Annotated in this window: 109 protein-coding genes and 1 tRNA gene (1 of these 110 only partly in view); 68 read left to right on the top strand and 42 right to left on the bottom strand. The window is 67.9% G+C overall.

All coding sequences use genetic code 11. The features are described from left to right. From AB0L57_RS17335 to trpA, 4 genes are all read left to right on the top strand, one after another. Positions 1-166 carry the 3' end of a TIGR02234 family membrane protein gene (locus tag AB0L57_RS17335; protein WP_364962737.1) on the top strand. It extends 698 nt beyond the left edge of the window, so 166 of the gene's 864 nt are visible here — the last part of the coding sequence; the start codon falls outside the window, past its left edge; its stop codon occupies positions 164-166. Between the two features lie 97 nt (positions 167-263). Then, positions 264-1,088: an indole-3-glycerol phosphate synthase TrpC gene (gene trpC / locus AB0L57_RS17330; protein ID WP_364962734.1), complete on the top strand. Its 825-nt coding sequence runs from the start codon at positions 264-266 to the stop codon at positions 1,086-1,088. After that, on the top strand, positions 1,085-2,365 hold the full coding sequence (gene trpB, locus AB0L57_RS17325) for a tryptophan synthase subunit beta (protein WP_364962732.1): 1,281 nt from the start codon (positions 1,085-1,087) through the stop codon (positions 2,363-2,365). The genes trpC and trpB overlap by 4 nt, the downstream gene beginning before the upstream one ends. After that, a complete protein-coding gene (gene trpA / locus AB0L57_RS17320; protein ID WP_364962730.1) occupies positions 2,362-3,153 on the top strand; it encodes a tryptophan synthase subunit alpha in 792 nt (263 codons plus the stop codon). The genes trpB and trpA overlap by 4 nt, the downstream gene beginning before the upstream one ends. Before the next feature lie 27 nt (positions 3,154-3,180). Here trpA and AB0L57_RS17315 read toward each other — a convergent pair whose 3' ends face one another. Together AB0L57_RS17315 and AB0L57_RS17310 are read right to left on the bottom strand one after the other, a co-directional pair. Then, positions 3,181-3,696 carry an SRPBCC family protein gene (locus AB0L57_RS17315; protein ID WP_364962728.1) on the bottom strand — a complete coding sequence of 172 codons (516 nt, stop codon included), beginning with the start codon at positions 3,694-3,696 and terminating at the stop codon, positions 3,181-3,183. Next, positions 3,689-4,027: a metalloregulator ArsR/SmtB family transcription factor gene (locus AB0L57_RS17310; RefSeq protein WP_364962725.1), complete on the bottom strand. Its 339-nt coding sequence runs from the start codon at positions 4,025-4,027 to the stop codon at positions 3,689-3,691. The genes AB0L57_RS17315 and AB0L57_RS17310 overlap by 8 nt, the downstream gene beginning before the upstream one ends. Before the next feature lie 85 nt (positions 4,028-4,112). Here AB0L57_RS17310 and AB0L57_RS17305 point away from each other — a divergent pair, with 85 nt between their 5' ends. The 5 genes from AB0L57_RS17305 to AB0L57_RS17285 all read left to right on the top strand — a co-directional run bounded on the left by AB0L57_RS17305 (position 4,113) and on the right by AB0L57_RS17285 (position 8,862). Beyond that, on the top strand, positions 4,113-4,595 hold the full coding sequence (locus AB0L57_RS17305) for an SRPBCC domain-containing protein (RefSeq protein WP_364962722.1): 483 nt from the start codon (positions 4,113-4,115) through the stop codon (positions 4,593-4,595). 49 nt (positions 4,596-4,644) lie between these two features. After that, complete coding sequence (gene lgt, locus AB0L57_RS17300) at positions 4,645-5,883, top strand: prolipoprotein diacylglyceryl transferase (RefSeq protein ID WP_364962719.1); 1,239 nt, start codon at positions 4,645-4,647, stop codon at positions 5,881-5,883. Between the two features lie 28 nt (positions 5,884-5,911). Next, positions 5,912-6,355, top strand: a complete 444-nt coding sequence (locus AB0L57_RS17295) for a TM2 domain-containing protein (RefSeq protein ID WP_364962716.1) — start codon at positions 5,912-5,914, stop codon at positions 6,353-6,355. A 90-nt stretch (positions 6,356-6,445) separates the two neighbouring features. Beyond that, entirely contained in the window at positions 6,446-7,867 is a 1,422-nt protein-coding gene (pyk, locus tag AB0L57_RS17290) for a pyruvate kinase (RefSeq protein WP_364962714.1), read from the top strand. An 83-nt stretch (positions 7,868-7,950) separates the two neighbouring features. Further along, positions 7,951-8,862, top strand: coding sequence for an acyl-CoA thioesterase II (locus AB0L57_RS17285; protein ID WP_364962711.1), 912 nt, complete (start codon positions 7,951-7,953; stop codon positions 8,860-8,862). An 18-nt stretch (positions 8,863-8,880) separates the two neighbouring features. Here AB0L57_RS17285 and AB0L57_RS17280 read toward each other — a convergent pair whose 3' ends face one another. From AB0L57_RS17280 to AB0L57_RS17265, 4 genes are all read right to left on the bottom strand, one after another. Continuing rightward, on the bottom strand, positions 8,881-9,285 hold the full coding sequence (locus AB0L57_RS17280) for a hypothetical protein (protein WP_364962708.1): 405 nt from the start codon (positions 9,283-9,285) through the stop codon (positions 8,881-8,883). 119 nt (positions 9,286-9,404) lie between these two features. Next, positions 9,405-10,040: a low molecular weight phosphatase family protein gene (locus tag AB0L57_RS17275; RefSeq protein WP_364962705.1), complete on the bottom strand. Its 636-nt coding sequence runs from the start codon at positions 10,038-10,040 to the stop codon at positions 9,405-9,407. Positions 10,041-10,188: 148 nt separating this feature from the next. Further along, positions 10,189-10,800, bottom strand: a complete 612-nt coding sequence (locus tag AB0L57_RS17270) for a phenylacetaldoxime dehydratase family protein (RefSeq protein WP_364962702.1) — start codon at positions 10,798-10,800, stop codon at positions 10,189-10,191. Between the two features lie 166 nt (positions 10,801-10,966). Beyond that, positions 10,967-11,053: transfer RNA gene (locus tag AB0L57_RS17265), tRNA-Leu, on the bottom strand. 196 nt (positions 11,054-11,249) lie between these two features. Here AB0L57_RS17265 and AB0L57_RS17260 point away from each other — a divergent pair. From AB0L57_RS17260 to AB0L57_RS17245, 4 genes are all read left to right on the top strand, one after another. Further along, positions 11,250-11,876 carry an ANTAR domain-containing response regulator gene (locus AB0L57_RS17260; RefSeq protein WP_364962699.1) on the top strand — a complete coding sequence of 209 codons (627 nt, stop codon included), beginning with the start codon at positions 11,250-11,252 and terminating at the stop codon, positions 11,874-11,876. 165 nt (positions 11,877-12,041) lie between these two features. Continuing rightward, entirely contained in the window at positions 12,042-14,798 is a 2,757-nt protein-coding gene (gene polA, locus AB0L57_RS17255) for a DNA polymerase I (RefSeq protein ID WP_364962697.1), read from the top strand. A 31-nt stretch (positions 14,799-14,829) separates the two neighbouring features. After that, a complete protein-coding gene (locus tag AB0L57_RS17250) occupies positions 14,830-15,474 on the top strand; it encodes a class I SAM-dependent methyltransferase (protein WP_364962694.1) in 645 nt (214 codons plus the stop codon). A gap of 418 nt (positions 15,475-15,892) precedes the next feature. Beyond that, positions 15,893-16,327 (top strand): 2-keto-3-deoxygluconate kinase, encoded by a 435-nt coding sequence (locus AB0L57_RS17245; RefSeq protein ID WP_364962692.1) that lies wholly within the window; start codon positions 15,893-15,895, stop codon positions 16,325-16,327. An 87-nt stretch (positions 16,328-16,414) separates the two neighbouring features. On the opposite strand, the gene trxA is transcribed toward AB0L57_RS17245, so the two are convergent. After that, a complete protein-coding gene (trxA, locus tag AB0L57_RS17240; RefSeq protein WP_364962691.1) occupies positions 16,415-16,795 on the bottom strand; it encodes a thioredoxin in 381 nt (126 codons plus the stop codon). A 72-nt stretch (positions 16,796-16,867) separates the two neighbouring features. Continuing rightward, a complete protein-coding gene (locus tag AB0L57_RS17235; protein ID WP_364962688.1) occupies positions 16,868-17,377 on the bottom strand; it encodes a 2'-5' RNA ligase family protein in 510 nt (169 codons plus the stop codon). 187 nt (positions 17,378-17,564) lie between these two features. Between AB0L57_RS17235 and AB0L57_RS17230 the strand changes: the two genes are divergently transcribed. The 4 genes from AB0L57_RS17230 to AB0L57_RS17215 all read left to right on the top strand — a co-directional run bounded on the left by AB0L57_RS17230 (position 17,565) and on the right by AB0L57_RS17215 (position 21,367). Beyond that, positions 17,565-18,629 carry an isocitrate/isopropylmalate family dehydrogenase gene (locus AB0L57_RS17230; RefSeq protein WP_364963448.1) on the top strand — a complete coding sequence of 355 codons (1,065 nt, stop codon included), beginning with the start codon at positions 17,565-17,567 and terminating at the stop codon, positions 18,627-18,629. Positions 18,630-18,753: 124 nt separating this feature from the next. Further along, positions 18,754-19,662 carry an ABC transporter substrate-binding protein gene (locus tag AB0L57_RS17225; protein ID WP_364962685.1) on the top strand — a complete coding sequence of 303 codons (909 nt, stop codon included), beginning with the start codon at positions 18,754-18,756 and terminating at the stop codon, positions 19,660-19,662. A gap of 5 nt (positions 19,663-19,667) precedes the next feature. Then, on the top strand, positions 19,668-20,579 hold the full coding sequence (locus tag AB0L57_RS17220; RefSeq protein ID WP_364962683.1) for an amino acid ABC transporter permease: 912 nt from the start codon (positions 19,668-19,670) through the stop codon (positions 20,577-20,579). Further along, the gene (locus AB0L57_RS17215) at positions 20,576-21,367 is read left to right on the top strand and encodes an amino acid ABC transporter ATP-binding protein (RefSeq protein WP_364962681.1); all 792 of its coding nucleotides are present in this window, start codon (positions 20,576-20,578) and stop codon (positions 21,365-21,367) included. The genes AB0L57_RS17220 and AB0L57_RS17215 overlap by 4 nt, the downstream gene beginning before the upstream one ends. 12 nt (positions 21,368-21,379) lie before the next feature. On the opposite strand, the gene AB0L57_RS17210 is transcribed toward AB0L57_RS17215, so the two are convergent. Further along, positions 21,380-22,222, bottom strand: a complete 843-nt coding sequence (locus AB0L57_RS17210) for an oxidoreductase (protein ID WP_364962679.1) — start codon at positions 22,220-22,222, stop codon at positions 21,380-21,382. Positions 22,223-22,312: 90 nt separating this feature from the next. Between AB0L57_RS17210 and AB0L57_RS17205 the strand changes: the two genes are divergently transcribed. Then, on the top strand, positions 22,313-23,320 hold the full coding sequence (locus AB0L57_RS17205; protein WP_364962677.1) for a LysR family transcriptional regulator: 1,008 nt from the start codon (positions 22,313-22,315) through the stop codon (positions 23,318-23,320). Here AB0L57_RS17205 and AB0L57_RS17200 read toward each other — a convergent pair. Further along, complete coding sequence (locus AB0L57_RS17200; RefSeq protein ID WP_364962674.1) at positions 23,208-24,101, bottom strand: LysR family transcriptional regulator; 894 nt, start codon at positions 24,099-24,101, stop codon at positions 23,208-23,210. The two genes, AB0L57_RS17205 and AB0L57_RS17200, sit on opposite strands and share 113 nt — an antisense overlap. Before the next feature lie 71 nt (positions 24,102-24,172). Here AB0L57_RS17200 and AB0L57_RS17195 point away from each other — a divergent pair, with 71 nt between their 5' ends. The 4 genes from AB0L57_RS17195 (at position 24,173) to AB0L57_RS17180 (ending at position 27,621) form a co-directional block, all read left to right on the top strand. Then, on the top strand, positions 24,173-25,531 hold the full coding sequence (locus AB0L57_RS17195; RefSeq protein WP_364962672.1) for an FAD-binding oxidoreductase: 1,359 nt from the start codon (positions 24,173-24,175) through the stop codon (positions 25,529-25,531). A 71-nt stretch (positions 25,532-25,602) separates the two neighbouring features. After that, positions 25,603-26,544, top strand: coding sequence for an SPFH domain-containing protein (locus AB0L57_RS17190; RefSeq protein WP_364962669.1), 942 nt, complete (start codon positions 25,603-25,605; stop codon positions 26,542-26,544). Further along, entirely contained in the window at positions 26,544-26,729 is a 186-nt protein-coding gene (locus AB0L57_RS17185) for a hypothetical protein (protein ID WP_364962667.1), read from the top strand. The genes AB0L57_RS17190 and AB0L57_RS17185 overlap by 1 nt, the downstream gene beginning before the upstream one ends. Before the next feature lie 103 nt (positions 26,730-26,832). Further along, positions 26,833-27,621, top strand: a complete 789-nt coding sequence (locus tag AB0L57_RS17180; protein WP_364962664.1) for a hypothetical protein — start codon at positions 26,833-26,835, stop codon at positions 27,619-27,621. Here the strand turns inward: AB0L57_RS17180 and AB0L57_RS17175 are convergent. Beyond that, on the bottom strand, positions 27,596-28,477 hold the full coding sequence (locus AB0L57_RS17175; RefSeq protein WP_364962661.1) for a class I SAM-dependent methyltransferase: 882 nt from the start codon (positions 28,475-28,477) through the stop codon (positions 27,596-27,598). The genes AB0L57_RS17180 and AB0L57_RS17175 overlap by 26 nt on opposite strands. 499 nt (positions 28,478-28,976) lie before the next feature. Between AB0L57_RS17175 and rpsA the strand changes: the two genes are divergently transcribed. Both rpsA and AB0L57_RS17165 read left to right on the top strand, forming a co-directional pair. Continuing rightward, a complete protein-coding gene (gene rpsA / locus AB0L57_RS17170; RefSeq protein ID WP_364962658.1) occupies positions 28,977-30,449 on the top strand; it encodes a 30S ribosomal protein S1 in 1,473 nt (490 codons plus the stop codon). 178 nt (positions 30,450-30,627) lie between these two features. Next, the gene (locus AB0L57_RS17165) at positions 30,628-32,157 is read left to right on the top strand and encodes an alkaline phosphatase family protein (protein ID WP_364962655.1); all 1,530 of its coding nucleotides are present in this window, start codon (positions 30,628-30,630) and stop codon (positions 32,155-32,157) included. Positions 32,158-32,217: 60 nt separating this feature from the next. Here the strand turns inward: AB0L57_RS17165 and AB0L57_RS17160 are convergent, their stop codons facing one another. Then, entirely contained in the window at positions 32,218-32,424 is a 207-nt protein-coding gene (locus AB0L57_RS17160; RefSeq protein ID WP_364962653.1) for a hypothetical protein, read from the bottom strand. 293 nt (positions 32,425-32,717) lie between these two features. Between AB0L57_RS17160 and coaE the strand changes: the two genes are divergently transcribed. Continuing rightward, on the top strand, positions 32,718-33,914 hold the full coding sequence (gene coaE, locus AB0L57_RS17155) for a dephospho-CoA kinase (RefSeq protein ID WP_364962651.1): 1,197 nt from the start codon (positions 32,718-32,720) through the stop codon (positions 33,912-33,914). 25 nt (positions 33,915-33,939) lie between these two features. On the opposite strand, the gene AB0L57_RS17150 is transcribed toward coaE, so the two are convergent. Further along, positions 33,940-34,464: a DUF402 domain-containing protein gene (locus AB0L57_RS17150; RefSeq protein ID WP_364962648.1), complete on the bottom strand. Its 525-nt coding sequence runs from the start codon at positions 34,462-34,464 to the stop codon at positions 33,940-33,942. Between the two features lie 76 nt (positions 34,465-34,540). Continuing rightward, positions 34,541-34,966 carry a hypothetical protein gene (locus tag AB0L57_RS17145; RefSeq protein WP_364962645.1) on the bottom strand — a complete coding sequence of 142 codons (426 nt, stop codon included), beginning with the start codon at positions 34,964-34,966 and terminating at the stop codon, positions 34,541-34,543. A 911-nt stretch (positions 34,967-35,877) separates the two neighbouring features. On the opposite strand from AB0L57_RS17145, the gene uvrB reads away from it, so the two are divergent. Then, on the top strand, positions 35,878-38,061 hold the full coding sequence (uvrB, locus tag AB0L57_RS17140; protein ID WP_364962643.1) for an excinuclease ABC subunit UvrB: 2,184 nt from the start codon (positions 35,878-35,880) through the stop codon (positions 38,059-38,061). A gap of 68 nt (positions 38,062-38,129) precedes the next feature. Here the strand turns inward: uvrB and AB0L57_RS17135 are convergent, their stop codons facing one another. Continuing rightward, positions 38,130-38,600, bottom strand: a complete 471-nt coding sequence (locus AB0L57_RS17135; RefSeq protein WP_364962641.1) for a VOC family protein — start codon at positions 38,598-38,600, stop codon at positions 38,130-38,132. Positions 38,601-38,676: 76 nt separating this feature from the next. Here AB0L57_RS17135 and AB0L57_RS17130 point away from each other — a divergent pair, with 76 nt between their 5' ends. The 3 genes from AB0L57_RS17130 (at position 38,677) to AB0L57_RS17120 (ending at position 40,986) form a co-directional block, all read left to right on the top strand. Further along, positions 38,677-39,582 (top strand): AraC family transcriptional regulator, encoded by a 906-nt coding sequence (locus AB0L57_RS17130; RefSeq protein ID WP_364962639.1) that lies wholly within the window; start codon positions 38,677-38,679, stop codon positions 39,580-39,582. A gap of 93 nt (positions 39,583-39,675) precedes the next feature. After that, positions 39,676-40,092: a DoxX family membrane protein gene (locus tag AB0L57_RS17125; protein WP_364962637.1), complete on the top strand. Its 417-nt coding sequence runs from the start codon at positions 39,676-39,678 to the stop codon at positions 40,090-40,092. Between the two features lie 441 nt (positions 40,093-40,533). Next, entirely contained in the window at positions 40,534-40,986 is a 453-nt protein-coding gene (locus tag AB0L57_RS17120) for a universal stress protein (RefSeq protein ID WP_364962635.1), read from the top strand. 28 nt (positions 40,987-41,014) lie between these two features. Here the strand turns inward: AB0L57_RS17120 and AB0L57_RS17115 are convergent, their stop codons facing one another. Further along, positions 41,015-43,387 carry an ATP-binding domain-containing protein gene (locus AB0L57_RS17115; RefSeq protein WP_364962633.1) on the bottom strand — a complete coding sequence of 791 codons (2,373 nt, stop codon included), beginning with the start codon at positions 43,385-43,387 and terminating at the stop codon, positions 41,015-41,017. Between the two features lie 186 nt (positions 43,388-43,573). Continuing rightward, positions 43,574-44,911, bottom strand: a complete 1,338-nt coding sequence (locus tag AB0L57_RS17110; protein WP_364962630.1) for a diguanylate cyclase — start codon at positions 44,909-44,911, stop codon at positions 43,574-43,576. A 308-nt stretch (positions 44,912-45,219) separates the two neighbouring features. Here AB0L57_RS17110 and AB0L57_RS17105 point away from each other — a divergent pair, with 308 nt between their 5' ends. Together AB0L57_RS17105 and uvrA are read left to right on the top strand one after the other, a co-directional pair. Next, positions 45,220-46,413 (top strand): beta-ketoacyl synthase N-terminal-like domain-containing protein, encoded by a 1,194-nt coding sequence (locus tag AB0L57_RS17105; protein ID WP_364962627.1) that lies wholly within the window; start codon positions 45,220-45,222, stop codon positions 46,411-46,413. 54 nt (positions 46,414-46,467) lie between these two features. Further along, the gene (gene uvrA / locus AB0L57_RS17100) at positions 46,468-49,419 is read left to right on the top strand and encodes an excinuclease ABC subunit UvrA (RefSeq protein WP_364962624.1); all 2,952 of its coding nucleotides are present in this window, start codon (positions 46,468-46,470) and stop codon (positions 49,417-49,419) included. Between the two features lie 11 nt (positions 49,420-49,430). Here the strand turns inward: uvrA and AB0L57_RS17095 are convergent, their stop codons facing one another. Together AB0L57_RS17095 and AB0L57_RS17090 are read right to left on the bottom strand one after the other, a co-directional pair. After that, entirely contained in the window at positions 49,431-50,732 is a 1,302-nt protein-coding gene (locus AB0L57_RS17095) for a hypothetical protein (protein ID WP_364962621.1), read from the bottom strand. Next, positions 50,732-50,953, bottom strand: a complete 222-nt coding sequence (locus tag AB0L57_RS17090; protein ID WP_364962618.1) for a hypothetical protein — start codon at positions 50,951-50,953, stop codon at positions 50,732-50,734. Before AB0L57_RS17090 ends, AB0L57_RS17095 begins: the two co-directional genes overlap by 1 nt. Positions 50,954-51,179: 226 nt before the next feature. Here AB0L57_RS17090 and AB0L57_RS17085 point away from each other — a divergent pair, with 226 nt between their 5' ends. From AB0L57_RS17085 to AB0L57_RS17075, 3 genes are all read left to right on the top strand, one after another. After that, positions 51,180-52,148 (top strand): nitronate monooxygenase, encoded by a 969-nt coding sequence (locus AB0L57_RS17085; protein ID WP_364962615.1) that lies wholly within the window; start codon positions 51,180-51,182, stop codon positions 52,146-52,148. Between the two features lie 152 nt (positions 52,149-52,300). Beyond that, positions 52,301-53,128 (top strand): class I SAM-dependent methyltransferase, encoded by an 828-nt coding sequence (locus AB0L57_RS17080; RefSeq protein ID WP_364962612.1) that lies wholly within the window; start codon positions 52,301-52,303, stop codon positions 53,126-53,128. Positions 53,129-53,132: 4 nt separating this feature from the next. Next, positions 53,133-53,783 (top strand): TetR/AcrR family transcriptional regulator, encoded by a 651-nt coding sequence (locus AB0L57_RS17075; protein WP_364962609.1) that lies wholly within the window; start codon positions 53,133-53,135, stop codon positions 53,781-53,783. Positions 53,784-53,811: 28 nt separating this feature from the next. Here AB0L57_RS17075 and AB0L57_RS17070 read toward each other — a convergent pair whose 3' ends face one another. Beyond that, positions 53,812-54,186, bottom strand: coding sequence for a DUF1844 domain-containing protein (locus AB0L57_RS17070; RefSeq protein WP_364962606.1), 375 nt, complete (start codon positions 54,184-54,186; stop codon positions 53,812-53,814). Between the two features lie 376 nt (positions 54,187-54,562). On the opposite strand from AB0L57_RS17070, the gene infC reads away from it, so the two are divergent. From infC to AB0L57_RS17050, 4 genes are all read left to right on the top strand, one after another. After that, positions 54,563-55,234: a translation initiation factor IF-3 gene (gene infC, locus AB0L57_RS17065; RefSeq protein ID WP_364962603.1), complete on the top strand. Its 672-nt coding sequence runs from the start codon at positions 54,563-54,565 to the stop codon at positions 55,232-55,234. 64 nt (positions 55,235-55,298) lie between these two features. Next, complete coding sequence (rpmI, locus tag AB0L57_RS17060; RefSeq protein ID WP_025348784.1) at positions 55,299-55,493, top strand: 50S ribosomal protein L35; 195 nt, start codon at positions 55,299-55,301, stop codon at positions 55,491-55,493. Between the two features lie 86 nt (positions 55,494-55,579). Further along, positions 55,580-55,960 carry a 50S ribosomal protein L20 gene (rplT, locus tag AB0L57_RS17055; RefSeq protein WP_025348785.1) on the top strand — a complete coding sequence of 127 codons (381 nt, stop codon included), beginning with the start codon at positions 55,580-55,582 and terminating at the stop codon, positions 55,958-55,960. An 86-nt stretch (positions 55,961-56,046) separates the two neighbouring features. Next, positions 56,047-56,895, top strand: a complete 849-nt coding sequence (locus AB0L57_RS17050) for an RNA methyltransferase (protein ID WP_364962599.1) — start codon at positions 56,047-56,049, stop codon at positions 56,893-56,895. Positions 56,896-57,005: 110 nt separating this feature from the next. Here AB0L57_RS17050 and AB0L57_RS17045 read toward each other — a convergent pair whose 3' ends face one another. Continuing rightward, entirely contained in the window at positions 57,006-59,420 is a 2,415-nt protein-coding gene (locus AB0L57_RS17045) for an MFS transporter (protein ID WP_364962596.1), read from the bottom strand. 168 nt (positions 59,421-59,588) lie between these two features. Next, positions 59,589-59,711, bottom strand: a complete 123-nt coding sequence (locus tag AB0L57_RS17040; protein ID WP_364962593.1) for a hypothetical protein — start codon at positions 59,709-59,711, stop codon at positions 59,589-59,591. Between the two features lie 224 nt (positions 59,712-59,935). On the opposite strand from AB0L57_RS17040, the gene pheS reads away from it, so the two are divergent. The 5 genes from pheS (at position 59,936) to AB0L57_RS17015 (ending at position 66,042) form a co-directional block, all read left to right on the top strand. Beyond that, positions 59,936-61,009, top strand: a complete 1,074-nt coding sequence (gene pheS, locus AB0L57_RS17035; RefSeq protein WP_364962591.1) for a phenylalanine--tRNA ligase subunit alpha — start codon at positions 59,936-59,938, stop codon at positions 61,007-61,009. A gap of 46 nt (positions 61,010-61,055) precedes the next feature. Continuing rightward, positions 61,056-63,557: a phenylalanine--tRNA ligase subunit beta gene (pheT, locus tag AB0L57_RS17030; protein WP_364962589.1), complete on the top strand. Its 2,502-nt coding sequence runs from the start codon at positions 61,056-61,058 to the stop codon at positions 63,555-63,557. A 91-nt stretch (positions 63,558-63,648) separates the two neighbouring features. Continuing rightward, on the top strand, positions 63,649-64,431 hold the full coding sequence (locus AB0L57_RS17025) for an alpha/beta hydrolase (RefSeq protein ID WP_364962586.1): 783 nt from the start codon (positions 63,649-63,651) through the stop codon (positions 64,429-64,431). A gap of 39 nt (positions 64,432-64,470) precedes the next feature. Beyond that, complete coding sequence (locus AB0L57_RS17020; RefSeq protein WP_364962584.1) at positions 64,471-64,959, top strand: hypothetical protein; 489 nt, start codon at positions 64,471-64,473, stop codon at positions 64,957-64,959. A gap of 42 nt (positions 64,960-65,001) precedes the next feature. Beyond that, positions 65,002-66,042 carry a hypothetical protein gene (locus tag AB0L57_RS17015; protein WP_364962582.1) on the top strand — a complete coding sequence of 347 codons (1,041 nt, stop codon included), beginning with the start codon at positions 65,002-65,004 and terminating at the stop codon, positions 66,040-66,042. 27 nt (positions 66,043-66,069) lie between these two features. Here the strand turns inward: AB0L57_RS17015 and AB0L57_RS17010 are convergent, their stop codons facing one another. Continuing rightward, the gene (locus AB0L57_RS17010) at positions 66,070-67,038 is read right to left on the bottom strand and encodes an LLM class flavin-dependent oxidoreductase (protein WP_364962579.1); all 969 of its coding nucleotides are present in this window, start codon (positions 67,036-67,038) and stop codon (positions 66,070-66,072) included. Positions 67,039-67,257: 219 nt separating this feature from the next. On the opposite strand from AB0L57_RS17010, the gene AB0L57_RS17005 reads away from it, so the two are divergent. Together AB0L57_RS17005 and AB0L57_RS17000 are read left to right on the top strand one after the other, a co-directional pair. Beyond that, a complete protein-coding gene (locus tag AB0L57_RS17005; protein WP_364962577.1) occupies positions 67,258-68,796 on the top strand; it encodes an amino acid permease in 1,539 nt (512 codons plus the stop codon). Between the two features lie 93 nt (positions 68,797-68,889). Then, positions 68,890-69,531 carry a hypothetical protein gene (locus AB0L57_RS17000; protein ID WP_364962574.1) on the top strand — a complete coding sequence of 214 codons (642 nt, stop codon included), beginning with the start codon at positions 68,890-68,892 and terminating at the stop codon, positions 69,529-69,531. A gap of 99 nt (positions 69,532-69,630) precedes the next feature. Here the strand turns inward: AB0L57_RS17000 and AB0L57_RS16995 are convergent, their stop codons facing one another. Then, positions 69,631-70,134, bottom strand: coding sequence for a DUF6194 family protein (locus AB0L57_RS16995; RefSeq protein ID WP_364962571.1), 504 nt, complete (start codon positions 70,132-70,134; stop codon positions 69,631-69,633). Positions 70,135-70,173: 39 nt separating this feature from the next. Here AB0L57_RS16995 and AB0L57_RS16990 point away from each other — a divergent pair, with 39 nt between their 5' ends. Continuing rightward, positions 70,174-70,929, top strand: a complete 756-nt coding sequence (locus AB0L57_RS16990; RefSeq protein WP_364962568.1) for a MerR family transcriptional regulator — start codon at positions 70,174-70,176, stop codon at positions 70,927-70,929. Here the strand turns inward: AB0L57_RS16990 and AB0L57_RS16985 are convergent. Beyond that, positions 70,901-71,575, bottom strand: coding sequence for a hypothetical protein (locus tag AB0L57_RS16985; protein WP_364962565.1), 675 nt, complete (start codon positions 71,573-71,575; stop codon positions 70,901-70,903). The genes AB0L57_RS16990 and AB0L57_RS16985 overlap by 29 nt on opposite strands. A 269-nt stretch (positions 71,576-71,844) precedes the next feature. Here AB0L57_RS16985 and AB0L57_RS16980 point away from each other — a divergent pair, with 269 nt between their 5' ends. Further along, positions 71,845-73,581, top strand: coding sequence for a pyruvate dehydrogenase (locus AB0L57_RS16980; protein ID WP_364962562.1), 1,737 nt, complete (start codon positions 71,845-71,847; stop codon positions 73,579-73,581). Positions 73,582-73,586: 5 nt separating this feature from the next. Here the strand turns inward: AB0L57_RS16980 and AB0L57_RS16975 are convergent, their stop codons facing one another. Together AB0L57_RS16975 and AB0L57_RS16970 are read right to left on the bottom strand one after the other, a co-directional pair. Then, the gene (locus AB0L57_RS16975; RefSeq protein WP_364962559.1) at positions 73,587-74,117 is read right to left on the bottom strand and encodes a pyridoxamine 5'-phosphate oxidase family protein; all 531 of its coding nucleotides are present in this window, start codon (positions 74,115-74,117) and stop codon (positions 73,587-73,589) included. A 43-nt stretch (positions 74,118-74,160) separates the two neighbouring features. Then, positions 74,161-75,693 (bottom strand): acyl-CoA synthetase, encoded by a 1,533-nt coding sequence (locus AB0L57_RS16970; RefSeq protein WP_364962557.1) that lies wholly within the window; start codon positions 75,691-75,693, stop codon positions 74,161-74,163. Between the two features lie 290 nt (positions 75,694-75,983). On the opposite strand from AB0L57_RS16970, the gene AB0L57_RS16965 reads away from it, so the two are divergent. The 7 genes from AB0L57_RS16965 (at position 75,984) to AB0L57_RS16935 (ending at position 82,857) form a co-directional block, all read left to right on the top strand. Continuing rightward, positions 75,984-76,826, top strand: a complete 843-nt coding sequence (locus AB0L57_RS16965) for a hypothetical protein (RefSeq protein WP_364962554.1) — start codon at positions 75,984-75,986, stop codon at positions 76,824-76,826. Between the two features lie 141 nt (positions 76,827-76,967). Beyond that, a complete protein-coding gene (gene argC / locus AB0L57_RS16960; RefSeq protein ID WP_364962551.1) occupies positions 76,968-78,050 on the top strand; it encodes an N-acetyl-gamma-glutamyl-phosphate reductase in 1,083 nt (360 codons plus the stop codon). Next, positions 78,047-79,264 carry a bifunctional glutamate N-acetyltransferase/amino-acid acetyltransferase ArgJ gene (gene argJ / locus AB0L57_RS16955; protein WP_364962548.1) on the top strand — a complete coding sequence of 406 codons (1,218 nt, stop codon included), beginning with the start codon at positions 78,047-78,049 and terminating at the stop codon, positions 79,262-79,264. Before argC ends, argJ begins: the two co-directional genes overlap by 4 nt. Beyond that, positions 79,261-80,181, top strand: a complete 921-nt coding sequence (argB, locus tag AB0L57_RS16950) for an acetylglutamate kinase (protein WP_364962545.1) — start codon at positions 79,261-79,263, stop codon at positions 80,179-80,181. The genes argJ and argB overlap by 4 nt, the downstream gene beginning before the upstream one ends. Then, entirely contained in the window at positions 80,178-81,365 is a 1,188-nt protein-coding gene (locus tag AB0L57_RS16945; RefSeq protein WP_364962542.1) for an acetylornithine transaminase, read from the top strand. The genes argB and AB0L57_RS16945 overlap by 4 nt, the downstream gene beginning before the upstream one ends. A 2-nt stretch (positions 81,366-81,367) precedes the next feature. After that, positions 81,368-82,306, top strand: coding sequence for an ornithine carbamoyltransferase (gene argF / locus AB0L57_RS16940; protein ID WP_364963446.1), 939 nt, complete (start codon positions 81,368-81,370; stop codon positions 82,304-82,306). 77 nt (positions 82,307-82,383) lie between these two features. Beyond that, positions 82,384-82,857: an arginine repressor gene (locus AB0L57_RS16935; protein ID WP_364963443.1), complete on the top strand. Its 474-nt coding sequence runs from the start codon at positions 82,384-82,386 to the stop codon at positions 82,855-82,857. Between the two features lie 72 nt (positions 82,858-82,929). Here the strand turns inward: AB0L57_RS16935 and AB0L57_RS16930 are convergent, their stop codons facing one another. Continuing rightward, entirely contained in the window at positions 82,930-83,736 is an 807-nt protein-coding gene (locus tag AB0L57_RS16930) for an SAM-dependent methyltransferase (protein ID WP_364962540.1), read from the bottom strand. A gap of 551 nt (positions 83,737-84,287) precedes the next feature. Then, positions 84,288-84,452, bottom strand: coding sequence for a hypothetical protein (locus tag AB0L57_RS16925; protein WP_364962538.1), 165 nt, complete (start codon positions 84,450-84,452; stop codon positions 84,288-84,290). A 290-nt stretch (positions 84,453-84,742) separates the two neighbouring features. On the opposite strand from AB0L57_RS16925, the gene AB0L57_RS16920 reads away from it, so the two are divergent. From AB0L57_RS16920 to AB0L57_RS16905, 4 genes are all read left to right on the top strand, one after another. Continuing rightward, positions 84,743-85,945, top strand: coding sequence for an argininosuccinate synthase (locus tag AB0L57_RS16920; protein ID WP_364962536.1), 1,203 nt, complete (start codon positions 84,743-84,745; stop codon positions 85,943-85,945). Between the two features lie 239 nt (positions 85,946-86,184). Then, positions 86,185-87,144 (top strand): SAM-dependent methyltransferase, encoded by a 960-nt coding sequence (locus AB0L57_RS16915; protein ID WP_364962534.1) that lies wholly within the window; start codon positions 86,185-86,187, stop codon positions 87,142-87,144. After that, positions 87,141-88,556 carry an argininosuccinate lyase gene (gene argH, locus AB0L57_RS16910; RefSeq protein ID WP_364962531.1) on the top strand — a complete coding sequence of 472 codons (1,416 nt, stop codon included), beginning with the start codon at positions 87,141-87,143 and terminating at the stop codon, positions 88,554-88,556. The genes AB0L57_RS16915 and argH overlap by 4 nt, the downstream gene beginning before the upstream one ends. A gap of 144 nt (positions 88,557-88,700) precedes the next feature. Further along, complete coding sequence (locus tag AB0L57_RS16905; RefSeq protein WP_364962529.1) at positions 88,701-89,024, top strand: SMR family transporter; 324 nt, start codon at positions 88,701-88,703, stop codon at positions 89,022-89,024. Positions 89,025-89,103: 79 nt separating this feature from the next. Here AB0L57_RS16905 and idi read toward each other — a convergent pair whose 3' ends face one another. From idi to AB0L57_RS16890, 3 genes are read right to left on the bottom strand one after another with little or no spacing between them, the layout of a single operon-like run. Further along, on the bottom strand, positions 89,104-89,667 hold the full coding sequence (idi, locus tag AB0L57_RS16900; protein ID WP_364962527.1) for an isopentenyl-diphosphate Delta-isomerase: 564 nt from the start codon (positions 89,665-89,667) through the stop codon (positions 89,104-89,106). Further along, the gene (locus tag AB0L57_RS16895) at positions 89,664-89,930 is read right to left on the bottom strand and encodes a hypothetical protein (protein ID WP_364962525.1); all 267 of its coding nucleotides are present in this window, start codon (positions 89,928-89,930) and stop codon (positions 89,664-89,666) included. Before AB0L57_RS16895 ends, idi begins: the two co-directional genes overlap by 4 nt. A 1-nt stretch (position 89,931) precedes the next feature. Then, positions 89,932-90,126, bottom strand: coding sequence for a hypothetical protein (locus AB0L57_RS16890; protein WP_364962522.1), 195 nt, complete (start codon positions 90,124-90,126; stop codon positions 89,932-89,934). 392 nt (positions 90,127-90,518) lie between these two features. Here AB0L57_RS16890 and AB0L57_RS16885 point away from each other — a divergent pair, with 392 nt between their 5' ends. Next, positions 90,519-93,428 (top strand): AMP-binding protein, encoded by a 2,910-nt coding sequence (locus AB0L57_RS16885; RefSeq protein ID WP_364962519.1) that lies wholly within the window; start codon positions 90,519-90,521, stop codon positions 93,426-93,428. 24 nt (positions 93,429-93,452) lie between these two features. Here AB0L57_RS16885 and rffA read toward each other — a convergent pair whose 3' ends face one another. Both rffA and AB0L57_RS16875 read right to left on the bottom strand, forming a co-directional pair. After that, complete coding sequence (rffA, locus tag AB0L57_RS16880; protein WP_364962516.1) at positions 93,453-94,589, bottom strand: dTDP-4-amino-4,6-dideoxygalactose transaminase; 1,137 nt, start codon at positions 94,587-94,589, stop codon at positions 93,453-93,455. 8 nt (positions 94,590-94,597) lie between these two features. Then, a complete protein-coding gene (locus tag AB0L57_RS16875; protein ID WP_364962514.1) occupies positions 94,598-95,704 on the bottom strand; it encodes a glycosyltransferase in 1,107 nt (368 codons plus the stop codon). A gap of 316 nt (positions 95,705-96,020) precedes the next feature. Here AB0L57_RS16875 and AB0L57_RS16870 point away from each other — a divergent pair, with 316 nt between their 5' ends. From AB0L57_RS16870 to AB0L57_RS16860, 3 genes are read left to right on the top strand one after another with little or no spacing between them, the layout of a single operon-like run. Next, positions 96,021-98,228: a hypothetical protein gene (locus AB0L57_RS16870; protein WP_364963440.1), complete on the top strand. Its 2,208-nt coding sequence runs from the start codon at positions 96,021-96,023 to the stop codon at positions 98,226-98,228. Continuing rightward, entirely contained in the window at positions 98,225-98,695 is a 471-nt protein-coding gene (locus AB0L57_RS16865) for a GtrA family protein (protein ID WP_364962511.1), read from the top strand. Before AB0L57_RS16870 ends, AB0L57_RS16865 begins: the two co-directional genes overlap by 4 nt. Positions 98,696-98,705: 10 nt before the next feature. Then, positions 98,706-98,927 carry a Trm112 family protein gene (locus AB0L57_RS16860; RefSeq protein WP_364962508.1) on the top strand — a complete coding sequence of 74 codons (222 nt, stop codon included), beginning with the start codon at positions 98,706-98,708 and terminating at the stop codon, positions 98,925-98,927. A gap of 6 nt (positions 98,928-98,933) precedes the next feature. Here AB0L57_RS16860 and AB0L57_RS16855 read toward each other — a convergent pair whose 3' ends face one another. The 5 genes from AB0L57_RS16855 to AB0L57_RS16835 form a co-directional block, all read right to left on the bottom strand. Then, positions 98,934-99,533 carry a TetR family transcriptional regulator gene (locus tag AB0L57_RS16855; RefSeq protein WP_364962505.1) on the bottom strand — a complete coding sequence of 200 codons (600 nt, stop codon included), beginning with the start codon at positions 99,531-99,533 and terminating at the stop codon, positions 98,934-98,936. Continuing rightward, a complete protein-coding gene (locus tag AB0L57_RS16850) occupies positions 99,530-100,291 on the bottom strand; it encodes an ABC transporter permease (RefSeq protein WP_364962502.1) in 762 nt (253 codons plus the stop codon). Before AB0L57_RS16850 ends, AB0L57_RS16855 begins: the two co-directional genes overlap by 4 nt. After that, positions 100,288-101,019 carry an ABC transporter ATP-binding protein gene (locus tag AB0L57_RS16845; RefSeq protein ID WP_364962499.1) on the bottom strand — a complete coding sequence of 244 codons (732 nt, stop codon included), beginning with the start codon at positions 101,017-101,019 and terminating at the stop codon, positions 100,288-100,290. The genes AB0L57_RS16850 and AB0L57_RS16845 overlap by 4 nt, the downstream gene beginning before the upstream one ends. Before the next feature lie 108 nt (positions 101,020-101,127). Beyond that, positions 101,128-102,645 carry a multicopper oxidase domain-containing protein gene (locus AB0L57_RS16840; protein WP_364962497.1) on the bottom strand — a complete coding sequence of 506 codons (1,518 nt, stop codon included), beginning with the start codon at positions 102,643-102,645 and terminating at the stop codon, positions 101,128-101,130. Between the two features lie 101 nt (positions 102,646-102,746). Further along, entirely contained in the window at positions 102,747-103,484 is a 738-nt protein-coding gene (locus AB0L57_RS16835; protein WP_364962494.1) for a DsbA family oxidoreductase, read from the bottom strand. 168 nt (positions 103,485-103,652) lie between these two features. On the opposite strand from AB0L57_RS16835, the gene AB0L57_RS16830 reads away from it, so the two are divergent. The 3 genes from AB0L57_RS16830 to AB0L57_RS16820 all read left to right on the top strand — a co-directional run bounded on the left by AB0L57_RS16830 (position 103,653) and on the right by AB0L57_RS16820 (position 106,519). Continuing rightward, positions 103,653-104,852 (top strand): FAD-dependent oxidoreductase, encoded by a 1,200-nt coding sequence (locus tag AB0L57_RS16830; protein ID WP_364962491.1) that lies wholly within the window; start codon positions 103,653-103,655, stop codon positions 104,850-104,852. Beyond that, positions 104,849-105,799 (top strand): RNA polymerase sigma factor SigJ, encoded by a 951-nt coding sequence (gene sigJ / locus AB0L57_RS16825; protein WP_364962488.1) that lies wholly within the window; start codon positions 104,849-104,851, stop codon positions 105,797-105,799. Before AB0L57_RS16830 ends, sigJ begins: the two co-directional genes overlap by 4 nt. A 96-nt stretch (positions 105,800-105,895) precedes the next feature. After that, positions 105,896-106,519, top strand: coding sequence for a DNA-3-methyladenine glycosylase (locus AB0L57_RS16820; RefSeq protein WP_364962485.1), 624 nt, complete (start codon positions 105,896-105,898; stop codon positions 106,517-106,519). A 7-nt stretch (positions 106,520-106,526) separates the two neighbouring features. Here the strand turns inward: AB0L57_RS16820 and AB0L57_RS16815 are convergent, their stop codons facing one another. Next, positions 106,527-108,203, bottom strand: a complete 1,677-nt coding sequence (locus AB0L57_RS16815; protein WP_364963437.1) for a 2-isopropylmalate synthase — start codon at positions 108,201-108,203, stop codon at positions 106,527-106,529. 212 nt (positions 108,204-108,415) lie between these two features. Between AB0L57_RS16815 and AB0L57_RS16810 the strand changes: the two genes are divergently transcribed. Together AB0L57_RS16810 and AB0L57_RS16805 are read left to right on the top strand one after the other, a co-directional pair. Further along, positions 108,416-109,084, top strand: a complete 669-nt coding sequence (locus AB0L57_RS16810) for an FCD domain-containing protein (RefSeq protein ID WP_364962482.1) — start codon at positions 108,416-108,418, stop codon at positions 109,082-109,084. 80 nt (positions 109,085-109,164) lie between these two features. Further along, positions 109,165-109,560 (top strand): DoxX family protein, encoded by a 396-nt coding sequence (locus AB0L57_RS16805; RefSeq protein WP_364962479.1) that lies wholly within the window; start codon positions 109,165-109,167, stop codon positions 109,558-109,560. Between the two features lie 80 nt (positions 109,561-109,640). Here the strand turns inward: AB0L57_RS16805 and AB0L57_RS16800 are convergent, their stop codons facing one another. Then, positions 109,641-110,609 carry an AraC family transcriptional regulator gene (locus tag AB0L57_RS16800; RefSeq protein ID WP_364962476.1) on the bottom strand — a complete coding sequence of 323 codons (969 nt, stop codon included), beginning with the start codon at positions 110,607-110,609 and terminating at the stop codon, positions 109,641-109,643. A 105-nt stretch (positions 110,610-110,714) separates the two neighbouring features. Beyond that, on the bottom strand, positions 110,715-111,620 hold the full coding sequence (locus tag AB0L57_RS16795; protein WP_364962473.1) for an NmrA family transcriptional regulator: 906 nt from the start codon (positions 111,618-111,620) through the stop codon (positions 110,715-110,717). A 175-nt stretch (positions 111,621-111,795) separates the two neighbouring features. Here AB0L57_RS16795 and tyrS point away from each other — a divergent pair, with 175 nt between their 5' ends. After that, the gene (tyrS, locus tag AB0L57_RS16790) at positions 111,796-113,079 is read left to right on the top strand and encodes a tyrosine--tRNA ligase (protein WP_364962470.1); all 1,284 of its coding nucleotides are present in this window, start codon (positions 111,796-111,798) and stop codon (positions 113,077-113,079) included. Positions 113,080-113,481: the final 402 nt, after the last annotated feature.

The following is a 113,481-nucleotide window of genomic DNA, read 5'->3' as shown; positions in this document are numbered from 1 at the left end:
ACGGCGCCGAGCCGACACCACGGAGGCGTCCGCCGCACCCGAGCCGACCTCGTCGCCGGAGCCGGGGGAGCTGTCCCAGCGCGTGTTGTGGGACGCGCTCGACGCCGGTGCCGACCCGACCGACGACGAGCCTCGTGCCGGCCGCCACACCCCGCCGTCGGCGTAGTGAACACCGCCAATTACTCTTTAACAGCATCGGTGAGACAGCACCTGGGGGGATTCTCAGGTTGCAAGTCCGTCTCCCCAGAAAGGATTCGAGCCAGATGACGGTACTCGACTCGATTCTCGACGGGGTCCGGGCGGATGTGGCCGCTCGTGAGGCCCTCCTGGATTTCCAGGCCGTCAAGAAGGCCGCCGCGGCGGCACCCTCCCCGCGGGACGCGAGCGCTGCTCTGCACGCGGACGGGATCGGAGTCATCGCCGAGGTCAAGCGTGCCAGCCCCTCGAAGGGTGAGCTGGCCGACATTCCCGACCCGGCGAGCCTGGCGAAGGCGTACGAGGACGGGGGCGCGCGCATCATCAGCGTGCTCACCGAAGGCCGTCGCTTCCACGGTTCCCTCGACGACCTGGACGCCGTGCGCGCCGTCGTCGACCTGCCGATCCTGCGCAAGGATTTCGTCGTCGGCCCGTATCAGATCCATGAGGCGCGGGCCCACGGCGCCGATGTGATCCTGCTGATCGTGGCCGCCCTGGAGCAGGACGTGCTGTCCTCGCTGATCGATCGCACCGAATCGCTGGGAATGACCGCGCTGGTCGAGGTCCACACCGAGGAGGAGGCCGATCGCGCGCTGACCGCGGGTGCCTCGGTCATCGGTGTCAATGCGCGCAACCTCAAGACGCTCGAGGTCGACCGCGACGTCTTCGCCCGGATCGCGCCCGGATTGCCCACCGAGGTCATCCGCATCGCGGAGTCCGGGGTCAGCGGTACCGCCGATCTGCTCGCCTACGCCGGTGCCGGCGCCGACGCTGTTCTGGTCGGTGAGAGCCTGGTGACCAGCGGCGATCCGCGTGCGGCCGTGTCCGAACTGGCCACCGCCGGTACCCACCCCTCCTGCCCGCGCCCGCTGCGCCGGGGTGTCACCCGATGACCGATGTCCGGGAACCCGTTCTGCCACCGGCCAGCGCGGGTGTCACCGATCGGAGCCACGAACCCGATCTCGGCGGCCATTTCGGCGTCTACGGCGGGCGGCACGTACCCGAGGCATTGATGGCGGTGATCGAGGAGGTCTCCGCCGAATACGACAAATGCCGGGTCGACCCGGATTTCCTGGCCGAACTCGACCGGTTGCAGCGTGACTACGCGGGCCGGCCCTCGCCGGTCTTCGAATGCGCCGGGCTGGCAGAGCACGCCGGCGGTGCCCGCATCCTGCTCAAGCGCGAGGATCTCAACCACACCGGTTCGCACAAGATCAACAATGTGCTCGGCCAGGCGCTGCTGGCCCATCGGATGGGCAAGACCCGCGTCATCGCCGAGACCGGCGCCGGTCAGCACGGTGTCGCCACCGCGACCGCCTGCGCGCTGCTGGGTCTGGATTGCGTGATCTACATGGGTGCGGTCGACACCGCCCGTCAGGCCCTCAACGTCGCCCGGATGCGGCTGCTCGGCGCGGAGGTCGTCTCCGTGACCACCGGCTCGCAGACGCTCAAGGACGCGATCAACGAGGCGCTGCGCGACTGGGTCACCAATGCCGAACAGACCTACTACTGCTTCGGCACCGCGGCCGGTCCGCATCCGTTCCCGCTCATGGTGCGTGACTTCCAGCGCGTCATCGGGCTCGAGGCTCGGGTCCAGGTGCGGGCGCAGACCGGTCGGCTGCCCGACGCCGTGGTGGCGTGCGTGGGCGGCGGATCCAACGCGATCGGCATCTTCCACCCGTTCATCGACGACGAAGGGGTGCGGCTGGTCGGCTTCGAGGCGGCTGGTGACGGCGTCGAAACCGGCAGGCACGCAGCCACTTTCGCGGGTGGACGCCCCGGCGCCTTCCAGGGCGCCTACTCGTACCTGTTGCAGGACGAGGACGGGCAGACCATCGAATCGCATTCCATCTCCGCGGGCCTGGACTATCCCGGCGTCGGCCCCGAGCACGCCTATCTCAAGGATGTCGGCCGCGCCGAATACCGGCCGGTGACCGATACCGAGGCCATGGACGCGTTGCTGCTGCTGTCGCGCACCGAGGGCATCATCCCCGCCATCGAATCGGCGCACGCGGTGGCCGGCGCCCTGCAGTTGGGGCGCGAACTGGGCTCGGGCGCAATCATCCTGGTGAATTTGTCCGGGCGCGGCGACAAGGATATGGATACCGCGGCGCGCTGGTTCGGACTGTTCGACGACAACGGCCCCGCCGCCGAGGAGAACCACTCGTGAGCCGTCTGCAATCGACCTTCGAAGCCTGTCGCGGCGAGGGTCGTGCCGCCTTGATCGGCTATCTGCCCGCGGGCTATCCGGACCTCGCCGGATCCATCGACGTGTGCACCGCGATGGTCGAATCCGGTTGCGACGTCATCGAAGTCGGTATCGCCTACTCCGATCCGGTGATGGACGGCCCCACCATCCAAGCCGCCGCCGAACAGGCCCTGCGCGGTGGTGTCCGGGTGCGCGACATCTTCTCGGTCGTCGAGGCGATCACCGCGGCCGGGGGCAAGGCCGTGGTGATGACCTACTGGAATCCGGTGCTGCAGTACGGCGTCGACCGCTTCTCGCGCGATCTGGCGGCCGCCGGTGGTGCCGGTCTGATCACCCCCAATCTGATTCCGGAAGAGGCCGGTGAGTGGCTGGACGCCTCCCGTGCCCACGATCTGGATCGCATCTTCCTGGTCGCGCCCTCCTCCACCGAGGAGCGCCTGGTCAAGACCATCGAGGCCAGTAGCGGATTCATCTACGCCGCCTCCACCATGGGCGTGACCGGCGCCCGCGACGCGGTGTCCTCGGCGGCACCCGAACTGTGTGCCCGGGTCCGGGCGCACTCCGACATCCCGATCGGGGTGGGCCTCGGCGTGCGCAACGGTGTCCAGGCGGCCGAAATCGCTTCCTACGCAGACGGAGTCATCGTCGGCTCGGCGCTCGTCACGGCGGCGGGGCAGGGTCTGGCGGAGGTCCGCGCGCTGACCGCCGAATTGGCGAAGGGCGTCCGCTCGGCGACAGTCGCGGGATAACCGGCCGCGACCGCCGCCGAGCGACGCTCACACCAGTCGCGCCTCGTATTCCTGTTGCAGTGCGGTGAATTTCGGCCAGAACGGTTCCGCTGCCCGCTCCCGCAGACGGGCGCGCAGCAGGTCGAGGTGAGTGTGCCAGCCGGTGGCCACGTCGACCATCTCCGCCCGTGACGGCAGTTTGCTGTGCACGAGGATCAGCCGTACCTCGTCGCCCTGCGGTTCCAGGGTGTAGCTGACCTCCGAATCGACGGCTTGGCCGTCACTACTCCAGGTGTGGCGCAACCGGTGCGGTGGATCCCATTCGAGCACCGCGCCGTGCACGTGATGGGCGGGTACCGCCGGATCACCTTCGCCGGTGAGGTCGTGTATGCGGAACGCGTGCTCGACCCGGCCGCCGGGGTGCTGCTCGAACAGTCCGCCGGCCAGCCAGCGGGCGCGTTTGTCGATATCGGTCAGATAGGCCCATATCCGCTCGATCGGCCCCGGGAGCAGCCGTTCGATCCGAATCGTGGCGGGCTCCACCCGTTCGCCGTAATCACTCACCGTCGTTCTCCTGTCGTAGTGCGGTTTCCAGGGCATCGAGGCTGTCGCTCCAGAACCGTTCGTAGAAGCGCATCCACTCGGCGCCGTCACGCAGCGGTGCGGCGTCGAGCCGGCACATGTGGGTGCGACCGTGCACGGTGCGCCGGACGAGTCCCGCCCGCTCGAGCACCTTGATGTGCTTGGACGCGGCCGCCAGTGAAATGTCGAACGGCGCGGCGAGTTCGCCGACGCTGTGCTGACGCCGGGCCAGGCTGCGCAACATCGACCGGCGAGTGGTGTCCGACAGTGCGTGGAACACCACGTCCAGCCGCTCCGGAGAATCCTCAACCATAAGGTTGAATATTACATCCCGCCGCGATATTTTCAACCAATCGGTTGAATATCTTGGCCGCTATCCGCATTCGATGGGAGAAATCATGTCCGAGCAGAGTTTCACCACGTCCTTCGTCACGTCCCGGTCGCCGGAGGAGGTCGTCGACGCCGTGCGCGATGTGCGCGGCTGGTGGTCACGAACGCTCGTGGGCGACAGTGCCGAACCGGGCGACGTGTTCACCTACGAGGTCGTCGGTGTCCATCGCAGCACCATCCGGGTGACCGAGGTGGTCCCCGGTGTGCGTGTCGTCTGGCGGGTGCTGGACAACCGGTTCACCTTCACCGGCGACCAGGGCGAGTGGGCCGACACCGAGATCCTGTTCGAGGTCGCTGCGGTGGGCGGCGGCACCGAGCTGCGATTCACCCATGTCGGCCTGATACCGAGCTGTGAATGTTTCGATGCATGCCGGGACGGCTGGACCTACTACATCGGCGAGAGCCTGCGATCGCTGATCGGCACCGGCACGGGCAGTCCGGACGAGGACCCGCGGGTGCCGGCGATGCGGGCCGCCGGTTCGGCGGGCTAGCGCACCCGCGAACTGGGCCGCACGCGTGACCTCCGTTACGGTGGGCCCCGTGACTTTTCCAGTCCTGGCAGACGGCGTGAGTGTGCACGGTGGGGCGGTACTGGCCTATATCCCCAGTCCGCCGCGCGGAGTGTGGGATGTGGGCCCGTTCCCGCTGCGTGCGTACGCGATCTGCATCATCATCGGCATCATCGTCGCGATCTGGTGGGGGGAGCGGCGCTGGCGTGAGCGCGGCGGTCAGCCGGGCGCGGTCCTGGACGTCGCGATGTTCGCGGTGCCGTTCGGGCTCGTCGGCGGGCGTCTTTATCATGTGGCCACCGACTGGGAGAAGTATTTCGGCGCGGGCGGGCATCCGATGAACGCCCTGAAGATCTGGGAGGGCGGCCTCGGTATCTGGGGTGCGGTACTGCTCGGCGGTGTCGGCGCCTGGATCGGCTGCCGGGTCTATCGGATCCCGTTGCCCGCCTTCGGCGATGCCATCGCACCGGCCATCCTGCTCGCCCAGGGCATCGGCCGCCTCGGCAACTATTTCAACCAGGAACTCTACGGCCGTAAGACCGATCTGCCGTGGGGGCTCGAGATCTACCTCCGGTTCGATTCCGACGGTCAGCTCGACATGATGAACGGTGTCTCCACCGGCGTGGTCGACAAGATCGTGCAACCGACCTTCCTCTACGAGCTGGTCTGGAATCTGCTCGGCGTCCTGGCCCTGATCATGATCGACCGCCGCTGGCGGGTCGGCCACGGCCGGTTGTTCGCCCTGTACGTGGCCATCTACACCTTCGGCCGCTTCTGGGTGGAGTTGCTGCGCGACGACGATGCCACCCACATCTTCGGCATCCGCGTCAACTCCTACACCTCGGCGATCGTATTCCTGTGCGCATTGGCATATTTCGCGCTGGCCACCAAGGGGCGCGAGACCGCCGCGCAACTCGCGCCCGGCGGTGACCGGCCGTGGCCGTGGCAGTGGGGTGCGCTGCGCCGCCACGGTGCGGCGGCGCAGGACTCGGCGATCGATGCGGCCGACACCGAGCCGGTCCCGCCGAGCGAACCGGACACCGCAGCCGATCCGGGCGCCTCGAGCGAGAACGAATCGGGCGATTCCGCCGCCGATCCGGAAGACGCTGCCGCCGAATCGAACCATGCTGCGGCCGATTCGGACGATTCCGCCGCGGTCGGCAACGATCCGGACGCTTCCGGCGATGACACCGATGTGGCGGACGGTACGGCGCAGAGCACACCCGAGCGGACGCGTGGCCGGGGCCGGAAGAAGGCGAACAAGAGCTGAGCGGCCACCGCTCGCAGAGGAGGACCTCATGACCGACCCCTACCAGCCGCAGCCCGGCTACGGCCCGCAGTACGGTGCCCCCGGCACCGGACCGGGAGCGCCGTACGGTCAGCCCGGGTACGGGCAGCAGCCGGGTTATGGCGGGCCCGCCGACCCGTACGCGCAGCCCTACGGGCAGCCGCAGGGCTATCCACCCGCGCCCTACGGCATGGATCCCGAAGCGCCCTACGGCCGCAGCATGTACGGCGAACCCCTGTCCGACAAGTCCAAACTCACCGCCGGACTGCTGCAACTGTTCGTCGGTGGCCTCGGGATCGGCCGCTTCTACCTCGGCTACACCGGAATCGGAGTCGCGCAGCTTCTGGTCACCATTTGCACCTGCGGTCTCGGCGGAATATGGCCTTTCATCGACGCGATCATGATCCTCACCGGCAAGGTGCGCGACCCCTACAACCGTCCGCTGCAGGACTGAGCCGGACATGACACGACCCGTTCATCGGCTGTTCAGCGGTGACGGGTGTGCCGGTCGGCGCCGTCGCGACGGCAGGACTAGGCTCGATCCGTGATGCGACGGACAAAGATTGTGTGCACCCTCGGTCCCGCGACGGCGACCGAGGATCGGATCCGCGAACTTGTCGACAGCGGCATGGACGTGGCCCGGTTGAATTTCAGTCACGGAGAACACGCCGATCACGCCGAGAACTATCACAAGGTGCGGCAGGCGGCCGAGCAGATGAACCGCGCCGTCGGTATTCTCGCCGATCTGCAGGGGCCCAAGATTCGCCTCGGCAGGTTCGCCGACGGCCGTACCACGTGGGCGACGGGCGAGGAGGTGCGGATCACGGTCGACGCCGTGGAAGGCACCCACGATCGCGTCTCCACCACCTACAAACAACTCGCCGAGGACGCGAAGGCCGGCGACCGTCTGCTCGTCGACGACGGCAAGGTCGGCCTGACGGTGCTCCGGGTGGACGGCAACGATGTCGTGTGCCGGGTCACCGAGGGCGGCCCGGTCTCCAACAACAAGGGCGTTTCGCTGCCCGGTATGGACGTGTCCGTACCGGCGTTGTCCGAGAAGGACATCGAGGACCTGGAATTCGCGCTGAAGCTCGGGGTCGACTTCATCGCGCTGTCGTTCGTGCGTTCGCCCTCCGACATCGAGCTGGTGCACGACATCATGGATCGGGTCGGCCGGCGGGTGCCGGTGATCGGCAAACTCGAAAAGCCCGAGGCCATCGACAATCTCGAGGCGATCGTGCTGGCCTTCGACGCGATCATGGTGGCCCGCGGTGACCTCGGGGTGGAACTGCCGCTCGAGCAGGTGCCGCTGGTACAGAAGCGGTCCATCCAGATGGCAAGGGAGAACGCCAAACCCGTCATCGTCGCCACCCAGATGCTGGAGTCGATGATCAGCAACTCCCGCCCGACCCGCGCCGAGGCCTCCGATGTGGCCAACGCGGTGCTCGACGGCGCCGATGCGGTGATGCTCTCGGGTGAGACCTCGGTCGGTGATTATCCGATCGAGACGGTGCGCACGATGGCGCGCATCGTGCACGCGGTGGAATCCGAATCCTCCACCCGGGTGCCGCCGCTGACCCACGTGCCTCGGACCAAGCGTGGTGTCATCTCCTACGCCGCGCGCGATATCGGCGAGCGGCTCAATGCCAAGGCGCTGGTCGCCTTCACCCAGTCCGGCGACACCGTGCGCCGGCTGGCCCGGCTGCACACCACGCTGCCGCTGCTGGCGTTCACCCCGCTGCCGGAGGTGCGCAGCCAGCTCGCGCTGACCTGGGGCGTGGAGACGTTCATCGTGCCGCCGGTCGGCACCACCGACGAGATGATCGGCCAGGTCGACAAGGAACTGCTGTCGCTGAACCGCTACACCAGGGGTGATCTGGTGGTCATCGTGGCCGGCTCCCCGCCGGGTACCGTCGGGTCCACGAATCTGATCCACGTGCACCGCATCGGTGAGGAGGACCACTGAGCCGTGAGTGAGCGCAGCGAGCGAACCATGGACGCGGCCGCCATTGCGGTCGTACCGCGTCCGCGCGTCAGCGAGGAGGCGGCATGAGCGCGTCACCGGTCGAATCGGTCGGCGCCGAGGCGCATTCTTCGGGCCGCGGCGATCTCGCGGTCCTGCTCGATCTCCTCGATATCGAGGAGATCGAGCAGGACGTGTTCCTCGGCCATCATCCGGAGAAGGTGTGGAGTCGCACCTTCGGCGGGCAGCTGGTGGCGCAGGCGATCATCGCGGCCGGCCGCACGGTCGGGCCGGGACGACCGGTGCATGCGGTCAACGCGCATTTCGTGCGGGGCGGCGATGTACGCAAGCCGATCGAATACCGGGTCGAGCGGCACCGTGACGGGCGTGCCTTCGCCAATCGCACGGTGACGGCTTATCAGGACGACCAGGAGCTGTTCGTCATGCTGGCGGCGTTCCAGGACTGGGCCAAGGGCCTCGAACACGCCTCCCCGCAGCCGCAGGTGCCCGATCCGGACGGCCTGCCGCGAGTGGAGGAGTCCTTTTCCGGACTCGAGGACAAACTGCAGATGTTCGTCCAGGCGCCGCATCCGATCGACATGCGTTACACCAACGATCCGGCGTGGATCCTCAAGGGCACCGGCGGCACCCTCAACCACAACCGGGTCTGGATGAAGGCCGACGGGACACTGCCCGACGACCCGCTGATTCATGTTGCGACCCTGGGCTATTCGTCGGACACCACGGTGCTGGACTCGATCATCACCACCCACGGCCTGTCGTGGGGTTTCGACCGGATCGTGGCGGCCACCGTGAACCACTCGATCTGGTTCCACCGTCCGTTCCGGTTCGACGACTGGGCGCTGTACGCCACCCAGTCGCCGGTGGCGGCCGGTTCGCGCGGCCTGGCCACCGGCCACTTCTATTCGCGTGCCGGTGAGCTGCTGGCCACCGTCGTGCAGGAAGGCGTGATCCGGCACTTCCCGGCGCGTAAATGACGAGCGGGTGAGCGCGCTCTACAGCCGTTCGCGGTTCTCGTCGAAGTCGTAGCTGTCGCGGTGCAGTGCCTGGATCGAATAGGGGACGGCATCGGAGTCGGTGGCGATCCCGAGCAGTAGGCGGTGTTCGAGTGCGGCGAGGCCGGACTCGGTCAGCTGCTCGGGTTCACCGACCAGGCTGAGCGCTATCTCGTAGGTCCGCCGGGTGCCCGGATCACGATCGGGGTGGTCCAGCCGCCACTGGGTTTCCAGCAGCGTGTGGGCGGGCTGGTCGGCATCGACGGGAAGGGTGAAACGCCAAGCGAAGACGTCGTGCTCGGCGAGGTGGTCGTCGACCACGCAGCGCACGGTGTGCACGACGCGGTCGAGTGTTTCCGGTGTGACGTAAACATGGAGTGAAACATCCGAAATTCGTTTCGGCATGTCTGTGTCCTGTTCCGGTGTCGAACCATCGGCGTCGGCAGTTACCGCGGGGAGTCTAACCCCGGAAGCGGATCGGTGAGCAGGTGGCATGCCCGACCGGGGTGCGGCAGGCGGATTCGTCAGGCGTGGCGCCCGATTCGCAGGTGCTCGACGGGCGGCTGTGGCGCCTCGACCCGTCCGCCGGGCAGCAGCACCAGCCGTGGCCGGCCGCGAGTGTCGGTGGCGGAACCGGCTTGCCGACGAGTGTGCAGGGCCAGCAGTAGCGGGACCAGTGTCTCGGCGATCCGATCGCCTACGGCGCAGTACTTCTCGCTGGACAGCCCCACCGGGTCGGCGATGTTCTCCCGACCGACGAGAGCCAGATCGTTACGCGCACTGTCGATTGCGGCGACCGTGCGGGCACCGGAGACCTTGGCCACGCGGTAGGCCTCGAGCAGGGTGAAGGTGCGGCCACTCGCCGCGGGATCGCTCTCGACGATGTGGTCGCGAATCTGCTCGGTCATGGTGAGAATCAGTTCGGCGCGCGCGATCATCTCCGGCTTCAACTTGCGTGCCGAGAAGTTGCCAGCCTCGGCGCCGAGGCCGGTGATGGTTTGTGCCGCAAGCGGTTCGACTCCGAATCCGACCAGGGCCCGGGTACCGGCGCTCTCGGCGGTCAGGTCATCGATCCCGTGTTCGGCCGCCATCGCGCGGGTCAGGCGTTCGGCGATCACCGAGCGACAGACGTTGCCGGTGCAGACGAACAGGACGTGCATGCGGGATACGGTAAGTCGCGCCGACGTCGGTGCGGAAGCTCGAAAAGGCCGAAAACCGCTGATTTCGCGGGATGTTCATCTGGCCGTCGCGTGTCGGGCTCGCCCGTTTGCCAAATCTTCGCTGACCGGTGGAATCTCGGCGCTGAGACTAGTCCAGATGCTCCTGTCCGGAAGTTTCTGAGCCGGAACCGGTTTCGCCGTGCCCCGAGGTCGCGTCGCCGGGGTCGTAGTAGGCGGTCTCCTCGACCACCGGTGCGACGACCGCGTCACCGTCGAGACCGGCGTTACGCACTCCGGCACCGTCGGCGTTGTCGCGGGCGCGGCCGCGTGCTCCGAACAGGGCGCCGCGCATGGCGCGGGTGGGTGCGATCGCCCCGAGTCCGGTGGGTGTGCTCATATCGTCGTACATGGTGTCGATTCCGCCGCGCAGAAAATATGCCTCGTGCCAGAATCCGGTACCGCCGGAATCCCGCAGAAAACGCTGCCACCAGTCACGATGGGGTTGTGATCGGGTCCAGCGTTCCAGGCTCTCCAGGTCGCGCCAGTATTGTCGGGCGCCCCAGTGCGGCGGTAGCAGCGACCAGATGATGTCCTCGTGCCGCAGCAGTCCGTCGGGCCGATCATGGTGCGAGCGATAGAGTTTCGGCCCCAGTCCCAGTAGCCGCAACATCCCCCGCGGGGTGCGGACCCGCATCCCCAGATAGATCACCACCAGATCCGGATATTCCGACAGATCCGCGGTGAGACGGTTGACCCGCATGCCTGCGACCTCCTGAATCCCGGGGTCGTGTGATCCACCCTACGCGTGAATACGGAACACTCCGTCGCCCGGTTCGATCCGGCCGCGAAATTCTCCAGGAGACGATCGGCCGTCGCGCCGAAGGGAGGGAAGGGCCGGTGAAGGTGGTGTTCTCACCACCGGAAAATGGTGCCGAGTGTGGGACTCGAACCCACACGCCCTTTCGGACAACGGTTTTTGAGACCGTCGCGTCTGCCAGTTCCGCCAACTCGGCGCACCGGGTGGAAATGATAGCCGGTACCGCCCCGGTTACCGAATCGGCGGGGGTCGGGTGGGGTTCGCGCTGGGTAGATGGGTTGTGAGCGACGTTGAACGGTACGCTTTAGGACACTCGGTGTTCGCGGGCCGGTACGGTCCGGGGCGGGGCGGGTCCATCGGGTGTCGGCATCGGAATATCGAGGGGTCTGTCTATGGGTACGAATGCAGGGGGCGCGGGCGCGACTCAGGGCGCGCCGGCTGCCGCGAAACGTGTCGTGGTGGCCGAGGACGAGGCGCTCATCCGGATGGACCTTGTGGAGATGCTCTCCGAGGAGGGCTATCAGGTTGTGGGTGAGGCCGGTGACGGGCAGCAGGCGGTCGATCTGGCCTCGGAGCTGCGACCGGATCTGGTCATCATGGATGTCAAGATGCCTCGGCGCGACGGGATCGACGCCGCCGCCGAGATCGCGTCCAAACGTGTTGCGCCCGTGGTGATCCTCACCGCGTTCAGCCAGCGCGATCTGGTGGAGCGGGCACGCGACGCCGGCGCCATGGCGTATCTGGTGAAGCCGTTCACGAAGTCGGATCTGGTGCCCGCGATCGAGCTGGCGGCCAGCCGGTTCCACGAGATCGCGGCATTGGAACAGGAGGTCGCCACCCTGTCCGACCGCCTGGAGACCCGCAAACTCGTCGAGCGCGCCAAGGGTGTGCTGATGCAGACCCAGGGGTTGTCGGAACCACAGGCGTTCAAGTGGATTCAGCGCACCGCCATGGATCGCCGGACCACCATGAAGGCGGTCGCCGAGGTGGTTCTGGAGAATCTGACCCCGAAGTCCTGACCCCGGCCGCCGCATCGCCGTCCGGATCCGGGGGCAGTGCGGCGAGCCGGAAACCCGTGCCCGGCGGGCGCGTTCTCCGGTCGGCAGGGTGGACGGGGACGACCCGGACGCATGGGCAGCGCCCGGTGCCCGACGATGTCGGTGCCTGTCCCTAGACTCTGTCGGGTGACCCCAGCCTCCACCGATCAGCGTCAGGCCAGTGTGTCGTCCACCACCTCCGGCGAGTCTCCCGGTGCCGCCGGTGAGCGGCCCACCTTGTTGCTGCTGGATGGCCATTCCCTGGCCTACCGCGCGTTCTACGCACTACCGGCGGAGAATTTCAAGACCGTCACCGGGCAGACGACCAATGCGGTCTACGGCTTCACCGCCATGCTGATCAACCTGCTGCGTGACGAGAAGCCCACCCATGTCGCGGCGGCCTTCGACGTCAGCCGCAAGACCTTCCGCTCCGAGGCTTTTCCGGAATACAAGGCCAACCGGCTGAAGACGCCGGACGAATTCCGGGGTCAGGTGGACATCGCCCAGGAGGTATTGGGCGCGCTGGGTATCCCGGTCATGGCGCTCGAGGGCTACGAGGCCGACGACATCATCGCCACCATCACGACTCAGGCCGTGCCGCAGGGTTTCCGGGTCCTGATCGTCACCGGTGACCGGGATTCGCTGCAACTGGTGGGGCCCGATGTCACCGTCCTGTATCCGAAGAAGGGGGTCTCCGAGCTGACCCGCTTCACCCCGGAGGCGGTCGAGGACAAATACGGCCTCACGCCCGCGCAGTATCCGGATTTCGCCGCCCTGCGCGGTGACCCGAGCGACAATCTGCCCGGCATTCCGGGCGTGGGCGAGAAGACCGCCACCAAGTGGATCCGGGAATTCGGCGATCTGGCGACCTTGGTGGAACGCGTGGACGAGGTACGCGGCAAGGTCGGCGACGCGCTGCGGGCCAACCTGTCGAGTGTGGTGCTGAATCGGCAGCTCACCGAGATGGTCAAGGACGTGCCGCTGCCCTACACCCCCGATCAGCTCGCTCAGCAGCCCTGGGATCGCGACAAGATCCACCGGCTGTTCGACGATCTCGAGTTCCGGGTCCTGCGCGATCGGCTGTTCGAGACTCTCGCCGCACCGGAGCCGGAGGCCGACAGCGGCTTCGAGATCAGTGGTGGCCCGGTCGCACCCGGCGCCGCTGCCGACTGGCTGGCCGAACATGCGAAGGCGGGAGCCCGCCACGGCGTGTCGATCGTCGGCACCACGACGCCGGTGCACGGCGATGTGAAGGCGATCGCGATCGCCGCGGACGACGGTGAGGGCGGGTATTTCGATGTCGTCGGGCTGACCCCGGAGGATGAGCGGGCACTGGGCGCGTGGCTGGCCGACGCCGACACCGCCAAGGCCGTGCACGAAGCGAAGGCGGCCATCCACGCGCTGCACGGCCGCGGCTGGTCGCTGGCCGGACTCACCAGCGATACCGCGCTGGCCGCCTACCTGGTCCGGCCCGGGCAGCGCACCTTCAATCTCGACGACCTGTCGCTGCGATACCTGTCGCGCGAATTGCGGGTGGAGGGCGCCGAGGACAGCCAGCTGTCGCTGCTCGACGACGAGGACCAGGTCGACACCGAACTCGCGCGCGGCGAGATCCTGCGCGCTCGCGCGGTGGCGGATCTGGCCGAGGCGTTCGACGGGGAACTGCGGGGTATCGAGTCCACGGCACTGCTCACCGATATGGAACTGCCGCTGCTCGGGGTGCTGGCCGATCTGGAACAGGCCGGTATCGCGGTCGACACCGCCGAGCTGGAGCAGTTGCAGCGCGAATTCGCCGATCGGGTGGCCTCGGCGGCGGAGTCGGCCTACGAGGTGATCGGCAAGCAGATCAATCTCGGCTCGCCCAAGCAGTTGCAGGTCGTGCTGTTCGACGAGCTGGACATGCCCAAGACCAAACGCACCAAGACCGGCTACACCACCGATGCCGACGCGCTGGAATCGCTGTTCGAGAAGACCCAGCACCCGTTCCTGGAACATCTGCTCGCACATCGTGACGCCACCCGGCTCAAGGTCACCGTCGACGGTCTGCTGAAGTCCGTCGCCGACGACGGCCGCATCCACACCACCTTCAACCAGACCGTCGCCGCGACCGGCCGGCTGTCCTCGACCGAGCCGAATCTGCAGAACATCCCGATCCGAACCGACACCGGTCGCCGCATCCGCGACACCTTCGTCGTCGGACCGGGATACGAGTCGCTGATGACGGCGGACTACAGCCAGATCGAGATGCGCATCATGGCGCACCTGTCGAAGGACGACAGCTTGATCGAGGCCTTCAACTCCGGTGAGGACCTGCACAATTTCGTCGCCTCCAAGGCGTTCGACATCCCGATTTCCGCGGTCGATCCCGAGCTGCGCCGTCGTATCAAGGCCATGTCCTACGGCTTGGCCTACGGTTTGTCGGCCTATGGCCTGTCGCAGCAGTTGCGGATCAGCGCCGAGGAGGCCAAGGCGCAGATGGAGGTCTATTTCTCCCGCTTCGGCGCGATTCGCGACTACCTGCAGGAGGCGGTGGAGCAGGCGCGCAAGGTGGGCTACACCGAGACGCTGTTCGGCCGCCGCCGCTACCTGCCGGACCTGGACTCCAGTAACCGCCAGCGCCGCGAGGCCGCCGAGCGGATGGCGCTCAACGCACCCATTCAGGGCACCGCCGCCGACATCATCAAGGTCGCGATGATCAATGTGCAGCAGGCGATGACCACGGCCGGCCTGCGCTCACGCATGTTGTTGCAGATCCACGACGAACTCCTGTTCGAGGTGGCGGCCGGGGAACGCGAAGCGCTGGAATCGCTTGCCCGCGAGCAGATGTCGAAGGCCATCGAGCTGTCGGTTCCGCTCGAGGTGTCGGTGGGCGTGGGACGCAGCTGGGATTCGGCGGCGCACTGACCTCGGCTGGGCGCGCCCGTAGTGTGGTGCGATGAGCGTGCTGGACTGGGACCACAACGCCTACTACCACGGCACCCTCCTGCGCCGGGTGCCGCCGCACTGTGCGCGGGTGCTCGAAGTCGGTTGCGGGACAGGTGCATTGGCGGCCCGGCTGGCGCGGCGGGCCGACCGTGTCGACGCCCTCGACCGGTCGCCGGAGATGATCGCGGCCGCCCGCGGCGCGGTGCCTGGGAATGTCACCTGCACGCTCGCCGACGTCCTCGAGCACCCGCTGCCGGAGGCCGGTTACGACGCCGTGGTCTCCCTCATGGCACTGCACCACATGCCGCCGGAGCGAGCGCTGCCCCGGTTCGCCCGGACGTTACGTCCCGGCGGTGTGCTGGCGGTCATCGCGCTGCCACGGACCGATCTGCCGCGCGAATGGCCGCTCGAGCTCGCGGCGCCGGTGGGCCACCGGGCCTTCGGCGCGATCTTCGCCTCGATGCGCGCGGTCGGTCGGGGCACGTGGTTCGACCGTGGATCCATCCCCGCGGACATGCCGATGGTCCTCGACCCGCCACTCACCACCCACGAGGTCGCCCGGCAAGCACGCGAGTTCCTGCCCGGAGCACGGGTGCGGCGGCTGGTGTTCTGGCGATATCTACTGCTGTGGCGCAAGCCCGGTCCCTCGTCCTGACATCCGCTCGCGCCGGGTCGGACGGGGCCGCGGTCTGTGACGACCGGCACCGCTCGTGGCCTGCGTGAACGCCCGGCAGCGCCCGCACGGTCCGTTGGTGGGCCGTTCACCGGAAAATGTGACGAAGTTACTCGTTGGTTCCGCCGCGATGTTGTTGCCTTCGCCGCGGGGAGTCCATATTCTCGAAGTCGTGCCGAATCCCGCCGCAAGCCACAGCGCCGCGCGCAACGTCGCCGACCGCGACCGCGTGGTGCGCCTTCCGCTTACCGCGATGGTGGCTGCGGCGCGACTTCTCGTAGTACCTCGCCGTAGCGGGAGCTGATTCGGACCGGCCCCCTCGCTGCGGCCGTAGAAGATTGTTTGCGCTGGTCCCCTCTGTCATCCGACCAACGACAAAGCTTCGGGAAGACCTAGTCCAATGACTATCACCATTGATCCACACATGTTCATCGCGGCCGCCCCGAAGGGGATGCGCGCCGAATCCGCCGACCTGTCGCCTTCGGAGTTCTACGACCGATACTGCGACCACACCGGTCCGATCAAGCTCAGCGACTGGGCCGCGATCGGGCAACCGAGCACACCGACCTACGCCGCAACCATCGAACTGGCAGGTCACGCACGCACCGTGGTGTCCGCGGGCAGCCCGGTCGCGGCGCTGACCTCCGCCCTCTACGACGAGGGGTACCCGGTCGAGATCCTGCAGTTCCATCAGCGCCACACCGCCAGCGGTACCGCCACCTTCGTGCACTGCGAATGCAACGGCCGTCGTGGCTGGGGCGCGGCGCTCGCGGGTGACGGACCGGAGTCGACCGTGCGTGCCATGATCGCCGGCATCAACCAGCTGGGGAACTGACCACCGGCAGCACCGGAAACCGAAGTGCCGCATCTCGTTTCGAATCGTCACGAGATGCGGCACCGGTGTGTGCGCGGCGGTCGCGGGTCAGTCCTGCTGGGGCTGCTGCTCCTGCTGTTCGGCGAGCTGCTTGCGCACCTCGTCCATGTCGAGCGCCTTCACCTGGGAGACCAGGTCTTCCAGTGCCGGCGGCGGCAGCGCGCCCGGCTGCGCGAAGACCAGCACACCCTCACGGAACGCCATGATCGTGGGGATGGAGCGGATGTTCGCGGCCGCGGCGAGGCTCTGCTCGGCCTCGGTGTCGACCTTGCCGTGGACGACATCGGGATGCTGGTCCGAGGATGCCTCGAAAGTGGGCGCGAACGCCTTACAGGGCCCGCACCAATCGGCCCAGAAGTCGACGAGCACGACGTCGTTCCCGGTCACGATCTCGTCGAAGTTCTGCGCGGTCAGGGTCTGGGTGGCCATGAGTTCCTCTCGTGTCGTTGTAAGCGGTGCAACGTGGGAGACCGCAGTTATCTTCCGCGGGCCGCCGCGGACTCACCCCCTCGGAGCGATCGGCCACTCGGTTCGCCGATCACCGTCCCACCGCCGGATACCCACCACGGTAGCCGTGGAATCACGGTCGGCCGCCACGGCATCGATCGCGGCGGCGACCCGGTCCGGCTTCAGGCGGCGCGCGAGGGTCACATGGGGAGTCCACGCGCCGGGCCGAACGTTCGACGGAACGCCCGGACACGGCTCGACGATCGCCGCGATGCGCCGGTGCAGTGTCAGCAGCTCCTCGGTGGGGACCACCAGCCGGACCAGAATCGGGTGGTGCGCGCCGAAGATCAGCAGTCCGCCCAGCCGCACCGGCAGCGGGCGGAACGGGCGCTCCGACAGTGCCCGGTCCAGCCGCGGCCAGATCTCGCGCGCCACCGCGACGGTGATGTGCGGCCGATGTTCCGGTGTGGGACTGGGAATTCCGGCTTCCGCGAGCAGATGCCACTGGCGCCGGATCTCGGCCTCGGCCGCATCGTCGAGCAGTAGTTCCACCGATTGCACCATGGTCCACGTCAACTTACGCGAGTCGGCGGCGGTGGGCGAGGAGGCGTCCGGCGTCGCCGTGCGCCGAGGGCCTGCCCGGTCGCACGGGGCAGCGGACCCATAATGTGAACCGTCCGGTCCGAATACCGGCCGGGAGTGGGGTGCGAGCAGAGGAGTACGGGTGATCGCGACGGATTCGCGGCCGGCGATGCGGCTCGGTCTGATCGAGGGCGACGGTATCGGGCCGGAGGTGGTCCGGGCGACACGCGCGGTGGTGGAAGAGGCGCTGACCGCCGCGGGCGCTCCCGCCCCGGAGTGGATCGTGCTGCCCATCGGTCACGCGGCCATCGCCGAGTGCGGTGATCCGCTGCCCGAGCGCACGCTGTCGGCCCTGGACGATCTCGACGCCTGGATTCTGGGACCGCACGACAACGCGTCCTACGCACCCGAGCATCGTGGTGGCCCGCCCCCGGGCGGCGCGATCCGCAAACGATACGGCCTCTACGCCAATATCCGCCCGGCCCGGGCGTTTCCGGGGGTGCGGGCCACGGCGCCGGATATCGACCTGGTCATCGTGCGGGAGAACAGCGAGGGTTTCTACGCCGATCGCAACATGTTCGCCGGATCCGGTGAGTTCGGCCCGACTCCGGATGTCGCCATGGCGGTGGGTGTGATCACCCGCAGCGCCTGCGAGCGCATCGCCCGGCAGGCCTGCCGGCTCGCCGCCGCCCGGCGTGGGCGCCTGACGATCGTGCACAAGGCGAATGTGCTGCCCATGACCATGGGGCTGTTCCGGGATGTGTGCGCCGAGGTGGCGCGCGGATATCCGGGCCTGGAGGTCGACGACGAGCACGTCGACGCCGCGGCGGCGCATCTGGTGCGCGCACCCGCCGACTACGACGTGCTGGTCACCGAGAATCTGTTCGGCGACATCCTCTCCGATCTCGCGGGCGAGCTCGGCGGATCGCTCGGGCTCGCGGCCTCACTGAACTGCTCGGACGACAAGGCGATGGCACAGGCGGTGCACGGCGCGGCGCCCGCATTGGCCGGGCACAACCGGGCGAATCCGGGTGCCCTGCAACTCTCGGCCGCGATGCTGTTGCGCTGGCTGGGAACTCGTGACGACGATGCCGCGCTGCGCGGCGCCGCCGATCGGATCGAACGGGCGGTCGCGGCCACCCTGGCTGCCGGAATCGCCACCGCCGACCTGGGCGGACTGGCCTCGACCAGCGAATTCACCGAGCAGGTGCGGGCCCGGGTGCATCGGCGCTGAACCGGCGTGTACCCGCACGAGGCGTGACGGTGCGCATTAACCTTCGGTAACCGACCGGCACGACGGGTGGCGATCGCCTAGATTTCCGAATGCCGGAGTGGTTATGGCGAAGACGGAGGGTTGCGTGTCTGCTCGACTCGGTCTGCGCGGGTGTGTCCTGCGCGCCGCAACACTGATCCTGGGCGCGGTGGTACTGGTCACCGGCTGTGTGGACAACACCGAAGACGAATCACCGAAGGTGCCGAAGGTTCCGGTCGCGAAGGTCGAGGCGATCGCCGCGCAGCTGCCGCCGAAGATCGCGCGGTCGGGCCGGTTGGTGGTGGGTGTCAACGTCCCGTATCAGCCCAACGAGTACCGGGATCCGCACACCGGCGAGATCATCGGCTTCGACGTCGACCTGATGGACGCGATCGCCGCGGTCCTCGGCGTCCGGGCCGATTATCAGGAGGCGGACTTCGAGAAGATCATCCCCGCGCTCGAGGCCGGCACCGTGGATGTGGGCATGTCCTCGTTCACCGACAATCTGGCCCGGCAGAAGACTGTGGATTTCGTCGACTACTTCTCCGCCGGAATCCAGTGGGCGCAGCGCAAGGGACATCCGATCGATCCGAACAACGCCTGCGGTAAGAAGGTCGCCGTTCAGCGCACCACGGTCGAGGATGTCGACGAGATCCCCGCCAAGTCCAAGGCCTGCACCGACGCCGGTAAACCGGCCATCCACAAGATGTCCTACGACGAGCAGAGCGCGGCCGCCACCGCCCTGGTGCTCGGGCAGGTCGATGCGATGTCCGCCGATTCCCCGGTCACCGCCTACGCCATCAAACGCAACTCCGACACCATCGAACCGGCCGGTCAGCTGTTCGACGCCGCGCCCTACGGCTGGCCGTTGCCGAAGGGGTCACCGCTGGCACCGGTGCTGCAGGCCGCTCTGCAGCATCTGATCGATACCGGCGTGTACCACACCATCGCGCAGAACTGGGGTGTGGAAGCCGGCGTCGTCACCACCGCGGTCATCAACGGCGCGAAAGGTTGAGTGCCATGTCCGATCAGCTGCCCGAGCCGATCAAGGCGGTACCCCTGCGACGCCCGGGGCGGTGGCTCGCCGCCGCGGTGCTGCTGGTCCTGCTGGCGCTGTTCGTCTACGGTGCGGCCACCAATCCCGCGTATCGCTGGGATACCTACGGCAAATACCTGTTCGACCGGCGGATCACCGAAGGCGCGGTGGTCACCCTCGAATTGACCGTGCTGTCGATGGCGATCGGCGTGATCCTCGGTGTGCTGCTCGCGGTCATGCGGCTGTCGCCCAATCCGGTGCTGGGCGCGGTGGCGTGGGTGTATCTGTGGATCTTCCGTGGCACCCCGGTCTACATCCAGCTGGTGTTCTGGGGTCTGTTCCCGGCACTGTACAAGTCGATTCAACTCGGAATCCCATTCGGCGGACCGCATTTCGTGCAGTGGGATGTGCAGGACTGGTCACAGCCGTTCATCTTCGCGATGATCGGGCTGGGCCTGAACGAGGCCGCGTACATGGCCGAGATCGTGCGTGCCGGAATCAACTCGGTGGGTGAGGGGCAGCGCGAGGCCTCGGTCGCCCTGGGCATGTCGTGGGGCCAGACCATGCGCCGCACGGTATTGCCGCAGGCCATGCGGGTGATCATTCCGCCGACCGGCAACGAGCTGATCTCGATGCTGAAGACCACGGCCCTGGTGACCGCGATCCCGCTGACGACCGATCTGTACGGCCGTGCCCGCGACATCTACGGCATCAATTTTCAGCCGATCCCGTTGCTGCTGGTGAGTGCCACCTGGTATCTGGCGATCACCAGCATCCTGATGGTCGGCCAGTTCTATCTCGAGCGGTACTACTCGCGCGGAGCCACCCGGCAGCTGACCGGGCGTCAGCTACGCGCACTGGCCACTGCTCGCAACATCACGGAGGCCGGTAAATGAGCGCTGCCCCGACATCCCCGGCCGTCGAGGTCCCGATGATCCGAGCCGAGCAGGTGTGCAAGAACTTCGGCGCGCTGCAGGTCCTGCAGGGGATCACCCTCGAAGTCGCGCGCGGCCAGGTGATGTGCCTGATCGGCCCGTCCGGGTCCGGTAAATCGACCTTTCTGCGGTGTATCAATCATCTGGAGCAGGTCAACGCCGGGCGCCTCTACGTCGACGGGGAACTCGTCGGGTACCGGGAGAAGGGCGGCAAGCTCTACGAACTGCATCCGCGCGACTCGGCTCGCCAGCGTCGCGATATCGGCATGGTGTTCCAGCATTTCAACCTGTTCCCGCATCGCACCGCGCTGGCGAATGTGGTCGAGGCGCCGATCCACGTGAAGAAGGTCGCGAAATCCGACGCCCTGACCCGGGCCCGCGAGTTGCTGGACCGAGTCGGTCTGGCCGACAAGGTCGATGCCTATCCCGCACAGCTGTCGGGTGGTCAGCAGCAACGAGTGGCGATCGCCCGCGCCCTGGCCATGGACCCGAAACTCATGCTGTTCGACGAGCCCACCTCTGCCCTGGACCCGGAGCTGGTCGGCGAGGTCCTCACGGTGATGCGCGAATTGGCGGAATCCGGGATGACGATGGTGGTCGTCACCCACGAGATGGGTTTCGCCCGGGAGGTCGCCGACCAGTTGGTGTTCATGGACGGGGGAGTGGTCGTGGAGGCCGGTGATCCGCGCGAGGTCCTGGCGAACCCGCGGCACGAGCGCACCCGGGCATTCTTGTCCCGCATCCTGTAGGTGCCGATCGGGTCAGTTCTCGTCGAAGGCCGTTGCGCGCGAGACCTTTTCCCAGGTGTGAATCTCGTCGCGGACGGTGTCGAGGTGGCCGAGCAGCGTATCGACCGCGTCGCTGCCCAGCGGCAGTCGCAGTGGGGTGTGCTCGGCCTCCAACGCGGCCCGGATGGCGGCCGCGGCCTTCGCCGGATCGCCCGGCTGGGTGCCGTCGCCCCCTTCGATCATGCGCCGCGTCGTGCCCGCGGTGTCGGCGTAGACTTCGGACTCGGCGCTGAAATACGCTGCGCCGGAACCGAACAGGCCGGTGCGGAACGCTCCCGGCTCGACGACGAGGACGCGAATCCCGAAGGGGGCGACCTCATCCGCCAATGCCTCCGACAGGCCCTCGAGCGCGAACTTGGTGGCGCTGTAGGCGGAGAAACCCGCGAACGACATCTGCCCGCCGACGCTGCTCATCATGACGATGGCGCCGCTGCCCTGCGCGCGCATCTGCGGAAGTACCGCGCGGGTGAGTGCGGCCGGGCCGAACACGTGCAGATCGAACAGATCGCGCAACTCGCTGTCGGTGGTTTCCTCCACGGCGCCGACCTGCGTGCGTCCCGCATTGTTGACCAGTACGTCGATGCGGCCGTACCGAGCGATCACATCGGCGACGACCGTGTCGATTCCGGCGGTGTCGGTGACGTCGAGGGAGACGGCCTCGATCCGATCGGGGTGCGCGGCGACCAGATCCGCCAGCGCGGCTGTGCGGCGGGCGACCGCGACGACGATATCGCCGGCGTCGATGGCATTGCGGGCGATCGCGCGGCCGAAGCCACTGCTCGCGCCGGTGATCAGCCAGACCTTGGTGGTGCTCACGAATTCTCCTCGGGTGGTGAAGGGGTACGAGATCGATCTTCGCCCGACCCGGGTGGCGGCGTCCAAGACCCTTCGCTATAACCATTGGTTATGGATGTGCACGGACGCGATCTGCGCTATTTCGTCGCCGTGGCCGACGAACTCAACTTCACCCGTGCCGCCGAAGCCCTGTTCATCTCCCAGCCGGCCCTGTCGAAACAGATTCGTGCACTGGAGCGTCAGCTGGGAGCGCCGCTGTTCGAGCGTGACGGTCGTTCGGTGCGCCTGACGCCGGTCGGGCAGTCGCTGCTGCCGCATGCCCGCCTGCTGCTGGCGGGCTGGGACACCGCCCGTGCCGAGTTGGAAGCCGCGAAAGCCGGTCAGCACGCGACGGTGACCATCGGTATCAGCACCAGTCCGGGGCGCGGGCTGCTCCCGGCGATCCGGACCCGGTTCGCGACCACCTTTCCCCAGGCGAAACCGGTACTGCGCCAAGCCGGCTGGTCGGATCCGACGGCAGGGCTGGCCGATGGCAGCGCCGATGTGGCCTTCGTCTGGTTGCCGTTGGCGGAGGTGGATCGCTACGAGTGGATCGTGGTGGCGCACGAACCGCGCATGGTGGCGCTACCGGAAAACCACAGGCTCGCCGCGAAGCCCGTGATCGAATTCGCCGACCTGCTCGACGAGCCGTTCCTGGCCCTGCCACGATCCGCGGGCCCGCTGCGCGACTACTGGCTGGCCGTGGACGCGCGCGGCGGCCGGGAACCGATCGTCGGTGCGGAGATCTCGAGCACCGAGGAGACCTACGAGGCTCTGCTGAACGGCGATGGTGTCGTTCTGCTGGCGGCCGGCAATGTGCCGCTGGTCGCGCATGACGGTGTCGTGGCCCGGGAGGTGGACGGTGTCGCCCCCAGTGACCTCGCGCTGGCCTGGCGGCGCGCGGACCGACGCCCATTGGTGCGTGGCTACGCCGACGCCTGCCGCCGGGTGATCGGCGCGGCGCCGGTCATCGGCCCAACGCGATCCGCAGCTGCCCCAGAACAACTTTCGCCGCCGGCGCCAATGGACGATCCACCCGCCACACGAGCGCCAGCTGCCCGACGAGATCGGGTTCGGTGATGTCGGCCAGGCGCACTCCGGCCGCGGCGGCCTGATCGGGTCCGAGGGCTGGGACGACGGCGATACCGAGACCACCCGCGGCCAGCTGGATGAGCAGCGGTGGCGCCGCCGCCTCGAAATCGACCCGCGGTTCGAATCCGGCTGCGGCACACGCGTGTTCGAGCACCCCGCGAATACCGGTACCCCGGGTCAGGCAGATCAGCGATCGTCCGCGCAGCTCCGTGAGTGCGATCCGGTCACCGAATTCGTCGTTCTCGCGTGCGACCGCGGCCTGCAGGCGGGTCTCGAAAACGATGTCCACGCCGAAACCGTCGTCGAGCGGGGCCCCGGTCAGCCCGACGAGAGCGATGTCGAGGTGCCCGTGCGCCACCGCCGCGAGCATGCGGTCGGTGGTGTCCTCGGTGAGGCTGATGCCGATCTGCGGATGATCATGGTGGAACGCCGACAGTACGGCGGCGACGTCGAATTCCTCGGTCGCTGCGCCGGAGATCAGGCCCACCCGGACCTGACCGCGCAACAGTCCGCTGAACTCGTCGACGGTGTGTGAAATCTGTTGTGCCGACGCCAGTGCGGCCCGTGCATGCGGCAGTACGGCCGCACCCGCGGCGGTGACGGTGACGGTGCGTCCCGAGCGATCGAGCAGTGGCTGGCCGAGTTCGCGTTCGAGTTGGCGGATCTGCGCGGACAGACCCGGTTGCGCCAGATGCAGGCGCTGCGCCGCCCGGGTGAAACCCGCCTCCTCGACCACGGTGACGAAATATCGCAACTGCCGAAGTTCCATAAGCATTTATTCTAGTGACCAGAAGAACTATCTGTTTTACTTCTGATTCTGGTGGCGGCAGAGTTCGAGATATGACGAATTCGACCTTCCCCAGCGAACTGCCCGAGGTCACCGGCCCGACCTTCCGGCCCGGTGACGATGGTTTCGACGCCGAGATCGCGGGTTTCCAGACCGCCTACCGCCATCGTCCCGATCTCGTGGTGGGTGCCGCCCATGCCGGAGATGTCCGCGCCGCGGTGGAATTCGCAGCGCGGCACGACCTCCCGATCGCGGTGCAGGCGACCGGGCACGGCCTGTCGGTCCCCGCCGATGGTGGTGTGCTGATCTCTACGCGCCGCATGACCGCGGTGCGCGTGGACACTCGGACGCGCACCGCGTGGGTGGGCGCCGGAGTGCGGGCCGAGGCCTTGATCGCGGCGGCGGTCGCGCACGGACTCGCCCCCTTGAACGGATCGTCCCCCTCGGTCGGGGTGGTGGGCTATCACCTGGGCGGCGGTCTCGGTATCCTGGCCCGCACCTTCGGCTATGCCGCCGACCGAGTCCGGGCGCTGGACCTGGTGACCGCCGACGGCCGCCTGCGCCGGCTCACGGCGGGCGACGAATTGTTCGGCGCCGCACTGGGTTCGGTTGGCAACTTCGGAATCGTGACCGCGATGGAGCTCGAGCTCGTCCCGGTGACCGAGGTCTTCGGCGGTTCGCTGACCTTCGGCACCGCCCTGGTGGAACCGGTGCTGGAGGCCTGGCGGCAATGGACCGCCGAGGTGCCCGAGGAGATGACCTCGGCGATCACGATGATGACGATGCCCGATGTGGCGCCGATTCCGGAACCGCTGCGCGGGCGCTACCTCGCGACCGTCGCCATCGCGTTCACCGGTCCGGAGGCCGAAGGGCAGCGACTGGTCGAGCCACTGCGCGAGGTCGGCCCCCGGCTCGCCGACAATCTCCGGACCATGCCGTATTCCGAAACCGACGGAATCTACAGCGACCCCCCGTTTCCGCATGCCTACACCGCGACCAATGCGCTGCTGTCGGATCTCACCGCCGACGCCGCCGCGGCCTTCCTGGATGTCACCGGACCCGATGCGCCGATGCCCGCGGTCGCCGGATTCCGGCATCTCGGCGGCGCGCTGCGTCGGCCGGGCCCCGCCGCGATCGCCATGGATCACCGCACGGCCGAGTACAACGCCCGGATCATCACCATGCCCGCCGCCGACACCGACCCACGCGCCTACCACGATCTGGTCGCGAAGACGTTGGCGCCGTGGACGATCGGGCACAACCTGAACTTTCTCTACGGTGCGGGGGACTGGGCCGGTGAGGCGCAGACCCGAGCCGGGTACGCGCCGTCGACCTATGCCCGCCTGCGGGCGCTCAAATCCGCGTACGACCCCGCCAATCTGTTCCGGTTCAACCGCAATATCCGGCCCTGACCAGCGGTACTGGACTCGGGGAATATCTTCGCGCTATCGTAGTGATATCACTTAGATATTGGGAGGATGTCATGACGCTGCGTCCCGCGTTCCGTCTGAACGGGTTCGTGATGCTGCTGGTGTTGTTCGTGGTGGGTGCCGCCGGATTGTTCGGCGGCATCGCCGCCTCGGCCGCGGCGAATTCCGGTGGCGGTGTCGGCTCGGCCGTCGGTGCCGGCGCCGGATATGTGATCGCGGCGCTGGCGGTGGTCCTGCTGACCGGACTCACCACGGTGAGCCCGAACGAGGCCAAGGTGCTCCAGTTCTTCGGCCGTTATATCGGCTCGGTGAGCGAGGCCGGCTTCTTCTGGGTCGTCCCGTTGACGGCCAAGCGTCGAATCTCGCTGCGGGTGAGCAACTTCGAGACCCAGAAGCTGAAGGTCAACGACTTCGACGGCAATCCGGTCGAGATCGCCGCGGTGGTCGTCTACCACGTGGTCGACAGCTTCAAATCCGCCTTCTCCGTGGATGACTACGAGGAATACGTGCAGACCCAGTCCGAGGCGGCGGTCCGGCACCTGGCCACCGTGCATCCCTACGACGCCGCGCCCGATGCCGCACCGGCGGTCGCCTCGGTGGTGGATCGAACCGCCTCCGGCCCCGACGTCGCGGCCCCTGCCAGTCTGCGCAACGGCACCGAGGTCGCCGAGGAGCTCACCGCGGAACTGCGTGAACGGACCGCGCTCGCCGGTGTGGAGATCCTCGAGGCCCGCATCACGCACCTGGCCTACGCGCCGGAGATCGCGCAATCGATGCTGGTCCGGCAGCAGGCGGCGCAGGTGGTGGCGGCGCGCAGCCGGATCGTCGAGGGCGCGGTCGGCATGGTCGGCATGGCATTGCAGCGGCTGACCGAGGAAGGCATGGTCGAACTCGACGAGGAGCGCCGGGCATCGATGGTGTCCAACCTGCTCGTGGTGCTCTGTGGTGACCGCTCGGCACAACCCGTCGTCAACACCGGAACCCTCTACTCCTGATGGTCAAGCGCGAGCCGAAGAAGGTGCTCGTACGGCTCGATCCGGCCGTCCACGAGGCAATCGCCAAGTGGGCGGCCGACGACCTGCGCAGCATCAACGCCCAGATCGAGTACGCGCTGCGGATGGCATTGGACCAGGTGGGGCGGGGTCCCCGCCGCAGCGGTGATACGACCGAACCGGAGTAAACCTGACATCCGGTCTGTCCGATATTTATTACTGCCTGATCACGCCTTGACTACAAAACGCCCCAGGAAGTGCGAAAAGGTCACAAATGGGTAGCTTGGTTGAGTGCCAATCGTGTTCGAAACCGGGGGACTGCAGCAGCTCGACCAGACCACGTGGGGTGATCCGGCCACCCGCGACATCATCACGCTGAGTTATATCGATCTGGAACCGGACTTACCCGCTGCCCTGTCCGACATCGACACGTTGCGCCGCCGTCTCACCGAACTGCAGTCCGAGTTCGGCTGCCTGATCGAAGCGCACGCCATCACCGTGGATTCGCAACCGGCCCTGCTCCGGCTGGAGAAGTTCCCGCTCGCCGACCAAGCGACCGGGCTCGGATTCACCGCCGGAATCGTGGTCCCGAAGGCGGGGTGCAGCGCGATTCTCAAGATCATGTGCCCGGAGACCGGCCGGTCCGGTGTCCGCGAGGCCGCGGTGGTCCCGAAGGTCGGATTCACCAACATGTTCCCGCCGCATCCGTACGCGCCCGAGATCAAGGGCAAACTGCCCTACAACGCGGCCGACGACGCGCGCTGGGATCCGCAGTTCCCGGATCATCCCCTGACCCGGGCGCGGCGCTGGATCACCCACATCAGCCGGACCGCGCGCGTCGATCCCCGGTTCGCGGCACTGCCGGCGTTCACCCGCCCGGCCGGGACCGCGGCGAGTGAGTCCACGGGCTCCGGGGCCGCCGGCGCCGCCGATGTCGAGGGCAAGCCCGCGACCGCGTCGAAACCGGACCCGGGCGAGACCACCCCGATTCCGGCGCAGCCGCCGGCCTCCGACGGCAAACCGACGGCGCCCCCGTTGCCGCGGGCCGCGCGGGCTAACGCGGCGTCGGCTTCTCGGTGACGAATATCGCCGTACCCGGGAAGATCTCGCCGCGCAGCGGACTCCACTGACCCCATTCCCGCTCCAGCCATTCCGGCCACTCGGGCTCGACGATGTCGAGCAGGGTCAGCCCCGCGCCGACGATGTCGCGGACCCGGTCGCCGATGGTGCGGTGATGCTCGACGTAGATCGGGTCCTCGTGGGAGTCGACCTCGACATACGGCGTGCGGTCGAAGTACGGAATCGTGGCGCGCAGTCCGTCCGGTCCCGGGTCGTCGGGAAAGATCCAGCGCATCGGGTGATTGACCGAGAACACCCAGCGGCCGCCGGGACGCAGCACTCGCGCCACCTCGCGCATCACCTGTGCGGCATCGGCGACGAACGGGATCGCGCCGAAGGACGAGCAGGCCAGATCGAACGATTCCGCCGCGAACGGCAGCGCCTCGGCACCGGCCTGCACCAGCGGCACCTGCGGTCCGCCGCGTGCCATGGCCGCACGTCCGCGATCGAGCATGCCGCGGGACAGATCCAGGCCGACCGGCTCGGCGCCCTGGGCGGCGAGCCATCGCGAACAGGGGGCCGACCCGCAGCCGACCTCGAGGATCCGGCGTCCCGCCACCTCGCCGAGCAGATGCCAGTCGCCCTCGTGCAGGCCCTCGGGACACCACACGAATTCACCGGCGTCCGAATCGACGCCGAGGAACTCGGCGTGCGTGTCGTGATACTGGTCGGCGTCGGCATCCCACCAGCGCCGATTGGCGCGCTGGCTGGCGGCCGGGCCGACCGCCGCCCGGGCCACCCCCGCGGTGCCGAGCACCGCGTTGGCCTGGGCGTGGCGTTCGTCGCCGGCCGGTGCCGGATACTGGTCGTCGGACATGGATCGCAGCGTAGGACACCGATCGGCACGGCTCGCGCCGGCGCCATGATTGGTTTCGGCCGTGACGGGTACCACACTGTGCGGGAACGCAGTTCGGTGCCGGAACCGGTCGCTGTGCGCGGGGGTGGGTACCCGTTTGCTTGGTGTAACTCGCGTCGCGTACCCTGTTTTTCGCGAGTGTCTTCGGCATTTGTGTAACCGCTGTCGGTACTGTAGCGCTCGGTACCGCGGATCCGGTGGTGCTAGTCGGCCATTGGTATTGCGAGGCGTCGGCATTGTGGGGTTTCGCGGCAGCACGGGTTACCGAGTTCGGAAGTCGCCCGCGGGCTGTGTTGCACAGCCGGTGCTGTGGGTTTCTGCAGTGAGTACAGCGTTGTGCCGTTTCGCAGCGATGTGCTGTGCGCGGCTGTCAACGTAGTTCCACCGCTGTGACCTCACAGCACAACCGAGAGTTCCAATGTCCACTACCGACCACAATCCGTCCGGAGCAACCCAACATATGCCCACCACCGTCACCTCGCCGCAGGTAGCCGTCAACGACATCGGCTCCGCCGAGGACTTCCTCGCCGCCATCGACAAGACGATCAAGTACTTCAACGACGGAGATATCGTCGAAGGCACCATCGTCAAGGTCGATCGCGACGAGGTCCTGCTCGACATCGGTTACAAGACCGAAGGCGTCATCCCTTCCCGTGAGCTGTCCATCAAACACGATGTCGACCCCAATGAGGTCGTTTCCGTGGGTGATGAGGTCGAGGCCCTCGTTCTCACCAAGGAGGACAAGGAAGGCCGCCTGATCCTGTCGAAGAAGCGCGCGCAGTACGAGCGGGCGTGGGGCACGATCGAGGAGCTCAAGGAGAAGGACGAGGCCGTCAAGGGCACCGTCATCGAGGTCGTCAAGGGTGGTCTGATCCTGGACATCGGCCTGCGCGGCTTCCTGCCGGCGTCGCTGGTCGAGATGCGCCGGGTCCGCGATCTGCAGCCGTACGTCGGCAAGGAGATCGAGGCCAAGATCATCGAGCTGGACAAGAACCGCAACAACGTGGTTCTGTCGCGTCGCGCCTGGCTGGAGCAGACCCAGTCGGAGGTCCGCAGCGAGTTCCTGCACCAGCTGCAGAAGGGCCAGGTCCGCAAGGGCGTCGTGTCCTCGATCGTCAACTTCGGTGCGTTCGTCGATCTCGGCGGCGTCGACGGTCTGGTGCACGTCTCCGAGCTGTCCTGGAAGCACATCGACCACCCGTCCGAGGTTGTCGAGGTCGGCATGGAGGTCACCGTCGAGGTGCTCGACGTGGACCTGGACCGCGAGCGGGTTTCGCTGTCGCTCAAGGCGACTCAGGAAGACCCGTGGCGTCAGTTCGCCCGGACCCACGCCATCGGCCAGATCGTGCCCGGCAAGGTCACCAAGCTGGTTCCGTTCGGTGCGTTCGTGCGCGTCGAAGAGGGCATCGAGGGCCTGGTGCACATCTCCGAGCTGGCCGAGCGCCACGTGGAGGTTCCGGACCAGGTTGTCGCCGTCGGCGACGACGCGATGGTCAAGGTCATCGACATCGACCTGGAGCGTCGCCGGATCTCGCTGTCGCTGAAGCAGGCCAACGAGGACTACCACGCCGAGTTCGACCCGTCGAAGTACGGCATGGCCGACAGCTACGACGAACAGGGCAACTACATCTTCCCCGAGGGCTTCGATCCCGAGACCAACGAATGGCTCGAGGGCTCGGACAAGGTCCGCGAAGAGTGGGAAGGCCGTTACGCTGAGGCCGAGCGTCGCCACAAGATGCACACCGCTCAGATGGAGAAGATGGCGGCCGACGCCGCCGCCGAGGCCGCCAATGGCGGTGCCTCGGGCAACTACTCCTCCGAGAGTGGCGCGCAGACCTCGTCGGCCGGCGCCACCGAGTCCACCGGTGGTGGTTCGCTCGCCAGCGATGCACAGCTTGCCGCACTGCGCGAGAAGCTTTCCGGCAACGCGTAATCCGCACAGCTGAACGAGGGCCCCGGTTCATGGAACCGGGGCCCTCGTTGTGTGATGATGATCGCGTCGGATGGCGGTTGGCCCGGGCGCAACCGAACCGTCACCACCGGTCCACTATTGTCGGCCAGGATCGTGGAACTGTCCTTTTTCACACTAGGCGGAAGGTCTCGACTTCGGCATGGGTCTGTTCGACGGCATCAAGAGGCGTGATTTCCTGACGAAGGCCATGGCGGCGGGCGGTGCCGGTGCACTGGCGTCCTGGGCGAATCCGATCATCGAGCGGGCCCACGCGGCCGACCCCGCGGGCATGGGTGGACTGGGCGACATCGAACACTTCGTCCTGCTGATGCAGGAGAACCGCTCATTCGACCACTACTTCGGAACCCTTTCCGGGGTACGAGGATTCGACGACGCGTCCGCGGCCTGGAAGCAGTACGGTTACGCACCCGGCACCGGCCCCACCGCCGACGGCTACCTGGTCCCGTTCCGGCTCGACACCACCCGCGGCGCGACGCTGGACGGTGAATGCATCAACGACCCCGACCACACCTGGCACGGTATGCACGAGGCATGGAACGGCGGGCGCAACGATCGCTGGATGCCGATGTCGATCGCCAGCGTGGGAGCTGCCAACGGCCCGGCCGCCATGGGCTATTACACCCGCGCCGACATCCCGGTCCACCACGATCTCGCCGATGCGTTCACCCTGTGCGACCACTACCACTGTTCGGTGCTCGGCCCCACCGACCCGAACCGTCTGTACTGGGTGTCGGCGACCATCGATCCCGATGGCCTCGCGGGCGGCCCACTGGTCGAGACCCCGACGCTGATCCCGCAGAACGCCTACAACTGGCGTACCTACCCGGAGAATCTTTCCGATGCCGGCGTCAGCTGGAAGATCTACAACAACCGCGATATCGGACCGATCTCGTCGGTGATCCTGGACGGCATGATGGGCTGTTTCACCCAGGCCGCCGACCCGAATTCCGAACTGGCACGCCGGGGTAAGGCGCCGGTGTATCCGCAGGATTTCGCGGCCGATGTGGCCGCCGACCGGTTGCCCGCGGTGTCGTGGGTGATCCCGCCGTTGTTCAACTGCGAACACCCCGCTCTGCCGCCCGCGCTGGGTGCGGTCGGAATCATGCAGGTGCTCGACATTCTGACCTCCAACCCCCGGGTATGGGAGAAGACCGCGCTGATCGTCAGTTACGACGAGAACGGCGGATTCTTCGATCACGTCACCCCGCCGACCCCGCCCCCGGGAACACCGGGGGAATACCTCACCGTGGATCTGAACCGGGTGTCGGCGGCGAAGGGAATCGCGGGCCCGATCGGATTGGGTTATCGCGTGCCGTGTTTCGTGATCTCGCCGTATTCGAGGGGTGGCCTGGTGGCCTCCGAGACCTTCGACCACACATCCCAATTGCGTTTGCTGGAGCGGCGCTTCGGTGTCGACGTGCCGAATCTGACCGCTTGGCGCCGCAGCGTCACCGGCGATATGAGCTCGGCCTTCGATTTCGCGTCCGCACCCGACTCGGTACCGCCCCGGATCACCGATCCGAAACCGAAATCCGATGCGGCATTGGCGCAGTGTGGTCCGAATATCGCGCTGGGCACCGCCGGGTCCGGAATTCCTTATCCGGTGCCGCCCAATGCCATGCCGACTCAGGAACCCGGCACCCGGCGCCACCCGAGCGGACCGGCCTGAGAGAGGTGACCGGCTTGCCTGCCGGTCGAGGTCCCGCGTGTCGGGCGCCGCGCGGTGCCGTCAGCTCGCGGTGGCGGGGATCCAGCGAGTCATGCCGCCGCGGTTGCGCATCGCGGCGAAGCTGTGCCGTGCTGGACTGAGCAGAGCGGTGAACCAGGAACGGCGATGTTCGGCCAATGCCGCGGCAACGGCGGGAATTCGAATGCAGTGCACGGTGCCTGCAGAACCCAGCCGGTGGCGACCCGACTGGATGATTGTGGTGCGCAATGATGTTCCTTCGTTAGCTCGGATGGCCTGGATCGCCTGCGGCGAAACAGTATCGGAACAAAAGTGTGGGGTTGCGGATTTTGCGTGACTTCGGGCCCGGCGTGTCGGAAAGTTGCCGACTATTGGTCGGTATCAAGAGAAATACATTTCGAATTGATATCGCAGTCGTCACGGAATGAGAAATACGCCGCCGGGGAGGTGAGAACCATTCGCATTCGGGGTAATCCGCTCGATCGACCGGACTCGGCGGGGTGCGGATGCGACCGTCCACCGGCGGATGCGAGACTGGGGAAATGTTGCGTATCGGTCTCACCGGAGGCATGGGAGCGGGCAAGTCGACGGTGGCACGGCTGCTGGTGGATCACGGGGCGGTGTTGGTGGACAGTGACGCCATCGCGCGGGAGGTTGTCGAGCCCGGAACCGAAGGTCTCGCCGCACTGGCGGCGGCATTCGGATCGGGAATTCTCGCCGACGACGGCAGCCTGAATCGCCCGGCGCTGGCGGCGGTGGCATTCGCCGACGAGGAGTCACGGCAGACCCTCAATTCGATCACCCATCCGCTGGTCGGCCGGCGCACCACCGAACTGATCGCCGCCGCACCCGCCGACGCCGTTGTCGTGCAGGATGTTCCGCTACTGGTCGAGAACGGCCTGGGCGCCATGATGAATCTGGTCGTGGTCGTGATGGCCGACGAGGACCTCCGGGTACATCGGCTCGAACAATTCCGCGGAGTGAGCCGTGACGACGCACTGGCTCGCATCAAGGCACAGGCCGACGACGAACAGCGTCGCTCGGCCGCGGATGTGCTGCTGGACAACAACTCCGGCGCCGACGATCTCGCGCCGCAGGTACACGCGCTGTGGGAGCGGCGGTTGGTGCCCTTCGAGCAGAATCTGCGTACCCGGACACCGGCACCGCACACCGGCGCGGTGCAGCTGGTGGATCCGGATCCGGCCTGGGCGACGCAGGCGCAGCGCCTGATCGGGCGATTGTGGCTCGCCTGTGGGGGCGACGCGCGCGCGATCGATCACGTCGGTGCCACGGCGGTACCGGGGCTGCCCGCGCGCGATGTCATCGATATCCAGATCACCGTGGCCGATCTCGAGGTCGCCGACGGCCTACGGGATCGGCTGTCGGAGGCCGGGTTCCCACGCTGGGACCAGGTCACCGGCGACAGGCCGAAACCGACCCCGCAGGATTCCTCGGGAACCGACACGGCGCTGTGGGCGAAGCGGTTGCACGGCAACGCCGATCCGGGCCGGATCGCACAGGTTCACCTACGGGCCGAGGGTGCGCCGGGACAGCGGTTCGCGCTGGATTTCCGGGATTGGCTGCGCGCCGATGCGGCGGCGCGGGCGCAGTATCTGGAGATCCAGCGCCGTGGTGTGGCCGCGGCCGCGGGCTCGACCGGTACCGACGCGATCGAGAAGTATCTGGCGGTGCAGGAGCCCTGGTGCGACAGCGTCTACGAGCGGGTGCCGCGGGCCTGATTCACGCGATGCCGGCGCGGGGTCGTCACCGCCAGTCGATGGTGATGCCGAGTGAGCGCAGCCAGGCCTCGAAATCGTAACCATGCGAGGCGATTCCGTCGACCGCGACGGTGGCGGCCTCGATTGCCCGCTGCGCTTCGGGCAGCGTGAGGTAGCCGGCGGCATGCGCGGCGAGAAGTTCGTCCACGTCGAGCAGGAGGGCTTCTCGTCCACGACGGACCACGATGTCGAGGTAGTGGTCGACCGACGTCCAGGTGTGCGGACCGGACGGGCCGAAATCGCCGATGTCGAGGTAGTAGTCCTGATCCCGGGGATGGGTGGGGCGGAAGTGAATCACCGAGGCACGCAAGGACAATTCGGGGATCAGCCAGGACTCGAGGTAGTGGAACTCCGGATGGTCGGCGGTGCGAGCCATGTAGAGCCCCCACGGCTCGACGTGGAAGGTCTCCACCGGTCGCACGAAACCCTTGGGGTCGGTATTGGTCGATTCGGCGAGATCGAAGAATTCGACTTTCGGTCGATGGAGATCGACCGCGTGCCCCTGCGTCATGGTCCGAATGTACCGTCGGTGGGTCGCACCGCGCCTCTCGCGCCGCATTCATCGCGGCGCGAGAGGACGCAGGGCGTCAGAGCCAGTGCAGGGTGATGCCCTGGGTGGACATCCAGCGCTCGAAGTTGTGATCGTGTGAGGCGATACCGTCGACGACCGCGGTGGCCTGCTCGAACGCGTGCTGTGCGATGTCGGCCGAGACGTGTCCGGCCGCGTGGGCGGCGAACAGTTCGTCGACGCCACGCAGTTCGGGAACATGCCCGTTGCGGGCGACCACGTCGATGTAGTGGTACTCCGCGCGCCAGCGCTTGGGTTCGATCCGGGCGAACTTGCCGATGTAGATGTGATAGATCGGATCCCGATCGTGCGCGGCGTTGACGTGGTGCATGGTCACCCGGATGGACGGGGTGGGCAGCAGCCAGGTCTCGGTGTAGCGATACGGCGGGGCATCGGCGGCGCGGACCAGATACAGCCCCCAGGGTTCCGCGTGATAACTGTCCACGGAATGGACGAAACCGCGGGCATCCGTTCTTGTGAGATCGGCGATATCGAAATATTCGACCTGCGGTCTGTGTGCATTGCTCGGCGGCTCCGGAGAGTGCCTTTTTCGGCCCGATGGAAATATGTGACTCGACGACATCAGATTGACTCCATTGGGCGCGACGGTGCGCAAACTCCGTGTGACACGTTCAGCGAGGAAACCGGCCATAGCGCTTGCCCTTCTCGACTCCGACCGGATCAGCGTACACCCGGGCAACCGTCGCGGGAGGGGTGAAAACGGCACGGATTCCGGCTGATTCGGCCGTGTCGTTCTCGGTGAGGCTCGCAGGTACGACGGACAATTCGGACAATATGGTCGCCCGGTCGCCGTGCTGCGACCGGTTGCCGGCGTGGTGCTCCCCGAGCGTCCCGGCAAACCTCGAGCCGGATGTCTCGGCGGTCCCGGCCGGCTTGCCGGAGCCGATGTCACACCGAATTGCCGAGGTATTCAGGTCGCGAGATATTCGTGCCGTCATCACCGAAAAGATATGTCGTCGTGCGAATTATTCGGAAAGTCCGAATATCTCCACGGAATCGCGCGCCGTCGGAACCGGGAATACCACGAGACCGTTGGGATGCGGGAAGTTTCGAACCGCTGGTGGGGCGCGTGCGCCGGCGGGGCTACGCCGGCGCACGCCGTCCGCCCCCGGACCGATGCCGCGCCGGGTTCGCCGCGCGGCGGGAGTGGCCGGGCATGCCTATTGCCGGGCGATTGCGGTACGCGGGGCGTTCCGGGCGCCGGGGGGTTGCCCAGGGACCACCGCGGCCGGTGGTGTCCGCACCGGGCCGTGCCTGCGACAGGGGCGCGGCCGCGCGCGTCGGCGGCGCTGCCGCGGCGGGAACTTGTCGGTACCGCCGCCTACCCTGGTGAGCATGGCTTTCGCAACGGAGATCCCCGCGGATTCGGACGCAGCCGGTGAGCAGCCGCTGGCGCATTCGGAGTTCCGGCCGATCGGGTCGATCGAGCGCTCCGAGGCGCGGTTCGAGGTGGTCAGCGAGTACGAGCCCGCGGGTGACCAGCCCACCGCGATCGCGGAGCTGGAACGGCGGCTGCGAGGCGGTGAGAAGGATGTCGTCCTGCTGGGCGCCACCGGTACCGGTAAGTCGGCGACCGCGGCGTGGCTGATCGAGAAGTTGCAGCGGCCCACACTGCTGATGGCGCCGAACAAGACGCTGGCCGCCCAGTTGGCCAACGAGCTGCGCGAGATGCTGCCGAACAACGCGGTGGAGTACTTCGTTTCCTATTACGACTACTACCAGCCCGAGGCCTACATCGCGCAGACCGACACCTATATCGAGAAGGACTCCTCGATCAACGACGATGTGGAGCGGTTGCGCCATTCGGCGACATCGAACCTGTTGTCGCGGCGTGACGTGGTGGTGGTCGCGTCGGTGTCGTGCATCTACGGTCTGGGTACACCCCAGTCCTATCTGGATCGCTCGGTCCAGCTCGAGGTCGGAACCGACGTCGATCGCGACCGGCTGCTGCGGCTGCTGGTCGATGTCCAGTACACCCGCAACGACATGTCCTTCACCCGCGGCTCCTTCCGGGTGCGTGGCGACACCGTCGAGATCATTCCCTCCTACGAGGAGCTCGCGGTTCGGATCGAATTCTTCGGTGACGAGATCGAGGCGCTGTACTACCTGCATCCGCTCACCGGTGATGTGGTGCGCCAGGTCGATTCGCTGCGAATCTTCCCGGCGACGCACTACGTGGCCGGACCCGAGCGGATGGAGCGGGCCGTCACCGATATCGAGGCCGAACTCGACGAGCGGCTGGCCGATCTGGAGCGGCAGGGCAAACTGCTCGAGGCGCAGCGGCTGCGTATGCGCACCCAGTACGACCTGGAGATGATCCGCCAGGTCGGCTTCTGCTCCGGTATCGAGAACTATTCGCGCCATATCGACGGCCGTCCGGCCGGATCGGCACCGGCGACGCTACTGGACTACTTCCCCGATGACTTCCTGCTGATCGTCGACGAGTCTCATGTGACCGTCCCGCAGATCGGCGGCATGTACGAAGGCGACATGTCGCGCAAGCGCAATCTCGTCGAATACGGCTTCCGGTTGCCCTCAGCCGTGGACAACCGCCCGCTCACCTGGGAGGAGTTCGCGGAACGCATCGGCCAGACGGTGTACATGTCGGCGACCCCCGGGCCGTACGAATTGGGCAGCACCGGTGGTGAATTCGTCGAGCAGGTGATTCGCCCGACCGGCCTGGTGGATCCGCATGTCGTGGTGAAACCGACCAAGGGCCAGATCGATGATCTGCTGCACGAGATCCGGACCCGCACCGAACGCGACGAGCGGGTGCTGGTCACCACGCTCACCAAGAAGATGGCCGAGGATCTCACCGACTATCTGCTCGGCCTGGGGGTTCGGGTCCGGTACCTGCACTCGGAGATCGACACCCTGCGCCGGGTGGAGCTGCTGCGCCAGCTGCGCCTGGGCGAATACGACGTGCTCGTCGGTATCAACCTGTTGCGCGAGGGCCTGGACCTGCCGGAGGTGTCGCTGGTGGCAATCCTCGACGCCGACAAGGAGGGTTTCCTGCGCAGCACCACCAGTCTCATCCAGACCATCGGCCGCGCCGCGCGCAACGTCTCCGGTGAGGTACACATGTACGCCGACAAGATCACCGATTCGATGCGCCAGGCCATCGAGGAGACCGAACGCCGCCGGGCCAAACAGGTCGCCTACAACGAGGCCAACGGCATCGATCCCACGCCCCTGCGCAAGAAGATCGCCGACATCCTCGACCAGGTCTATCGGGAAGCCGACGAGACCGAGATCGAGATCGGCGGGTCGGGCCGCAATGCCAGCCGTGGCCGGCGTGCGCAGGGTGAGCCCGGTCGCGCGGTGAGCGCGGGAGTCTACGAGGGCCGCGATATCGCGAACATGCCGCGCGCCGAACTGGCCGACCTGGTCTCCCAGCTCACCGACCAGATGATGAACGCCGCCCGGGAGTTGCAGTTCGAGCTGGCCGGGCGGCTGCGCGACGAGATCGCGGATCTGAAGAAGGAGCTGCGGGGGATGGATGCCGCCGGGTTGAAATGAGTCCGCGGACCAGGGATGTGCGCCGTTGCCCTCGCCCTCGCCGCCGCGGAGCATCGCCGCGGCCGGTCTCAGCCCTGGGACGCCATCCACTCGTCGACCCGGCGCTCGGCATCGTCTCGCGCGACGTCCTCGACCCGGGTCATGACCACCCAGCGGTGACCGAACGGATCCAGCACCAGACCGAAACGGTCACCGGTGACGAAGGTCTGCGGTTCCTCGGCACGTGCGGCCCCGTGCGCGGCCGCCCGGGCGACGACGGCGTCGACGTCCGGGCAGTAGTGCACAATGCTGGTGTGCACCCAGCCGGGTTCCGGTGCGCGTACCCCGTGGTCGGGAATCGGCATACCCATCTGGATCGTCGAATCACCGATCGCCAGCTCGGTGTGCGCGGGCTGACCGTCGGGAAGGTCGTTGCGGCTCAGCACCTTCGCGCCGAAGACCGCCGTGTAGAACTCGATGGCCTTGTTGCCGTCGGGGACGGCCAGGAAGCAATTGACGGAGTGATAGCCGTCGGGAATCGGATCGACATCGGTGCTCATGGGGACAACCCTCGGCGATCCCGGCCGCGAGATCTTGTAAGAACGCGACACGCATCGAGACGACAAGGGGCGAGCCGTGAGCGCTGCTGAGGGCGCGGCGGAAGCGGGTGTGCTGCGGCCGGTTCCGGTGCCACCACCGGAGGTGACCAAAGGAATTCTGCATCCGGGTGAACAGGAGCGTCATCGCCGGTTGGTACGCCTGGCGGCCGGACCGGACACCTCGGAGTTCGTGGAGTGGTACTGGGCGGTGTCCTGGGATCTGCGCGGCCGCGCGCCGTATCAGGCGCAGGTCCTGCCGTTTCCGTCGATCAATGTGACTTTCGAGCGCAGCGAGGCACGGACCGGGGGATTCGTCACCGGGGTGACCACCGGCAAGTTCGTGCGTGAACTGTCCGGGGAGGGGGAGACCTTCGCCGCGAAGTTCCGGCCCGGTGGGTTCGGAGCGTTCACCGGGATCGATGTCGGTTCCCTGCGCGACACGTCCGTGGCGCTGACCGAGGTGCTGCCGCAGTCCGCCGGGCTCACCGAGCGGGTGCTCAACGCCGCGTCGACAGCGGAGCGCCGCGACATCGTCGACGCCCATTTCGCCCGGGCATTGCGTGACCGCGCCCCGGACGACTCCTATCTGCTGGTGTCGCGAGTGATCGCCGCAATGGAATCCGATCCCGATCTGACCAGGGTCGACCAGGTCACCAATCGCTTCGGCATTCCGATCCGGACGCTGCAGCGCCTGTTCCGGCGCTATGTCGGCGCCGGTCCGAAATGGGTTCTGCGCCGGTATCGGCTGCAGGACGGTGCGCAGCTGCTGGCCCGGGGCGCCAGCGCCGACCTGGCGGCGCTGGCGCTCGAGCTCGGCTATTTCGATCAAGCCCATTTCAGCCGGGAATTCGCCCGGGAGATCGGAATGGCTCCCCTGGAATATGCGCGCGCGTCGGTACCGTCACAAGACGCCGTATCGCCGGAACAGTTTGCGGATCGCTGATCCGGTCCGGCACAGGAATATCCCGATCCACCGGTAGCGCAACGGCGTACTACCGGTCCGGCAGATTTCTGCCGGCCGACAGAGGAGTTGGCGATGAGTCTCGTGGTGCTGATCGGTCGCATTCTGTTCGTCATATTGTTCGCCAGTTCGGCGATCGGGCATCTGACCCAGGCCGACGCGATGGCGGACTACGTCCGTAGCAAGGGGCTTCCACTGCCCAAGGAGTCGGTGCTGGCCTCCGGAGTGGTGCTGTTGCTCGGGGCGTTGAGCGTTCTGCTCGGGGTGTGGGCCGATCTGGGATGCCTGTTGTTGTTCGTATTCCTACTTCCCACAGCATTTCTCATGCATCCGTTCTGGAAGGAATCCGACGCTCAGGCCAGGCAGGGGGAGATGGTGCATTTCAACAAGGATGTGGCATTGGCCGGTGCCGCGCTGATGCTGTTCGCCTTCTTCGCACATGTCGACGATCTCGGAGCGACAATCACCGGGCCGTTATTCCACCTCGGCTGAACGCGGTACCGGACCGCATTCCACTTTTCCGGTAATTGACGGGCATATCTGCCGGCGTGCGGGGAATCTGCCGCCGGGCACGTCCGCAATTGTGAGTTCTCACGAAAGCTCTCGGCGTCATCGGTGTATCCGGAAATGTGGCGTGGGTCATCGCAGAATGCTGTCGCTGTGATGAAAATCCCAGGGGCGCAAGCGGGTTCGTTGTTGCGACACCGATCGCACCCGGACCTGGCCGTCGGGGTGATCGTCGCTGGTGAGATGGGCCGCATGGGCATCCGCGCGGCTAATGTGCCCGGGCGGACGCCGAGGGGGCCGGTGTGATGTGTTGCGATTTAGGATGATTCCGGCCCGATAACGGTTATGGTCTAGCGCAGTTGCCCCGCGCGATTTCCGCCCGGAATTGCGTGCCGGCATCCGTCCACTCGTACATTTGGAGGAAAGATGACCGCCTACCGGTCCATTGTCGTCGGTACCGATGGCTCGGACTCGTCGTTTGTCGCTGTCGAGAAGGCTGCCGCATTGGCCGGCGACGCGGGCGCCACCCTGTACGTCGCGTGTGCTTACTACCCGACCGACGACCGGGACGTGGCCGCGGCGGCCGACGTTCTCAAGGACGAGGCATACCAGGTGCGAGGGTCGGCGCCGACCAACGAGATTCTGCGGGTCGCCCGTGACAAGGCCACCGCGGCCGGAGCGGCGAACATCGTCGAGCGCGCTGTCGTCGGCGAACCCGTCGAGTCGCTGCTGAATCTGGTCAAGGAGGTCGAGGCCGATCTGCTGGTCGTCGGTAACCGCGGGCTGAACACCCTGACCGGCCGGCTGCTCGGATCGGTACCGTCCGACGTCGCCCGCAAGTCGCGCAGCGACGTTCTCATCGTCCACACCGTGCGCTGAACCGCCCGGTGCCGCCTGCCCGAGGTCCTCAGCGCAGTGCGCCGAGGACCTCGGGCAGGGCACCGGTGTGTACCACCGACAATCGCTGGGTGGCACGGGTGAGGGCCACGTAGAGATCGTTGAGTCCGCGGGGTGATTCGTCGAGGATCGCCTGCGGCTCCACCAGTACGACCGCGTCGAACTCCAGGCCCTTCACCTCGGTCACCGTCAGCACCCGCACCGAATCGCCTGCCAGCGCGGCGAACTCCCCCACGATGGCGTGCGGCGCCAACACGGCCGTGATGCCCGGCCGCTGCGCCTCCGCCGTGACCAGATCCGTCACCGCTGTCAGCGATCCGCCCGCGGGAACCCGCAGGGCTCGTGGCGGACAGCCGGACTCGCGCACCGAGCGTGGGATGGTCGCGCCCGGATCGATCGCCGTCAGCACATCGGCGGCGATCGCCATGATCTCGGCGGGGGTGCGGTAGTTGACGGTGAGTTCCGTCAGTTTCCAGCGCTTGGCGACATACGGTTCCAGCATCCGCTGCCAGGACGAGGCGCCGGCGGGATCGCCGGTCTGTGCCACATCGCCGACCACCGTGATCCAGCGGTTGGGGATACGCCGCATCACCATGCGCCACGCCATCTCCGACAGCTCCTGCGCCTCGTCGATGATCACGTGGCCGTAAGTCCAGTTGCGGTCGCCCGCCGCGCGTTCGGCCGTGGTCTGGCGGTTGCGGACATTCTGGCGTTCGGCGAGCTGACCGGCATCGATCAGGTCGTAGGCCATCAGGATCTCCGGATCCAGATCGTCCTCGAGGTCCTGTGGGGCCGACCCGGTGAGGATGTCGAGTGCTTCCTGTGCCTCGGCCAGCTGGGCACGCCAGCGCCGCCGTGAGCGCTCCCGTTCCTCGGCGTCGTCGATGCCCAGCAGTTCGGCGAGCTCGTCGAGCAGCGGTGCGTCCGCCGCGGAGAACCCGGGGCCGGTGGCCGGATCGAGGGCCCGGAACAGTTCCTTGCGATCCTCGGCGCTGTACTTGTCCGCGGCGCGGGCCAGCCGATCGGGTTCGGCCCACAGCTCGGCCAGAACCTGCTGCGGGGTGAGGATCGGCCACAGCTGCGTGATCGCCTGCTGGATACCGGAATCGGCGCGCATCTCGTCGCGGATCTCGGTGAGGTCGGCTTGGCTCAGCAGATTGCGCGTGGCACCCGACGGTCGCCGTCCGGCGGCCGCATCGGCCTCGTCGACCGTGTCGGCGAACTGATCGCGGCCGATGATCTGTGCCAGCTGATCGGTGAGGGCGTCGACCACCGAGGCCGCGAATACCGGGCGGGCCAGGTTGTGCGCCCGTCGCGACGAGCGGGCACGGCCGCGGGCGCGGGTCACGATCTTGCGGTCCAGCGTCAGCTCGTAGCCGTCGAAATCGAGACGGATCGGATCGCGGGGCACCTCCTGCCGGTCGCGGACCGCCTTCTTCAAGATGTCGATCATGTCGAGGGCGCCCTTGAGCTCGCCGCCGCGCAGCGAATCCTCCAGCGTCGCTTGCACTCCCGGATACAGATTGCCGATCGTCGACAGCAGCACCCCGGTCTCGCCCAGGGACGGCAGCACCTGGCCGATGTAGTCGAGGAAGGTGGAGTTCGGGCCGATGATCAGCACGCCGGCCTTGTCGAGCTGCTGGCGATAGGTGTAGAGCAGGTACGCCGCGCGGTGCAGGGCCACCGCGGTCTTGCCGGTGCCCGGACCGCCCTGAACCACCAGCACGCTGCGATGCTCGGAGCGGATGATCGTGTCCTGCTCGCTCTGGATCGTCTCGACGATGTCGGTCATGTGCCCGGTGCGGGCGGCGTTCAGTGCCGTCAGCAGGGCACTCTCGCTGCCCACCCCGCCGTCGTCGGAATCGACCGCACCCGCGCGCCGGGCCGTGTCGAGGTCGAGGTATTCGTCGCTGATGCCGGTGACCGAGCGGTTGCGCGAGCGGATGTGGCGGCGGCGGGTCACCCCGTCGGGTGCCGCGGTGGTGGCGAGGTAGAACGGCCGGGCCAGCGGGGCGCGCCAGTCCAGGAGCAAGGTGGCGTAGTCGTCGTCCTCGTCGAGGATGCCCAGGCGCCCGATGTAGCGTTGCTCGCTCTCGCCGGCGTCGTCCTCGGTGGCCGCCAGATCGATCCGGCCGAAACACAGGCCGTTCTCCGCGGCGTCGTATTTGGCCAGGTCTTCCGAGTAGAGCTGGGTGAACGATTCGCGCTCGCTGCGTGCCTGCGGGGTGCCCCCGGTTTCCAGCAGCACCGTACGCAGCCGCCGCTGCGCGTACTCGCGCATACCGTCGAGCCGCTGATAGAGCTGGCCGAGGTAGGTCTGCTCGCGTTCCAGTTCGGCCGTGCGGTCGGCGGCCGTGCGGTCCTCGGAGAGGCGATCGGGCAAAACGGAACTCCTTGTCACCACTGGGCCGAACGGGCCGCACGCGAAGGGAACGGAATCGTCGAGTCTAGTTCGGCTTCGCCGGACTTGCCGTAGTCGCAGGTGAACGCGTCGCGAACACGGTGGTGAAATGTTGCACCACCGGGAGCGGATCGTGGAAACGATGGTCGAGACTCACCGGTGGTTCGCTCAGGAGGCGTGCGAGTCGTTCGGCCGCCGACCGAGATTGCCGTTGTCGGATGTGGCCGGTTTCGCACGGTACATCGCGAGGTCGGCGTCGTGCAGTACGGCTTCGGGGCTGCGTGAGTCGCCGGGATGTAGCGAGGTGACACCGATGGACGCCTCGACATGGATGCGGTGCCCGCGCGCGATGATCGGCTCGGCCATGGAGTGGCGCAGCCGGGCGATGAGCTTGTCGAGGTCCTCGGGCTGGGTGTGCCCGGACAGCAGGACGAGGAACTCGTCGCCGCCGATGCGCCCGACCACATCGTCGGTGCGCAGGCTGCGTTGCAGTCGCTGGGCCACGATCTGCAGGACCGTGTCACCGATCGCGTGGCCCAGGGTGTCGTTGATGGCCTTGAAACCGTCGAGGTCGATGAACAGCACATTCGACACCGGTGCCTGCTCGTCGACACCCAGAGCGGTGGCCAGCCGGGACAGTACGAGTGAGCGATTGGCCAGTCCGGTGAGCGGATCGTGGGTGGCCTGGTATTCCAATTGCCTACGGCTGGCACGGAATTCGGTGACGTCGTTGAACGAGGAGACCGCGGGGGAATCCGGCACGTCGGGATTGAGCAGCCGGCTCGATCCCGACAGCCAGCGCCGTTGTCCGTCCGGCCGGTCCACGCCGAAGACGTAGCGGGAGATGGTTTCGCCGGTGGCGAGGGTACGGGCCACCGGGTGGTGGGTGGGTGCCAGCGGCTGGGCATTGGAGTCCAGCAGCGACAGCGGCAGCGAATCGATGCGGCGGCCGACCAGATCGTCGCCCTCATGGCCGAAGATGCGCAGCGCCGCCGGATTGATCGATTCGATGCGGCCGTCGCGGTCGATGACGACCACACCTTCCTCGAGTTGCGACACCACCGCGGTGAAGTGCTGTTCGGCGCGGCGCTGGGCGGCCTCGGCGCGGCGAACGGCGGTGAGGTCGTGGATCACCACCTGATAGGCGAGCCGGTTCTGCCAGACGGTGAGCACCGATACCGTCTCGACGTCGACCGCCTGGCCGTCGCAGCGGATCAGCGTCATCTCCGCGGTCTCGGACGCGTCGCCGGAGCGATGCAACCGTGCGATGCGCTCGAGCATCGCGGGAAGATCGCGCTGTGCCACGAATTGCGCGACCGGATTTCCGACCACCTGGTCGGTTCCGGCGGCGTCGAGCAGCCGGACGATCGCCGGATTCGCGTAGACGACGATGCCGTCCTCGTGGACGACCAGACCGTCGGGACTGTGCTCGACCAGGGTGCGGTACCGCTGGGCGAGCAGTTCGGTATCGATGACGGCGTCGGGCCGGTCCTCACCTGCCTCCACCACATGTACCCCCTGATCATGGACTGTTCAGGTCGTTCGGCGCACGGGTTCATTCTGATCGTGCCGCATGACGCGACGCGGCGCTGCACGTATGGGTTCGGTCACAGTTCGAGTTCTGTATCGGGCCTGTGAGTGATCATGACAGGTTCCGGTCCATGCGTCGCGGGCGGACGGTACGCTAGCGGGTCGCGGAGCCGAGCCGACCGATTCATGGCCCGGTGCGGTGGCGTACGCAGCAGCCAGGCCGGGTGTAGGAGCGCCGAATGCCGAACACGACCCCGAGTTCCGGACAAGAATATCAAGATCGCATGCCGATCGCAGGTGTCGGTGTGGTGAGCGGTTACGGCTGGGGGCGCGAGACCCTGTGGCGCGGCCTGACCAGCGGTAAGGCGGCGGCGGGGTGGTATCGCGGGTACGGTCCCGGCCGCGACGAATGTGCGTGGGTGGCGCTGGTGCCCGAGGGCGGCGACGAATCCCTGGGGCCGAGCCGTTTCGCCCGGGCGTTCCAGGAGTCGGCCCGGGAGGCGATCGCCGATGCGACCGCGCGCGGCTGGCGTCCCGGCGGCACGGTCGGTGTGGTGCACGCGATCGTGCTCGGTGACGTGCGGGACTGGGAGGACTTCCACACCGTCGACGACGGCCGCCGCGGCAGCCGGGGGTATCTGCGGCTGCTGCCGTCGACGCCGATCTCGGTACTGATGCAGGAGTTCGGTTTCCACGGGCCGTCGATGAACGTGTCCGCGGCGTGCAGTTCGGCCAATGTCGCGCTCATCACCGCGCAGATGTGGCTCGATCAGGGGTTCGCCGACGATGTGGTGTGCGTGACCACCGATCTGTCCGCGAGCCCGGACATGGTCCACCATTTCGTGCAGATGGGCGCGGCCGTGGGGGACACCGAACCGCTGGACGCGTGCCGGCCGTTCCAGGCGGGCAGTCGCGGCTTCAGCTTCGGCGAGGCGGCGGTGGCGTTCGTGGTCTCGCGCTCGGTCGAGCGGCCGTACTGCGCCATGTTCGGCGGGGCGATGACCAATGACGCTCATCACGTCGTCTCCGTGGATCCGGGTCTGCGGCAGATAATGGAGTGCACCCGGCGAGCGCTCGATCGCTCGGGTGTGGCCCCCGAGGACGTGTCGTACTACAACGCGCACGGTTCCGGGACCCAGCAGTGCGATGTCGCCGAGCGGACGCTGCTCACCGAACTGTTCGACGATCGGCCGCTGATCCATTCGATCAAGCCGCTGACCGGGCACTGTATGGGCGCCGCGGCGGGAATCGAGATCGTGGCCTCGGCGCTGGCATACGACCGCGGCACGATCGCGGCGCCGCCGATCGTGGCCGAGGCCCATCCGCGGCTGCTCGACGGTGTCGGCCCGTTCGAGGGCGGGTACACGGTCAAGACCTCGCTCGGGATGGGCGGGCACAACTCCGTGGTGGTGCTCGGCCCGGCCGGTCCGCCGGCGCCCGGCTCGGCGCGTGTCGAACTTGTCGGTGGGTGTGCTTAGCATGGCGGCTGGGGGAGTTCTGGACGCCGAATTTCGATGGAGAAGGGACAACCGGTGGCGGATCTGTTGACCGTGCGCGGAGCTCGGGAGCACAACCTGAAGGGAGTGGATCTCGACCTGCCACGTGACAGCCTCATCGTGTTCACCGGACTGTCCGGGTCGGGTAAATCCAGCCTCGCGTTCGACACCATCTTCGCCGAGGGGCAACGCCGCTACGTCGAATCGCTGTCGGCGTACGCCCGGCAGTTCCTCGGCCAGATGGACAAGCCCGATGTCGACTTCATCGAGGGTTTGTCCCCGGCGGTGTCCATCGACCAGAAATCCACCAACCGCAATCCGCGGTCCACGGTCGGCACCATCACCGAGGTGTACGACTATCTGCGCCTGCTCTACGCCCGCGCCGGTACCCCGCACTGCCCGGTCTGCGGTGAGCTCATCGCCAAGCAGACGCCACAGCAGATCGTCGACCAGGTGCTCGAGATGGAGGCGGGGATCCGCTTCCAGGTACTGGCACCGGTGGTGCGAACCCGCAAGGGCGAATTCGTCGATCTGTTCGATCAGCTCAACACCCAGGGCTATGCCCGGGTGCGCGTCGACGGGGTGGTCTACCCGCTCACCGAGCCGCCGAAGCTGAAGAAGCAGGAGAAGCACGATATCGAGGTGGTCGTCGATCGCCTCGCGGTCAAGCCCGGTTCCAAACAGCGGCTGACCGATTCGATCGAGACCGCGCTGCGCCTGGCCGACGGCATCGTCGTACTCGACTTCGTCGACCGCGACGAGAACGCGCACGACCGGGAACGTCGCTTCTCCGAGAAGCTGGCCTGCCCCAACGGCCACCCGCTCGATATCGAGGATCTGGAACCACGGTCGTTCTCGTTCAACTCGCCCTACGGCGCCTGCCCGGACTGCGCGGGCCTCGGCATCCGCAAGGAGGTCGATCCGGATCTGGTGGTGCCGGATCCGGAACTGAGCCTCGGCGGGGGTGCGATCGCACCCTGGTCGCGGGGGCAGACCGCCGAATACTTCAACCGGCTGTTGTCGGGCCTGGCTGAGGCCATCGGCTTCTCGATGGACGCGCCGTGGAATACGTTGCCGCCCAAGGCCCGTAAGGCCGTTCTCGAGGGCAGCTCCGATCAGGTGCACGTGTCCTACACCAACCGCTACGGCCGCAAGCGCTCCTACTACGCCGATTTCGAAGGTGTGATGCCGTTCCTGCAGCGGCGGCTGGAGAGCACCGAATCCGAGCAGATGAAAGAGCACTACGACGGGTACATGCGCGATGTGCCGTGCCCGGTGTGCCGGGGCGCGCGGTTGCGCCCGGAGATCCTGGCGGTCACGCTCAACGCCGAGGCGGGCCGGCGCTCCATCGCGGAGGTCTGTGAACTGTCCATCCGCGACTGCGCGCGGTTCCTGAACTCCCTCGAGCTGGGCGAGCGGGAAGCGGCCATCGCCGGTCAGGTACTCAAGGAGATCCAGGCCCGGCTGGGCTTCCTGCTCGATGTCGGCCTGGAATATCTGACGCTGTCGCGGGCGGCGGCCACCCTGTCCGGTGGCGAGGCACAGCGCATCCGGCTGGCGACGCAGATCGGCTCCGGTCTGGTCGGCGTGCTCTACGTTCTCGACGAGCCGTCGATCGGCCTGCATCAGCGTGACAACCGGCGGCTGATCGAAACCCTCACGCGGCTCAAGAGTCTCGGCAACACGTTGATCGTGGTCGAGCACGACGAGGACACCATCCACTCCTCGGACTGGGTGGTCGACATCGGCCCGCTGGCCGGTGAACACGGCGGTCAGGTCGTCTACAGCGGTCCGTATCCGGGACTGCTGAAGGACCGCAATTCGCTGACCGGCGCCTACCTGGCCGGCCGGGAGATGATCGAGGTCCCGCTGGTGCGCCGGCCGGTATCGAAGAAGAAGCAGCTCACGGTGGTCGGCGCGAACGAGCACAACCTGCGCGGTATCGATGTCGCCTTCCCGCTCGGTGTGCTGACCTCGGTCACCGGCGTCTCCGGATCGGGAAAGTCGACCCTGGTCAACGACATCCTGGCCACCGTGCTGGCGAACAAGCTCAACGGCGCCCGCCAGGTACCGGGCCGGCACACCCGGATCAACGGACTCGACCACCTCGACAAACTGGTGCAGGTCGACCAGTCGCCGATCGGCCGCACACCGCGCTCCAATCCGGCCACCTACACCGGCGTGTTCGACAAGATCCGCACGCTGTTCGCGGCGACCACCGAGGCCAAGGTGCGCGGCTATCAGCCGGGACGGTTCTCGTTCAACGTCAAGGGCGGCCGCTGCGAGGCCTGCTCGGGTGACGGCACGCTCAAGATCGAAATGAACTTCCTGCCCGATGTGTACGTCCCGTGCGAGGTCTGCCACGGTGCCCGCTACAACCGGGAAACACTCGAGGTGCACTACAAGGGCAAGACCATCGCCGAGGTGCTCGACATGCCGATCGAGGAGGCCGCGGAATTCTTCCAGCCGGTCACCTCGATCCACCGCTATCTCAAGACCCTCGTCGATGTCGGGCTCGGGTATGTGCGGCTGGGGCAGAGCGCACCCACCCTGTCCGGTGGTGAGGCTCAGCGTGTGAAATTGGCCGCGGAACTGCAGAAGCGGTCCACCGGCCGCACCGTCTACATTCTCGACGAGCCCACCACCGGCTTGCATTTCGAGGACATCCGCAAACTGCTGGGTGTCATCAACGGCCTGGTGGACAAGGGCAATACCGTCATCGTCATCGAGCACAACCTGGACGTCATCAAGACCTCCGACTGGGTGATCGACATGGGCCCGGAGGGCGGATCGGGCGGTGGCACGGTGATCGCGCAGGGAACGCCGGAAGATGTTGCGGCCGTGGCCGACAGCTACACCGGGCAGTTCCTCGGCGAGGTGCTGGCCAAGGCCGCCGGGATGGTCGCCGCGCCCGCCAAGACGACACGGCCGAAGAAGACGACCGCGGCGAAATCCACGTCACGGCGCAAGGCCGCGTCGGTCGGCTGAGCCGCGGCGGGTCAGACCGCGCCCCAGCTGTCGACCGTGCCGCGGCGGCGGCCCAGTTGCCGACGGCGGAAGAAGACCTCTTCCACCGAGACCGAACTGGCCCGCACCGCCGCGGCCACGGTGTTCAGCCGGAGATCGTCACCGTGGGCCTCGAGATGCCACAGCACGCCGGCACGGCGTTCCGGTGGCAGCATCGCCCACGCGGTGCCGATCCGGTTCTGCACCGGATGATTGCCCGCCGCAACGATATTCAGCAGGACCGGCCACAGGCCGGATTCGGTGGCATGGGACGGCAGCGCGCCGATGACGTCATCGGACTGCTGGGCGAACATCAATGCCAGTGCCGGGCACAGCGTGGGATCCATCCGTGCCAGGACCGCGAACAGGCCCCGCCACGGCGGGGTTGCGTGACATTCGGCCAGTGCTCGCACGAGGGCGGCGGCGACGGCGGTGTCGTTGAAGATCGGCAGGGTGGCAAGGGCTGTCAGGTTCGGGTCCGACAGGGTGCTCAGGAAGGTCAGCAGATCGGGTACCGAGTCGCCGTGGATGGCGGTCACCACCAGATCGCACAGTGCCGACGGCGATCCGACGCCGATCATGATCTCGCCGATGGCGGTGGCGACATCGGTATCGCAACGCGCGAAGATCGACAGCGCCGCCAGCCGCAACTCCGGTGAGCCGCTCAGCACCGTCCGGATCATCCGCGGCATCCGGCGTGCGGGACCGGTGAGCAATTGCCGCAGCACGGAACTGAGAGCCCTCGCGGAGTAGGCGAACGAGGCCGAGTAGATCAGCCCCTCGTCGTTGGGCACCCCGCGCTCGACGGCTTGGATCAATCGCGATGTGGCATAGCCGAGAAACGGCCCGGCCGTGATGTAGTCACGCCGCCGCAGCACTTCGTTGAGGATCTCCACGATCGGCTCGGGTGGTGCGATATCGGCGAGCTCGCCGATGGTGCGCGGATCCAGATAGGGCGCACAGTCGGCGGCGTAGCCGATACCCAGCAGTGCGACGGTTTCGGCCGCCTTCTTGGGATGCTCGACGCCGACGGCTCCGGCCGCGCGCCCGGTGAGGGTCGGCGGGACGATCTTCTGTACCAGTGGCATCGAGATGCCCAGCGGAATGATCGGCACCAATCTGCTGATGCGCCGGAAGGTTTCGGCATGGCGGTCGAAGATGATCCCCGCCATGCGCTGCTGGATCTCGTGCAGGTTCTGGGCACCCAGCCGCTCCAGATGCGCGACACGCTCGGGTGATACGTGCAGAGTGCGGGCGAGCAGGACGAGTTGGGCGCTGGTTACCGGATCAGTCATCAGTCCAGCAGGTTCCCGAACATGATCTTCTTGGTGGGAGCGCGCAACGGCCGGGGCAGCGCGCCGATCATGGCGTCGACGGAATGGATCAGTCCCTCGGTCTCCTGCCGCTGAGCGTCCCTGAACAAGATCAGCAAGTCGGTGCGCTCCTGATCCGTCAGGAGATCCGCAGCGGGCAGTGGCCCGCCGAGTTCGTTGTCCAGATCATCTCTGGCGGTCATTCAGGTACTCCGGTATCGCTCACATCATCGACAGCTGACACGGAACGTACCCAAGAAGTCATCCGGTGAATCATAGGAAGTGCGCACCAGTGCTGGGAGGGATTGCGCCGGATTCGGGCGAGGTCACCGCTGCGAGCGCGTCTGCCTGGGGTTGTCGACGAGCGGCGCTGTCCGATTCGCGCCGACCGCGGCCCGCGCCGCCGGGCGAACCTGCGACCATCGGACGATGACCATTCCCACCGCGCTCACCGACCTGCTGTCGATCCGGTATCCGATCGTGTCCGCCGCCATGGGAGGCGAGGCGGGTGGTGCGCTGGCCGCGGCGGTATCCGCGGGTGGTGGTCTCGGACTCGTCGGCGGTGGGCGCGGTGATCGGGAGTGGGTCGAGCGGGAGTTGCGGCTGGTGACCGAATCGACCACCGCCCCATGGGGAATCGGCTTTCTGAGCTGGGCGGTGGACCGGTCGGCGGTGGAACACGCCCTGTCGTATCGCCCCACCGCCGTGCTGTTGTCCTTCGGCGATCCGACCTCGCTCGCGGTGCCGGTCCGTGCCGCCGGCGCCACGCTGATCATCCAGGTCACCGACGGTGACGAGGCGCGACGCGCGCTGGATGCGGGCGCGGACATTCTGGTGGCACAGGGCAGTGACGCCGGCGGGCACTGCGCGCGGGACGGGATCGGAACCATGTCCTTCGTGCCGACGGTGGTCGATCTGGCCGGTGATGTCCCGGTGCTGGCGGCGGGCGGTATCGCCGACGGCCGGGCGGTGGCCGCCGCCCTGGCGCTCGGTGCGGCCGGGGTCGTGATCGGCACCCGCTTCCAGGCCACGCACGAGGCGCTGGTGCCCGCGGAACTGAGCAAGGCGCTGGTCGGCGCGGTCGGCGCCGACACCGAGGTGAACCGGACCCTCGACATCGCCCGCGGTGCCGATTGGCCGCCTCGGTATCCCGCTCGGACGCTGCGCAACGAGTTCCTGGAGCGATGGCGCGGGCGCGATGCGGAACTGAGCGCCGACGAGGCCGCCCTGAGCGCGTATCGCGAGGCCGCCGCCCGGACCGATCTCGCCGCGGTGCCGGTGTGGGCCGGCCAGGCCGTCGATCGGGTCACCGCGATCACCTCGGCCGCGGAGCTGGTCGGCGAGCTGGCGGCCGAGACCGAGGCCGCGCTGCGCCGGATCACCGTGCGCGACCGGTAATTTCCCTTCCGGTCCCGGGCCGCCACGGCGGTGGAACCGCGCTCGGCTGTTCGGGTGCTCGGCGCGGGAATTCTTGACCCGGACTCGGCCGTGAGTAATTATGAACATGCGTTCATGAACGAGTGTTCATAACAATCGGCGAGGAGATCGTGATGACCGGGATCGTCAATACCGCCCAATCCGAGGCGTGGAACGGGTACGAGGGGGAGCACTGGGCCGGTCATGCCGGTCGATACGACGCGGTGAACTCCGGAATCAACGAACCGCTGCTGGCCGCGGCGCGAGTGGGAGCCGGGGACCGGGTGCTCGACATCGGTTGCGGTAACGGTCAATTGACGCGACTCGCGGCGCGGAGAGCGGCCGCGGCGACCGGTGTGGATCTGTCGGGGCCGATGCTGTCGCGGGCCCGTGAATCCGCGGAAGCCGAAGGCGTGCCCAATGTCTCGTTCGCGCAGGGCGACGCACAGGTGTTCGCATTCGAACCCGGCGCATTCGAGGTGGCGCTGAGCAGATTCGGTGTCATGTTCTTCGCCGATCCGGTGGCGGCGTTCAGCAATATCGCTCGGGCGCTGACCGATACCGGCCGGCTCGCTGTCGCGGTGCCGGCGATGTCGGCCTCCGGTATCGGCGCAGTATTCGCCGCTGCCGCACCACATCTGCCGGGTTTCGAGGTCGGCCACGGATTCAGCGCCTTCGCCGATCCGGCCGCCACCGCCGAATTGCTCACCGCGGCCGGATTTTCGGGCGTGACCAACGAGCTCGTCGACACCGACAGCGTCTGGGGCGCCGATGTCGCCGACGCCACCGAATTCGTGATGGGCTGGGGCCCGACGCGATATCACCGGCAGCGCAACGATTTCGCGACCGACGACGAACTGCGATCGGCGATCGGCGCGGCACTGGTACCGTTCGCCGGCCCCGGCGGGGTCCGGATGCGCGCGGCCTCGCACCTGATCACCGCCACGGTCGCACTACGGTGAATCCATGTCACCGAGACGGGCCGCGGCACTGCACGATCGCGACGACGCCGATCTGCGCGCCCATCTGATCGCCACCGCCGAGCGGCTGTTCGCCGAACAGGGCAGTACCGGTCTGACCGTCCGTGCCATCGCGCGCGCGGCCGGAGTGTCCGACGGTGTGCTCTACAACCACTTCGACGACAAGGAAGAGTTGCTGGCGGCGGCCCTGGCGGCCCATATCGCCTCGGTGAACCGGGGGTTTCCGGCGTTGCCGGTCGCGGGTGACGACACCGTCGCGGCGAATCTCGCGATCTGCCTGGAGCAGGGCCTGGCCCTGCATGCCGCGGTGCTACCGGTGTTCGCCGGGTTGCTGAGCCAGCCCGCTGTGCTGACGCGATTCGCCGAATTCCAGGGGCGGCAACGGCTCTGGCGCGACGAGCTGGTCGATTATCTGCGGGCCGAACGCGCACTCGGCCGCCTGCTCCCCGAGGCCGACGTGGAGGCCGCCGCCGCGATCCTGGTCGGCATCTGCCACGATGCGGTGCTGTCGGCGCTGCTGTCGGGTGCGCCGCGATCGGGACCGCCGCCGGTCGAGGCGGTCGTTGCGACCGTACTGTCGGGCATCGCGCGCCCGCACCGCGCGGGCGGTGCGCCGGGCGCGGGCGTCCGGCCGTGACATCACGGCCGGACGGCGCCCGGCCGGGTCAGAGAACGGGCCCGGTGTACTTCTCGCCCGGTCCCGCCCCCGGTGCGTCCGGATGTGCCGAGGCCTCGCGGAACGCGCGCTGCAGCGACTGCAGGCCCTCGCGAATGGGTCCGGCGTGCGGGCCCAGGTACTCCACCGACGCGGTCACCAGGCCGGCGAGTGCGGTGATCACGCGGCGGGCCTCGTCCAGATCGCGGCGCGGGCTGACATCGGGGTCGGAGTCGGCGAGGCCGAGCTTCTCGGCGGCCGAACTCATCAGCATCACCGCGGCCCGGCTGATCACCTCGACGGCGGGGATGTCGGCCAGCTCCCGGACGGTTTCCGGATCCGCGGACTCACTCGGGGCCGACGGGTCGGCGGCGTGCTCGCTCATGGTCGTAGCATGGCATCGAGTTCGGCTCGAGGGGTTGCGGGGGCCGTCGATTGGGAGTAGGGAAGCCTGCGGTGCTAGAGTGGTCGGCGACGACCGCCCCGGCCGTACGGTGGACCGGATCCATCCCATCGGTTCGGGGCTGTAAGTGGAGCCCGACTCCCACCATCGGCCGGTCTACGTGCCAGGTTCGATGGTCCGGTCACTCGCCTCACGGGCGGGTTTCTCGCCCGAATTCGTCCAGGGCGAGGTCGAGACGGCAGTTCGCGTGCGCGAGCGCCTACGGTGACCGGTCGACATTCGGGCCCCGGAGCGGTGAAATACCGCGACGGGGCTTTCGTGTTGGGTACGGGGTTGCATTGTTGCTCGCGGTCGTTGGATGACACCGCTTGACCTAGGAGGCCCCATCAGCACTGAGACCCGCATCAACGATCGCATCCGCGTGCCCGAGGTCCGACTCATCGGACCAGGTGGTGAGCAGGTGGGGATCGTGCGTGTTGAAGATGCGCTACGCGTCGCCCAAGAGGCTGACCTCGACCTCGTCGAGGTCGCACCGGACGCGCGTCCACCGGTCTGCAAGATCATGGACTACGGCAAGTTCAAATACGAGACCGCGCAGAAGGCGCGTGAGTCCCGTAAGAACCAGCAGCAGACCGTGATCAAGGAGCAGAAGCTCCGTCCGAAGATCGATGACCACGACTACGCGACCAAACGGGGACACGTGATGCGGTTCCTCGAGGCCGGGTCGAAGGTCAAGGTCACCATCATGTTCCGCGGTCGTGAGCAGTCACGGCCCGAACTCGGCTTCCGGCTGCTGCAGCGGCTGGCCTCCGATGTCGCCGATCTCGGCTTCGTGGAGACCTCCGCCAAGCAGGACGGCCGCAACATGACGATGGTCCTCGCACCTCACAAGGGCGCGAAGACCCGGGTGAAGGCGCAGACCGCCGCACAGCAGAATGCCGCCGGACAGCGCAGTACCGCGCCCGCCGGTGGCGACGCTGCGGCAAGTGCGGCTCCGGCGCCGCAGGCCGAAGCTGCCAGCCCGCAGTAAACCGATAAACGCCCGGCGGCCTCGCAGCTGTGATGCCGCCGGAACGAGACAGATTGAGGAATCCATGCCGAAGATGAAGAGCCACAGCGGCACCTCGAAGCGATTCAAGGTGTCCGGTCGCGGCAAGCTGCTGCGCCAGCAGGCGAACCGTCGCCACCTGCTCGAGCACAAGTCCAGCCGCCGGACTCGTCGTCTGGACGGCACGGAGGCCGTCGCCCCCGCTGACGTGCGTCGCGTCAAGAAGCTGCTCGGTATCTGACTTCGCGAGCGCAACGCTCCGTCCGATACCTCCTCTTCCCACCCTGTGGGCGCCCCCGCGCCCCTCGATCGAACAAGGACTGACCAGTGGCACGCGTCAAAAGGGCCGTCAACGCTCAGAAGAAGCGCCGTTCCGTGCTCGAGGCCTCCAAGGGCTACCGTGGGCAGCGCTCTCGGCTGTACCGCAAGGCCAAGGAACAGCAGCTGCACTCGCTCACCTACGCCTACCGGGACCGCCGGGCCCGGAAGGGTGATTTCCGCAAGCTGTGGATCGCGCGCATCAACGCCGCGGCTCGCCTGAACGACATCACCTACAACCGCTTCATCCAGGGCCTGAAGGCCGCGGGTGTCGAGGTCGACCGCAAGATCCTCGCCGAGCTCGCCGTCTCCGACGCCGAGGCGTTCGCCGGCCTGGTGGCGGTGGCCAAGGCCGCTCTGCCGGAGGATGTCAACGCACCGGCTGCCTGATCGCGCCCAGGTGAACCGAACACGTCGAAACGACCCGTGGAGCACGGCTCCGCGGGTCGTTTCGTGCTGTCGAACGGCAGGCGGACATGAGTGCTGATGTGATCGACTGGCGTAATCCGCGGGTCGTCTCCGCTGTCAAGCTGCATCGCGCGGCCGCACGCCGCAAATCCGGGGCCTTTCTGGCCGAGGGCGCCAATTCCGTTGCGGCGGCCCTGGATACGGGGCGGGCGACGGAGCTGTTCTACTCGCCGCGGGCGGCCGAACGTGAACACGAACTGGTGGCCACCGCCGCGGCGCTGGGTGTGCGCACCACCGCGGTGAGCGAGCGGGCCGCCGAACATCTGGGGGAGACCGTCACCCCGGCCGGTCTGGTCGCGGTGTGCCGGCTCGTGGATGTGCCGCTGTCGCAGGTGGTTTCGCGCGCGGCGTCGCCGGATTCCGATATGCCCGTGCGCTCCCGCCTGCTGGCCGTCCCCGTCCAGATGGCCGATCCCGGCAATGCCGGCACCCTGATCCGGGTGGCCGACGCGGTCGGCGCCGACGGCGTCGTGCTCGCCGGAGATTCGGTGGACCCGCACAACGGCAAGTGCGTGCGCGCGTGCGCCGGCAGTCTGTTCCATGTGCCGATCGCTCGTGAGCGCGATATGGACGCCGTGCTCGGCGCACTACGTGACAACGGCATCACGGTGCTGGCCACCACGGCACGCGGTGAGGTCGATCTCGACGATGCCGACGAGTTGCTGCGCGATGCGGGTGAATCCGGTGGTACCGCATGGCTTTTCGGTAACGAGGCGCATGGGCTGGATCCGGCCGTCGCCGCCCGGGCCGATCATCGGGTCCGGATTCCGATCCACGGCCGCGCCGAGAGCCTCAATCTCGCGGCCGCCGCGGCCATCTGCCTCTACGCCGACGCACGCGTACGTCATCGTTCCTGAGCGGACGGACAGGGTCGCCGGGAGCGGTGCGATCGAGTGCTACGGCCACCGACCCACCGATACGCGATGTGGGCGCCGGATCGACTCCGGCGCCCACATCGCTGTCGTGCTCAGTCGCGCGGGTGCGACAACTCGATCACATGGTCGTCACTCGCACCGGCGGCCACGCTCACCGTGGTCGTCGTCGCCGGATATCCGGACGCGACCACCGTGTAGTCGCCCAGCGCGAGATTGCTGAAGGCGTAGCCGCCGTCATGGCCGGTGGTGATGGTCTCGACGACCGAGCCCGCCCCGTCGACCAGGGTCACCCGGGCATCGCGCAGCGGCCCGCGGGTGTTGTGCACGGTGCCGTGTAGCTGCGCTCCCCGCGACAGCGCCACATCGAGCCGGGTGATGCCCTGCCCGCCGACCTCGGCCGGCAGTGCGACCGGCTGGAAGGCCGTGGCATTGACCGCCACGGTCACCGGTCCGGGAACCAGTTCGGTCAGCGTGTAGTCGCCGTCCGGGCCGGAGGCGCCGGCCGCGAGCACATCGCCGCGGCTGTCGGTGACGATCACCAGCGCATCGGAGACCGGCGAGCCGTCATCGGCGGCACGCACGGTACCGGCCAGGCCGCTCATACCGCTCATCTGGACGTCGTGGGCGAGCGGGCGGTCACCGATCGCGATCGGAGTGGCCTGCGGCTGGAAGCCGTCCGCGGAAGCGATCAGGACATAGGATCCGGCCGCCGGTGCGTCCATGGCGTAGCGGCCGTCCTGGCGTGCGATGGCCCGGCCGATCTGACGTCCGGTGGGGGAGATCAGCGTGAGCGCCGCCCGGGCGACGGGCGCTCCGTCACCGGCGCGGACGTGCCCGTGCACCACGATCGCGTCGTCCACGAATTCCTCGGGGACCAGTCCGGACGCGTCCTCGGCCAGGACCGCGGCCGACAGGACCGGTTCGGGCGCCGGGGCGCTGTCCTGTGCGATCGCGCCCGAGGTGCGCAGGGCGACCTCCTTGATGAAGAGCGTCAGCAGGAAGGCGACGAACGCGAACGGTGCCGCGTAGAGGAACACATCGGCGATGCCGTGCCCGTAGCTGCTCTCGACCACGGTGCGCACCGGCTGCGGCAGCAGCTCCAGTTTGGGGATCTGGCCGCCGCCACCCATGGACTGGGCCGCCGAGGGGCCGAGATGGCTCAGTCCGTCGCTGATGTAGTGCTTGACCCGCTCGCCCATCACCGCGCCCAGCGCGGAGACACCGATCGCACCACCGAGGCTGCGGAAGAAGGTCACCAGGGAGCTGGCCGCGCCGAGATCCTTCGGCGCCACCTGGTTCTGCGTGCACAGCACCAGGTTCTGCATCGTCATACCGATGCCCAGACCCATCATCGCCATGTAGATCGCGACGAGCCAGTAGTTCGTGTCGTAGCGGATGGTGCCCAGCAGCCCCAGTCCGGCGGTCACCAGGAAAGCGCCGCTGACCAGGAACGCCTTCCACTTTCCGGTGCGGGTGATGATCTGGCCCGACACCGTCGAGGAGATGAACAGGCCGCCGATCATCGGAATCGTCATGACGCCGGACATGGTCGGCGACTCGCCCCGTGCCAGCTGGAAGTACTGGCTGAAGAACACGGTGCCGGCGAACATCGCCACACCGATGAACAGCGAGGCCGCCGCGGCCAGGCTGATGGTGCGATTGGCGAACAGGTGCATCGGCACGATCGGTTCGGCGGCACGCAGTTCCGCGAAGACGAACGCCACGGCCAGCGCGACCGCACCGATCACCATCACCGCCGTCTGCCACGACAGCCAGGCGTACTTGTCGCCGGCGAAGGTGACCCAGACCAGCAGCAGGCACACCGCCGCGGTGACCAGGAAGGCGCCCAGCCAGTCGACCTTGACCTCGCGCCGGGTGACCGGCAGCTTCAGCGTGCGCTGCAGCACGATCAGGGCGACGATCGCGAACGGGATGCCGACGTAGAAGCACCAGCGCCAGCCCAGCCAGCTGGTGTCGGTGATGACACCACCGAGCAGCGGGCCACCGACCGTGGCCACCGCGAACACGGCGCCGAGGTAACCGCTGTAGCGGCCGCGCTCGCGGGGCGCGATCATCGCGGCCATCACGATCTGGGCCAGTGCGGACAGACCGCCCGCACCGATGCCCTGCACCGCGCGGCAGGCGATGAGCATGCCCGGGTTCTGGGACAGGCCGGCCACCACCGAGCCGCCGACATAGATCAGCAGCGCGATCTGGACCAGAGCCTTCTTGCTGTAGAGGTCGGCGAGTTTGCCCCACAGCGGAGTGGTGGCCGTCATCGCGAGCAGCGAGGCGGTGACCACCCAGGTGTAAGCGGACTGCCCGCCGCCGAGGGTGCCGATGATCTTCGGCAGCGCGTTGGTCACGATCGTCGAGGAGATGATCGCGACGAACATGCCCAACAGCAGACCGGACAGGGCCTCCATGATCTGCCGGTGCGTCATCACCGTCGCATCGTCGGTCTCGCCGGATCTGCGCGCGGTGTCGTTCGCAGAGGTGATTGCCATCGTTCTTCTTTCCGGAACCGGTCGATCCGAGCCGGGCGGTACAACGCCCACGGCATCGGCATCGCCGGTGTCAAGAGTGGTTCGGAATCGGTCAAAGAATTTGATTACCGAAAGTAACTATAAACCTGTGAGCGCGCTGGGGAAAGTCGCGGTACCGGGTGCGTTCCATCACAGCAGGTCGCGAGTGACCGGTTCGGCGCGTCGTGTGGTGCGGACCGAGTCGCCGAACGGGCCGTCCGTGCTCTCGCCGGCCCACGGCGCCGATACCGCATCGGGACCGATGACCTGCACGGCGGTCTTCGCGGTGGAGTATGCCGGTGGTGATGAGCCGGCGGATGTCGCGTCGGCGTGCCACACCCGCGACTGCCGGAATTATCCGGGTGAGGCGGGCTGCCGTCATCGCCTACGATTCGACCAGCAACAATATGACGAATACGACGCGCCGGTGACATGGATGTCAGCTGCGCGGCGAACCCGCCAGGACCCGAACCAGCCCAGGGGAGAGACGAACCATCGTGGCCGACGAGAAGGATGCAGCCGAGCAGTCAGCGACGCCGGCGGAGGCGCTCAGCGAGGAAGCCCTCTCCGCCGCTGCCGCCGCCGCGGAGAAGGCGTTCGCGGCCGCGGCCGACCTGGATACGCTCGCCACCGCCAAAACCGAGCACATGGGCGGCAAATCGCCGATCGCGCTGGCACAGCGGGCGATGGGCGCTCTGCCCAAACAGGACAAGGCCGATGCCGGTAAGCGGGTCAATATCGCCCGCACCCGGGTGTCGGAGGCGTTCGAGGCGCGGCGCGCGCAGTTGCTGGCCGAACGTGATGCGGCCGTCCTGGTCGCGGAGGCCATCGATGTGACGTTGCCCGCGCGCCGTGCCGCGGTCGGTGCCCGCCATCCCATCGCGGTGATCTCCGAGCAGATCGAGGACGTGTTCGTCGGCATGGGCTGGGAGGTCGCCGAAGGCCCCGAAGTCGAGACCGAGCACTTCAACTTCGACGCACTCAACTTCCTGCCGGATCACCCCGCGCGCACCATGCAGGACACCTTCCATGTGGCGCCGGAAGGTTCCCGGCAGGTGCTGCGCACACACACCTCACCGGTCCAGGTGCGCTCCATGCTGTCGCGCGAGCTGCCGATCTACGTGGTGTGCCCCGGCCGGACCTTCCGCACCGACGAACTCGACGCCACGCACACCCCGGTGTTCTCCCAGGTCGAGGGACTGGCCGTGGACAAGGGCCTGACCATGGCCCATCTGCGCGGCACTCTGGACGCGTTCGCGCGGGCCCTGTTCGGTCCCGAGACGCGAACCCGGATGCGCCCCAACTACTTCCCGTTCACCGAACCCTCCGCCGAGGTCGACGTGTGGTTCCCCGACAAGAAGGGCGGCGCGGGCTGGGTCGAATGGGGCGGCTGCGGCATGGTCAACCCGAAGGTGCTGATCGCCAGCGGTATCGATCCCGAGGTCTACAGCGGATTCGCCTTCGGAATGGGCCTCGAGCGGACCCTGCAGTTCCGCAACGGCATTCCGGATATGCGCGACATCGTCGAGGGTGATGTGCGGTTCACCCTGCCCTTCGGCATCCGCGCCTGATCCGACCCCGTCCGACACCACTCCCTACGAGGAAGCGAAACGTCAAGTGCGAGTAGCGCAGTCCTGGCTGACGGAAACCCTGCAGCGGACCACCCCCGGCTGGTCGCTGACCCCCTCCGAACTCGACGCCGGTTTCGTCCGGGTGGGCCTCGAGGTCGAGGAACTCGACACACTGCAGCCGATCACCGGCGACATCGACCACCCGCTGGTGGTCGGCCGGGTCGCCGAGATCACCGAGCTCACCGAGTTCAAGAAGCCCATCCGCTTCTGCAAGGTCGATATCGGCAAGCCCGAACTGCAGGAGATCATCTGCGGCGCACGGAACTTCGAGGTCGGTGACCTCGTCGTGGTGGTGCTGCCGGGCGGTGTGCTGCCGGGCGGGTTCACCATCACCTCGCGCAAGACCTACGGTCACGTCTCCAACGGGATGATCTGCTCGGTGGCCGAACTCGGTATCGGCAAGGACCATTCGGGCATTCTCGTGCTCGAGCCCGGAACCGCCGAACCCGGCGCCGATGCCAACGAGCTGCTCGGTCTCGACGACACGGTCATCGAACTCAACATCACTCCCGACCGTGGCTACTGCTTCTCGGTGCGTGGTCTGGCTCGCGAACTGGCCTGCGGGTTCGACCTCGACTACGCCGATCCGGCGGTGCGGACGTTGCCCGACGACGAGGCCGACGCCCATCCGGTGACGGTCGAACCCGAGTCGGCGTGCACCCGCTTCGCGGTGCGCAAGGTCACCGGGGTGGATCCGAAGGCGGTGAGCCCGTGGTGGTTGCAGCGCCGGCTGTTGCTGGCCGGTGTGCGGCCGATCTCCCCGGCCGTGGACGTCACCAACTACGTGATGCTCGAGCTCGGCCAGCCGCTGCACGCCTTCGACGCGGCGAAGGTGACCGGCCCGCTGACCGTCCGGCGCGCGCACACCGGCGAGACGCTGCGCACCCTCGACGACGTGGAGCGGGTGCTCGACGCCGAGGACGTCGTCATCACCGACGACTCGGGTGTGGTCTCGCTGGCCGGAATCATGGGCGGTGCGAGCACCGAGGTCGGCGACGACACCACCGACATCCTGCTCGAGGCCGCGACCTGGAATCCGCTGGCGGTCTACCGATCCGCGCGCCGGCACAAGCTGGTCTCGGAGGCGGGTAAGCGGTTCGAGCGCGTCGTCGACCCGGAGGTCGATGTCGCCGCACTCGATCGCGCGGCCACACTGCTGGCCGAAATCGGCGGCGGCACGGTCGAATCCGCGCTGACCGACGTCCGGCTGCCGGTGCCGGCCACCGAGCCGATCCGGATGGACATCGATCTCGCCGATCGCACCGCGGGAGTCGCCTATCCCACCGGCACCTCGGCCCGGCGGCTCGCGCAGATCGGCTGCGCGGTCGAGGTCGGTGTCAGCGAGACCGGGCACGGCCAGCTGGTGGTGACACCGCCGAGCTGGCGGCCCGATCTGGTCCAGCCCGCCGACCTGGTCGAAGAGGTGCTGCGACTCGAGGGACTGGAACAGATTCCGTCGGTGCTGCCGACCGCGCCGGCCGGTCGCGGGCTCACCGCCACCCAGCGCCGCCGCCGTGCGGTGAGCCGGGCGCTGGCCTTCTCCGGCTGTGTGGAGGTGCCCGCCCCGCTCTTCATGACCGCGGGCGTTTTCGACACCTGGGGCCTGGACGACGACGATCCGCGCCGCAACACCGTGCGGGTGCTCAACCCGCTCGATGTCGAGAAGGCGGAACTGGCGACGACCCTGCTGCCGGTCCTGCTGGAGGTGGCCGCGCGCAACATCTCGCGGGGCGAACGGGATCTGTCGATCTACGGCATCGCGCAGGTCGTGCTGCCCGGACCCGGTACCCGTCCGGTGGCCGAGCTGCCCGTCGACCGGCGCCCCAGCGATGACGAGGTCGCCGAGCTGATCGACTCGCTGCCCGACCAGCCGGTGCATGTGGCCGCCGTGCTCACCGGCCGCCGGGAGCCGCGGGGCCCATGGGGGCCCGGCCGCCCGGCGGAGGCCGCCGACGCCTTCGCGCTCGCGGACGCGGTCGCCGACGCGGCCGGAGTCACCATCGAACGCCGCGCCGCGGCCTACCTGCCCTTCCATCCCGGCCGCTGTGCGGAACTGCTCGTCGACGGCGCGGTCGTCGGTCACGCCGGTGAACTGCATCCGGCGGTCCTGGAACGCAGTGCGCTGCCGCCGCGGACCTGTGCGGTCGAACTGGACCTGGACGCGCTGCCGCTGCGCGAATCCCGGCCCGCACCCGTGGTTTCCGCGTATCCGGCCGTACTGCAGGACGTATCGGTCAGTGTCGAGAAGTCGGTGGGCGCGGCCCAGGTGGAGTCGGCGCTGCGCACGGGCGCCGGAGACCTGCTCGAGGACATCGCCTTGTTCGACGTCTACGAGGGCGCGCAGGCCGGGGAGGGACGCAAGTCGCTGACCTACGCGCTGCGATTCCGGGCCACCGACCGCACCCTCACCGAGGACGAGGCCAGTGCGGCCCGTGACTCCGCGGTCGCCGCGGCGACCGATGCGGTCGGGGCGGTTCTGCGCGCGTGAGCCGGCCGGGCCACGAACCCGCGGCCCGGACATCGGCCGATCCTCGCGGCGAAATGAACAGGCGTAGCCGTCGGCGGTAGGAAGGACGTATATGCGACACCCAGCCGAGCCCGTGCTCAACGCGCTGGCCTTCCACCCCGCGCGCCGGATCACGATGACCCCCGAACGGTTCGGACTCGACCACGAGGACCTGTGGCTCACCGCGGCCGACGGCGCGCGGATCAACGCCTGGTTCGTGCGTGCCGCCGATCCGGTCGCCCATGTGTTGTACGCGCACGGCAACGGCGGCAACATCGGTGATCGGTCACCGGTGCTGGCGCTGCTGGCCGCGGCCGGGCTCGATGTGCTGACCTTCGACTACCGCGGATACGGTGCCAGCTCCGGCCGGCCGCGTGAGCAGGGCCTCTACCTGGATGCTCGTGCCGCCCGGCAGGCGCTGCTCGATCGCCCGGGCGTCGATCCGAAACGGGTTGTCTACCTCGGTAAATCGCTCGGTGGTGCGGTCGTCACCGAGTTGGCGACCGCCCATCCGCCCGCGGCGATGATCCTGATGTCCACCTTCACCGGGATGCGCGAGGAGGCGCACGCGGTGTATCCGTTCCTTCCGAAACAACTGGTGCCCGATGCGTTTCCGTCGCTGCGGCGACTCCGGACGCTCCGGGTGCCGACCTTCGTCATGCACGGTGACGCCGACGAACTCGTGCCGGTCGGCATGGGCCGGACCTTGTACGAGGCGGCGTCCGAGCCGAAGCGGCTGCTGATCTATCCGGGGGCGGGCCACAACACCCTGATCTCGATTCCGGGATGGTCGGGGACCGTGGCGGCGTGGGTCCGTGAGGTCGTGGCCGGGGTGGATTCGGTGACCGGCGAGTGAAATCCGCCCGGCCGCGACGGTGATGCGTAGCCTGGGAGCATGTCCGAAACCGGGGATATGGCGGCACTGCTGGCCGCGCTGGCCGACGAGGATCTGCTCGAGGTCGTGGTGACCGCGACGACGGGGCGGCCCGGCCTGGAGAAGCTGCATCTGACGGCGGTCGCGCTGACCACTCCGCCGGATCGTGCCGAACCCGATGTGACGTCCGACACTCCTGGTGCGGCCGCCGCCGTCCCGCCGCCGGTCTCGGGCGGATCCGGGCAGGTCGCGATGGGCTCGGGTGTGCCGCTGCCGCCTGCGGGGTTCGGTGTGCCGGGCGGGTACTCCGAATCCGGAGTCCCTACTTTCGAGTCAGTTCGCGATAAGGTCGAGCAGCGCTACGGCACCGCACAGGGGATGGGCGAACTGGATCGGCAGACACCGGCGGGCCGCGGCGCCGACGAACAATGGCAGGCGCGGGAGAAGGCCGCGGCAGAACGCCTGGACGAGATCCGGAAATCGATGCGCGGCGACGACGCGGGGCACTGATTCCGGCCGTCCGGGTGGACCGGACTGGTGAAGGGGAATCGGATGACCGCACCGCAGGAGATCGCTGCGAAACTGCTCGACGCGCAGGTGGACTTCGTGCTCGCGGAGGTGACCGGTGACCGCTTCGCCGAGGTGGTGGCTCGCGATGTCGACGATGTGCTGGCGGTCGCCGACACCATCGTCTTTCGTGACGTCGTCGGCATCGAGGATGCGCGCCGGACCGTGCGCACCGTGGTGGACCGGATCGGCGGCAGCGCGGTACTGCGCGAATCGGTGGCCGTGTTCGCCGACGCGATCTATGACAACATCGCCGGCAGTGACCAGTACACGCTCGGTGACGTGGTCGAGCGCGAACCGGTGGAAGCGTTGCTGGAGAAGCTGTTCGGCATGCACCAGGCGCAGGAGCGCACCCTGGAACGACTCACCGAGAGCCCACTGGTGGCCACGGTCGCATCGAAATTCGTCGACAAGCTGATCGACGACTTCATGGAGTCCAATCGCCAGATGGCCAGCAAGATCCCGGGTGTGGGCTCGCTGGTGTCGTTCGGCACCTCGGCGGCGAAGTCGGCCCGTAAGGCCGCGGAGAAGGCCACCGACGGCACCTTCATCGGCGATATGGCCGGTAAGGGTGCGCTGTTCGCGCTCAAGCGCACCAACAACGCGATTCGCGAGATGTTGCGCGACGCCCCGGTGCACGGTGCCGCGATGGAGTTCTGGGATCTGCACGCGGGCGAACCCGTCAGCGGCCTGCGTGACTATCTGTCCCAGGCCGATCTGCGTGAGCTGGCGCTGATCGTGCACCGGATCATCGTCACCACGCGCGAGAAGGAGTACCTCGGCATTCTGCTCGACGAGTGCGTGGATGTCTTCTTCACCCGATACGGCGATCACACCCTCGGTGAACTGCTGCCCGAGCTGGGCCTGTCCGGTGCCGACATTCGCACCGAGATCCTGCGTTACGGCCCCGCCGTGGTCGAGGCGGCCAAGCGCAACGGCGTGCTGGCCGGGCTGATCCGCGCTCGCCTGGAGCCGTTCTACACCTCCGAACCGGTGCTGGCGATCCTCGGCGAGGTGGCGTCCTAGCCGATGGCGGTCCGACGGGCGCCGACCTCACCCCGGCATCGTCGTGCCCGCTGCCGGATCGGCGATCAGCGGACCGAGACGGTCGAGTTGGGTTGCGAAATCGGCGGATTCGACGGCGGCGATGCGCAGGAGGATGTGGCGGGCACCGGCGGTGGCGTACCGGTCGAGTTGCGCGGCGATCTCCTCGGCCGTGCCGGTGATCATCACCTGGATGGTCTCGACCGTTGTCAGCGGCATCCGATACGTTGCCGCACAGTAGCGTTCGAGTGCGGCGCGTCCGGTGCTGCGCCGATCGTCGATGTACACGGTCACGAAAAGTGCCGGGGTGATGGCGGTTTCGTCGCGTCCGGCAGCCTGGGCGGCGGTGCGCACTGCGGCCCACGCGGTGGTGTAGGTGTTCACATCGGGCGGATAGGGCAACCACCCGTCGTACCGGCGGCCGGTGCGTGTCAGTGCGGCCGGCGTGATGCCGGTGGACCAGATCGGCGGGCCGCCCGCCCGATGGGGACGCGGTACCTCCGGCAGCCAGTCGTGGTGCAGAACGGTGCCGTGGAACGGTTCGTACCGCCCCGACCACAACTGTCGCCAGAGTGCGACGGTGTCGTCCAATTGTGAGAACCGCGTACGGTAATCGACTCCCACGAGTTCGAATTCGGGCCGGCTCAGCTCCGGGAACCCGGCGCCCACCCCGATGATCAGGCGCCCGGCGGCGAGCTGATCCAAGGTCGCCAGTGTCGCCGCGGCCTGCACCGGGTGCCGGAACGCCGGAATCAGGGCGGCGGTACCCAGCGTGATCCGCTCGGTCATCGCCGCCGCGGCGCCGAGCAGTGTCAGCGGTTCGACGCGGGCGCGGCTGAGTGAATCGCCGACCCACGCCGAATCGAAGCCCATGTCTTCGGCGGTCACCGCAAGCCTCGCGACCGCACGTGCGGCATCGCGATGTTCCAGCTGTGCGGCGCCACCGGGTAGCAGGAGGCCGTATCCGATTTCGTTCACGGTCTCAGCCTTCGCCGCATCGGAGGTAGCGGCAATTCCCTATGAGGTATCGGCCGGTGACCGTACTTTGCTCCGCCGGTGCATATTTCGAAATCTTCGCCCTCATACGGCGTAAATGTGATATGCGACCGCTCGGTTTTCATTCCGCTGTTGAGCGTCCCGTTGAATAGCGGTACGTTGTTTGAAGTTTCAAAAACCTGCCCACCGGAAGGTTCGGTCATGAGTTCAGACCACCGACCCGTCGAATTGTCGGCACTCGCCGCGGTCCTGCATACCGAGCAGGACGGATATCGAAAATCGCTGCGCAATAGGCAATTACAGATGATCGCGATCGGTGGCGTGATCGGCACCGGACTGTTTCTCGGTGCGGGCGGGCGCCTGGCGGATGCGGGGCCGGGACTTTTTCTCGTCTACGCGGTCTGCGGAGTCTTCGTCTTCTTCGTGCTGCGGGCGCTGGGGGAGTTGGTGCTGTACCGACCCTCGTCAGGGTCGTTCGTCTCGTACGCGCGTGAGTTCTATGGTGAGAAGCTCGCTTTCGCCGTGGGTTGGATGTATTTCTTTCACTGGTGTATGACCGGCGTCGTCGACATCACCGCGATCGCGACGTATGTGCGGTACTGGAATACGTTCACATCGATTCCGCACTGGGTGATCGCCCTGATCGCACTGGTCGTGGTTGTCGGCACGAATTTGATCTCGGTGCGCTGGTTCGGGGAGCTCGAATTCTGGGTGGCCATGGTGAAGGTCGTGGCGCTGAGTGGATTCTTGATCATCGGCACGATCTTTCTGGCGGGGCGTTTCGATATTCGCGGTCAGTCCACCGGCGTCGGGGTGATCACGCATCACGGTGGTCTTTTCCCGACCGGAGTGCTGCCGCTCGTCACGGTCACGACGGGTGTCGTATTTGCCTATGCAGCAGTGGAATTGGTCGGTATCGCGGCCGGTGAGGCGGAACGCCCGGAGGAAATCATGCCGCGTGCGATCAATTCGGTGATCGCGCGGATCGCGGTGTTCTACGTGGGCTCACTCGTCCTGCTGGGATTGCTGCTGCCGTACACGGCATTCCGGGACGGGGAGAGCCCGTTCGTGACGTTCTTCGCGCGGATCGGTGTTCCCGCCGCCGGATCGGTGATGAATGTGATCGTGCTGAGCGCGGCATTCTCCAGCCTCAACGCGGGGCTGTACTCCACCGGCCGGATCCTGCGTTCGATGGCGGTGAACGGCAGTGCCCCGGCGGTGACCAGCCGGATGTCGCGCGGCGGTGTGCCGTATGTCGGCATTCTCGCGGCCGGTGCGATCGCTTCGGTGGGTGTCGGGCTCGATGCGGTGGTGCCGGACAAGGCATTCGAGATCGTGCTGAATGTCTCCGCACTCGGCACCATCGTGTCGTGGATCGCGGTGCTGCTGTGTCAGCTGCGGCTGTGGCGGCGCTGGTACGACGGCATATCGCATCGGCCCGCCTACCGCATGATGGGCTCGCCCTACACCGGCATCGCGACCCTGGTCTTCCTGGGCGCGGTGATCGTGCTGATGGCGTGCTTCGGTGACTCGATTCAGCGCTGGGCGGTGGTGGCGACGGTGGGGGTCATGGCGCCGATTCTCGTCGGCGGATGGTTCCTGGCCCGTCGGAAAGTGTTGCGTATCGCGGCAATCCGGCACGATCACACCGGTCAGTTCCCGGTGGTCGCCGAACGTCCGTGGCCGGGCCGGCCGGCCGATCCCGAAGTGATCGTGGAGGGGCCGGACGAGCCGGACTGACACGCTCGTGTCCTGTCGTCGCTCGAGGAATGGCTACACGTCGGTCCGGCCGGACCCGGCGTGGTCGTGCATGCGGCCGGTAACATTTCGCAAATGCCAATCATGTTCGACACCAGTGGATTCCAGCAGAGCGGTGAGGATATGTGGGACTCCCCGCTCACCGGTGACCGGGTGATCCGCCAGTACACTCCCGGGGTCCCGACGATCCCCGCACCGCTGGAAGACCTACCGGCACTGCGTCGTGATCTGGCCGAAGCCAGTGCCGAGGGCGGCTGTTTGGTGGAGGCACACGTCATTTCCTTCGCGGGCCTGCCGGCCCTGTTGCGTTTCGAGAAATTGCGGCATTGGAATCGCCCGGGCGGCCTGGTCTACACCGCGTCGGTCATCGTGCCCAGGGCGACCGGCGCCGCGACTGTGCTCGTGCTGTGTGCCGAGAACGGTCCCACCGGTTTTCGCGATGCCATGGTCGCGGCGAGAGTGGGGATCGACCGGATGAATCCGCCGCACCCCTACGCCCCGCATGTGCGCGGTGCCCTGCCCTACAGCGTGGCCGACGACCCACAGTGGGACGCCCAGTTCCCCGACCACCCGCTGACCCGTGCCCGTCGCTGGTTCGCCGAATTGTCCCGAACCGCGCGCATCGATCCGCGATTCGCGGCCCAGCCGCCCTTCAGCGGCCCGATCCCGGACTTCCCGGGAATGACCCCGCTGCCCGACTCGGCGCCACCCTCCTGAGGGCGGCGGTCGATCGCGAATCCGGGGTCCGATCGCAGGTGTGGCCTCGCTGCGCGAGCCGGCGTCCGCCGTCGTCGGGGCGCAGTGCGTTGTGGTGTCTCACCGCTCGACGGCCGGTCCCGCACCGTCTGCCGGCCGCTCGTCGGCGCTACGGCGTTCTGCACGGCGCGCGGCATCCCGGTGTGCGCGGCGAAGCAGGCGCACCGCCGGCGCCAGGGTGCTGGTGCCCGGGTTGATGATCGACACCCAGCCCTGCCGGCGATACAGCGGGTGCGGGAGAACCACGTCGTCGGCGGCATAGTCGCGTGGCGTCGGCTCGGCGCGAGGGTTCTCCCCGGTGAACTCGATGAAGGCGTCCGCGCCGACATGGATGTTCAGTCGCCACCGATCGGGACGGTCGAGGTCGCACAGGGCATCGCCGGGGTAGTTCTTCGTCACGATCGTGGCGTAGGGCTGCTCGCGCTGTGGCACCCGGCCGTCGGGGGCGTAGTAGAAGAAGTGATCGCCCCAGGCGATCTCCGGGAACTCGCCGCCCGCGACGGGCGCCAGTTCGAGCACCCCGTCGAACGCCCGGATCGTGTCGAGAAGTCGGTCCATACTCATGGTTCAAGTGTGTGGTTGAAGTGCTTATGGAGGGTTCGGATGACCCGAGCGGGCGATGCGGCGCCACTCATGACCACCGCCGCCGCGGCGGCAGCGTCGGGATACTCCGCGCAACAGGTGCGTGATCTGGAGGCCCTGGGCGTGATCCCCGCTGCGGTCAGGGCCTCCAACGGGTATCGGCGATTCCGCGCGGACCATGTTCATGCCCTTCGCGCGTACCGCGACCTCGCTCGTGCCGTGGGGCCCGTCGACGCGCGACGGGTCATGCGAGCGGCTCGCCTGCTACCGCGTGCCGACGCGGCGGCGTTGATCTGCGGGTTGCACATCCGGCTCGACGGCGAGCGCGAGCAGGCACACGCGGCACGCCGTGCGCTGGAGTCGATCCGAGCCGAGGCGGCAACCGACGCGCAGCCTGTCGACGGGGACTCGATGACCATCACCGAACTGTCGCAGGCCCTCGGAATCAGGGCCTCCACGCTGCGCTATTGGGAAACGGTCGGCCTGGTCGCGCCCGAGCGGATCACCACGCGAGCGGGAACGGCGCGGCGCTACTGTCTCACCGCCATCCGCGAAGCACGCATCACCGCGGCCCTGCGAGCCGGTGGGTACCGCATCCCCGATGTCCGGACGACGATCACGGCGGTTCGTGACCTCGGCGAGGTCAGCCATTCGATCGACGCGCTGGACAACCGGCTGGAGGTCATCGCCCGACGCACACTTGCTCTGCTGCGCGCGGGGACCCTGCTGGCAGAGATCATCGACTCTCCTAGGCCCTCGTCAGCTCATCGGGATTGATCTTCTTCGCCGGGTCGAGCCGGTCGACGAGATCGACGAGCAGATGCTGGAGCGCGGTCAACCGGCGGCGTCCGGATTCGTCGAGATTCTCGAGATCTCGCCGCAGGGGATCGAACCAGGTGTCGGTCTCCTCGGCGGTGTCCAGGAACGATCCGTACCCACGGCATCCGGTCCGGTCCTCGTCGGTGTGGATCATCCGCTCGCCGATTCCACGCTGCTCGACTCGCCAGATCATGAACTGCCGGCCGTAGGAATCGTCGGCGAACACGCTCGCGATCCGGGACAGGATCGTGCCCACCTCCGCGGTCTCGTCGTCCTCGGCGAATTCGAGGTACAGGATTTCGCGGCGGATGATCTCGTTCCAGCCGAAATACTGTGCGATGACATACATCGTCGTTTCGATAGCGGCCTCGCGACGCTCGGCGGACTCGCTCCGGACATATGTGTCGACGAAACCCTGACGCAGAATATTGTGCAGACGTCGCTGTAGCTCGTTGCTCGCCGCGGTCAATGGATCCCGATACCTGCTGAGCAGCGTCTTCTCCTCTCGCCGCCGTTGTAGTGCCGGCGCCCCGAAAACCGTGACGCACAGCGAGAACACGGACACACACGCGGATATCAGAGCAACCCATACCGAAGCGTTCACAGCAGTATTGTGCCGCCCGCACCGCCTCGAATCCCGTTGTGCGCCACTGTGCCGGTCGGGTCGGGAGTCGATCCGGTTGCGGCGGTGCCGATCTGCTCGCCGGGAGCCGGAGCCGGTGTTTCGGCTGGTTGCAGGCGGGCGCGCGGCGGAATTGGAGGTGACCGGACCGGTAGTATTCGGGCCGATCGCGAATCTGTTCATCCGGGACGAGGGGCTGCGGCTCCGGGCGACGGCACCACGCCGTCGATCACAGTGGTGGAGGAGAGCGCATGGCGAAGACGAATGTGGCCGATCAATTCGTGCACGTTCTCGTGCAGGCCGGGGTGCAGCGCATCTACGGGGTCGTGGGCGACAGTCTGAATCCGATCGTCGACGCGGTGCGCCGCCATCCCGAAATCGAATGGGTGCATGTGCGCAACGAGGAGGCCGGTGCCTTCGCCGCCGCTGCCCAGGCACAGCTCACCGGACGGCTGGCCGTCTGCGCGGGGAGTTGCGGGCCCGGCAACACCCATCTGATTCAGGGGCTCTACGACGCGCAGCGCACCGGGGCTCCGGTGCTGGCGCTGGCCTCCCACATCCCCTCCGATCAGATCGGCACCCAGTTCTTCCAGGAAACCCATCCCGAACGGCTCTTCGTCGAATGCAGCGGCTATTGCGAAATGATCAGCCGGCCCGAGCAGATGCCGCGCATGCTGCGGATCGCGATCCAGCACGCGCTCGCCCGTGGTGAGGTCTCGGTGGTCGTGCTGCCCGGTGACGTCGCTCAGCTGGAGGCCGCGCATCCGACGGGCGAGACGAACATGATCTCCGAACTCGGCCGGGTGATGCCGGCACCGGATCAGGTGCAAGCGCTCGCCGACGCCTTGAACGCGGCGCGAACGGTCACCCTGTTCTGCGGTGCCGGGGTACGCGACGCGCACGAGGAGGTGATGCGCCTCGCCGAACTGCTGCACGCGCCCATCGGGCACAGCCTGCGCGGCAAGGAATGGATCCAGTTCGACAACCCGTACGACGTGGGCATGAGCGGTCTGCTCGGCTACGGCGCGTGCTATCAGGCGATGCACGAGGCCGAGCTGGTCCTGATGCTGGGCACCGACTTTCCCTATGACGAATTCCTGCCGGGCACCCGCACCGTGCAGGTCGACCACGATGCCGCCCGGCTGGGCCGCCGCACACCACTGCAATTGGCCGTTCACGGTGATGTGCGGGAGACGCTGCGCGCCGTCCTGCCGCTGCTGCGGCCCGCACCCGACCGGGAATTCCTCGATCGGATGCTCGGCGAGCACTACCGGCTGCTGGAACAGGTGGTCGACGCGTATACCCGGAATGTGGCCGACCACAAGCCGATTCACCCCGAATACGCCGCCGACGTCCTCGACGACCTGGCCTCCGACGACGCGATCTTCACCGTCGACACCGGAATGTGCAATGTGTGGGCCGCGCGCTATCTGAGTCCGAACGGGCGGCGCCGGGTGATCGGATCGTTTCTGCACGGCACGATGGCCAACGCCCTGCCGCACGCGATCGGCGCGCAGTTCGCCTACCCGGATCGGCAGGTGATCTCGATGTGCGGTGACGGCGGGCTGGGCATGCTGCTCGGCGAACTGCTCACCGTGGCACTGCACCGGCTGCCGGTCAAGATCATCGTGTTCAACAATTCGTCACTGGGTATGGTGCGGCTGGAGATGCTCGTCGACGGGCTGCCGAATTTCGAAACCGACCATGCGCCGGTCGATTTCGCGGCGGTCGCGCGGGCCTCGGGTATTCATGGGGTGCGGGTGACCGAGCCGGACGAGATCCGTTCCGCCATTGCCGAGGCGCTGGAGCATCCCGGTCCGGCCCTGGTCGATCTGGTCACCGATCCGAACGCGTTGTCGCTCCCGCCGCACATCACCGCTGCCCAGGTCCGCGGGTTCGCGCTCGCGGCCAGCAAGATCGTGCTGACCGGCGGTGTGGGCCGGATGATCGATATGGCGCGGTCGAATCTGCGCAACGTCCCGCGCTGAACCGTTCAGAACGTCCAGCGCGTCGCACCACCGGGCTCGACATTGGTGACCGAGGTCGCCGAGCGCGGCCTGATCCGGTAGACGAACCAGGGGGCCGGGCCCTGCCCGGGCGCGTTGAACGGCGCCGTCAGCCCGGCGCCGGACGGGTCGACCTCACACGGCCAGCCGCCCGCCGCCCACACCGCCGCGATCCGGGCGATCGTGGCGGTGTCGGTGACCTTCTCCGCGGTGCCCTCGACCACCAGATCGAAGTCCGGTGCCGACACGGCCAGACTGCAGCGTGGATCACGAGCCACATTGTGCGCCTTGCGAGTCGGAGCGCCGGTCTGGAACCAGTAGGCGTCGTCGACCCAGACCGCGCCCACCGCGGTCACATGTGGTGACCCGTCGGTGTTGAGCGTGGTGAGCCAGGTGGTGAACCGGTCCGGTCCACCGGAGCCGGGTGCCCCGTCGAGTCCGTCGTCGAGTGCCCGCGTCACCGATGCCCACTGCTGTACGGGAGGCTCGGTCCGGTTGTCCAGATTCTGTGCGTCCATGTAGTGACAGACGAGCTCGGCGCCCGGAACTCATCGCCGGGTCTCATGAATACCGTTCCCGCAACTTGCCCTTGACCAGTTTCCCCGTGGGTGTGCGTGGCAGTTCGTCGGCGAAATCCACCGTGCGCGGCACCTTGTAGTGGGCGATGCGTTCGCGGAGGAAGTCGCGGAGCCGTTGTGCGAGTTCGGGACCGGGTTCGGCGCCGGGGGCGGGCTGGACGACGGCCTTCACCGATTCGCCCATCTCCTCGTCGGGAACACCGATGACCGCGACGTCGAAGACGTCCGGATGCAGGGCCAGAGCATCCTCGATCTCCTGCGGGTAGATGTTCACCCCGCCGGAGATGATCATGAACGCCTTGCGGTCGGTGAGGAACAGGAAACCGTCGTCGTCGACATAGCCGATATCGCCGGTGGTGGTCCAGGTCGGGTGCTCGGGATGGATGGCCTTGGCCGTCTTGTCCGGATCGTTGTGGTAATCGAACGGGACTTCTTCCCGGTCGAAGTAGATGGTGCCGATCTCGCCGGTGGACAGCTCGTGCCCGGCGTCGTCGCAGATGCGGACCGCGCCCAGCCCCGCCTGCCCGACCGAACCCGGTTTGCGCAACCACTGCTCGCTGTCGATGAAGGTCGCGCCGTTGCCCTCGGTCGAGGCGTAGTACTCGTGCAGCACGGGCCCCCACCAGTCGATCATCGCCTGTTTCACCTCGACCGGGCACGGCGCGGCCGCGTGCACGGCGACCCGCATACTCGACACGTCGTAGCGGGCACGCACGCTCTCGTCCAGCTTCAGCATGCGCACGAACATCGTCGGTACCCACTGGCTGTGGGTGGCGCGACAGCGTTCGATCGCGGCCAGGGCCTGCTCGGCGTCGAAGCGCTCCAGTACCACCACGGTGCCGCCGAGGGCGTGGACCACACCGCCGAATCGCAGTGGTGCCGCGTGGTAGAGCGGTGCGGGCGACAGATACACCGTCTCGGTGTCGAATCCGTAGAGCGGGCCGAACACGGCGGTGTAGGTGTCACCGGGCGGATCGCCGACCTGCCGGTCCGGCAGTGGGTGTTTGATGCCCTTGGGGCGACCGGTCGTCCCCGAGGAGTACAGCATGTCGGCGCCGCGCGGCTGATCCGGCAACGGCTCGGAAGACGATGCGGCCAAAGCCTTCTCGTACGACTCGTACCCGGCGATCGGCCCGCCGAACGCCAGCCGGATCTCGACTCCCGGGGTCACCGGGACGACCTGCTCGGCGACCGCCGCCAGTTCTGCCGACGCGATCAGCGCGCGGGCCCCGCAGTCGTTGACGATATAGCTGATCTCCTCCGCCGACAGATGCCGGTTGACGGCCGTGATGTAAAGCCCGGATCGCAGCGCCGCCCAGTACACCTCGTACACCTCGAGGGTGTTGCCGGACAGCAGAGCTATGTGATCGCCCCGGTGCAGCCCGGCCTCGTGCAGTGCGCGGGCCAGGCGGACTGAGTTGTCCTCCAGTTCGCGGTAGGTCAGCGCCGCACCGCTCCCGGCGAGGACAACTGCTGGTTTATCAGGGAAACGATCGACATGCGCACCGGGGTACATCCTGCTCCTCACGCCACTGTGCGGTCGCCACGCCGCGACCGCCGAGCCGATGGGGACCGGGGCGCCGTGGCGACGCCGGGCCCTGCCGGGCACCGCCCGACGAGCGTGACGATAGCCGAAAGTGAACGGAGATTCGGTAACAATTCACAAACTGGGGCACGTTGTGCGGGCGCCGGTCCGGTGGTCGGCGCCGGGCTGCGCTCCGGTGTGATTGCCGTCCTGGTCGGCCGGGTATTCAGCCGCTACTCGCATAGGGTGAGCGCAAGCGTTGCCGACAAGGAGCTCGACCGATGGTGAACCCGTACCAGCCTGGATATCCCGCCGCGCCGCCGCCTCCAGGTCCGGCCTGGGGTGCGCCACCGAATTTCGCGGCGGCGCAACCGTTTCCGCGTCCGGCTGGCGGCCGCGCTCCCCTCGACATCGTGGCGGGTATCGCCCTGGCGGTGGCGGCGGTCCTCGGAGTCGCGCAATCGTTGTGGGCGTTGTTCGGATCCGGGCGTGATTACGGATTCTGGCAGTACGGGTCCGGGGTAGCCATGATCATCTTCTGGGTCTGCTCGGCCTTCGCGCTGGTCGGAGGAATCCTGGTGATAGCCAAGGGGTCCGGTGACTTTCGTGTCCGGACCGTGGCGTCGCTCGGGACGGGCGCCCTGTTCATCACCTTCGCGCAGCGTATCGCCACCATCTGCACGTCGCGTTATGCGGAGCTGTCCGAGGACGGGAACTGGCTGTGCATCCTCGTCGCGATAGCCGTGCTCGTCGCGGCCGGAGCGCTGATCGCCGGAATACCGGCACCGTCGCCCACGTGGCCGTCGGTGCCGGGCGGTCGGTTCCCGGTGGCGTCTCCGGCGCCCGGGTACCCGGGCGCTGCTCCGTTCGCCGCGATGCCGCCCGGCCCGGCGCCGCACTGGCAGCCGCCCGGTGCGGTGGTACCTCCGCCCGGTTATGCCGTGCCGGGACATCCGGCCGGATATCCCGGCGTGCCCGCCCCGTCGCACGGTGTGCCCGTGGCTCCGGCTGCGGGCTCGGTGCCTGCTGGGGGTGCTGCCTCGGCGCCTTTCCCGCCCGCGGGTTCCGGTACCCCGAACGCCGGCCCGGACGCCGGGCCGATGGTGGCACCGGGCGACGGGTAGGCCGGGGTGATCGTGCTCTGACGCCGGTGTCGGCGCAATCGCGTCGTCGCCGGTGTCCCCGGCATCGGCGATCGCGGGATCCGAAGCCTCGGGAAACCACCCGCTCGTGAATGAGCTTGCATGATCGTGCATAATCATCACATGGCGGATACCTCGAGTGGGCCCGTGTTTCGGGTCGCGGTGGCTGGTGCGAGCGGATACGCGGGCGGTGAGGTCCTGCGTGTGCTTCTGGGGCATCCGGAATACCGATCCGGGCGCCTCGAGATCGGGGCGCTGACCGCCGGATCCAATGCGGGCACCACGCTGGGAACCCTGCAGCCGCATCTGCTGCCACTGGCCGATCGGGTACTCGAGGAGACCACCGCGCAGGTGCTCGCGGAACATGATGTGGTGTTCCTCGGATTGCCGCACGGACAGTCCGCGGCCCTCGCCGAGCAGCTGCCGGCCTCGACGGTGATCATCGACTGCGGCGCCGATTTCCGGCTCACCGATCCGCAGGCATGGCAGACCTATTACAAGTCGCCGCATGCCGGCAGCTGGCCCTACGGTCTGCCGGAACTTCCCGGTGCCCGCGCCGAACTGCGCGGCGCGACCCGGATCGCGGTGCCGGGGTGCTACCCGACCGTGTCGAGCCTGGCGCTGGCGCCCGCGGTGGCGGCGGGACTCGTCGAGCCGGAGGTGACCGTCGTCGCGGTCAGCGGTGCCTCGGGCGCGGGCCGCAAACTCGATGTGGGACTGCTGGGTTCGGAGGTGATGGGCTCGGTCCGGGCCTACAGCATCGCCGGCGCGCATCGGCACACTCCGGAGATCGCGCAGAATCTGAAGGCGGCCGCGGCCGTCGCGGGCACCGACATCGGCGACATCTCCGTGTCCTTCACCCCCGTGCTGGCGCCGATGCCGCGTGGCATCCTCGCCACCTGCACCGCGCGGCTGCGCCCCGGTGTGGACGCGGCGGCCGCGCGCGCGGCCTACGAGAAGGCCTACGCCGACGAACCCTTCATCCACCTGCTGCCCGAAGGCGTACTGCCGCAGACGGGTTCGGTGCTCGGCTCCAATGCCGTCACCCTGCAGGTGGCCGTCGACGACGCCGCCGGGACGCTCGTGGTGATCGGCGCGATCGACAATCTGACCAAGGGCACCGCGGGCGCCGCGGTGCAATCGATGAATCTGGCTCTCGGTCTCGACGAGACCGCCGGACTTTCCACCGTAGGAGTGGCACCGTGACCGACATCGATATCGCCGGCGGCACACTGGTCCGCACCCAGGGCGTGACCGCACCGCTGGGATACCGGGCCGCCGGTATCGCCGCCGGTATCAAGGCGAGCGGAAAGCTCGATCTGGCACTGGTTTTCAACGAGGGCCCCGAATACGCCGCGGCCGGTGTGTTCACCCGCAACAAGGTCAAGGCCGCACCGGTGCTGTGGTCGCAGCAGGTGCTGACCTCCGGCCGCCTGCGCGCGGTGATCCTCAACTCCGGTGGCGCCAACGCGTGCACCGGTCCCGGCGGATTCCAGGACACCCACGCCACCGCCGAGGAATTGGCGAAGGCGCTGAGCAACTGGGGCACCGAGACCGGCGCGGGGGAGATCGCGGTCTGCTCGACGGGGTTGATCGGTGACCGCTTGCCGATGGACAAGGTGCTGCCCGGTGTCACCGAGATCGTGCACGAGATGGCGGGTGGCCTGTCCGGCGGCGCCGATGCCGCGCACGCCATCATGACCACCGACACCGTGCCCAAACAGGCCGCCTTCCACCACGAGAACAAATGGAACGTGGGTGCGATGGCCAAGGGCGCGGGCATGCTCGCGCCATCGCTGGCCACCATGCTCGTCGTGGTCACCGCCGATGTGGTGGCCACTCCGGAACAACTCGACTCGGCGCTGCGCCGGGCCACCGCGCTCACCTTCGACCGGCTCGATGTCGACGGCTCCTGCTCCACCAACGACACCGTGCTGCTGCTGGCCAACGGCGCCAGCGGTATCACTGTGCGCCAGGACGAACTCGATGCCGCGGTGCTGGCGGTCTGCGATGATCTGGCCGCCCAGCTCATGGCCGATGCCGAGGGCGTCACCAAGCGCGTCGAGATCACCGTCGCGGGTGCGGTCAGCGAGGATGAGGCGCTGATCGCCGCCCGCGCCGTCGCGCGCGATTCACTGGTCAAGACCGCGTTCTTCGGTTCGGATCCGAACTGGGGCCGGGTACTGGCCGCGGTCGGCATCGCGCCGATCGAACTGGATCCCGACCGGGTGACGGTGTCGTTCAACGGTGCTCCGGTGTGCGTCAACGGAACCGGCGCGCCGGGTGCGCGCGAGGTCGATCTGTCCGGCGCCGATATCGCGGTGCTGGTCGAGCTGGGCCTCGGCGAGGGCACGGCCACCGTCCGCACCACCGACCTGTCGCACGGGTACGTGGAAGAGAATTCGGCGTACAGCTCATGAGCACCCGGATCCCGACCGCGCAGGCCCTGTCCGCACTGGACAAAGCGCATGTCCTGGCGGGTGCGCTGCCGTGGCTGCAGAAATTCCGCGACAAGATCGTGGTGGTCAAATACGGCGGCAACGCGATGGTCGACGACGAACTCAAGAACGCTTTCGCCGCCGATATGGCGTTCCTGCGCACGGTCGGCGTCCATCCGGTGGTGGTACACGGCGGCGGTCCGCAGATCAGCGCGATGCTGACGAAGCTCGGCATGCAGGGCGAATTTCGCGGCGGATTCCGTGTCACCACACCCGAGGTGATGGATGTGGTGCGGATGGTGCTGTTCGGTCAGGTCGGCCGCGAACTGGTGGGGCTGATCAACGCGCACGGACCGTACGCGGTCGGCATCTCGGGTGAGGACGCGCGCCTGTTCACCGCCACCCGCCGCACCGTGACCGTCGACGGTGAGCCCACCGATATCGGCCTGGTCGGCGACGTCACCGCTGTCGATCCCGACGCGGTGCTGGATCTCATTCGCGCCGGGCGCATCCCGGTGGTCTCGACCATCGCGCCCGATGCCGACGGCGTGGTGCACAACATCAACGCCGACACCGCCGCCGCGGCCCTGGCGCAGGGCATCGGCGCGGAGAAACTGGTTGTTCTCACCGATGTCGAAGGCCTGTACACGAATTGGCCCGATCGATCATCGCTGACGACCCACATCGACACCGACGCCCTGGCCGCGCTGCTGCCGAGTCTCGATGCCGGCATGGTGCCCAAGATGGAGGCCTGTCTGCGCGCTGTGCGGGCCGGCGTCCCGACCGCCCACGTGATCGACGGCCGGGTGCCGCACGCGGTGCTACTGGAACTGTTCACCGGGGAAGGCATCGGAACGATGGTGACCCCACCCGAGACGGCAGGAACGACAACGCCATGAGCACAGAGCAATTGCAGCAGCGGTGGTCGTCCGCGCTGATGAACAACTACGGCACCCCGAAGGTGGCGCTGGTGCGCGGTGCCGGTCCGGTCGTGTACGACGCCGACGGCAAACGGTATGTCGACTTCCTCGGCGGTATCGCGGTCAACAGTCTCGGGCACGCGCACCCGGCGATCCTGGAGGCGGTGACCCAGCAGCTGGGCACGCTCGGCCACGTCTCGAATCTGTATGTCAGCGAACCGGTCGTCGAACTGGCCGAGAAGCTGATCGCGCATTTCGGCGACGGCACCGGGCGCGCGTTCTTCTGCAACTCGGGTACCGAGGCCAACGAGGCGGCGTTCAAGATGGCGCGGCTCACCGGGCGGCGCAAGATCATCGCCTGTGACGAGGCCTTCCACGGCCGCACCATGGGTGCGCTGGCCCTGACCGGTCAGCCGGCCAAACGGGCACCGTTCGAGCCGATGCCGGCCGGTGTGGTGCACGTGCCCTACGGCGACGCGGTGGCGCTGGCGGATGTGGTCGACGCCGATACGGCGGCGGTATTCCTCGAGCCGATGATGGGGGAGAGCGGTGTGATCGTGCCGCCGCCGGATTATCTGGCGAAGGCGCGCAGGATCACCGCCGATCACGGCGCGTTGCTGATCCTCGACGAGGTACAGACCGGAATCGGCCGCACCGGATCGTTCTTCGCGCATCAGGCCGCCGGGATCGTGCCCGATATGATCACGCTGGCCAAGGGGCTCGGCGGCGGCCTGCCGATCGGCGCGGTGCTCGCACAGGGCCCGGCGGCCGAATTGCTCACCCCCGGCCTGCACGGCACCACCTTCGGCGGGAATCCGGTCAGTGCGGCCGCGGCGCTGGCGGTGTTGCGGACCATCGACGAGCAGGGGCTGCTCGCCCACGTCGAGTCCGTGGGCAAGACCCTCGTCGACGGGATCGAGGAGCTGGGCCATCCGCTCGTCGACCATGTCCGCGGTGCGGGCCTGCTCATCGGCATCCAGCTCACTCGGGACGTCTCGGCGAAGGTGGAGGAATCCGCCCGGGCGGCGGGCTATCTGGTGAATCCGCCCAAGCCGAATGTGATCCGGCTGGCCCCGCCGCTGATCCTGACCGAAGATCAGGCCCGTGGTTTCGTCGCCGATCTGCCCGGCATACTCGATGCGGCTACCCAGGAGAGTGAGTGAACATGGTGCGGCACTTTCTGCGCGACGACGACATCACGCCCGCCGAGCAGGCTGAAATCCTGACGCTGGCAGCGGAATTGAAGGCGGCACCGTTTTCCCGGCGTCCGCTCGAGGGGCCGCGGGGCGTCGGTGTGATCTTCGAGAAGAACTCCACCCGCACCCGGTTCTCCTTCGAGATGGGCATCGCCCAGCTGGGCGGGCACGCCGTGGTGGTCGACGGCCGCGACACCCAGCTCGGCCGTGAGGAAACCCTCGCCGACACCGGCCGGGTGCTGTCGCGGTATGTGGACGCCGTGGTGTGGCGTACCTTCCAGCAGCACCGGCTCGACGACATGGCATCGGCGGCAACGGTTCCCGTGGTGAACGCGCTGTCCGACGAATTCCATCCGTGCCAGGTCCTGGCCGATCTGCTCACGTTGCGCGAACGCAAGGGTGAGCTCGCCGGGCGCACACTGGTCTACCTCGGCGACGGCGCCAACAATATGGCACATTCGCTGCTGCTGGGTGGTGTGACGGCCGGACTGAACGTCACCATCGCGGCGCCGGCCGGATTCCAGCCGCTCGACTGGGTCGTCGAGGCCGCTCGCAAGCGCGCCGCCGAGACCGGGGCGGTGATCACCCTCACCGAGGATCCGATCGCGGCGGCGACCGGTGCCGACGCGCTGGTCACCGACACCTGGACTTCGATGGGGCAGGAGAACGACGGCCTGGACCGGGTCGGCCCGTTCCGCGCCTTCCGGGTCGATGCCGAGCTGCTGGGCCACGCGGCGGCCGATGCCGTTGTCCTGCACTGTCTTCCGGCGCATCGCGGCGAGGAGATCACCGACGAGGTGATCGACGGACCGCACAGTGTGGTGTGGGACGAGGCGGAGAATCGCCTGCACGCCCAGAAGGCACTGCTCGCCTGGTTGCTCGAGCGACGATCCGGTGGTGTGGCGTGAGTTCGGCGGGCAGATCGACCAACGGGTCGGACGGGTCGCGATCCGCCGGATCGGAGGGACCGCGATCCGGCCCGGCGATCGCCCGCACCCGGGCCGGGCGCCAGCAGCGGATCGTGGAGTTGTTGTCCGCCAATGCCGTTCGCAGTCAGACCGAGCTGGCGGCCCTGCTCGCCGACGAGGGTATCGAGACCACCCAGGCCACCCTGTCGCGTGATCTGGACGAATTGGGCGCGGTGAAGCTGCGCGCGGCCGACGGCGGTGCGGGAATCTATGTCGTCCCCGAGGACGGCAGCCCGGTGCGCGGCGTCACCGGGGGCACCGCACGGCTGTCCAAACTTCTCGGCGATCTGCTGGTCTCCACCGATCACAGCGGTAATCTCGCGGTGCTGCGCACGCCGCCCGGTGCCGCGCACTTTCTCGCGAGCGCGCTCGACCGTGCCGCTCTGCCCGAGGTGGTCGGCACCATCGCCGGGGACGACACCATCGCGGTCATCGCCCGCGAACCCATGACCGGCGCCGAACTGGCCGCGAAGATCGAGCATCTGGCCTAGGAGGCGGGCCGCCCCGGCGGTGACGTCGCGGCCGCCTCCCTTCACGGAGCCGGTCCGGGGTGCGTCGTCGGGCTAGGGCTTGCGTGCCACCGCGCCGTAGCAGTTGACCTGCGCGTCGAGCCAGGCCGGTGGTTCGATGGCGGGACGCCAGCGGTTGACCGTGACGATCCCCGGATCCAGCAACTCGAGTCCATCGAAGAAGGTGGTGAACTCGGCGTGTGTGCGGGCCTGCACGTCGACGGCGCTGCGCGAGTACATCTCGAAGGCCCGCTCCATCGCCTCGGGGTCGAGATCGGAGGTGATGTGTGAGGCGACGACGAACGAACCAGGCGCCAATCCGTCGACCAGGGTTTTCAGTACGCCCGCCGGATCTTGGGCATCCGAGAGGAAGTGCAGGACCGCGACCAGGCTGACCGCCACCGGGCTGGCGAGATCCAGTGTCTCGCGCAATTGCGGTGCGGCCAGGATGGATTCGGGCTCGTTGAGATCGGCGGCGACGAACGCGGTGCGGCCTTCGGATGAGCCCGCCAGCAGGGCGCGGGCGTGTGCCAGGACCACCGGGTCGTTGTCGACGTAGACCACGCGTGCTTCCGGTGACTCGATCTGCGCGACCTGGTGCAGATTGGGCTCGGTGGGAATGCCGGTCCCGATGTCGAGGAACTGCCGCACGCCGGCCTCGGCGAGCACGCCGACCGCGCGGTGCATGAACTGCCGATTGTGCCGGGCGGCGATGCGTACCGTCGGAAATGCTTCCATGACCTTGTCGAGGGCCTTGCGGTCGACCTCGTAGTTGTCCTTACCGCCCAATGCATAGTCGTATATGCGGGCGCTGCTGGGCAGCTCGGAGTCGGTGGTCGCACTGCTGTCGGGGGCGGGCATCACAATCCTGTCGGAGCACGGGTGTTGTCGGTGCATCGTATGTCGATTCACAGGGGTCATGCCCGGATTCCGGCGAATCGAAACATGTTGGAGACCTACGGAATTGGACATCCCGGTCGCCGCCGGTGGGTTCGGCGTGGACGGCGGGTACCGCCACCTCGGCGCGGTGCCGCCGAAAACTGTTGGGGGAGTGATGCTTCGATGTGTGTGGCGGCACATCGCAGAGGCCGGTGTCCATCCCGCCCGGGCCTTGTGCCCACGCCGCGTCCATCGGCTGGGCGGTCGGCGCCGTCTTGTGGTCGGCGCCCGGGATCTTCACCGGATCGGCCGATCGAGTACCTCGGACGCGGCGGCGGCCCTCTCGTTGTGCGGCGGATCCGCGGACCTCGACCGTGTCCGACTGTGCCGCGAGTCGCCGGGCAGCGGGCGCGCGGGCGCCGCCGCGATATCGCCGCCTTCGCGGGCCCGCGCCGGGAACCGCCGGAACCGGCCGTACGCGACGTCGCCGCATCGTCGGCGATGTGTTCGGCGCGCCGGGCTGAGCGCGGTCGTCAGGCCAGTGGGTACTGTCCCGGCGGATAGCTTCCGCCGAATCCGCCGGGCGTACTCGAACTGCCCGCGCTGATCAGGTCGGAGACGAGGGTGATCACCGATTGGCCGACCGAGAGCGCATCGGATCCGATCGCGCCGAGATAACCGGCAAGTGTGGAGAGCATGGGACCGCCTTTCCCGGGGCGTGCGTGCCGTGCGATATCAGGGTGACATACGGGCGGGTACTGGTCATGGCAATCGCGTTGAACCTCATGGGGTTTCGCGGCGAATGTCCGGAGTTGCCGGACTTCCGGTATCCGCGGGGGTCGTCGGACCACCCCCGGTTATGAATGGGCTTGCATCGTCGTGCATAATCATTTGTAGTCGATGTGAGCCGGCCGGGCGGGCCACGGCACCACATCCTCGCTGGTGACAGCGCCCACATACAGACGAACGAACCTGAGGAGTATCAGACATGGCCGATCGCGTCGTACTCGCCTATTCCGGCGGGTTGGACACCTCCGTTGCCATCAGCTGGATCGGCAAGGAGACCGGGGCCGAGGTTGTCGCCGTCGCGATCGATCTGGGCCAGGGCGGTGAGGATATGAACCTGGTGCGCCAGCGCGCACTGGACTGCGGCGCGGTCGAGGCCATCGTGGTCGACGCCCGCGACGAATTCGCCGACGAGTACTGCCTGCCGACCATCCAGGCCAACGCCCTCTACATGGGCCGGTACCCGCTGGTCTCGGCCATCAGCCGCCCGCTGATCGTCAAGCACCTGGTCGAGGCCGCCGAGTACCACGGCGCGTCCACCGTCGCCCACGGCTGCACCGGTAAGGGTAACGACCAGGTCCGCTTCGAAGTGGGCATCGGTGCCCTGGCCCCCGATCTGAACGTCATCGCGCCCGTGCGCGACTACGCGTGGACCCGTGAGAAGGCCATCGCCTTCGCCGAGGAGAACGCGCTGCCGATCACGGTGAGCAAGAAGTCGCCGTTCTCGATCGACCAGAACCTGTGGGGTCGCGCGGTCGAGACCGGATTCCTCGAGGATCTGTGGAACGCCCCGACCAAGGACGTCTACGACTACACCGTGGACCCGACCGTCAACTTCGAGGCGCCCGACGAGCTCATCGTCACCTTCGACAAGGGTGTGCCGATTGCCATCGACGGCCGCCCCGTGAGCGTGCTCGAGGCGATCACCGAGCTCAACACCCGCGCCGGACGTCAGGGTGTGGGCCGGTTGGACATGGTCGAGGATCGCCTGGTGGGCATCAAGAGCCGTGAGATCTACGAGGCGCCGGGCGCGATCGCGCTGATCAACGCGCACCAGGAACTCGAGGCCGTCACCGTCGAGCGTGAGCTGGGCCGCTACAAGCGTCAGGTCGAGCAGCGCTGGGGCGAGCTGGTCTATGACGGCCTGTGGTTCTCCCCGCTCAAGCGCGCCCTGGACGCGTTCGTGCGCGACACCCAGCAGCACGTCTCCGGTGAGGTGCGCATGGTGCTGCACGGCGGCAACGTCGTGGTCAACGGCCGCCGCAGCGAGGAGTCGCTCTACGACTTCAACCTGGCCACCTACGACGAGGGCGACAGCTTCGACCAGTCGCTGGCCAAGGGCTTCGTGCAGATCCATGGCCTGTCGTCCAAGGTCGCCGCGCGCCGCGACCTGTTCAAGAAGTAGGAAGCCGGACGAGCCCGGCCGAACCCTCGGCCGGGCTCGTCCGACTGCGGTCACATCGCGTTCTCGGCGGCCACGATGCCGGTGCGCGTGTGGTGGCGACGACCGGGTCCGCGGTACCGGGGCGGATGTGGAGCGGCCTCCGGTGCCGCGGTGATCGCGGAGTAGCCTGCCAGCGGGCAGAACCGCACGACGCGGTGCGCATCGTGCGAGGCGAGGTAGGTCCACCGGAGGAGACGGCCGTGCGCAGTGACGACGACAGCTGGGATATCACCGAGAGCGTCGGCGCGACCGCGCTGGGCGTCGCCGCCATGCGGGCGGGCGAGACCCGGCGCCCGGATGCGCTGTTCACCGACCCCTTCGCCGAACGTCTCGTGGACGCGGCCGGCTCCGGCTGGAGCACCATCATGCGTGCCCAGATCGCGGCGATGGACGCGGCCCGAACCGGTGCGCCCGATCCGGGCGACGACCCGGGCGAGGCGAACGAGGACAACCTCTATCGTCCGCTGGCCGCGATGCTCATCGCTCGCACCGTCTATTTCGACGAGTACTTCGCCGCGGCGACCGCGGCGGGGATCGGGCAGATCGTGATACTCGCCAGCGGACTGGATGCCCGCGCCTACCGGCTCGAATGGCCGCACGGCACAGTGGTTTTCGAAATCGACCAGCCGAAGGTGCTGGCGTTCAAAGACTCCGTGCTCGCTGATGTGGCACCTGCGGCCGACCGGCGCGCCGTCGCGACGGACCTGCGCCGGAATTGGCCCGAGGCGTTGCGGGACAACGGTTTCGACCCGGCGAAACCGACGGCCTGGCTGGCCGAGGGCCTGCTGCGCTACCTGCCCGGTGAGGCGCAGGACCGCCTGTTCGACGCCCTCGCGGCGCTCAGCGCGCCCGGCAGCCGGATGGCACTGAACATCGGCCGTGGCCGCCGCGAGGACACACCCGAGCTGCGAGCGATGCGGGAGCGCCGGGCGCGGCTGCTCGCGCAGGCCGGGATCACGCTCAACCTCGAGGAACTCTGGTACCCGTGGGAAGGCCGCACCGACCCGCGCGAATGGTTCACCGCCCGCGGCTGGGCGGTGGCGGCCGCCGATCCGGTCGCGCTCCTCTCCGAACACGGTCGTGAGCTGCCCGAAGCGGCGCGCGCCGAATTGAACCGACACCTGTTGATGACCGCGACATTAGGAGACGAGAACCGATGAGCCAAGCCACCAATGAGGGCGCGCTGTGGGGTGGGCGGTTCGCCTCCGGCCCCGCCGCGGCGATGGCGGCGCTGAGCAAATCGACCCATTTCGACTGGGCGCTGGCGCCCTACGATGTGCGGGCGTCGAAGGCGCACGCCCGCGTGCTGCACAAGGCGGGTCTGCTCTCGGAGGCCGACCTGGCGGGCATGCTCGACGGGCTGGACCGCCTGGCCGCCGACGTCGAATCCGGCGCGTTCACGCCCGCCGAATCCGATGAGGATGTGCACGGCGCACTCGAACGCGGGCTGATCGACCGGGTCGGTGCCGAACTCGGCGGCCGGCTGCGCGCGGGCCGTTCCCGCAACGATCAGGTGGCCACCCTGTTCCGGATGTGGTTGCGCGATGCCGTGCGCCGTATCGCCTTCGGAGTTCTCGAGGTTGTCGACGCGCTGGTCGAGCAGGCCGCCGCCCACCCCGACGCGGTGATGCCCGGCAAGACCCATCTGCAGGCCGCGCAACCGGTGCTGCTGGCGCATCAGCTGCTGGCGCACGCCCATCCGCTGCTGCGCGATGTCGATCGGCTGCGCGACTTCGACAAGCGCGCCGCGATCTCGCCGTACGGGTCCGGCGCACTGGCCGGATCGTCGCTGGGCCTGGACCCCGAGGCCATCGCCGCCGACCTGGATTTCGATGCGGCCGCCGCCAATTCGATCGACGCCACCTCCGCCCGTGATTTCGCCGCCGAGGCGGCCTTCGTCCTGGCCATGATCGCGGTCGATCTGTCCCGCATGGCCGAGGAGATCATCATCTGGAGCACCGCGGAATTCGGCTACATCACGCTCGCCGACGCGTGGTCCACCGGATCGTCGATCATGCCGCAGAAGAAGAATCCCGACGTCTCGGAACTGACCCGTGGCAAGGCCGGCCGGCTGATCGGCAATGTCACCGGACTGCTCGCCACCCTCAAGGCGCAGCCGCTGGCCTACAACCGGGATCTGCAGGAGGACAAGGAACCGCTGTTCGATTCCGTCGCACAGCTGGAGTTGCTGCTGCCTGCCATCGCCGGACTGGTCTCCACGCTGAGGTTCCACACCGATCGGATGGCCGAACTGGCACCCGCCGGCTACACCCTGGCCACCGATATCGCGGAATGGCTGGTGCGCCAAGGAGTTCCGTTCCGGGTGGCGCACGAGGCCGCGGGTGCGTGTGTCCGCGCGGCCGAGGCGCGCGGTGTCGGACTCGACGAGCTCACCGACGCCGAATTCGCCGCGGTGGACCCGGCGCTGACCCCGCAGGTACGGGAGGTACTCACGGTGCAGGGCTCGATCGCTTCGCGTAACTCCCGTGGTGGCACGGCCGGCGTCCGGGTGGGTGAGCAGCTGACCGAGGTCCGCGCCACCGCGGCGGATGCGCGCACCTGGCTGCGCTGATCCGGCGCGGTGCCACGAGTGCTGATCGGCGCCGTGGCGCGTGGGCCGCGTGCACGACGGTCGCGGCCGGGTGGTGGGGCCGGTCCGAAGGGCCGACCGCGCCCGGCCCCGTGCGCCGGTCGGTGCGCCCGCTATCGTGCGCGCATGATGTTCGTTCTGCTCGGTTTGGCCATCGTGTCCGAAGTATCGGCGACGGTGTCGCTGAAGCTCTCGGAGGGATTCACCAAACTGGTGCCTTCCATCGTGGTCGTGATCGGGTACGTGGCCGCGTTCGCCTTCCTGTCCCAGGCATTGAAACGAGGGATGTCGGTGGGCGTGGCCTACGGGATGTGGTCGGCGATCGGTGTGGCGCTGGTCGCCACCATCGGGGCGCTGTTTCTCGACGAGCGGCTCTCGGCGGTCCAGATCGGCGGTATCGGCCTGCTGATCGTCGGTGTGCTCGCGCTGGAACTCGGTGGTGCGCACTGATTCCCGAGGGCATGAAATCCGACCATGCGTGCGGGTGATCGAGACTGTCCGAACCGGGGCCGGTCATCTCGCAACCTTCTCAGTCGCCGGCACGCGCGGCGCTCAGCACGCCGCCCAGCCACGGCGTGAAATCTTCAGGGGCGGAAGCGATATCGGCGGCGAGTCGATCCGGGTCCACCCACCGCAATGCGGCGACCTCCGCGGGGTCCGGATCGACGGGCAGTCCCTCGAACCCGCCGATCAGGACATGGTCCCATTCGTCCTCGACCCGCCCGGTCGCCGGATCGGCGGCCCGGTAGCGGTAGACACCGACCTCGCGCAGGACCGCCCGCACTCGCAGTTCCTCGCCCAGCCGCACGCCCGCGGCTTCGGCGACCGGCTGCCCCGGCGCCGGATGACCACAGCAGGTGTTGGACCAGCGCAGCGGGAATCGTGTCTTGACCGCGGCGCGCTGCTGCAGCAGCACCCGGCCGTCCGGCCCGAACAGCAGGACGGAGAACGCGCGATGCAGGCGGCCGGGAGCGGTGTGTGCATCGGACACCGCGAGCGCGCCGACCGCGTCTCCCCGCTCGTCGACGAGTTCGACGGGCAGGGATTCGCGGTCGGCGCTGAGATCGGGGGAGGTGGTGGGGGTGCCGGTCACCTCCCTACCTTATCGGCGGCGATCAGCAGGTATTGGAAGCTGCCCTCGCGACAGGAGGTGAGCAACGGCCCCGCCACACCCGTGGCCAGCTCGCATTCGGCACGCAATTCCCAGTACGGGATGGTCGCCGCGGTGAGATCGGTGACCGTGATGGGGGCCGGTCCGTTGGCCGTCATCGCCCGGAAGTACTCACCTCGCGGATGGATCATGCAGCCGTAGTGGGCGTCGATCCAGCTCACCGCGGCCGATCGCCCGCCGGTCACATCATTGGAGCAGCCGGTGACGCAGACAGATGCTCACCCCGTCGACCCGGCAGCCTAGGCGCCGATGGGCCGTGAAGCTCGTGCCGCCGCGGCCCGAGCCGGCATCCAGCAGCCGGTCGCTGAGAAGCACCGCATCGAGATGATCCAGCAGCAAGCCGACGTGGTCATCGGCCGGAACGGGAAGTTCCAGAGTCATCTGCGGTCCCCACCTCGAGGCGATGGATGCGGACAGCGCCGAGTCGAGGCCCGGCGCACGCATACGCGGACACGAACCACTCCGGCGAGCGGTTGCGCCACCCGAGAAACGGGGGATCGATCGGAGAAGGGACGGGCCCGGCGAACCAGACATCTGATCGAGTAGTCGAGCGCTACAACGGCGTTCCTGATTCCATCGCAGTTCGCCGGTGGCGGGCGTGCGGACACATTCGCCGAATCCCCCGGAAACTGCCGGGGCGGGTCGCGCACAGCCCGGTGTGCGGATGGGACCGATCACAACGGCCTCGCAGTAGGCTGTCGATGTGGCAGGCTCGACCCGCGCGCACGGGGGCGTGGTGGTGTCGGGCGCAGGGCAAGGGCTGGGAGTGAGCGTTGAAATTCGATACGAGAGCCCTCACCGGGCCCGTGCGGCGGTTGATGGCGACGGCACAGAACGGCCTCGAGGTCATCCGGTTCGGCGGCCTCGCCCACGACGTGGAGTCCTCACCCTACGAGGTCACCGAGCGCAAGCGGATGTACCGGCTGCGCCACTACTTCCCGGACGACCCCGCCGCGGTCCGGCCGGTGGCCCTGCTGGTGCCGCCGCTGATGGTCAATGCCGACATCTACGACGTCAATGCCGAGGGTGGTGCGGTCGGCATCCTGCACCGCGCCGGAATCGATTGCTGGGTACTGGATTTCGGCTCACCCGCCACGGAGGAGGGCGGCTGGCAGCGCGATCTCGCCGATCACATCCTGGCCCTGTCGAGCGCGATCGATACGGTCAACGAGCTCACCGGCTGCCCGGTCCATCTCATGGGCTATTCGCAGGGCGGCATGTTCGCCTACCAGACCACCGCGTTCCGCTACGGCAAGGGGGTGCAGAGCATCGTCACCTTCGGTAGCCCGGTCGACATCGTGGCGGGGTTGCCGTTCGGCCTGCCCTACGGACTGGTGTCGGAGGTCGCCGACTTCGTCGCCGATCACGTCCTGAACCGGTTGCCGATCACCGATGCCATGGTGCGGGTCGGTTTCCAGCTGCTCGATCCGGTGAAGACCGCCAAGGCGCGCATCGATTTCCTGCGCCAGTTGCACGATCGGGAGGCGTTGCTGCCCAAGGAACGTCAGCGTCGCTTTCTCGAACACGACGGCTGGGTGGGCTATTCCGGTCCGGCGGCGGCGGATCTGCTCAAGCAGTTCGTCGCGCACAACCGAATGATGTCCGGCGGCTTCGTCATTCGCGATCAGCCGGTATCGCTGGCCGAGCTCAAATGCCCGATTCTCGCCTTCGTCGGCGAGGTCGACGATATCGGCCAGCCCGCGGCGGTGCGCGGCATCGTGCGCGCCGCACCCAATGCCGAGGTCTACGAGGCCGCGGTGGTGGCCGGACATTTCGGCCTGGTGGCGGGCAGCACCGCGACGAATCAGACCTGGCCGCTGGTGCGGGACTGGGTCAATTTCCAGAGCGGGCACGCGGCCCTGCCCGAGCAGATCGCACCGATGCGCGAGCACGTCGCCACCGACCGCCAGACCACCGCCGCCACCCGGGTCGTGCACACCGCGGCGAGCCTGGCCGAGGCCGGTGCCGGAATCGGTGCCGCGCTGGGCGGACTGGCCGGCAATGCGCTCCGCGGGTCGATGGAGCTCACCGGTGAGGCCGCGCGGGCGCTGCCCCGGCTGACCCGGCTCGGCATGATCCAGCCGCACACGCGGATCTCCCTGGGCCGTTTGCTCGCCGAGCAGCAGCGCAACGCACCGCTGCAGGATCTGTTCCTGTTCGACGACCGGGTGCACTCGCACTCCGCGGTCGGCGCCCGGATCGACAATGTGGTGCGCGGGCTGATCTCGGTCGGCATCCGCCCGGCCACCCGGGTCGGCGTATTGATGGAGACCCGGCCCAGTGCGCTGGCCACCGTCGCCGCCCTGTCGCGCATCGGTGCGGTGGCCGTGTTGCTGGCGCCCGGCAGCGAGGTCGGCCGCGCGGTCGAATCGACCGGGGCGACGGCGATCGTGGCCGATCCGGAGAATCTGCGTTCCGCCACCGAGACCGGGCTGCGGGTGTTCGTCCTGGGTGGCGGTGACGCGCGCACGATCGAGGTTCCCGACGGCGCCGATGTGGTCGACCTGGAACAGATCGATCCGGCGGCGGTGACGCTGCCGGCCTGGTTCCGGCCCGATCCGGGACTGGCGCGGGAGCTGGCGTTCATCCTGGTCACCGGCACCGGGGACAAGCTCGACCTCAAATACATCACCAATCACCGCTGGGCGGTGTCGGCCTTCGGCACCGCGTCGGCGGCCGACCTGGACCGCCGTGACACGGTGTATTGCCTTGCGCCGCTGCACCATTCGTCCGGGCTGCTGGTGAGTCTCGGCGGTGCGGTGGCGGGTGGTAGCCGGATCGCGCTGGCCCGATCGCTGGATCCGCCCAGCTTCGCCGAGGAGGTGCACCGCTACGGGGTCACCGTCGTCACCTACACCTGGACGATGCTGCGCGACATCCTCGACGCCGACACCTTCGCCGCCGGACATCCCCATCCGATCCGCTTGTTCATCGGCTCCGGTATGCCCGCCGGACTGTGGCGGCGCACCACCGAGCGCTTCGCACCGGCGCGGGTGCTGGAGTTCTACGCCTCGATCGAGGGCGATGTCGTGCTGGCCAATGTGGCAGGTGTGAAGATCGGCTGCAAGGGCCGCTCGCTGCCGGGTACCGCGAAGGTGGAGCTGATCTCCTACGATCCGGTCACCGAGCAGATCATCACCGACACCAGAGGTTTCGCCCGCCGCGCCGCCGACAACGAGGTGGGCCTGCTCATCGGGAAGGCCGGTGACACCGTCGATCTGTCACAGGGCGGGCTGCGTGGGGTCTTCACACCGGGCGATGCCTGGATGCCGACGGAGAATCTGTTCCGCCGCGACAGCGACGGCGACTACTGGCTGATGGACCGCCGCGACACCGTCATCCGGACGCCGCGTGGCCCGGTCTACGTCCAGCCGATCGTGGACGCGCTCAACGACATCGCCGCGGTCGACATGGAGGTCGCGTTCGGGCACCGCACCCCGGAGGCCATCCTCGCGGTCGCCGTGGTGAGTGTGCGCGACGGGCAGCGGCTCGAACCCGCCGACATCACCGAGGGGTTGCGCGCCCTCGATCCGGCGCAGCGGCCCGATATCGTCCACATCGTCGACGAGATTCCGCGCAGTTCCAGTTTCCGGCCCTCCACCCATGCCGTCCAGGCCCGGTTGCGCGCGGAGCCGGCCCAGCGGACCTGGTCCTACAACCGCGAGACCGACACTTACGAATAGCTGCCCGGCCCGGAGATCGGGAGGTCACACCGTGAAGGCGGTGACCGTGTCGATCACCCGCGCCACCTGCTCATCGCCGAGATCCGGCCACAGCGGAAGGCGTAGCAGGGTGGCCGAAAACTCCTCCGTGTTCCGGCACGACACCGTGGTCCGGCCCAGCTTCAGCCCGGCCGGACTGGAGTGCAGCGGCACATAGTGGAACGGTGCGGAGATCCCGTGCTCGCGCAGATGCCGGATCAGTGCGTCGCGATGGTCTTCGGTGGGGGTGCGCAGGTAGTACAGGTGCGCGGTGTGTTCGCGATCGTCGGGCACGCGCATCAGCCGCACCTCGTTGCGCGCGGCCCAGCCCGGCAGTCCGGCGGCGTAGGCATCCCAGACCCGATGACGACCGGCCTGGATGCGATCGAATTCGGCGAGCTGCGCATCGAGCACCGCCGCGTTCAATTCGCTGGGCAGATAACTGGATCCGATGTCCTGCCAGGAGTACTTGTCCACCGCACCACGCAGGAACCGGGCCCGGTCGGTGCCCTTCTCGCGGATGATCTCGGCGCGCCCCATGAGGATGTCGTCGGTCAGCAGGATCGCCCCGCCCTCACCGCAGTGCACATTCTTGGTGTCGTGGAAGCTCAGCGCGCCCACGGTGCCGATCGTGCCCAGCGGCCGTCCGCGCCAGCGCCCGCCCAGCCCGTGCGCGGTGTCCTCCACGACGGCCAGCCCGTGCGCGTCGGCGACCTCGAGCAGCCGGTCCATATCGGCGCCGACACCGCCGTAGTGTATGACGACGATCGCTTTGGTGCGGTCGGTGACCGCAGCGGCCACCGAGTCCGGGTCCAGATTGCCGCGTTCGTCGATATCGGCGAAAACGCAAGTGGCCCCGCGCATCGCGACCGCGGTGGCGGTCGAGGTGAAGGCGAAACTGGGGACGATCACCTCGTCGTCGGGACCGAGTTCCAGCAGCAGTCCGGCCATCTCGAGCGCATGGGTGCACGAGGTGGTCAGCAGGGCGTGCGCGGCACCGGTGATCGTGCGCAGCTTCTCGGTCGCGGCCGCCGTGAACGGACCGTCCCCGTGGCTGTGATCGGAGGCCAGCACCGCGGCCACATTCGGCAGCTCCGCTGCGGCGCGATAGGGACGGCTGAAGAGGATGTGGTCAGTGCTCACCCGGATTGTTACCCCTGATCGCCGCGGCCGTGGTCGACACCCGCGCCCGTGCTCACCGGACGCGGTGTCGGCGAATCTACCGTCAGATACAGGGGTTTGCCCACCAGTACGTGCAACGCCACCCCCAGATATTCGGCGATGAGCCCCAGCGAGAACAGGATCGCACCCGACACCAGCAGCAGCACGACGATGATCGACGCCCAGCCCTCGGGATCGTGCCCGTCGCCGAACAGTGCGTTCCCGATCACCACGGCGGCCATCACCGCACCACCGGCCGCCAGCGTCACCCCCAGCAGGCTCACCAGTCGCAGGCCGCGAGTTCCGCTGCACAGCACCATCTTCCAGAACAGCGAGAACAGCCGGCGGTAGTTGTAACCGGACTCCTCGCGGCCTTCCGCGCGCAGCACCACCGGTGCCTGGGCGGTGTTGTCGACCACCCAGGTCAGGGCCACGTCGAGATACACGCCGTTGGAGGCGACCTCGGCGAGCTGACGGCCGATATCGCCGCGAATCAGGCGGAAACTCTCGAATCGGGTGGAGTCGGGGAAGGCGAACACCGTCGCCAGCACGACCTTCGCACCGCGGGAGGTGAGATTGCGCAGCAGACCGTGCGGGCGGGTGTTGGTCGGTTTGGAATAGACCAGATCGGCCCGCTGCTCGAGCGCGGTGTCGAGGAATGTGCCGACGAAACCCGGATCGTGTTGTCCGTCTTCGTCCATGGTGACGATCCAGTCGCCGCGCGCGGCGGCCATCCCGGCGATGGTGGCGGCGTCCTGACCGAAGTTGCGGCTCAACCAGATGACGCGAACGTGCTCGTAGTCGGCGGCCAGCCGTTCCAGCACGAGGTCGGAGCGGTCGGGCCCGTGATCGTGGACCAGAACGATCTCGGAAACGGTGAAACCGTTACCCGCCGGGGTGACCGAATCCCGGGTCAGCTCGTGGAGTTCGGCGACCAGTCCGGCGATGGTCTGCTCACCGCGATAGACCGGCACCACCACCGACACCGTGTGCGTCCGGCGGCGCCCGCCCCCCGCGCCGGTGACCGGCGGATGAACATCGGGTGTCGCGGGCTGGGCGAGAGCGCGGGCCTGTGCGGTCGCGGACGGAATCGGCATCAGCTGGTTCGACTTTCGATGACGGTGCGCACCGGAACTCTTCGAATGTGTGCAGAGCCCGAATCGGGGTGAACTCTAACACGGTGCTGGTCACGGGTTTCGCCGTCGCGATCGTGCGGGCGGTTCGACGTGCGATGCCGGTGCGGCCGTGGGCATGTAGGGTCTGACAATCGTGGTGGAAAGTGCAGTGTCGACGACGGCGCTCGCCGAGCCCGCGATCGAGGGGCGGGCCGCCGCCCCCGGCGAGGCCGAGCCGAGTGCCGCGGGACATCCGCGGCGAGTCGTATTCCGGTGGGGGACGGTCACCGTCGTCGGGGTGATTGTCGGATATGTCGCGGTGCTGCTGGCGAATGCACGACATTTCTATACCGACGACACCGAGTCCCAGTACACGGGTCTGTGGTTGATGATGGGCCGCCACCTGCGCGAGGGACATCTACCACTGATGGTGCCCGAGCAGTGGATGACCGGGAACTACACCATGGAAGAGGCGGGGCTGTTCAACCCGCCGCAACTGCTGATCGACCTGATCGCGCCGTCGGTGGACAATCTCGCGCTGCTGGCGACCATCGTGAAACTGGTCTTCGCGATCATCGCCGCGCTCGGTGTGTACCGGATCTGCCTGGTCTACGGCAGTCGCGCCTCGTGGGCCGCGGTGGCGGGCATCGCTTTTCCGCTGTCGGGCTGGTTCCTGTTCTTCGACGAGGCCAGCTGGGTCACCTCGCTGACCGGTACCGCCTGGATGCTGCACGCCTGGGCGAGCGCGGTGCGCTACGCCCGCGGGCCCGCCGGTGATCGTTCGCGGTACGGCGCCGGCTCCTTCGGTTGCGGTCCGATCCCACTGTTCGTATTCCTGTATCTGGCCATTTCGGTCGAATACGTCTTTCCGGCCGTCGAGGCCGCCCTCATGCTGGTGGCGGTCGCGGTGGGCGAGTTCGTGGTACTGCGGGCCTGGCGGCCGATCATGCGGCTCGTGGTGGTCGCGGGCGCGGCCGGACTGGCCGGCCTGATGACCTATCTGCCCGCCATGCTCTCGGCCACGGTGAGCTGGCGTGGCAATTCTCAGATCAACAACGACCGGTTCCTCACGGTGCCGTGGTCGGAATCGCTGAACGCGAGCCTGCCGTCGGCGATGCCGGCGTTCACCTCCTGGTGGGGATATGTCCAGCCGCTGCCGGTCACCTACATCGCCTGGTTCCTGATTCCCGCACTGGCATTCGTGGACTGGGACCGGGCGCGCCGGGCCTGGCGGGAACTGGTCACCGTGGGCCTGTTCTCGATCATGTTCCTGATGTGGGCGGCCGGACCCGGCACCGTCGGACCCCTGCGCTGGCCCGCCCGCGTGCTGCCGATGGTCGCGGTCGGCCTGCTGATTCTCGTGTGCGTGCTGCTGGGGCGGTTCGGCACCCTGCGCGATCCGCGGCCGCGCGCGATCGCGGCCGCCGTGCTGATCGGATTGCTGTGGGTGCGGACATTTTCCGCGGATCCGCACGATGTGGGATGGCATGTGCTGTCGGTGGTCGTGGTGGGCGCGGTGGGCGCGCTCGCGGTGTGGCTGGGTATCCGCCGCGGTGCGGCCGCCGCCGTGGCGGTGACGATCGTGGCGATGTTCCCGATCGCGTACTGGCAGGTGAGCTCGGTGCAGCCCACCCCGATGGGCTGGAATCTGCCGGTGCATCGCGCCGAGGCGGAGGCCGCTTTCCCGACGTTCGACGGTCTGACCATCCAGCTCGGTGATCGCGCCCTGGTGCAACCCGGCGAGCGGAATCTCGACGATGCCTACGGGTCGCTGGTGTTCGGCAACTACGCCAAGGATGTACGGCGCAACTACGTCAACGGGTACACCCCGAACGGCCACTTCTGGTTCGGTGAGATGCTCTGTATGCGCTGGGATTCCAGCGTCTGCCCGGATTCGTTCCGGCGGTTGTTCACCCCCGAACCCAGCACCGGCCGCCCGCCGGTGGATCTGATGAAAATCGATCGGGTCGTGCTGCAGCGGGCCCTGTTCCCCGACGCCGGGAACCAGCCGCCCCCGCCGGGATGGAAGTGGGCGGACCCTCCGGGACACGAACGCTACATCCGGGTCCTCGAACGCGAGAGCGGGCCGATCTCCACGACCGGCGGCCGCATTTCCGACAGCCGCGGGGTGCAGGCGACCTCGCTGGCGGAGAGCGATCGCAGCAGCCGGGCGCGGGTGAGTTCGCCCGGCGGCGGACGTCTGGTGTTCGCACGGCTGAACTGGCCCGGATATCGCGCCACCCTCGACGGGCGGCCGCTGTCGATCGCGCAGGTGTCGAAATCCTTCGTCGCCGTGGATATTCCGGCCGGCACCCGGGACGCCACCCTGGAGGTCATCTGGGATCCGCCGGGCTGGAAGATCGGCGCCGTGAGCGCGTTCGGCGGACTGGTGGTGCTGGGGCTGATGCAGTGGCTGTCGCTGCGCGCCCGCCGCCGTGACCGCGACGGCGTCGCCGCGGTGGCGCCGCGCACACCGGAACCGGAAGCGGCGGAACCGGTGTCGTGAGCGTGGGAGCGGAGGATCCGGCCGCGGCGCCGCCGCGGCCCGGACTGCTGCTGCGGGTGATCCGCCGCCAGGAGATCGCCTTCGCCGCGGTGGGGGCGGCCAACACCCTGCTCGGCATGGTGGCGACGATCGTGTGGCTGAAGGTGCTGCCCGACAGCTGGCCGCCCGCGGTGGCGGTGGCGCTCGCCTATTGCATCAGCATCGTCTTCGCGTTCTTCGGGCACCGGAACCTGGTCTTCCGGGTGCGTGGCCACCTGCTCGGCGATTTCCTGCGTTTCGTGGCGGTCAACTCCGGTGGACTGGTGCTGAACATGGCCGGAGTGCAGCTGGCGGTGGGGGTGCTCGACCTGCCCGAGACCCCGGCCACGGTGGTCGTCATGGGCTTGGTCGCGATCGTGAGCTACTTCGGCCATCGCTACATCTCGTTCCGGCGGGCGGCGGAACCGCCCACCGGCTCCGGCGGGTAGGTTGTCGGTCATGGCGGAGCAAACTCTGGACCCGACGTTGTTGAGCCTGCTGGCCTGCCCACAGGACAAGGGCCCGTTGTCGCTGGTGCGCGATGCGGATGGCAACAGCGTGCTGTACAACCCGCGCCTGCGCCGCGCCTACCCCATCGACAACGGCATCCCGGTACTGCTGGTGGACGAGGCTCGCGAGGTGGGCGACACCGAGCACGAGGCGTTCCTCGCCCAGGCCTGAGCAGCCTCATCCGCCGCTGGGCAGGTCCCCGGTGAGGTAGCGCTGGATGGTCGGCCCGGCCAGCGCGGCCAGATCGTCGAGTGGCATGGATGCGACCGGCTCGACTCGCAAAATCTTGCGGGCCACCAGCAGTCCGATCATCTGCGATACGGCCAGCACCACCCGGGTCGTTCCGGTACCCGGCGGCGTATCCACCCGCTCCCGGACATCTTTCAGCGCGACCTCGAGCAGGAAACTGCGTGCCAGTGCGGCATCGCCGCCGGCCAGGATGCCGCGGAAGGCCGCCACCGCGTGCTCACCGATCGAGGAGTCCCAGGCGCCCACCACCGTGCGCACCACGGTTTCCCCGAGGTCTCCGGGCGCTGCGGCGCGGATCGGCGCGCGGATCATTTCCGGATCGATGGGCAGGTTCAAAGTGGCGGAGAACAATTGCTGTTTGGTGCCGAAATAGTGGTGCACCAGCGCCGGATCGACCCCGGCCGCGCCCGCGATCGAGCGGATCGAGGCTTTGTCGAATCCCACCTCGGCGAAGCGGCTGCGCGCGGCATCGAGAATTGCCGCCCGCGTACCGGACTCACCGGCCCGCCGCCCGGTCCGCTCGCTCACGGTGTGCGCCGCCGTAAGGTGGCCGCTCCCAAAGCGAGTGCGACAGCGGCGAATCCGGCGACGATGCCCAGGTCTCGCCACATCGCCGCGGTGGCCCCGGGATGTCGCGACACCTCCTGCAGGGCGTCGACCGCGTAGCTGAGCGGCAGTACATCGCTGATGATCTCGAGCCAGCGCGGTAGCTGATCGCGGGGCACCAGCAGTCCGCAGAGGAAGAACTGCGGCCCCACCACCAGCGGCATGAACTGCACGGCCTGGAATTCGGTGCGGGCGAACGCACTTGCCAGCAGTCCGAGCGCGACGCCCAGTACGGCATCGACCACGGCGATCAGCAGCACCAGCCACGCACTGCCGGCGGCGTGCAGTCCGAGCAACCAGAACGACACCAGGCAGGCCAGGCCCGCCTGCGCCGCGGCCGCGGCCGAGAACGCGGTGCCGTAACCGGCCAGCAGATCCAGCTTCGACAACGGCGTGGTCATCAACCGCTCCAGCGTGCCGGAGGTCCGTTCGCGCTGCATGGCGATCGCGGTGATCAGGAACATGACGATGAACGGCAGAATGCCGAGCATGCTGATACCGACCCGGTCGAACAGGGTCGGCACACCGGGCAGCGACGGCGTCTCGTGATAGACGAAGTAGAGCAGTGCCAGCAGCAGCGTCGGCACCAGCAGCAGCATGGCCACGGTGCGGCGGTCGGCGCGCAGCTGGCGCAGGATGCGCGCGGAGGTGGCGGTATAGCACCGCAGCGGATAGGTCATCGCGGCTGTCCCATCGTGATCAGGGCGAGAAAGGCGTTCTCCAAACTGGTTTCCCCGGTGTCGGCGCGCAGCTGATCGGGTGTCAGCTGGGCCAGCAGCTGTCCGTCCCGCATCAGCAGCAGCCGATCGCAATGTTCGGCCTCGTCCATGACATGACTCGACACCACCAGGGTGCGGCCCTGCGCGGCGAGATCGTGGAACTGTTTCCACAACTCCGCGCGCAGCACCGGATCCAGTCCCACGGTCGGCTCGTCGAGGACGAGCAGCTCCGGGTCGGCGACCAGCGCACAGGCCAGCGAGACCCGGGTGCGTTGTCCACCGGAGAGCTGATTTCCGCGGTGGCGCAGGTGATCTGCGAGTCCGACCTGCTCGATCGCCGAATGCACCGCGGCGGTGTCGCGTCCGTAGAGGGCGGCGAAGTAGGCGACGTTGTCGAGCACGCTGAGATCGTCGTAGATGCTCGGTGCCTGCGTGACATATCCGATGCGGGACCGCAGTCCGCGGCTGCCCGCCTGCTCGCCGAGCACCCGCACGCTGCCGGCCTCGATCAACTGTGTTCCGACGAAGCTGCGCATCAATGTGGTCTTCCCGCACCCGGAAGGGCCGAGCAGGCCGGTGATGCTGCCCGGCGGCACGGTGAGCGAAATGTCGTGCAGCACTTCCCGTCCACCGCGTCGCACCCGCAGATGCTCGACGGTGATCGCGGGGGCAGGGTCCGGTTCCGTCACGATCCGATCCACCTCTCACCGGGGCGGGTGGGAAATTCACCAGCCGTTGAATTCAACATGTGTTGAATTCTGCGCCCGTGCGGGTGTTCGCGCAAGCCCCGTGCGGGATCAGTGCTCGTGGCCGGACGGCATGGGTGCGGACGGGACCCGCGTACCGGGTTCGACGACGGTGAATTGGCCCATCATGCCCTGGTCCTCGTGCCAGAGCAGGTGACAGTGATACATGTACGGATGCCGGGGGTCGGCCGGCCCGTCGAAGCGCAGCACCAGCCGCATCGAACCACCGGGTGGTAGCAGGACGGTGTCCTTGCGGCCGCGCAGTGCGGGCGGGGGCGGGCGGTCGTCGACGGCGGCGACGGCGAATTGCACATCGTGGACATGGAAGTTGTGCGCCATACCGTCGGAATTGCGGACGATCCAGGTCTCGGTGGTGCCGCGCTCGACGGTGGCGTCGACGCGGTCCATCGACATCGGCGCCCCGTTGATATTCGGGAACCGCAGCTCCATCGTTCGCTCGCGCACCGAATCCTCGGCTCGGGGGAGTTCCGGTGGCGCCAGGCGCGGTGGCACCACCGTTGTCGCGCGCAAGGTTTCGGCGGCACGCAGTTCCAGGACGTCGAAGGTGTCGTCACCGCCGGAGAAGCGGCGATTCCAGAAGCCGTCGCCCAGATCGGTGGGCAGCGCGCGCAGCGTCAACCGCTCCGCGGGGCGCATCCGGACCACGATCTCGGCTCGCTCGCCCGGTGACAGCCGGATCCGATCCGCCGGAATCGGGCGCTCCAGCAGCCCGCCATCGGTGCCGATCAGATCGAATGTGCGGTCGCCGGCGAAGCCGAAGGTGAAAATGCGCGCCGAGGCGGCATTGAGCAGCCGCAGCCGGACCAGTTCGTCATCGACCGTGCGATACGGCGCGAGGGTGCCGTTGACCATCGTCCGATCGCCGAGGATGCCGGTATCGGCGAAGGCCCCGCGGCCGTTGTCGAACGAGCCGCCGCGGAATTTCACGTCCTGCACGATCAGCGGAAGATCGTCGACGCCGTAGCTGCCGGGCAGTCCGGTGGCGATGTCGTCGTCGACCAGGAACATCCCGGCCAGACCGCGCCGGACATGGGATTCGGTGGCCCCGTGCGGATGGGGGTGATACCAGAGCGTGGCGGCGGGCTGGTCCACCGTCCACTCCGGCGACCAGGTGGCGCCCGGCGCGATCATCTGATGCGGACCACCGTCGGCGGATGCCGGCAGGTGCATGCCGTGCCAGTGCACGGTGGACGCTTCGGGAAGCCGGTTACCGATATCGACCCGGACCCGCTCGCCGCGATGCGCCCGCAGCGTGGGGCCCAGGTGGTCACCGTTGAAGCCCCAGGTGGGTGTGTCCTGTCCGGGCAGGAAACGGCGTGTGCCCGAACGCATGTCGAGGTCGAACACGCGGGTGCCGTCCGGGTCGAGGCGCCCGGTCGCCAGCGGTGGTATCGCGAGCTCATCGGTGAATGGCGCACCGGCGGTGGAGACCTTGGCCCTGGCGAACGCCCAGCCGGTGAGCCCGACCGCGGCGAGAAGGCCGGCCACCAGAAAAATACTGAGCCACAGGGCCGTTCGGCGCAGCGCCGAACGCGGAATCGATGCCATGAACCGACGTTATGTGCCCGATTCGCCCGGAAACATCGGTGAGCGCCCCGATTTCGCCCTGATCGTGCCCGGAGCCGACCCCGACAACGATCGGGACGTGGTCAGTGCCCGCTGGATTCCTGAACGGTGGCCGGAAGCGCGCAGCCGTCCGGGCCGCAGGCGTCGCCGTCGCCCAGCACCTGTAGTGCCGGCGCCTGATCGGCCCACGCCTTGGCCAGTGCCTGGGTGAACACCTCCGGCGGCTGTGCGCCCGATACCCCATAGGTCCGGTCGAAGACGAAGAAGGGGACTCCCCGCGCACCCAGCTGGGCGGCCGTCTGCTCGTCGGAACGCACATCGTCGGCGTAGGCCTCGGGATCATCGAGGACCGCGCGGACCTCCGCCGCGTCGAATCCGGCCGCCGCCGCGAGCTCGGCCAGTCGATCCCGGTCACCGAACAGGGGACGTTCGTCGGCGAAATTGGCCAGGTAGAGCGCGTCGAGCAGGTCCTCCTGCCGGCCCAGTGCGAGCGCGTAGTGCAACAGCCGGTGCATATCGAAGCTGTTGCCGAAGTCCCGGCCCTCGGTCCGGTAGGCCAATCCCGCCGCCTGTGCCTGCGCCGCGATACCACTCTCGTTCGCCGCGGCCTGCGCCGGGCTGATGCCGTACTTCTCCGCGATGTGCTCGATCACCGGACCGCTGTGCCCGGCCGGCAGCCCCGGATCCAGTTCGAACGACCGATGCACCACGCGAACCTGATCGCGATGTTCGAAGCCGGCCAGGGCCTGCTCGAAGCGCCGCTTGCCCAGGTAGCAGAACGGGCAATTGATATCGGTCCAGATCTCGACCTGTACGGCCATGGTCACCTCATTCGGGTTCGCGGAAGTCTTGTCATGTCAACCCGGTGAGTCGCCGCTGTGTTCCGGGGACATGACGGCCGTCACCGAGTGTGGTGTCACGAATGCGGCCGCTGATTTGTCCCATGACCGGAAACACGACTCCGATCCGAGAGAAGAGGCGCAAGGATCATGACCGACACATCGCGACCGCACGAGATCGTCGTCCTCGGCGGCGGCTACACCGGGATGCTGGCCGCCATCCGGCTCGCCCGCCGCACCCGCCGGATGTCCGGGCGTATCCGCATCACGCTGGTGAATCCGTCGGATCGATTCACCGAACGGCTGCGCATGCATCAGATCGCGGCCGGTACCGAACTCACCGACCACCGCATACCCGATCTGCTCATGGGAACCGGAGTGCGATTCCGGCATGCCGCGGCCACCGATATCGACCCGGCCACCCGCCGGATCGGCTGCGCCGACGGCACCGAGCTGGGCTACGACACCCTCGTCTACGCGCTGGGAAGTACGACCGACATCGACACCGTCCCCGGAGTCGCCGAACATGCCTGGACCCTGAACGATCCCCGGACCGCGCATCGCATGTCCCGGCGGCTCGCCGACCTCGACGCGACCGGCGGCACGGTCGTGGTCTGCGGCAACGGCCTGACCGGAATCGAGGCCGCCACCGAGATCGCGGAATCCCACCCGGACCTGTCGGTGACGCTCCTCGGCAACGCCGAACCGGGAGCCATGATGGGCCCGCGGGCGCGCGCCCACCTGAATCGGGCCCTCGGTCGCCTGCACGTCGTTCGGCACTGTGGTCACCGCATCACGAAGGTCCTGCCCGATGCCGTATGCCTGGACGACGGTGTGGTGGTTCCCGCGGGACTCACCCTGTGGACGGCCGGTGTGCGCGTTCCCGATCTGGCGGCCCGCGCCGGGATCGCCACCGACGCCACGGGCGCGATCATCACCGACGCGGCGCTGCGCTCGGTCTCACATCCCGAGATCCACGCGGTGGGCGACGCCGCCGCGATCACGCAGCCCTGGGGGCGTATCCACGGCACCTGCCAGAGCGGAATGCCCTCGGCGGCCCACGTCGCCGACACCATCGCCCGCGATCTGCGCGGAAAGCCGGTGCGTCCGTTCCGGTTCGGCTATTTTCACCAGCCGGTGAGTCTCGGGCGCCACGATGCGGTCATCCAGTTCACCCACGCCGACGACACCCCGAAGCGCTGGTATCTGAAGGGGCGCGCCGCGGTGATCTACAAGGAGACCGTCAGCAGCAGCCCGGTGCCGACCTTCCGGCTCAGCCGGCGGATGACCGTGTCGGTCTCGTTGTCGCGCGGCGGGCGCGCGACCCGTGCGGTGGGACGCGCGGCATGACCTCGCCCGATGCGGGGCGCGCCTTGCGGCCCACGGCACCCGCGCGCGACGATGATCCGATGACCGCTGGTGATGCGGACGAACCCGACGATGCCTTCACCGCACACCGCCGGCTGCTGTTCGCCACCGCCTACGAGTTGCTGGGCAGCGTCGCCGATGCCGAGGATGTCCTGCAGGACGCCTGGCTGAAATGGCACGACACCGACCACGACCGGGTGCGCCATCCCAAGGCGTACCTGGTCCGCACCGTCACCAACCTGTCGCTGAACCGGCTCACCAGCGCCCGCGCGGTCCGGGAGAACTACGTCGGGCCGTGGCTGCCCGAACCGCTGCTCGGTGCACCCGATACCGCCGATTCGATGGAAACCGCCGACACCGTCTCGACGGCGATGCTCGTGGTCCTCGAGACCCTGGGCCCGGTCGAGCGCGCGGTATTCGTCCTGCGCGACGTCTTCGGCTTCGCACCGGCCGAGATCGCCGGATTCCTGGAACGCCCGGAGGCCACCGTTCGCCAGATCTCCCATCGCGCACGCAACCACGTGCAGGCCCGCCGCCCGCGATTCGACGACGATCCCGTCGCGCGCCGGCGGATCACCGAGCAGTTCCTGGCCGCCGCGAACGGCGGTGACGTGAACGCGCTGATGGAACTGCTCGCACCCGATGTCACGCTCTGGAACGACGGCGGCGGAAAGGTCACCGCGGCCCGGCGCCCACTGCACGGCCCCGATCATGTCGCGCGCTGGCTGCTCGGTGTCCTGGCCAAACCGATTCTCACCGGCATCCGGATCCGTCCGGCCGTCCTGAACGGGGAACTGGGCATGGTCGGCGAGATCGGTGGCTTCCCGGTCGGCGCGCTGACCTTCGACCTGTTGGACGGCCGCGTGCTGAACATTCGATTCCAGGTCAATCCGGACAAACTCGGTGGTCTGCGCGGAATGGTCGAATAGCCCGCGATCACCCTGGCTCCCACCACGCCGATGCCGAACGCTTGATCTGATCCGCCCCGCGGGCGCGGGTGTCGTCTCGAGGGAGAATGGTGACCCGTGCCCGCCGAGGAATTAGCCGTCGAACCACTCGCCGCCGCCCACCGTGTCCTGGGAGCGACGCTGCGATCGGGCCCGGTCGCCGTCCGGATCGTCGAGGTCGAGGCCTACGGCGGTGATCCAGCCGGCCCCTGGCACGATCCCGCCGCGCACTCCGGGCGTGGGCGCACCCCGCGCAACGCGGTCATGTTCGGCCCGCCGGGCGTGCTGTATGTCTACTTCAGCTACGGCATGCACACGTGTGTGAACGTGACCAGTGGGCCCGACGGGGTGGCCAGTGCGGTGTTGCTGCGGGCCGGGGAAGTGGTCGAGGGCCACGAGCTCGCCCGCGCTCGCCGCCCGGCGGCCCGCACGGACGCCGATCTCGCCCGCGGTCCCGGCAACTTCGGCAGTGCACTGGGTATCGCCCTGTCCGACTACGGAACGCCGCTGTTCGACGAAGCCTCACCCATCCGGCTGGAATTGGCCTCCGGGACAATCGATTCCGACCTTGTCGGGGTCGGTCCGCGAGTGGGGGTGAGCCTGGCCGCCGACCGCCCGTGGCGACTGTGGTTGCGTGATTCCGCGGCGGTGTCGGTGTACCGGCGCAGTCCCCGCGCACCTCAGGCCGGGCGGTCGGCGTGAGCCCGCGTCAGCGATCCGCCGCGATCGGCCGCCGGTGCGCCGCGGCCACTGTCGCCGCCAGCTCGGCCATCGGCGCGGTCGGACCGAATCCGATGGCCCACAAGGTATCCGGGCCGATGCGCACGTGCGCGTACGCCACGTGGGCGTGACCGCTGTCCGCGCGCACCGGGTGGCCGTCGCGCTCGAGCACCTCGATCGCGACGCCGTCGGCCGCCAGGATCCGTACCATCGCCGCGGCGGACCCGGCGGCGTCCACCTGCTGCTCCACCGTTCCGCGCGATGTCGGCACGGTGATCGTGACCTCCCCGGAATCCGATGCCGCCCAGCTGATTCCATCGGCCGGACCGTGATCGCAGTACACCGACCGCAACAGCTCCCACAACATCGGCGCGCTCACCTCGGTACCGCTGTCGTCGGTGTGGCGCTGGACATGCCGCGCGAAATCGATCTGCAGCCGCCGCGGCAGGTCCAGGCCGTACTCGCTGTGCAGCAGGTAGGCGATACCGCCCTTGCCGGACTGTGAGTTGACCCTGACCACCGCGTCGTAGGTGCGCCCCACATCGGCCGGATCGATCGGCAGATACGGTACCTGCCAATCGATGTCGGATTCGCCGGCACCGGCCGCGGCGGCCCGGCGCCGATGGTCGGCGAAGCCCTTCTTGATCGCGTCCTGATGCGTTCCGGAGAACGCCGTATACACCAGATCTCCGGCATAGGGGTGCCGTTCCGGCACCGGCATCCGGGTGCAGTACTCGACGGTGCGGCGGATGTCGTCGATATCGGAGAAGTCGATCATCGGATTCACGCCCTGGGCATGCAGATTCAGCGCCAGTGTCGCGATGTCGACATTGCCGGTGCGCTCACCGTTGCCGAACACGCACCCCTCGACACGTTGCGCGCCCGCCAGTACCGCCAGTTCGGCGCAGGCGATTCCGGTACCGCGATCGTTGTGCGGGTGGACCGACAGGATGACCGCGTCGCGCCGGCTCAGGTTCCGGTGCATGTACTCGATCTGGTCGGCGTACACATTGGGCGTCGCCACTTCCACGGTCGCGGGCAGATTCAGGATCACCGGACGCTGCGCGGTGGCCTCCCACAGATCCGTGATCGCGTCGCACACCGCCAGGACGAAATCCGGCTCGGTGAGCATGAAGACCTCGGGGGAGAACTGGAATCGGATATTCGGCCGAGCGCCCGCCAGTCGGGCGATATCGCGGGCGCCGGCCACAATCAGCTCCGCGACCTCGGCCCGTGAGCGCCCCAGCACGACCTCCCGCCACACCGGCGCGGTCGCGGTGTACATGTGGATCACCACGTCGTTGGCGATTCCCTCGACCGATTCCAGCGTGCGGGCGATGAGATCGGCTCGTGCGGGTGTGAACACGACCAGGGTGACGTCCGCGGGTGCGAGGCCGGCATCGCGGATCAGGCGGACGAAATCGAAATCGGCCCGCGAGGCGCTCGGGTACCCGACCTCGATCTCCTTGTAGCCGATGCGGACCAGCATCTCGAACAACCGTCGCTTGCGCTGCGGATCCATCGGTTCGGCGAGTGCCTGATTGCCGTCGCGAAGATCGACCGGAACCCACAACGGGGCCGCGGTGATCCGGTTCGAGGGCCAGTGGCGTTCGGTCAACGGCACCGAAACCCTCTGATACACATCGTGATAGCGATGGGAGGGCATGGCGGACGGGCGCTGGCGATTCCAGGTGATGGCGGGATTGGGCACGATGATCGCTTTCGCGTCGGAGGAAGTGACCGGCGCAGCGCAGCGACCCGCGGGCAGGGTGCCGGTCGGTCAGACCCCGCCGCGGCGGCCGAGCAGAAGCAGTCCCTGTTCCATATCGGCTACCATAGCGATCAATAACTCCTCAGACAAGTAGAGAGGTATCCGCCGTGGCGACGGTGCAGAGACAACCACTGGCGGCCCAGGCCGCGCAGCTGCTGCTCGAGCGGATCAAGGCGGGGGAATGGCGGCTCGGCCACAAACTTCCCGGCGAGACCACACTGGCGGCGCAACTGGGCGTCGGCCGGTCGACACTGCGTGAGGCCATCCGGGAGCTGGCCGGGCAGGGAGTGCTCGAAAGCCGCCAGGGCGCGGGTGTTTTCGTCACCGCCCTCGATGTCACCGAGGACTGGGACGCGGTGCTGCGCCGCGCCGACATCCGCGCGGTCATCGAGGCCAGGGTCGCGATCGAGGCCGAGGCCGCCGCGCTGGCCGCCGACCGCCGTACTCCCGCGGATCTGCGCCTCATGCGGCGGGCGCTGTCGGTACGCGCGGCGGCCGACGACTCGGTCGAACATCTCGTCGACGCCGATACCGCCTTCCACCGCACCGTCATCGTCGCGGCCCACAACGAGATCCTGCTGCAACTGTTCGACGCCTTCGTCCCGCGTGTGCACCGGGCGATGGCGGATATGCTGCGCATCCGGCCGATGGCCGATCCGTCCGCCGATCACCGGGCGCACGAGCAACTGTTCGAGGCGATCCGGTCCCGTTCGGCCGATGCCGCGGCCGGTGTGAGCCGGGTCCACCTCAACGCCTTGAAGTCGGCACTGGCCTGACCGATGAATTCCGTTGAAGCTCACCGTCTGTTGTGGTGAGCGCGCTCGAACCGATACCGAGCACCGGAAGGACACCCGCCATGACCACCACCGCCCCCGGCAGCCCCGTCGCCCCCGCGAAGATCCGCAACCGCGTCCTGTGGACCGTGCAGATCGTGCTGGGCCTGTTCTTCATCGTGGCCTCCGGCCTGCCGAAGCTGGCCGGTCAATCCGATGCCGTCCGGATCTTCCACGAGATCGGCTGGGGCGATTGGTTCCGCTACTTCACCGGCGTGGTCGAGATCGCGGGCGGTATCGGACTGCTCGTTCCCCGGCTGAGCCGGCTCGCCGCCGCCGGACTGTCGGTCACCACCGTGCTCGCGGCGGTGACCCAGGCCGTCGTTCTCGACGCACGGGGCAACATGATCTTCCCGCTGGTGCTGGCCGTGGTCTTCGCGTGGATCGCCTACGAACGGCGTCCGGGGCACCGCGGCTGAGTTCTGCCGCGAATGTGCGGGCCGCAATCACAGGGGATTGCGGCCCGCACATTCGCGGTGCGAGTGCTGTGATCGGCGCGTCAGCCGCCGATGCCGGCGTCGGCGGGGGAATCCGGCTCCGGGGGCGCGCTGCGCCGATGGTTACCCGGGCTGGTGCCGAATCGTCGTTTGAAGGCGGCACTCAAACTGAACGCGGTGCCGTAGCCGACCTGGCGGGCGATCGACTCGATGGTCGCGTCCGTCCCGCGCAGCAGATCCGCCGCGCGCGCCAGCCGCCATTCGGTCAGATAGGCGATCGGTGGTTCACCGACCAGGTCGGTGAACCGGCGTGCCAGCGCGGCCCGGGAGGATCCGACCGTGGTGGCCAGTTCGGCAACGGTCCAATCGTGTGCAGGATTGTGCTCGAGCAGCCGTAGTGCCTGCCCGACAACGGGATCGGCGTACGCGTGGTACCACCGCGGCGCGTCCGCTCGTGCGAACCAGGCACGCAGCGCGGCGATCGTCAGGAGATCCAGCAACCGGTCGAGCACGCTGGCCTGTCCGGGGATGTCGCGCCCGGCCTCGTCGACCAGCATGCCGAGCAGTCGTTCGTCGACCTCGTGCCCGTCGAGAATCGCGCGCTCCGGCAGCGCTCGCAGCAGCCGATCGCTGACGGTGCCCGCGATCTCGTAGGTTCCGGTCACCAACGCGGTCGCTCCGTCCGGATTGGTACCCCAGCTGCGAACGCCGAGATCCCAAGTCGCACACAGTAATTCACCGTCCGGCGTGGTCGTGGTCTGGCCGGGATGCACGATCGCCTGCGGTGGCGTCGACGGCTCGTCGGCCACCGTGTAGGGAGCCGGTCCGCGAATGATCGCCACCGCACCCTGTCCGAGCCGGATCGGGTCCGCGCCTTCCGGTACCAGCACCGCGTGGCCGCGGGTGACCACGACGATCGTCAACGGCGCCTCGTCCTGAATCCGCAGCGCCCACGGCGGGTCGAGCAGGGAGCGCATCACGAAGGCGCCGCGGGCACGCGGGCCGTCGAGCAGGTCGGCGAGGGCATCCATGCCTCGACCATCGCGCATACCGCCGGGTCCGGCAACCGGACACCCACCGGGTGGCCGTGGCCGCCGCAACCCGGCGAACTCGTTGATCAGAACCGGCATCGGTGATCACCGCTGTGTCGATCCGGCGACCTCGCCGCCATCGACCGGCCAGGAACCGGCCGCGGCCGCGCGGCGGGCGTAGTCCTCGAACGCCACCGGTGCCCGGCCGAGCGCCTGTTCGACGCCGTCGGCGATCGCGCTGTTGCGGCCGTCGAGCACCGTCCCGAACAGATAGGTCAGCGATCCGACGATCTCGTCCGGGACACCCATCTCCCGCATGGCCGCGGTGTAATCGGACAGCGATACCGGCAGATAGTCGATATCTCGCCCGGTCGCCTCCGCGATGGTGGCGACCGCCTCGGCGAATGTCAGCGATCTCGGCCCGGTCAGTTCGTAGATCCGGCCCGCGTGGCCCTCCTCGGTCAGAGCCGCCACCACGACATCGGCAATATCGTCGGCATCGACGAACGGTTCGGTGACCGCTCCGGCGGGCAGTGCGACGCGGCCGGCCGCGATCTCGTCGGCGAGAAAGTCCTCGCTGAAGTTCTGCGCGAACCAGCTGCACCGCACGATGGTCGTGGCCGGTCCACCGGCCAGGGCCAGCTCCTCGCAGCGCAGTGCCTCCGGTTCCCCGCGACCGGACAGCAGCACCAACCGGTCCACGCCGGCGCGCCGGGCCGTGGCGGTCAACTCGGCGATCGCCTCGGCGGAGCCCGGCGCGGCCAGATCGGGCTGATAGGCGATATATGCCGCCCGCGCCTCCGCGAGCGCCGGAAGCCATGTCGATCGATCTGTCCAGTCGAACCGGATCGCCGTGGAACGAGACGCCGGCCGAACCGGGACGCCCCGAGCGCCGAGCCGTTCCACGATCCGCCGCCCGGTCTTCCCGGTCCCGCCGAGAAGCACGATGAGACCCATGGAAGATGTTGCAGCACTGTGTATTTCGTTGGTCGAAACGATGTTGTCGGTCATGAATCCAGTACACCCCCGACCACTCGGCCCCGCCATGGCCCGGACGCTCGCGGACATACGCGAGCGTCCACGGCCGGCCCGCCGACGCCACCCGGCCCGGCATCGCGCCGGTCGTCCCGGCTCTCGAGCGGACCCAGCGCGAACCGGTGGTGATCGTGCGGAAAGATGGGGGAGCGTGAACGCCGACATCATCGACGAACTGAGCTGGCGTGGGCTGATCGCGCAGTCCACCGATCTGGATGCCTTGCGGGCCGAGGTCACGAAGGGGCCGATCACGCTCTATGCCGGCTTCGATCCCACCGCGGCCAGCCTGCACGCCGGACATCTGATTCCGCTGCTGACACTCAAACGGTTCCAGCAGGCCGGGCATCGTCCGATCGTGCTCGCCGGCGGCGCCACCGGTCTCATCGGCGACCCGCGCGACGTGGGCGAACGTGTGATGAACTCGACCGATACCGTCGCCGACTGGGCCGATCGCATCCGCGGCCAGCTCGAGCGCTTCGTCGACCTGAACGATTCGCCGACCGGCGCGATCATCGCGAACAACATGGACTGGACCGGCACCCTCGGCACCGTGGACTTCCTGCGCGACATCGGCAAGCACTTCTCGGTCAACGTCATGCTCGCGCGCGAGACGGTCAAGCGCCGTCTCGATACCGACGGCATCTCCTACACCGAATTCAGCTACATGCTGCTGCAGGCCAACGACTTCGTGCAGCTGCGCCGGGCCCACGACTGCCGCCTGCAGGTCGGCGGGTCCGATCAATGGGGAAACATCATCGCCGGCGTGGAACTCAACCGCCGTCTCGACGGTGAACAGGTCCACGCCCTGACCACACCGCTGGTCACCTCCGCCGACGGCAAGAAATTCGGTAAGTCGACCGGCGGCGGCAGCCTGTGGCTCGATCCCGACATGACCAGTCCCTACGCCTGGTACCAGTACTTCGTGAACACCGGCGATGCCGATGTCGTCCGCTACCTGCGCTGGTTCACCTTCCTCGACCGCGACGAACTCGCCGAACTGGAAACCGCCACGGCCGATCGCCCGCACGCTCGGGAGGCGCAGCGCCGCCTGGCCGCGGAGATGACCACCCTGGTCCACGGCGAGGCCCACACCCGTTCGGTGCAACTGGCCAGCCAGGCCCTGTTCGGCCGCGGTGAACTGCAGGATCTGGACGAGCCCACGCTGGCCTCCGCACTGTCGGAGGCGGCGGGCGACGCAGCGATCGCCGAGTCCGCACCCGATTCCACGATCGTGGATCTGCTGGTCGCCGCAGGTCTGTCCGAAGGCCGGGGCGCTGCCCGCCGGGCGGTCGCCGACGGCGGTGCCTCGGTGAACAACGTCCGTATCTCCGACCCCGAGTGGATACCGTCGGCCTCCGACTACCTGCACGGACGCTGGCTGGTCCTGCGCCGCGGAAAGAAGAACTTCGCCGGCGCTCGCCGAGCCGGTCACTGATTCGACCATGACCTGGATCACATTCGTGTGATTCAGGTCGGGTCGGGCCGATGCCGGTGTCCGTGACCAGCGCGAATGCTCGCCGACGTGCGGATTTGACGTAGCGTTCTCCGGCACGTAACTTATTCCAGGTCAGAGCGACACGGACACCGACCCGGAGCCGAAAGGCCCGGGACACGAGGTTGGACGAAAGACGCTTGATCGCCAGCAAGATCCAATGAGCATGCGGGGTTGACTTCGTAGAGCTCCTTGGCTAGGCTGGAACACCTGCCTCTCAAGAAGGTCGGAATATCCGGCCGGATTGTTCGTGCGTGTGTTCTTTGAGAACTCAATAGTGTGTCGATGAATGTCAGTGCCAAATATTTATTTTGGTTCCGATTCTCGCCCCCCGTGTGAGGGTCG

The organism is Nocardia sp. NPDC052254, assembly GCF_040679495.1.
GTDB lineage: Bacteria > Actinomycetota > Actinomycetes > Mycobacteriales > Mycobacteriaceae > Nocardia.
Note: the sequence above shows the minus strand (reverse complement) of the source record. Positions and strands in the feature narration are given on the sequence as shown.

Bases quoted from the DNA above. Each gene is read 5' to 3' on its own strand.
- AB0L57_RS17085 (WP_364962615.1), top strand. From the start codon at position 51,180: ATGACCATTCCCACCGCGCTCACCGACCTGCTGTCGATCCGGTATCCG.
- AB0L57_RS17190 (WP_364962669.1), top strand. From the start codon at position 25,603: ATGACGCTGCGTCCCGCGTTCCGTCTGAACGGGTTCGTGATGCTGCTG.
- AB0L57_RS17205 (WP_364962677.1), top strand. From the start codon at position 22,313: ATGGATGTGCACGGACGCGATCTGCGCTATTTCGTCGCCGTGGCCGAC.
- AB0L57_RS17220 (WP_364962683.1), top strand. From the start codon at position 19,668: ATGTCCGATCAGCTGCCCGAGCCGATCAAGGCGGTACCCCTGCGACGC.
- AB0L57_RS17195 (WP_364962672.1), top strand. From the start codon at position 24,173: ATGACGAATTCGACCTTCCCCAGCGAACTGCCCGAGGTCACCGGCCCG.
- sigJ (WP_364962488.1), top strand. From the start codon at position 104,849: ATGACCTCGCCCGATGCGGGGCGCGCCTTGCGGCCCACGGCACCCGCG.
- AB0L57_RS17045 (WP_364962596.1), bottom strand. From the start codon at position 59,420: ATGGCAATCACCTCTGCGAACGACACCGCGCGCAGATCCGGCGAGACC.
- AB0L57_RS17235 (WP_364962688.1), bottom strand. From the start codon at position 17,377: ATGGTGCAATCGGTGGAACTACTGCTCGACGATGCGGCCGAGGCCGAG.
- AB0L57_RS17260 (WP_364962699.1), top strand. From the start codon at position 11,250: ATGGGTACGAATGCAGGGGGCGCGGGCGCGACTCAGGGCGCGCCGGCT.
- AB0L57_RS16925 (WP_364962538.1), bottom strand. From the start codon at position 84,452: ATGCTCTCCACACTTGCCGGTTATCTCGGCGCGATCGGATCCGATGCG.
- AB0L57_RS17070 (WP_364962606.1), bottom strand. From the start codon at position 54,186: ATGAGCGAGCACGCCGCCGACCCGTCGGCCCCGAGTGAGTCCGCGGAT.
- AB0L57_RS17275 (WP_364962705.1), bottom strand. From the start codon at position 10,040: ATGCACGTCCTGTTCGTCTGCACCGGCAACGTCTGTCGCTCGGTGATC.
- AB0L57_RS17000 (WP_364962574.1), top strand. From the start codon at position 68,890: ATGCCAATCATGTTCGACACCAGTGGATTCCAGCAGAGCGGTGAGGAT.
- AB0L57_RS16990 (WP_364962568.1), top strand. From the start codon at position 70,174: ATGACCCGAGCGGGCGATGCGGCGCCACTCATGACCACCGCCGCCGCG.
- AB0L57_RS16860 (WP_364962508.1), top strand. From the start codon at position 98,706: ATGGCGGAGCAAACTCTGGACCCGACGTTGTTGAGCCTGCTGGCCTGC.
- trpC (WP_364962734.1), top strand. From the start codon at position 264: ATGACGGTACTCGACTCGATTCTCGACGGGGTCCGGGCGGATGTGGCC.
- AB0L57_RS17310 (WP_364962725.1), bottom strand. From the start codon at position 4,027: ATGGTTGAGGATTCTCCGGAGCGGCTGGACGTGGTGTTCCACGCACTG.
- AB0L57_RS16875 (WP_364962514.1), bottom strand. From the start codon at position 95,704: ATGCCGATTCCGTCCGCGACCGCACAGGCCCGCGCTCTCGCCCAGCCC.
- rpsA (WP_364962658.1), top strand. From the start codon at position 28,977: ATGCCCACCACCGTCACCTCGCCGCAGGTAGCCGTCAACGACATCGGC.
- AB0L57_RS17120 (WP_364962635.1), top strand. From the start codon at position 40,534: ATGACCGCCTACCGGTCCATTGTCGTCGGTACCGATGGCTCGGACTCG.
- AB0L57_RS16830 (WP_364962491.1), top strand. From the start codon at position 103,653: ATGACCGACACATCGCGACCGCACGAGATCGTCGTCCTCGGCGGCGGC.
- AB0L57_RS17245 (WP_364962692.1), top strand. From the start codon at position 15,893: ATGACTATCACCATTGATCCACACATGTTCATCGCGGCCGCCCCGAAG.
- AB0L57_RS17150 (WP_364962648.1), bottom strand. From the start codon at position 34,464: ATGACGCAGGGGCACGCGGTCGATCTCCATCGACCGAAAGTCGAATTC.
- uvrB (WP_364962643.1), top strand. From the start codon at position 35,878: ATGGCTTTCGCAACGGAGATCCCCGCGGATTCGGACGCAGCCGGTGAG.
- AB0L57_RS17280 (WP_364962708.1), bottom strand. From the start codon at position 9,285: ATGCCGAAACGAATTTCGGATGTTTCACTCCATGTTTACGTCACACCG.
- AB0L57_RS17215 (WP_364962681.1), top strand. From the start codon at position 20,576: ATGAGCGCTGCCCCGACATCCCCGGCCGTCGAGGTCCCGATGATCCGA.
- AB0L57_RS16850 (WP_364962502.1), bottom strand. From the start codon at position 100,291: ATGACCTATCCGCTGCGGTGCTATACCGCCACCTCCGCGCGCATCCTG.
- AB0L57_RS16920 (WP_364962536.1), top strand. From the start codon at position 84,743: ATGGCCGATCGCGTCGTACTCGCCTATTCCGGCGGGTTGGACACCTCC.
- AB0L57_RS16800 (WP_364962476.1), bottom strand. From the start codon at position 110,609: ATGGATGCCCTCGCCGACCTGCTCGACGGCCCGCGTGCCCGCGGCGCC.
- AB0L57_RS17285 (WP_364962711.1), top strand. From the start codon at position 7,951: ATGAGCGCGTCACCGGTCGAATCGGTCGGCGCCGAGGCGCATTCTTCG.
- AB0L57_RS17025 (WP_364962586.1), top strand. From the start codon at position 63,649: ATGCGACACCCAGCCGAGCCCGTGCTCAACGCGCTGGCCTTCCACCCC.
- AB0L57_RS17080 (WP_364962612.1), top strand. From the start codon at position 52,301: ATGACCGGGATCGTCAATACCGCCCAATCCGAGGCGTGGAACGGGTAC.
- AB0L57_RS17135 (WP_364962641.1), bottom strand. From the start codon at position 38,600: ATGAGCACCGATGTCGATCCGATTCCCGACGGCTATCACTCCGTCAAT.
- AB0L57_RS17090 (WP_364962618.1), bottom strand. From the start codon at position 50,953: ATGACCGCCAGAGATGATCTGGACAACGAACTCGGCGGGCCACTGCCC.
- AB0L57_RS17020 (WP_364962584.1), top strand. From the start codon at position 64,471: ATGTCCGAAACCGGGGATATGGCGGCACTGCTGGCCGCGCTGGCCGAC.
- argF (WP_364963446.1), top strand. From the start codon at position 81,368: ATGGTGCGGCACTTTCTGCGCGACGACGACATCACGCCCGCCGAGCAG.
- AB0L57_RS16890 (WP_364962522.1), bottom strand. From the start codon at position 90,126: ATGACTCTGGAACTTCCCGTTCCGGCCGATGACCACGTCGGCTTGCTG.
- trpB (WP_364962732.1), top strand. From the start codon at position 1,085: ATGACCGATGTCCGGGAACCCGTTCTGCCACCGGCCAGCGCGGGTGTC.
- AB0L57_RS17200 (WP_364962674.1), bottom strand. From the start codon at position 24,101: ATGGAACTTCGGCAGTTGCGATATTTCGTCACCGTGGTCGAGGAGGCG.
- trxA (WP_364962691.1), bottom strand. From the start codon at position 16,795: ATGGCCACCCAGACCCTGACCGCGCAGAACTTCGACGAGATCGTGACC.
- AB0L57_RS17015 (WP_364962582.1), top strand. From the start codon at position 65,002: ATGACCGCACCGCAGGAGATCGCTGCGAAACTGCTCGACGCGCAGGTG.
- AB0L57_RS16975 (WP_364962559.1), bottom strand. From the start codon at position 74,117: ATGGACGCACAGAATCTGGACAACCGGACCGAGCCTCCCGTACAGCAG.
- coaE (WP_364962651.1), top strand. From the start codon at position 32,718: ATGTTGCGTATCGGTCTCACCGGAGGCATGGGAGCGGGCAAGTCGACG.
- AB0L57_RS16930 (WP_364962540.1), bottom strand. From the start codon at position 83,736: ATGCCCGCCCCCGACAGCAGTGCGACCACCGACTCCGAGCTGCCCAGC.
- argC (WP_364962551.1), top strand. From the start codon at position 76,968: ATGGCGGATACCTCGAGTGGGCCCGTGTTTCGGGTCGCGGTGGCTGGT.
- infC (WP_364962603.1), top strand. From the start codon at position 54,563: ATGACACCGCTTGACCTAGGAGGCCCCATCAGCACTGAGACCCGCATC.
- AB0L57_RS17105 (WP_364962627.1), top strand. From the start codon at position 45,220: ATGCCGATCGCAGGTGTCGGTGTGGTGAGCGGTTACGGCTGGGGGCGC.
- AB0L57_RS17050 (WP_364962599.1), top strand. From the start codon at position 56,047: ATGAGTGCTGATGTGATCGACTGGCGTAATCCGCGGGTCGTCTCCGCT.
- AB0L57_RS16965 (WP_364962554.1), top strand. From the start codon at position 75,984: ATGGTGAACCCGTACCAGCCTGGATATCCCGCCGCGCCGCCGCCTCCA.
- AB0L57_RS17125 (WP_364962637.1), top strand. From the start codon at position 39,676: ATGAGTCTCGTGGTGCTGATCGGTCGCATTCTGTTCGTCATATTGTTC.
- AB0L57_RS16795 (WP_364962473.1), bottom strand. From the start codon at position 111,620: ATGACCGACAACATCGTTTCGACCAACGAAATACACAGTGCTGCAACA.
- AB0L57_RS17305 (WP_364962722.1), top strand. From the start codon at position 4,113: ATGTCCGAGCAGAGTTTCACCACGTCCTTCGTCACGTCCCGGTCGCCG.
- AB0L57_RS17185 (WP_364962667.1), top strand. From the start codon at position 26,544: ATGGTCAAGCGCGAGCCGAAGAAGGTGCTCGTACGGCTCGATCCGGCC.
- argB (WP_364962545.1), top strand. From the start codon at position 79,261: ATGAGCACCCGGATCCCGACCGCGCAGGCCCTGTCCGCACTGGACAAA.
- rpmI (WP_025348784.1), top strand. From the start codon at position 55,299: ATGCCGAAGATGAAGAGCCACAGCGGCACCTCGAAGCGATTCAAGGTG.
- AB0L57_RS16835 (WP_364962494.1), bottom strand. From the start codon at position 103,484: ATGGCCGTACAGGTCGAGATCTGGACCGATATCAATTGCCCGTTCTGC.
- AB0L57_RS16980 (WP_364962562.1), top strand. From the start codon at position 71,845: ATGGCGAAGACGAATGTGGCCGATCAATTCGTGCACGTTCTCGTGCAG.
- AB0L57_RS16995 (WP_364962571.1), bottom strand. From the start codon at position 70,134: ATGAGTATGGACCGACTTCTCGACACGATCCGGGCGTTCGACGGGGTG.
- AB0L57_RS17005 (WP_364962577.1), top strand. From the start codon at position 67,258: ATGAGTTCAGACCACCGACCCGTCGAATTGTCGGCACTCGCCGCGGTC.
- AB0L57_RS17175 (WP_364962661.1), bottom strand. From the start codon at position 28,477: ATGTCCGACGACCAGTATCCGGCACCGGCCGGCGACGAACGCCACGCC.
- AB0L57_RS17095 (WP_364962621.1), bottom strand. From the start codon at position 50,732: ATGACTGATCCGGTAACCAGCGCCCAACTCGTCCTGCTCGCCCGCACT.
- AB0L57_RS17250 (WP_364962694.1), top strand. From the start codon at position 14,830: ATGAGCGTGCTGGACTGGGACCACAACGCCTACTACCACGGCACCCTC.
- AB0L57_RS16840 (WP_364962497.1), bottom strand. From the start codon at position 102,645: ATGGCATCGATTCCGCGTTCGGCGCTGCGCCGAACGGCCCTGTGGCTC.
- AB0L57_RS16805 (WP_364962479.1), top strand. From the start codon at position 109,165: ATGACCACCACCGCCCCCGGCAGCCCCGTCGCCCCCGCGAAGATCCGC.
- AB0L57_RS17295 (WP_364962716.1), top strand. From the start codon at position 5,912: ATGACCGACCCCTACCAGCCGCAGCCCGGCTACGGCCCGCAGTACGGT.
- AB0L57_RS16815 (WP_364963437.1), bottom strand. From the start codon at position 108,203: ATGCCCTCCCATCGCTATCACGATGTGTATCAGAGGGTTTCGGTGCCG.
- AB0L57_RS16945 (WP_364962542.1), top strand. From the start codon at position 80,178: ATGAGCACAGAGCAATTGCAGCAGCGGTGGTCGTCCGCGCTGATGAAC.
- AB0L57_RS17230 (WP_364963448.1), top strand. From the start codon at position 17,565: ATGCGGCTCGGTCTGATCGAGGGCGACGGTATCGGGCCGGAGGTGGTC.
- AB0L57_RS17075 (WP_364962609.1), top strand. From the start codon at position 53,133: ATGTCACCGAGACGGGCCGCGGCACTGCACGATCGCGACGACGCCGAT.
- AB0L57_RS17165 (WP_364962655.1), top strand. From the start codon at position 30,628: ATGGGTCTGTTCGACGGCATCAAGAGGCGTGATTTCCTGACGAAGGCC.
- argH (WP_364962531.1), top strand. From the start codon at position 87,141: ATGAGCCAAGCCACCAATGAGGGCGCGCTGTGGGGTGGGCGGTTCGCC.
- AB0L57_RS17270 (WP_364962702.1), bottom strand. From the start codon at position 10,800: ATGCGGGTCAACCGTCTCACCGCGGATCTGTCGGAATATCCGGATCTG.
- AB0L57_RS16970 (WP_364962557.1), bottom strand. From the start codon at position 75,693: ATGTACCCCGGTGCGCATGTCGATCGTTTCCCTGATAAACCAGCAGTT.
- AB0L57_RS16905 (WP_364962529.1), top strand. From the start codon at position 88,701: ATGATGTTCGTTCTGCTCGGTTTGGCCATCGTGTCCGAAGTATCGGCG.